The organism is Deinococcus cellulosilyticus NBRC 106333 = KACC 11606, from assembly GCF_007990775.1.
Lineage (GTDB): Bacteria > Deinococcota > Deinococci > Deinococcales > Deinococcaceae > Deinococcus_C > Deinococcus_C cellulosilyticus.
Window position 1 is genome coordinate 57672 of the sequence record NZ_BJXB01000015.1, and the last position, 95381, is coordinate 153052.

Sequence of the window (95381 nt, forward strand, 5' to 3'; positions counted from 1 at the left end):
ACACGACAAAATCATCTGCATACCTTACTACTGACCTTGGGCCAAGAACCGCTTCCCTACCGGGACTACGCCTGATAGATAATGCAGATTCCATGCCGTGCAATGCAATATTTGCCAACAGGGGTGAAATCACTCCACCTTGCGGTGTCCCCGCTTCAGTGTCCTGAAATTTCCCATTCTCCATGACTCCAGCCTTAAGCCATTGTTTGACCAACTCGTGACCGGGTGTGTCTTTGATGGCGTTCAGCACAAAATCGTGATTAATGTTATCGAAGGCACCTTTGATGTCTGCGTCCACTACCCATTTTTTACGTCCTCTCCAGTTGGAGGTGATGTTATAAATGGCTGTGATCGCATCATGTGCGCTTCGTCCCGGCCTGAAACCGTAGCTACTGGCTTCAAACCGTGCTTCCCATTGAGGTTCCATTGCGTTTTTAACTTTGGCCTGGAGGCATCGGTCTAAGACGGTAGGAATCCCCAAAGGGCGTTGTTTCCCATTGGCCTTTGGTATGTACACCCTACGAGCGGGTTTGGCGCGCCAGGGTTCAGCAGTAGAAAGGAGGTCTACCAGTTTGCCCTTTTCTTTAGCAGTGGAAACCACCACTTTATCCACACCCGCTGTCTGTTTGCCAGCATTGATTTCCGTAACCCTCCGAACGCTTTGCAGCGTGTTAGATTGGCTGCGGAGCATCAACTTCTGTAGGTTCTTCACCTTGCGGTGATTACCTTCCTGTTCGGCCCTGAAGATTCGTCGTCTCAAGTTGCGAACATTCCGATTTACTGTCTGCCAGTCGGTAGTCAGCCAATCGGATTGCCCTTTGGTTTCGATTGCGTTTGATCGCATCTATCTGCCCCTCAGTGAACAACTCTTACTTGGGTCTTCAGGAGATTTACCTGTACCACGTCTGCACCCTTTCAGGTTGGGTATCTCCGCCTGGGCGGCCCTATCCAATCGGTTATCAGTTCAAGCACCTGACGGCTTCTGCTTCCCGTTGCCTTTCGGCCATCACAAACACAGGTTGTTTGCGTGTTTTCACATGGCGTTCGCTTCTTGGTACATCCTTTTCCCGCTAACCTGTCGGTCATCCTTACGGATTTCCTACCATTGCTGGGGGCTATCGGGGTTATCACGTTCCACGTCATAAAGATGCGACTGGGGAAGGTGCCTTCTCTACTCCGGGGTCTTGGTGTTCCCGTCATTCTCATTGAGGGAATGATTCGTCATGCAGAGTGTAGGTGCATGTTCTTTGACCCATCTACCGTATCAATCACATTCGGCAGGTCCCGCTAACGGAGCCTCAACGAAGATTCACTTTCGTTCACCATTCCAGTCTTTCCCTCGCCCGACTTCCTCTGTGATTAGATTCCATCTTGGGCTTTCTAATCTGCTTCGCACCCCTCCGTTACCAGAGACGCACTCAATTAGTGGGAATAGGTTTGAACACTAACCTAGAATCCGTTTCTTACCTCCTTCACGAATTCACTTTAATGACGCGACATCGTGTCGCACTACACCCAGGCAGATTCGAACTGCCGTACACCAGGAGAAAGCTGGTGGTCCTGACCGCTAGACGATGGGTGCATGTGTGAATGTCTTGATGCCTGATGAAATTGGTGATCTGGGAGGGATTCGAACCCCCGACCCCACGGTTCGTAGCCGTGTGCTCTGTCCAGCTGAGCCACCAGATCATGAATGAAAAAGCTCTTCCGGGAGGAATTGAACCTCCAACCTTCAGTTAACGGTAACCCCTGTCCTGCGGCCCACAACAGCAGGCAAGTGTCCGGAAAGGGTTGGGCTGGTGCTCTACCAGTTGAGCTACGGAAGAGAAAAAAGGATTTGTTTCTGGGTCTGCCAGCAGATGAAGAGGCTCTTTGCTTTCTGCCCTCGGCTCTCGGCCCTGGGCCCTCGGCGTTTACCCTGCTGCCTTCTGCCTTCCTGGCTCTCGGCCCTCGGTCCTCAGCCCTGGGCAATGTGGTGCGAGAAGGGGGACTTGAACCCCCACACCTTTCGGCTCTGGCTTCTGAGACCAGCGTGTCTACCGGATTCCACCATCCTCGCTCGTGCCCTGCATACGTTCAGAGCAAGAAAGATTTTAGCAGTGGCACCGGAGCACAGAATCTGTCGAATGGCACAGCCCTGTGTAGGTCGTGTTGCGGGGAACAGGAGTGAGGGGTCAGCCATCTGGCTTTCAGCATTCAGGAAAGGTTTACCTCTCCTGGATGTGGAGGGGCCTGGAGGAAGGTTCTGGCTGGGGCTGGTTTCTGTGTTCTTTCTTCCACAGCCTTTGCCACCACTTCGGTGTTTGAATTCTGGGCTGGGCATCCTGCTCAGGGGTGGGGGGTTCTCGCATCTCCAGGATGCCTCTGACAAACAGATAGGCGTACAGGTTGTGGTTCCCGTCCATGGTTCACGCTCCTTTGAAGAGGAGTGTAAGGGCTTCCGCAACGGGAAGGTCAAGCCCTTGCAGCACATCAGAGAACAGGGAAGGCCAGGAGAGAATCTCAGGACATGGGCAGGTTCAGGCTGGATAAGCTTGACGAATGGTGCATACTGGGATACACTATAAATATCAATCGGCCAAGTGCCGAATTTTTTGTTTTGGCCCCTGATCAGGGGCTTTTTGTTTTTGCACCTTCAGCAGGGGCAGGCTCTCAAGATTGCTGTTGAACCAGAAAGGGCCCATCAAAGCTGATGCTGGACTGTTCCATCACCATTTCTGAGGTCAGTCTATAAATGATGCCCAGCTGAAATCATTTGAAGCCTGAGAAAACACATGAAGAACATGGGAATTCATCTGGTTGGTTATTAGCACTGTGAGGAAAACAAAACATCATTTCTGACAATGTCATCAGGGACAGGCGGGCATAATGGAGTCAATCTTAGAACGGATTGCCGAGATCCGGGAAGGAGAAATAGACATGAGTGAACCCAATTATAAACCTGACGAGCATCATGACACCGACAAAGAATTCAAGCAGCAGGAAAACGCCCAGGGCGTCACCGGAAAAGTTCAGAAAGACCACCGTGGTGGTGGTGAAGGTGGCTCCAAAGGTGGCAACGTCGGTCCCAATACGGGGATCGGGGGTGGTCAGGGCACCAATGGTGGTGTCGGGACCAATGGAAGCCGCCAGGGCTCTTGAAACACTGATTTGCATCACCTGATGAAACCTGCTTCACAGATTTTGACCTGATGACACAACACACTGTTCCGTTTCACGCTTACTCCAGGAATCAGAAGAGGCCACCCCGTGCGAAGGGTGGCTTTCTTCTTTGCATTCTGGTTTTGCTGGACGCACAATCAAAGAAGAGGTTCTGGAGGCTGCATGTCTGGTCACCTTCTGGGAAACCGTACTCCTGATTTTGTGTGGAACATCAAATACCACGCAAAGTATGACCATTCTCGCGAAATTGTGCCGGGAGACCTTTATCCAGTCATCCGCAGAGATCCAGCGAACCCACATGAATTGGAAGCAGCCTTGATGCGCTGGGGCCTGGTGCCGCACTGGTGCACCCATCCTGCAGACATCCAGAAATACGGCTCAAAGACCCACAATGCACGCTCGGAAACGGCCCATGAACTCCCCACCTTCCGGGACAGTTTTCAGCGGAGACGCTGCCTGATCCAGATTTCAGGGTTTTACGAGTGGCGCAAGATTGAAAAGTTCCGGGAGAAACACCAGATCCTCAGCAGCACAGGCGGTCCCCTGATCCTTGCAGGTTTATGGGACCGTGCTTACATCGAAGATGAAACGCTGGATTCTTTCACCATCCTGACCTGCCCTCCCAATGCCCTGATGGATGAGGTGCACCACCGCATGCCTGTCATTCTGGGCCAGAAGGCCGCCAGAGACTGGATGGAGGGAAGGGGAGACCCTGCAGAACTGCTGCGGCCCTGTCCATCCCACTGGCTGGACATTCAACCTGCCGAGGAATAAAAAAACCCCGGAGGTGATCCGGGAACAATTGAAAGATCGCACACTCCTGAGCGGTCTTTTACAGGATAGGAGGTGCATATGAAAAACATCTGAAAGTGTTCTCAGGCCCCTTTGATAATGGGATGTCAAATTTCTCGCCTGGCAAGCAAATGTTATGAGTGTAACAGATTTGTAATTTATCTCATCATCCAGAAATTGCGAAAAAATGGCTCCAGACCCCTCAAGGCAGTGTTGATGAGATCAGGAAGCAGGCAACCTGAAAGTCCAGAAAGGTCAGCCAGACCCTCAAATGTAAAACGCCTGTTATTTTTTGCAAAAGCACCCCTTCAGGGCCACATCAGAGCGGTGCCTTAGTTTGAACTCAAGGACACAACATGATGACCCTGGTTCAACAGCACAACCTGCGCATTGCCGCGCAAGCCCGTGATTTCATCCTGGTGGTCACCCGCACGGGAGAACTGAAAAGCCTGCGCATCCGCGACATTCTGGACATCCGGCCCACCCATGAGATCGGGTGCTCGATGGTGTCTCACCTCTTCCAGACCTGTGATGGCCCGGTAGAGGAGAAGACCCTGATTCAGGAAGGAGCATCTGCGTTCTGGAACCGTTGCCTGCGGCTGCTTGATGCCGTACAACGCCAGGATGGAGACGAGATCAACCAGCATTTTGCCCCACGCGTTCACTGAGCAAAAACAGAATTCAAAAAACAGGGCACAAAAAAACAGAGCAACCGCAGTTGCTCTGTTCTCGAAGGAGTCTGGTGGTTCCTTCATTCTGGTCGAGGCGGCGAGATTTGAACTCACGACCCCTACCACCCCAAGGTAGTGCGCTACCAGGCTGCGCTACGCCTCGACACATGCCCAGATGGGCAGAAAGAATATTACTTGAAAAGTCTGGAACTTGCAAGCCCCCACGCAAGCTTACGCTGGATGATCTAGATGCATGCGTCAGAGACTTTATCCTGCGAGGATTTTGTTGGAAGCTTCCAGATGCATCTGAAGACCTGTCCCAGACCGAGCAACACCACCAGCAGCCCCAGAATCAGAGGCAACACCCCATAAAGCATCCTCTGGGTGCTTTCTCCTCTGTAAATATCACAGAGGAGGAAATACAGGAACACAGCAGCAAGGGCAAACAGGGCCGCCATTCCCCCAACCGCCCACAGTGCTCTGCGACGAAAGACAGGGAAAGCATCTGAGCCATTGATCAGGGCTTTTTTCCAGGCGTACAGGGGTCCGAGCAGCCACAGTTGCAGCAGGGCAACGGCCTGACAGGTCGCTGCCAGACCAGTGTCCATTCCTGGCGCATAAGCACACACCAGAAATCCCACCAGCAAGGCAGCAGTGCCATAACCCATCCAGAGCCGAACTTTAAGCAGTTTTTCAACGTCCGAAACCATCACTTCAATCCACAGAATGATCAACAGACGCAGGAACAGCAGGACCAGAAACAGGGTGGGGAGCAAGAGGCTTGCAGTCCAGGCAGGATAGGACACCTCCACCATCCAGAGGGCTTCTCCCAGGATGGCGATCAGGCTCAGGACCAGAAGCACCCTGAGCAGCACAAAAGGTGGAGCGGGAGTCATGGTGGTTTCACCTCTCTCCAGCATAGGGCCTTGTGCATTTGCCATCACAGACCTTGCGTGATAAACTACCTGACGCATTGCTGGCGCAACGCAGCATTGGCTCTCGAACCAGGTCAGGACCGGAAGGTAGCAGCCTTAAGGGATGCCCAGTGGGTGCCGTTGCTCACCGGCAATGCTTTTTTATGGTTTGAATGGAATGACTGGTCTGAGGATCTAGACCTGTGAATGTAAAGCAGAAGGCAGAAGGCAGAAAGCAGAAGGCACAAAAGCGTGAGCTTGCGCATCTGGAAAAGCCTTCTGCCTTTTGTCTTGCCTCTTACAACGTGCTCCCCAGGCGGCTGGGTCGCACTGAGGCGCTGCCTTTTGCCTTCTGCGCCACAGCGTCTTTTACTCTGGCCTTTAAGCTCAGTGTGAAATTCACCCTAGGGTTTTTCGCTGAACCCATGACATAATGCTATGCATGAGCATCATTCCATACGTCATCGAGCAAAGCGGCCGCGGCGAGCGCATGTACGACATCTATTCTCGCCTGCTGAAAGACAGAATCATTTTCCTCGGTACCCCCATCGATTCCCAGGTGGCCAATACCGTTGTGGCACAGCTGCTGTTGCTGGATGGCCAGAACCCTGAGCGTGAAATCCAGATCTACATCAACAGCCCAGGGGGAGAGGTGTACGCCGGTCTGGCGATCTATGACACCATGCAGTACATCAAGGCTCCGGTGTCCACCATCTGCGTGGGGATCGCCATGAGCATGGGTTCTGTGATCCTGATGGCCGGAGACAAGGGCCGCCGCAAGGCCCTGCCCCACTCCCGCATCATGATTCACGCGGGCTCTGCAGGCTTCAGGGGCAGTGTGCCTGACCTCCAGGTGCAGGCCCAGGAAGTCATGGCCCTGCAGGACATCCTGGTGGGGATGTACAATAAGCACACGGACAAGAGTGACGAGCAGATCCGCAGGGATTTGCAGCGTGACTTCTTCATGACCCCCCAGCAGGCGCTGGAGTACGGGTTAATTGACGAGGTGGTCCAACCGACCCCTAAAGGTGAGATGCAATAATGGCTGACCGTTGTAGTTTCTGTGGGCGTGCATACCCACAGATCGCCCATCTGATCGAATCCCCCACCCGCAACGCATTCATCTGCAATGAATGTGTCGAGCGGGCGCATGAAATTCTGGGCACCCAGAAAGTCAAACATGGAGATTTTGAACTCTCCGACCTGCCGAGTCCCAAAGAAATCAAGGCTTACCTCGATGAATTTGTGATCGGGCAGGACGAAGCCAAACGTGCCCTGGCAGTGGCTGTGGTCAGCCACTACCAGCGTCTCAAGCACCCCGAGGCCGGTCTGGGCAAGAGCAACATCCTCCTCATTGGCCCCACCGGGACCGGCAAGACCCTGCTGGCCCAGTCTCTCGCAGAGATGCTGGAAGTGCCTTTCGCCATTGCAGACGCCACCACCCTCACCGAGGCGGGTTACGTCGGTGACGACGTGGAGAACGTGATTGTGCGCCTCCTGCAGTCTGCCGATTACGATGTGGCCGCTGCAGAGCGGGGCATCATCTACATCGACGAGATCGACAAGATTGCCCGCAAGTCTGAAAGCACCTCCATCACCCGCGATGTGTCCGGTGAAGGTGTGCAGCAGGCCCTGCTGAAGATCATCGAAGGGACCACCAGCCAGGTGCCCCCCCAGGGCGGACGCAAGCACCCCCATCAGGAGCTCATTCAGGTGAACACCCGCAACATCCTGTTCATCTGCGGTGGGGCGTTTGATGGCCTGGAAGATCTGGCCCGCCAGCGCAGCAACAAGCGTTCTCTGGGCTTTGGTCGCGTGGTCAAAGGCGATAAGGAACTCGAAGACCTGCGCTTCGAGCCTGATGACCTCGTCAAATTCGGTCTGATCCCCGAGTTTGTGGGCCGTCTGCCCCTGACTGTGCAACTGCAGGAACTCGATGAGGAAGCCCTGGTGCGCATCCTCACCGAACCCAATGGGGCGATCATCAAGCAGTACCAGTCCCTGTTTGAGTTTCAGGGGGTGCACCTGACCTTCAAGGATGAGACCCTGAAGGAAGTGGCCCGCCGTGCCCTGAGCCGCAAGACGGGTGCCCGTGGTCTGCGTGCCGTCATGGAAAAGGCCATGACCGACCTGCTGTTCGAACTGCCGATGCCCGGCCTGACCGACATCGAGTTCGGACCCGAGCACATCGATAACCCTCTGGGTGCCATTCCGGATTACCTGAAGAGCGCTTAACCCGCTTTCGAAAGGAAAACCCCACCTGAATTTGTGCAGGTGGGGTTTTCTTTGCAGAGATCAGAAGAAAGGTGTGTTACCTGTTCACTGAGCTCATGTCTGGATAACGCAGACCTGCAGCAATGTCTTTTGGTGCGATCTGGTCCAGTTCAGAGAGTTCTTCTGAAGTGAGATGAACATTCAGGCTGCCGAGGTTGTCCTGCAGGTATTTGACCCGTTTGGTGCCAGGGATGGGCACGATGTCCTGTCCCTGAGCCAGCACCCACGCCAGGGCCACCTGTGCGGGCGTGGCATTTTTGGCTGCAGCAAACTCCTCGATCTTCTTCACCAGTTCGAGGTTCTTGTAGAAGTTCTCGCCCTGGAAACGGGGGTTGTGCTTGCGGAAGTCATCTGCTGGAATGTCGTCTGGGGTCTGGAAGGCTCCAGTGAGAAAGCCCCGTCCCAGTGGGCTGTAGGCCACCAGACCCACGCCCAGTTCTCTGAGGGTTGCCAGCAGGCCATCTTCGGGATCTCTGGTCCACAGGGAATACTCACTCTGCACTGCGGTGATGGGGTGCACTTTGTGGGCACGCCTGAGGGTTTCTGCGCTCACCTCAGAGAGGCCAATGTGACCGACCAGACCGGCTTTGACCAGATCGGCCATCGCGCCGACGGTGTCCTCAATGGGGGTGTTCGCATCAACCCGGTGCAGGTAGTACAGGTCGATGAAATCGGTCTGCAGGCGTTTCAGGCTGCCTTCAATGGCCTGTCTCACGTATTCGGGTTTGCCATTGATGCCGTTCCACTGGGTTTTGCTGCGCATGATGCCAAATTTGGTGGCCAGGACCACCCTGTCCCGTTTGCCCTGCAGGTAGCGCCCGAGCAGTTCTTCATTGGTGTGAGGCCCATACATGTCGGCGGTGTCTAAAAAGTTGATGCCGTGGTCCAGTGCGTGATCCAGTGTGCGGAAGGATTCGGCGTCATCAGTTGCGCCGTAGAAGTCTGACATGCCCATGCAGCCCAGTCCGAGGGCACTGACCTGAAGTTGTCCCAGTTTGCGCTGTTCCATGTTGTTCTCCTTTGGTGTCCAGCCTGTGAAAGTTGGTGGTTCGTGAAAAGTCAGTTGCTGGTCTTGCGGTACAGATCAATCTTGTATTCGATGGCTTTCAGGGCGTCTTGCAGTGCGGCGATCTGTTGCAGCACCTGCTGGTGGTGGTTTTCGAGCATCATCAGGCGGTCAACGCGGGTGTGGTCCCCCTGCCTGAGAAGTTCAATGTACAGGCGCATGTCCTGAATGCCCATGCCGGTCGTGCGCAGTTTGCCCAGGAAGGTCAGCCGTCCGATGTCCATCTCGGTGTAACGGCGGTGACCGCTGGGGTTGCGGTCCACCGGGTCAAGGAGCCCGGCCCGTTCGTAATACCTGAGGGTGTGTTTTGAGAATCCGGTGATGCGGGTGACATCGTCGATGCTGTAATCCATTCTGGGCTCCTTGAATGGCTTCTTGAGAATCGGGTGCGAGTGGAGTTTGGAAAGAGGTTGGAGGGCCTTTGAGAATTTCGGTGCTGCGGTGCAGCGCTGCACATCCCCACTGTAGAAGTTAGAGTGCGCTCTAAGTCAAGAGGTGGGGCTGGGTCCAGAGCAAAAGCAGAAGGCAGTGGGCTTTTCGCCTTCTGCCTTCTGCGTTCTGCTGTTTTAAACGTTTGCAGTTTCTGCAGTCTGAACCGTCAGTTTCACTTCGATGTTGCCCCGGGTGGCGTTGCTGTAAGGGCAGATCTGGTGGGCTTTTTCAACCAGTTCATGGGCCACGGTTTCATTGAGACCGGGCAGGTGGATCTGCAGCTCCACAGCCAGACTGAACGCGCCACTGTCCTGTTTGCCCAGACCCACCAGGGCGGTCAGGGTGCTGGATCTGGGCAGGGGCACTTTGCTCTGAAAGGCGATCCTTTGCAGTGCGCTCTGGAAACAGGCGGCGTATCCGGCTGCGAAGAGTTCTTCAGGGTTGGTGACCTCTCCACCTTTGCCCCCGAGGGCACTGGGGGTGCCGAGTTGCAGTTTGAGGTTGCCATCTCTGGTGCGGACCACACCTTCGCGTCCGCCTTCAACTGTTGCCTGTGCAGTGTAAAGCAATTTCATGGGCATATTTTTACTGAGTTCAATTTTGGGAACAGCGACCAATGCACGGTGCTTTTCTCACAGTTCGGCAGGCCTTGGCAAGCTGAGGGCTCGCTCAAGGGTGTTTTAAGAGAAGCTAAAGCCTTTCTGGGCCTGCGTATCTTTGAACACATTCTTCAGGGTGTTACAGTCTGAGGTGATCCGACAGCAGCGCACCGAGATGTGTGCTGGTCTACATTTACGTCCATCTTTCATGATCACAGGAGGCCCACAGGCTTCCTGACAGGAGCACCATGCTGACCAAACGTACCCTGGGATGTGTTGCCCTGGCCCTTCTGCTTGGGGCCTGCGGGACCCAGACCCTTCCTCCAACCTCAGATCTGCCTTTGCCCAAAGTCACCACCGGAGAGAAAAAGGCTCCGGTTCTGGAAGTGGACCCTGCCTCTGCAGTGCCCCAGAAATACATTGTGGTGCTGAAAAAACCCGAAGCAGGGGTGGCTTCGCAGGGCATCAGCAAACTCACCCGCGAAGGGATTGTTCAGAAACTGGGCATTGCACAGCTGGGACGTCAGGTGGAGAAGGTCTACACCGATGCCCTCTACGGCTTCAGTGCGAAACTGAGTGCTGAACAGCTTGAGGCGCTGTCCCGCAATCCCCAGGTGTCTTACATCCAGCCTGTGCAAAGGGTTCACAAGCAGGCCACCCAGTCGAGTCCTCCTTCCTGGGGTCTGGACCGCATTGACCAGCGGGACTTGCCCCTGAACAACAGTTACACCTATGCCACCGATGGCTCTGGTGTGACGGCCTACGTGGTGGACACCGGAATCCAGGTCTCTCACAGCAACTTCGGCGGGCGGGCCAGTGTCGGGATTGATACGGTGGGCGATGGCAAGAATGGCATCGATTGCGATGGTCACGGAACCCACGTTGCAGGCATCATTGGCAGCAACAGCTATGGGGTGGCCAAAGCAGTCAAACTGGTCTCGGTGCGGGTGCTGGACTGTGAGGGTTCGGGCACCATGGATGGGGTCATCCAGGGCATCGACTGGGTGGTCAAGAATGCCAGAAAACCTGCAGTGGTGAACATCAGTCTGGGCTCTGAAGCAGATGCTGCCCTCGATCAGGCGGTCAAGAATGCCATTCAGTCCGGCCTGACGGTGGTGCTCGCTTCAGGCAACCAGAACGAGAACGCCTGCAATTACAGCCCGGCCCGTGTTCCTGAAGCCATCACGGTGGGGGCCACCGACTCAGGAGACAAGCGCACGTATTTCTCCAATTATGGCAGCTGTGTGGACCTGTTTGCTCCTGGCCTGGACATCACCTCCACCGTGCTGAACAACAAAACAGATTCTTACAGTGGCACCAGCATGGCCAGTCCCCATGTGAGTGGTGCTGCTGCGCTTTATCTGGCCAGCAACACCTCTGCAACCCCTGCCCAGGTGACTGCGGCCCTTCTGGGAAACACCACCCCCAACAAGGTGCTTGATCCCCAGGGCACCCCCAACAAACTGCTGTACATCGGAAACAGTCCGGTGACCACCACCCCACCTCCAACCAACACTGGTCCCTGCTCTGGAGCAAACTGCACCACCTACACGGGCAAATTCAATGCTGCTGGAGAGTACTACTTCCCCCCGGCCAATGATTACTTCGAGTATGGGGGCGGCACCCTGAAAGCCTGGCTGAAAGGTCCTTCTGGCACCGATTTTGATCTGTACCTGTACAAGTGGAACGGTTCGGACTGGGATGTGGTTGGCCTATCAGAAAGCCCCACCAGTGAAGAGAGCATCACCTACACCGCCACCAGCGGGTATTACATCTGGCTGGTCACGTCCTACCAGGGCACAGGCTCTTACACCTTCTGGATGCAGAAATAACAGCAAAATCCCACCATGCATACAGCAGAGGCCTCCGGGCCTCTTTTTTGATGTGCATTCAGGTGGGTCAAGATGCCTGGATCAGCATTTCTGCCAGTTGAGGACGAGCCAGCGGTCCGCCCCTACAAGTCCCCGCGACCACCCTCCCTGACCATCGTCCAGATGGCGGATGGGAGAAAATACTTAAACGTTTAATAATTAATCCATGAACGATTGGAGGAAGCCATGTTTTTGATCTGGATTCTGGCGGTGGTGGCAGGTGCCCTGATGCCCCTGCAACTGCTGGTGAATTCCACCCTGGCGCACGCTTCAGGGTCCTCCCTGTTTGCAGCGATGGTCTCCATGACCGGAGGGACCCTGATCCTCTTTCTGACCGGACGGGCCAGAGGCTTTTCGGTGGCCACCATCCGCAGCGCACCTCCCGGGATCTGGCTGGGCGGGTTCTGGGGCAGCATCTACATCCTGACCAGCATCATTGTCACCCAGAACCTCGGGACCGCCTGGACGGTGGTGCTGCTGATCACCACCCAGACGGTGCTCAGCCTCCTGATTGACCACTTCGGGGCTTTTGGGCTCCCCCGCAAGCCTTTTGACCTGAGGCGGGCAGTGGCCGCTGTGCTGCTGATTGCTGCCGTGTACCTGAAAGGACTCCAATGATTGTTCTGGGCATTGTCGCTGGAATGGCCGCATGGCTGGGCCTGATGTTCAACGTGCGCTTCACGCAGTTTCACGGGAACCGCTGGCACACCACTTTTCTGAATTTCCTGCTGGGCACCATCTGCACTGGACTGGTGTTCCTGTTCAGCCGTCCTGAGCAGGTTCCAGGTGGCCCATGGTGGTCTTATCTGGGGGGGCTGGTGGGCATCGGGTTTGTGATTGCCGGGGTGATTTTCACGCCGAAACTGGGGGGAACAGGCTGGCTTGTGGCCAGTGTGCTGGGTCAGGTGATCATGTCGCAGGTGCTGGACGCTCTGGTGCTGGGCAGGCATGTGTCGCTGTACCAGATCCTGTCCGGTATCCTGCTGATTGTGGCCATGTGGCTCCTCATGGAGAAGAAAAATGGAACATAGTGTTCAGAGAATTGAAGCCGAATGGCGTGCAAAGCATCCCGAATTGCCCCTAGATGAGATCCTCACCCTGATTGCCCTGCACCGCACCAGCCAGAAACTGTTGAAAGACCACGACCAGTTTCTGGCCGGCTTTGGCCTGAACTTTGCAGCTGCAGATGTGCTCCTCAGCCTGTACCGCTCTGCACCGCCAGAAGGGCTCACGCTGGCAAAACTGGCCTCCGTGATGGCTGTGACGGCTCCTGCCATGACGGCAAGGGTGGACAGGCTCATGGAATCTGGCTGGATCACCAAGGACAGTGATCCGGAGGACCGCAGGGCCTTCAAAATCCGCCTGACCCCTGAGGGGGTGGCCCTGGTGCAGAAGATGTTCCCCCTGCACATCCAGGACAAACAGAAAACCTTTGAGCGTTTCACCAGAGAGGAAATTCAGACTTTGAGAGAGCTGCTGGTTCGACTGCTGGGGGAATGAGTCAATTCTGGCGCTGCACTTGCCGGACCCTGCCATGCTGCTGCTCCAGATGGTCCCTGACCGCATGGGCCACCTCATTGGTGAGGGGAGAGGGCAGATTTTTGGGGTCAACCCACAGGATTTCCGCAATTTCAGTGGGGTCTGGATTGAAGTTCATGGAAGCAGGCACCTCTGCCAGAAACACGTACACGTCCCGGTCGGGTTTGTTCTTGCCTGTCGTGCGGTAAAGGCCAATCAAGCACTGGATCTGGACTTCGATGCCCAGTTCTTCTCGCACTTCGCGGAGCGTGGCATCCAGTACAGCCTCTCCAGATTCAACGGCCCCTCCAGGAAAAGACCATCTTCTCTGTCCATAGTTGTGCCTGACCAGCAGGATCTGGGCCTGTGGGTTGATCATCATCACGCCTGCAGCCTGAGGGGTCATGGTTTGCAGTGTGCCACAGCCACAGGTGTGAAATCTGCTTGACAAATGACCAGCGGTCATTAATCATGAAGGGGATCAGAGATGCGAAGAGCCAGAAGCGACACCCAGAAAGAAAACCGCCGACTCCAGATTCTGGACAGCGCACTCGAACTGTGGCACACCACCCCGTACACCGACATCACCATGCAGATGGTGGCAAAATCCAGCGACCTCGCCAAGGGCACCCTGTACCTGTACTTCCAGAGCAAAGAAGAACTTTTTCTGGAGATCCTCAAAACCAAACTGCAAGACTGGTTCACAGAATTGCAGGTGGCCTTCCAGCCGCCTTTCACTCCCCAGCAGATGGTGCAGGTCCTGAGTGACAGCCTGCAGAACAGGGACGACATGCTGCGCCTGCTCAGCATGCTGTCAGGCGTGCTGGAGGCCGGGGTCACTGTCGAAGCTGGACTGAACTTCAAGATGTGGCTCAACACAGAGCTGTCCAAACTGGGAACTTTGCTGGAGGCTGCCCTGCCTGTTCACAATGGCGTGCAGGTCCTGATGCACCTGTATGGCACCATCATGGGGCTGTACCAGACCTCCAACATACCGCAGGCCCTGCAGGAGGCCTTGCAGACCAACCCTGAGTTGCAATGCCTGCTGGTCGATTTTCACCGTGAACTGAAAGTGGCTGCTCTGGCCCTGGTTCGCGGTCACCTGCAGCCTGCCTGATTTCTGGTCAGAATTGTTACATTCTGCGTGCAAGTTCCGTAAAATGGAACAGATGCATAAACTCCTTCTGATGTCCTGCACCCTGTTCCTGATGGCTTGCAGCAGCTCATCTCCATCCACCAATCCCCCTCCAGGCTCAGCAGGCCCTCTGCTCTGGTCCAGCCCGCAAACCTGGGGGGGCAAGGTTCCTGGAACAGGAGACACTGTTACCATCCCGAAAGACAAAACCATTCTGCTGGATGTCTCTCCTCCTGCACTCAGAGGCCTGACGGTAGAGGGAACCCTGTCTTTTGACCCCAGAGCACACGTCACCCTCAGGACCGATTATGTGATGGTGCACGGCAAACTCCAGGCGGGCACAGAAGCACAGCCCATCACGGGCAAGGCAGAGATTGTGCTGACCAGCAACAACCTCTCGGACAACATCCACAGCATGGGGGCCAAGGTGCTGGGCCTGATGGGGGGCACCCTCGACCTGCACGGTTCCCCTCAGGTCAAAACCTGGACCCGCCTGTCTGCCACAGCAACAGCAGGCAGCAGCACCATCACCGTGAAAGATGCCCTGGATTGGAAGGTGGGAGATGAGATCATCATCACCTCCAGCAGTTTCTACAACCCCTACAGTCCCAAACCGCAGACTGAACGCCGCCAGATCACCAAAATCTCAGGCCAGACCCTCACCCTCAGTCAGCCGCTGTCTTTTGCCCACTGGGGAACCACCGCCAGTGGGGTTCAGGAGCAGGCTGAAGTGGGTCTGCTGAGCCACAACGTGGTGGTGCGCAGCGATGAAGCCATCCTGGACACCGGAACGGTGGCAGGCAGCAAGCAGATCGGCGGGCACCTGATGGCCATGAGCGGTTCAACCGTGCACATCAACGGAGTGGAATTCCGGGACATGGGACAGCGCAGTGTTTTTGGACGCTACCCCATTCATTTTCACCAGCTTGCCGCAGGGGGTGCAGGCTCCTACGTGAAGAACAGCAGCATCTGGCGCACCTACAACCGCTGCGTGGTCATTCACGGCACCCACAAGCTCCTGATCGAGAACAACGTGATGTACAACGCCACAGGGCACTGCGTCTACTTCGAAGAAGGCAGTGAGACAGGAAACACGGTCAAGAACAACCTGGTGGCCTACGTCAAAGCCCTGAAAGACACGGCCCGCCTGATTCCCACAGATGACCGTCCCTCGGCGTACTGGGTGACCCGGCCCAGCAACACCCTGACCGGCAACAGTGCCAGCGAAGCGCACATCGGGTACTGGTATGCCCTGCCCGAGAAACCCCTTCCCTTTGGCCGGGGCACACAGGATGTGTCCTGGATGGACAGTGTTTATCCGAGGCGGGAATTTCTGGGCGGATTTGATGGCAATGTTTCACACTCTGCCTGGCAGGGCCTTTTTGTGGACACCAGCCTCAGCAGCACGCTTTGTGCCAGCACAGCCTCCAGAAACACCTGCAAGGACCACTCGAACCTCAGCAGCATGGGGACCAGCACCAGTTATTACGCCCCCAGAACGGTCCCTGCCAGAGACATTGAGACAGACAAGAAAACCAACATGCCTGTTCCTGCCCGATTCCAGAACTTCACCGCTTACAAACACCAGAATCAGGCAGTGTGGTTCCGTGGAGGGTACCTGGAGTTGCTGAACCCTGTTCTGGCAGACAACGTGATCGGGGCCATTTTCGCATCCAGTCGGGCCTACCTGACCGGAGGGCTTTTCATTGGCAAGACCGAAAACACCCTTGGCAATGCCACTGAACAGGAACCCCGCACAGGCTTCCAGTTCTATGACGGCCCGGTTGGGGTCAGGAATTCCACCTTCAAAAACTACACCGGAGAGCGCAGTGCGGCACTGGGTTACCTCAGGCACACCAGCTTCAACCTCTCCGGGCAGAATTACGCCTCCAAACTGACTTTTGAGAACAGCAACCGGGTGTACCTGGACACCCCTCCAGCCCCCAATTTCAACAACACCGAAGATCCCCACGATGGTTACCGGGGCGCAGTGTTCTACGATCAGGACGGCAGTGTGACCGGAGTCGCAAACCGCCATGTCACCGCAAACACCCCTTTCCTGACCGGAAGCAAATGCAATTTGCAGGCCGCATGGAACGCTTACGTGTGTGACAGCACCTACCTGAACCTGTCGGTCAATGTGCTGGACGCCACCGAAGTCTCCAACCCCACAGCTGCATTCACCGTGGAACGGAACGATGGGCAGAGCATTGCTCTGTGGGGGGTGCCCAATGGCACCAGCAAGGCAGCAGACACCTTCCAGACCCGCATCATCGCCACACCAGGGGGAAATGCGCCCCTGTACAGCTACACCCTCGGGAGCGGCACAGGCAAAATTCCAGGCAAGGTGCTGGTTTCCGTCACCGTGGATGGTCTTCCCACCGACAACCAGTTTGTGAACATCTCCGCTGTCCCTGGAACCACAGGAGCCTGGGCAGAACTGATCATTCCTGTCTCTGGACCCGTTTATGTGTACAGAACCTGGTGGTTTGATGAAAACTCCGGGGCAGGTCTCCCCAAAGTGAGTGCGCTGTCAGACCTCTACCAGAACAAGGGCACCGTTTACTACCAGGATGCTCAGGGCATTCATGTGGTGCTTGCCATTCCAGACCCTCTAAAAAGTCGATATGTGAGCGTCCATGTCTGCCAGACCAGAAAGTGCAGCTGAGAACCAGACCTGCTTTTGATGAATGATTTCTGAAGAAAGCGGTGATCGAGAGCACCACAAGTTCTGAAGATTCCTCATTAAGATTTAAGTGGGCGTGCATCAAACTACCCCGCGCCCACAAAAACACGAGCAGGAGCGGACACGCTCCTGCTCTCGTTTTTGAGAACGGTCTGACCTGTCAGGTGCTTTCCAGATTGCGGGGGCGGCGTTTCTGGTAACGCCCGGTGCGAATCTCCTGGATGTACTCCTTCACGAAAGGCATGTCGCTGCGCTCTGCACAGGCGATTTCCTCCTCCCGATCGTAGATCACCCGGGCAAAACCCATGGTGAAGCCAGAACGCTCAAATTCCAGGGTCAGGTAGGTGGCCAGTACACTGTCCAGCGGATTGCCCACCGAACCGGTGTTGATCAGGGGACGGCCTTCCACATCCACCAGCAAAGCCTCGTGCACATCTGCGTACACCACGGCGTCCGCAAATTCACTCAGGCCACGCTCGGGCTGTGGGTAGAACATTTCCCGCTGCTCGGGCAGGCTGGAGTGGGGGTACACCCGGTGGAAGACCCCTTTGGCACTGGCATGCACGAAACGCCACAGCAGGTTCCCGAAGGTTTCTTCAATGGCAAAAGGCAGGTTGGCGAGGTAGCTCACCTGGCCAGGGGAGAGCTGAGAACGGGGCCAGATGTCCTGTGGCCTGTGGCTGGCTCCGGCCACCCGGGCATCCCAGTTGCCCATGATGACCCGGTCTGCAGTGTCCGAGACCCACTCCACCACTTCTCTTGGGCGGGGGCCTTTTCCCACCAGATCACCCAGGACCCAGATTTCGCTCATCCCCCGCCGTTTGATGTCCTCATGGACAGCCAGAGTCGCTGTCAGGTTAGCGTGAAGATCTGCGATCACGGCGAGTTTCATGCGTACAAGTTTACCTTAAATCCGGGAACCCTTAGCGCTCCATGCACGTAACATCAGGTATGAAATCTTCACATGCCACTTTTTATGTCAGCCTTTCACTTGCACTTGTCAGCTTTGCACAGGCCGCCGACACCATCCGCATGACGGCAAAACCGGGCACCACACTGACTGGAACTTTTCAGAGCAACACCCAGATTCTGGACATGAAAGCCAGTGTGTCTCCGCAACCAGGCAAAAAAGTCAGCAAGGAAGAACTGGAACAGTACAAAAACACCTTTGCCAATGTGCCCAAAAACCTCCCAAACACCACCCAGTCTTTTCCTGCAACCCTGAAGGTGCTGGCCACAAAGCCCGATGGCAGCACACCAGTGCAGATGAAGATGCAAATTCCCATGGGGCAGGAAGGCAAGAACTCCACAATCACCATCAACACCTTCTACAGCAAAAATGGCAAGATCAGCATGAAACTGGAGCCCTCCAAGGACCCCATGCTGCAAAAGATCATGCAGGGACTCACCGATTCCCTCCTGAACAACAAAGAGAGCCAGCTCTTCTATCAAAAGGCCTGGAATGTAGGAGAAAGTGTCACCCAGACGGTCTCCATGCCGTTTGACCAGTTCACAGGTGGAGCTCCAGTGAAGTTCTCTGGGGATTTCAAGGTCACCACCAAAACCACCTACAAGGGCAAAAATGCTGCCGGAGAGTTTGTCTTTCAGAGCACCAGCACTGCAAAAAACAGTGTGCTGAAAGCCACCGATGCCAAAGGACGCATGGTCATGCAGATGAACATCGCCAGCCTCTCTGGAACCAGTGAAACCCGCATTCGACCTGATGGTTTGCCGGGTTACAGCAAAACCAACCAGACCATGAAAATGACCATGACCCTGAACACCCCCGAGATGCCGGTGCAGGTGAAAACCGACACCAGCCTCAAGATCGAACAGGTGCAGACATGGAAGCAGAAGTAAGTGTCTCAATCGAGAATTTAGCGTTCCTTGACCAATGCCATGTTCAGCGCTTTTTGTGCTGAACATTTTCAGTTTTGCTGCAATGTCTTTTTTCAGCGAATGCTAGCCTGAGGCATGCTTCAGGCTTTTCAGGACGTGTGGCGCAGCCCCTGGACGCGGGTTGCCGTATTTGTTTTGCTGGTTTACGTGCTCTGGGGATGGCTGCACACGCTGGCCTCTGTGCTGATCATGGTCTCTCTGGCGTACCTGATGGCCTACCTGTTCAATCCACTGCTGGATGTGCTGCAGAAACGCGGGGTGAGGCGTGGGATGGGCATCCTGATGGTGCTGTGCATCCTGGCGGGAATGGTTGCGCTGCTGGTCTTCATGCTGGTGGCGGTTTTTCAGCAGCTCACCGAATTTGTGGGTCGCCTCCCCGAGATTCTGCAATCGGGCAATGAGCTGGTGCAGTCCACCCTGCGCCGCATTCGGGGCATGAGCGATGTGCCGATGGTGCAGCAGTACACCCGCGAACTCTCCACCCTCTGGAAGGACAATGTGGCGGCCCTGTCCCAGAATGGTCTGAAATACCTGCAAGGGCTCTTGCAGCAATCAGGATCACTGGTGGTCAGTTTCACCAGCACGTTGGTGCAGGTCATTTTCACGGTGATCCTCTCCATTTATTTCATGGCGGATTACCAGCGCATCAACCAGTCTCTGGTGCGTTTCTTTCCTGAACGCTGGCAGCCCCGGATTCGCTCCCTCAGCGAGCAGTTCGGCACCGCAGTGGGAGGCTACCTGCGCGGACAGTTCACCATTGCCCTGCTGGAAGGCACCCTGATCTGGATTGGGCTGGCCCTGAGTGGGGTGCCCAATGCACTTACCCTGGGATTCATTGCAGGCCTCTTCGGGATGGTGCCCTACCTGGGGGTGATTGTTTCCATTGTCCCTGCACTGCTGCTGGCCCTGTCGGTGGGCTGGACGCAGGTGGGACTGGTGATTGTGGTGTTTGTGATCGCCAACCAGATTGAAGGAAACCTGCTGTCCCCCTGGGTGCTGGGCCGCACCACCAACCTGCACCCCCTCACCGTGCTGATCAGTTTGCTGGTTGGGGTGGAACTGATGGGCATCTGGGGCACCCTGCTTGCTGTTCCGCTGGCCGCCCTGCTGAAGTTGCTGCTGCAAAATTACTATTATCCCAGCCGCCTCTACCGCTCGGTGGATGTGAAGATCCTTCCTGCCGAAAACCAGAACCTGTGATCTGGCTTGGCGTTCCTGAAGACATGTAGTACAACAAAAGCATGAAGAAAATGCTGCTGATCACCCTCAGCCTCGGGCTTGTTGGAGTTGCCCAGGCCCAGACCACCCTCCAGATGACCGCTCCTGCTGGAACAAAACTCACGGGCACCGTCCAGAGCAACACCACCATCACTGGACTGACGGCGGACGTGCAGCCAAAACCCAATGTGCGCCTCACCTCCCAGGCCCTTGCAGACTACCGCAAATCCTTCTCCGGCCTGGGGTCCATCCCTCCGGTCAACCAGACCATCCCTGCGGCTCTGGAGGTCCTGCCTGCCCGTGCAGATGGAGGCATCCCCGTTCAGACGAACATGGACATCCCTCTGGGCGAGGGCAAAGAACCGCTGAAATTCCTGAGCCGTGCCATCCATTACCCCGATGGTCGGATCAGCATGGAATTCGATGAGGTCAGTGATCCCACCTTCCAGAAATTGCTGGGAGGGATGAAGGACCTGGTGAACAGCCCGGAAACCCAGGCCATCTACACCCGCGCCTGGACCCCCGGAGAGACCGTCAAGCAGGACATCACCCTGCCTTTTGAGCAATTTGTGGGAGGCCTTCCCTACCAACTCACTGGAAATTTCACCATGACCTCCAGCACCTCCTATGTGCAGCGCGGGGCCCAGGACGAGTACATCTTCCAGGTGAATGGCACTTCAGGCCTCAATGAAATCCGTGCCCTGGATGAAGAAGGCCGCATTGTCATGAAAATCTTCATGGACAAAGTCAACATCACTGGAGAAACCCGCATCCGCAAAGATGGGCTCCCCATGCTGCAACGCACCAACCAGAGCATGAAAATGACCCTGATCATGAACCTGCCCAACCTCCCGGTGATTGTGAAAACCAGCATGAACTTATCTGTGCAGCAGAACATCAGCTGGCAATAAAGGCTGTTTGTGCATGTGAACCTGAAACCCTCAACAAAAAGAACCCGAGCTCAGGCTCGGGTTCTTTCAGGCATCCCTGACTTTAGTGGGCAGTGATGACGAGTTTGACAGGAATGGACACGTCGTGGTGGGCTTTGTAGCTCACTTCGTACTCGCCGGTTTCCTTGATGGCTTTGGGCATCACAAACTTGTGGCGGTCCAGGCTCTTGCCGGTCTGGGCGTTCACAGCCTCGGCCACGTCACTGTTGGTGACTGCACCGTAGATCTTGCCTTCGCCTGCCTTGACGTGCAGGGTGACGGACAGATCCTTGAGTTCCTCGGCAAGCTTCTCGGCTTCAGACTTCAGAGCAGCGAGTTGCTTCTCCTTGGACTTGATGCGGGCTTCCAGGGTCTTCATGTTGCTTGCGGTGGCAGGCAGAGCAAGGCCCTGGGGAACCAGGAAGTTGCGAGCGTAGCCAGCTTTGACGTTGACCACTTCACCGGCTTTGCCCAGTTTGGCCTGGGGTTCCAGCAGAATGACCTTGACGCTGCTCATTTGCGCACCAGCTTCTCGGTGTAGGGGATCAGGGCCAGCTGGCGGGCAATCTTGATGGTGCCAGACAGACGGCGCTGGTTCTTGGCGCTCAGGCCGGTGCGGCGACGGGGCAGGATTTTGCCGGTGTCGCTCACGAAACGGCGGAGCATTTTGACATCTTTGTAGTCCGTGATTTCCAGCTCACCGATGGCAAAGGGATCAACCTTTGGCTTACGGGGACGCTTGGGTCCTTTTGGACGGGGTTTCTTCTCGGTCATGTTGGGTCCTCATGGGCCATCCAGTGGGCTGCCTGGGAACATTGAAGAGATTCGCATCTTTTCGCTGTTCTGGTCAGGCTGGGCAGAGCCCACCCTGACCGGATGACTTCTTAGAAGGGAAGATCTTCTTCCTCTGGTGGAAAATTATCCAAGCCTTCATCAATATCCAAGCTTCTCGATTGGGTCCCTGCTGCTTTCGCTGCGTTGCCTGCATTCCCATAGGCTTTCTGGGCTGCGGGCTGGGTGGTTCCGACTGCACCAGATGGAGCCGGACCTCGAGTTAAAGCTTCGACGCGAGTCGCTTCTACTTTTGTAGAGTTGCGTTTCTGTCCATCACGGTCGGTCCAGGTTTCGTTCTTGATGCGACCGTGAACGAGCACCGAATCCCCTTTGTCCAGGTTGGCCACCAGCTCGGCGAGTTCTCGCCAGGCGTTGATGTCCAGCCAGTGCGTCTTTTCCTGCCAGTTTCCGTCCCGGCCCTTCCAGGATTCACTGACTGCGATGGAAAAACCCACCACAGCGTCACCACTGGGGGTGTACCTCAGTTCGGGTTTCCGACCAAGGTTGCCGACCAGAACAGCCTCATTGAGGGCATTCTGCAGACGGAAGCCACCGCCACTGTCCCGCACCAGGTCCGACTCAGGACGGGAAACCCCATCCACGCGCAGTGCCTTGATGCTGATCATGCTGCGTTTCTGCCCACTGGCAGCGTCATCCCAGCTGCGCTGTTCCATGCTTCCCTCGACGGCCACAGCGCTGCCAGCTTTGAACTGTTCAGCGGCGGTTTCGGCGGGTTTGCCCATCAGTCCCACCCGGTGGTACCAGGGGAGGCTGCGGGTCTGGCCGTCAGATCCTAAAACCTGATCTTCGCCAGCAATGGTCAGATCGCAAACGGGGGTGCCGTTGGGGGTGTAACGCAGTTCGGGGTCGCGAGCGAGTGCTCCAACAAAAAAGACGTGATTCATTCCTCGAGCCATTTGTGTTCTCCTTCGTTCTTGTTCACAGCTTATGGATTTGCTTACTTACTCTGTCACATAGCCCGAGCTTTTGGGATTCGGGAAAACCCTTCTGGGAACGCACTTTCACTTCTTAACAAAGTGGGGTGAATTCCCCAAAAGCGTCAAAAATTTACGCCTTTTTGGTTTTCCACTCGGGACGGTCCTTCACGAGCACCACACGGCGGACGTGGTCGCGCAGGCGCAGAACGTCACCAATGGTGGTGAGGGGGTTGCCGCTGGCCTTGATGGTGTAGTACACGTAGTACCCTTCGCGGTCCTTCTGGATGGGGTAGGCGAGGCGGCGGTTGCCGATTTCGTCCATTTTGACGATTTCAGCTCCGGCGTTCTTGACGGTGGCCTCCACGTACTCTTTCTCGGTCAGGACCTGCTCACTGCTCAGGTTGGGGTTCAGGATCAGGTTGAGATCATACTGGGTCATGTTGCACCTCCTTTCTTGCGGGAAACCGCAAGACACAAGTATACCAAAAATCTGGCAGCTTGGAAGGGTCTGATGCGGCGCAGCTGAATACGATTATAACATAATTGAGGGTGGGATGTTGTGTGGGTTGTGGGAAAGGGGCAGAAGGCAAAAGGCCAAGGCAGAAGGCTGAACTGCTTAAGCTGAGGCTTTCCTGGCCTTCTGCCTTCGGCTCACTTGTATCAAAAACCACGCTTGCAACGCACCCTACAGAAGTTTGATAAACTGACACCATGCCAACAGTCCTGGTCGTGGATGATGAAGCGTCCATCCTGCAACTGATTAAAATGACCCTGGAACGGGCCGGGTATGAAGTGATGACGGCCAGCAGTGCCTTCGCTGCCCTGGAACTCCTGCGCAATCAGGTGCCAGACATCATCGTTTCAGATCTGGCGATGCCCTCCATGAACGGTCTCAGCTTCCTGCAAGTGGTGCGGGAAGAGATGAAAATCACCCATGTTCCCTTTGTGTTTCTCTCCAGCCATGCGGAAATCCAGCACATCCGCGCCGGGCTGGGCAGCGGGGCAGACGATTACCTGGCCAAACCCTTTGACCGCCAGGAACTTCTGGACGCCATTGAATTGCGCCTCAAACGGGTGCAGGAATTCAAGGCCTCACCAGAGCCCAGCGTGCTCATGCAGATCTACGCCCTCAACAAGTCGGTGGTGATGTACCAGAAGGAAGTGGTGACCTGGGCCTCCAGAAAAGCCTGTGAGCTGTTCTACTTCCTGCTGGAAAAAGGTCAGGTGTCCAGCTGGGAAGCTGCAGAGGCCCTGTGGCCTGAAAAAGACGAGGAACGGGCCAGCAGCCTGTTTCACACCACCCTGCACCGCCTCAGGAAATCCCTGTACCCCGAGGTGATTGCCACCAACAACCGCAGGTATTTCATTGACCCCAAACTGTCCCTGGAATACGACGTCCGCAATTACATTCAGCTGGCCCAGAAGGCCCTGTCCAACGCACAGAACTTTGACCTGCTGCAGCAGGCCGTGAACACCTACGGCACTTTCCTCCCTGACTTTGACTCGGACTGGTGCGCAGACCGCCGGGCAGAACTGATGGAAATGCAGCTCAGGCTTCTGCTCAGCCTTGCAGAGGGGTACGAACAGGGTTCTCAACTTCGTCTCGCTGCAAACGCCTACCAGCAGACGGTTCAGCTTGATCCCCTGCAGGACAGTGCATGGGATGGTCTGGCCCGCACCCTCACCTCCCTGAAAGATCCGCACGCTCCCAGAGCAGCAAAACGCGAACCCTGGTGGGCCACCAGTGACTTTTGATTAAGATTAAGATGTGTTCATGCGCTTCTGTGCAATCTGAAGTGCCGAGCCATTAGCATGGGTGACAGTATGGTAGGCATGGTCTTCTTTACCCTAGCAACATTGATCGGACTGGGCGTTCCGTCCCTTCCGGACGGCACCCAGATTCTGATCACAAGCCAGGAGGGCGCCACGTCTATCGCACGCGGAGAAGTTCAGGACTTCACGCTGACCCTCAACACCGCGAACAACAAAACGCTCCCTGGTGGAACTGCAGTCAAGATGCTGATCGTGACCCCGCAGCCCAACCAGGTGAAAAAAGGCTTTGAGGGCCTCACCACGAACGACGGCAAGGACATCCTGCTCGACCTCGGGACAGGACGCGGCAGTTTTCGTAAAATATTGAGTGAGAACTACAAAATCCGCCTGAAATTCGAATGACCCGAACATCACACCCTGACCTGAAGGAGAAGCGCAGATGGAAAAACGCATCCTGATCATTGAGGACAATCCTGACATCACCAACATCGTCACCTACGAGTTGGAGCGTTCAGGATACCAGGTTCTGGCTGCTCCCGACGGGGTCAGCGGACTCACCATGGCAAGAGAACAGAATCCCGATCTGGTGATTCTGGATCTGGGCCTTCCTGATTTTGATGGGGCCGAGATCGCCCGTCGTCTACGCAAGACCAGCAGTGTGCCGATCATCATCCTGACGGCACTTGACGCTGTGGACCGCAAGGTCAACCTGCTGGAAGCTGGAGCAGACGACTACCTCACCAAACCCTTCCATGCCGATGAACTGATTGCCCGCGTTCGCGTGCAGCTCAGGCACCAGCAACAGGGCGAAGTGATTGCCATTGGCAAACTGGAGATCCACCCACAGAAGCGGCTGTGCCAGTACGCTGGTCAGGAAGTGCGCCTCTCTCCCAAAGAATTTGATCTGCTGGCCTTCCTTGCCCGCCAGCCTGGACGTGTGTATTCCCGTGAGGAAATCGAGCGTGAAGTGTGGAACGGCGAACTGCCCTCCAACAGCAATGTGGTGGACGTGCACATGGCCAACATGCGTGCCAAACTGCGTGACCTCGATGGTTACGGCCTGATCCGCACGGTTCGTGGCATCGGCTATGCCCTGAAAACCCCCTGAGCGATAGCAACAATGCGCTCTCCATTGACCCAGAGCCATCTTCTGCACCTGCATTCCTGCAGGTGCCTTTTTTGAATCAGGTGAATCACACATCCATGCTGAGCATCCGCGCAAGAAACATTCTGCTGGTCAGTGCCCTCACTTTGCTGGTGATTCTGGTGGGCACCAGTGCCGCCTACATCGCCATGTTTTACGGCCTCAAGACTCAGGAGGCCACCCAGCTTCAGCAGGACGCCGAACTGATCAGTCAGGTGTACCAGAGTGGCCTGTCTGGACGCCAGACGGGCGGATTGCTGGTGGATGTGTATGATCCCGAGAGTGGGGACCGCATCTACCAGAGCGACATTCCAGCCCTCACCCTGTCTGATTTGCAGCAGAAAAATGAGCCCGTGCTGCAACGAAGTTATGCAGGCCGCAATTACCTGATTGCTTTGCAACCCACTGAATTTGCCGGAGCCGATTTCACGCTGGCGGTGCGCAAGGACATCACCTACCTGCAAACCGTTGCCAGAGATGCCCTCACGGTGCTTGCAGGCGTGGTGCTCGGGATGCTGATCATTTCCATTGCTGCCGTGTACGTGGTGACCCGCACTGCACTGGCTCCTCTGGTGGATGTGTCACGCCAGACCCGCGCCATCAACGAGAACAACCTCAAGCCCATCGAATACCAGGGGGCAGACGATGAACTGGGTTTGCTGGTGGGGACCCTCAACCGGACCCTCAACCGCCTCGGGGAAGCCATTCACCAGCAAAAGGTCCTGCTTGCAGAGGCCAGTCACGAACTGCGCACCCCCCTCACCGCCATCAGCGGATACCTGCGACGCGCAGAACGCGAGGTTCCAGAAGAGCAGAAGCAATACATCCGGGATGCGGCCCGCGTCTCGGAAAGCATGACCCGACTGGTGAACGACCTCCTGCAACTGTCCAGAGGGGAAATTCAGCAGTCCTACACCCCTCACTTCATTGAACTCGATGAGCAACTGCAGGACCTCTCCAGAGATTTTCCCGGGCTGGAAGTGGAAACCAGTGGCATTCTGGAACTGATTGGTGACCCTGAGCGCCTGATGCAGGTGTGGCGCAACCTGGTCAGCAATGCTGTCCGGGCCTCAGGAGACATCCAGAAGGTCCACATTGCGGCGACCCGCATCAAGGACACCCTGAGGGTGGAGGTCATTGACCACGGACCTGGAATCACCGACGAGGAAAAAGAAAAAATCTTCCAGAAGTTCTACCGGGGCAAGCACTCCGGCAGCAGCGGACTGGGCCTGACCATCGTGGCGCAGATCATCCGCATGCACCAGGGAAACATTCAGGTGCTGGACACCCCCGGAGGAGGGGCCACCTTCCGGGTGGAACTGCCTGCACTGGAAGAGGAGTAAGAGAGGACCAATGCAGGGGCGGGCCGATGGCTCGCCCTTCACCTTTCGTCTTGACCCCATCCAAAATCGGATGGTTTTCAACCCTGCAGGGCTTTAAGCTGGGACCATGTCCAGTGACCTTCAGCAGTACGAAGCCCTGAGACGGCACGATTTGCAGGACGTTTTGATCGGGGTGAGGTACCTCCTGGTCTACTACACCCCTGAGCAGTTGCGCCTGCTGCCCAGTCCAGAAGATCTGGTGTTTTTCAGGTCGGTGGCAGAGGCAGAAGGTGCAGGGTATCGGCCCATCCCGGAGTCTTTGCACCTGACCGAACGCATTGCGGAATTGCTGCTGGCGGAGCCTGAACTCACGGTGCAGGGACTGGCTGAACGCCTCGATCAGACGGCCCATCAGGTGATCCGGGCGTTCAAGAAGCACACCGGAATGACCCCGAAGCAGTTTGCCCAGTTGCAGAAGCTGGAAAGGTTCAGGGAAATGCTCTCTGAAGGCCAGAGCATCACCCGCAGCCTGTATGACGCTGGATTCGAATCCCTGCGTGCCCTGTACGAACGCAGCAGCGGATTTCTGGGAATGCAGCCGAGAGTCTACCAGCAGGGAGGAAAAGACATGACCATCGCTTATGAGACTTTTGAGACCCCTTTTGGCCTGATGCTGCTTGCTGTGACGGATCTGGGGGTGTGCAGCCTGCAATTCGGCACCTTTGAGGACCTGCTTGCTGATCTGCGCCAGGAATACCCGAAAGCGACCCTGATCGAGGACGCCTCCCGCACGGCACTTTACCGGGAAGCTGTTCTGGCCTACCTGAGGGGAGAGACCCAGACTGTGGAGGTTGCCCTGGATGTGCGGGGAACAGACTTCCAGTGGAAAGTCTGGCAGGCTTTGCGACGAATTCCTTTTGGCGAAACCCGTTCTTACGCACAGCTTGCTTCTCTGATTGGTGAACCCAAAGCGGTGCGTGCAGTGGCTGGAGCCTGCGCCAGCAACCGCCTGGCCCTGATTGTTCCATGCCACCGCATTGTGCGGGGGGATGGTTCGCTCAGCGGTTACCGCTGGGGTCCAGACCGCAAAAGGGAGATTCTGGACTGGGAAAAGCGGTAAACAGGGTGCAGGCTTACCTCTGGCTGATTCTGCTTTCTGCCCTGTGGGGGTTCTCCTTCATTTTCATGCGGGTGGCGGTGCCTTCATTTGGCCCCATCTTGCTGATTGAACTGAGAACCCTGATTGCTGCCCTGACCCTGTTTCCCATTCTGGCCCTCCTGAAGAGGAACATCAAAGCAGGACTGCCCCTGAAGCCCCTGTGGATCACGGGAATTTTCAATTCAGCGTTGCCCTTTGTGATGATTTCTGTGGCCACCAAGTACGTTCCTGCCAGTGTTGCAGCCGTACTCAATGCCACCACGCCCCTCTTCAGCCTGCTGGTTGCAGTGCTGCTGTACCGGCAGCAGATGAACAGCAAAAATGTGCTGGGGGTCCTGCTCGGCCTCACCGGGGTGGCCGCCCTGTTCGGACTGGGTGCCCTGACCATCACCCCTCAAGTGCTGCTGGCCTGCCTGTGTTCCCTCATTGCTGCTGCCTCTTATGGCTTCGCAGGAAACTACGCCAGACATGCCTTAAAGCAGGCTGCTCCACTGGTGACCTCCACCTACAGCCAGTTTTTTGCTGCCCTGGCCCTGCTGCCCCTGGTGCCTTTTGTGCTGCCCGACCAGACGCCTCCGGTGAATGCCAGTGTCAGTGTGCTGGCCCTCGGGGTGGTCTGCACAGGCCTTGCGTACCTGATCTACTTCAAGCTGATCCGTGAGGCAGGGGCCGTGTTCACCTCCACCGTGACCTTTCTGGCTCCGGCGTTCAGTGTGCTGTGGGGTGGCCTCCTGCTGGGAGAACACCTGACCCTGGGTCTGGCTGTGGGTTTTGTTTTGATTGTGCTCAGTGTGCGCCTGATCAACGCCAGATGATCAGCTCTGGCTTCTGCGGCTGGCACACTCGGGGCAGATGCCGTGAAACTCCAGCCGGACTTCCTGCAGCTCAAAACCCGCAGGGAGGGCTGCCAGAGCTTTTTTGAGCTCACGCATGTGGGGAGAGAAGACATCCAGAATCTTGCCGCAACATTTGCAGACAGCGTGGTGGTGGTCTTCCTTGCGGGCATCGTAACGGGTGACGTCTCCAGCGCTGTGGATCTTCACCAGATAACCATCGTCTGCGAGGGCTTCCAGTGAGCGGTACACGGTTCCCAGGCTGATGTTGGGCATCACCTGCTTGACCTGTGCATACACCCATGAGGCATCCGGATGCACATCGGTGCTTTGCACCACATCCAGAATGGCCTGACGCTGCCGGGTGAAACGAACCACTCCCATAACGGTCCCATTCTACAGCGTGGAGCGGGATGGAAGCAAAATGTGGGTTACTATTTTTGCCGAGAGCCGAGAGCCCAGGGCCGAGGGCAAACACAAAAACTGATGCTAAAGCTTGCAACTCAAAAGCCTGGGTTGAAGATAGACAGGGACAGATTGCTCATCGACTTGACAGGTTGGCAGGTCGTTTGCAAAGAATCACGATGCTCTCGGCTCTCGACAGAAACCCTTAAATGTTTTTAACTGTAAACTGAAAACTGTATACTGGTCACTGAATGGAAGACACCCTCAAACTCTCTGAACTCCTGCAATACACCAGCCTGATGGTCCAGCGCACCTTTTCGGGTTTTGTGTGGGTGCAGGCCGAGATTGCCTCGATGTCGGACCGCAGGCACCTGTATCTGGAACTCATCGAGATGGATGGGGCAGAGGAGGTGGCGAAGTGCCGCGCTTCCCTGTGGGCCAGAGACCGCTACCGGGTGGAGAACAAATTCAAGGCCGTGACAGGGCAGGCCCTTCAGGCCGGTCTGGAAGTGATGTTGAAGGCGAATGTGGAGTTTCACCCCAGATACGGCTTCAGCCTGAACATTCTGGACATTGCCCCGGCTTTCACGGTGGGGCAGTTGCAGATCAAGCTGGACCGCATCCGGGACAGACTTCAGAAACTTGGCGTCTGGGATCTGCAATCGCGCCTGTTGTTCCCGGAGGTGCTTTCCAAAGTTCTGGTGGTGACCCCTGAAGATGCAGCAAGCCTGGGAGACTTCCAGGAACGCATTGAAGTGCTGGGTGAGCATGGCGTGTGTGAATTCCGCTACATGACAGCCACCTTTCAGGGAAAGCAGGCGGTGCCTTCTTTGCTCAGGGTGCTGATTGAAGCCCAGCAGATGCGCTCAGAGTGGGACTGGCAGGTGCTGGTGCTGCTCAGGGGAGGGGGGTCGGTCACGGACCTGCACTGGCTCAGCGATGAGACCCTCACCCGCACCATCTGCGAATACCCCATGCCTGTGGTCACCGGAATCGGGCACACCCGTGACCAGACCCTGCTTGATGAAGTATCGGCCCTGAGCCTGGGCACCCCATCCAAGGTGGCCCAGTGGGTGCTCGATCAGGCCCTCAGGGCACCCTTAGAAGCGCTGGAGCATTACCACACCATCCTCAGGTGTGCAAAAGAACGGCTGGGACAGTACACCCTGGCTCTGGACAGCATGCACCGCAGATTGACCACTGAAGCCAGAGAAGTCCTGCAGGAGCGCAAACACCTGCTGGAACAGCAGATGCTGCAGGTGATCCACGCCGATCCCCAGAGCACCCTGCAAAGGGGATATGCCCTGGCCTTCTCAGGAAAAGAGCGCATTCCCAGCCGGGACCAGGCCCTGCAACACAACACGTTCACCCTGCGTTTTCAGGACGGAGACCTGGAGGTCAAACATGAGCTTTGAAAGCGATTTTTTTACACTGAAGCGCATCTCTGAGATGCTGGACAACCCTGAGCTTCCCCTCGATGATCTGGTGGTGCTGCTGCGGGAAGCCACCGAAGCCTACACCTCCTGCAAATCCCACCTGGATGCAGCGCAGGAGGCTCTGGCGGCCCTGGAGGGAGCAGGGGAGTAAAGGCCGAGGGCCAGGGGCCGAGAGCCGAGGGCAAATCAGCATGCGAATGCAGTTGCTTTGTTATGCAAAGGCCATGTAATGGTCTGGTGATCCAGAAAACTGCTGACAATGGGGCGTGTCAGCAGACCGCTCTTACACCATTTGATTGACAGCATCGACACAAGAATTTACGTTGATCTCGGCTCTCGGCCCCATCACGCATCAAACATGGTCAGGGCATCCTGATCCAGGGTGTCCTGAATCCATTGTCTCAGGCTGCTGCGAAGTGCCTCTGGGCTTTCGTTGCGGTGCATCTGTTTGAGGTGTTGCAGTGCTGAAGGTGCACCTCGCCCGACAAATTCCCTCAGGATCACTTCCAGCCGGAACCACAGGCTGTGCAGTTCAGCGTTGCGGCGCTGCTGCTGGTAGGTTCTGAAGGCCGCCATGATGTTGGGTGGGAGTGGATGGGGCACGTCGAGCACGTGATAATTGCCCTCTGAGATCTGGGGAGGAGGGAGCAGTGCGTCTCCATCGACCCACAGGCAAGGGTGCAGGGTGCTGGTTTCTTGCAGGACGCATCCGGTGAACACCTCCTGATACAGTCCGAGATGCAGGACCTGCCAGTCCTGTTCGGGTCTGGAGCGGGCATTTCCGTGGATCAGGGCGACCACGGCGCGGGCATGTTCCACAGGGATCTGATAGCCCGAAAAAACCACATCGCTGGCCTGGTAGATCATCTCCAGTGCCGCTACTGCATCCTTCTGTTCCCAATGGGCGATGAGCAGTTCACCTTGCACAAAAAGCAAGAAGGCCCGACCTTCTTTGCTGCAAAGGGCGGCTGTCATTTTGTGGTCCTCGATCAGGGGAAAAAGGTCCTGGATCAATTGATCCACGGTGATTTCCACACCCAGAGGCTGGTTTTTGGGCAGCTGGGCAAAGACTTTTTCCTGGATCTCCGGGGTGACTTTCATGCCAGTTTCCTTGGGGAGAAGTACAGCAGGACACTCATTCCGGTCAGCCAGACGATCTCGTAGAGGGTGTGGGTCAAAGGAGACCAGTCACCGATGATTCCAATGATGCGGCCCACATTCACCAGGGTCAGGGCAATGCTGACCACCTGCACCTGCTTGCCAATCCTGCCCCCTCCAATCAGAAAACTCTGCAGCAGGTAAAGCACAAAGACCAGCATGATGATGGCATGAATCAGGATGTTTAGAAACGGCATTTTGGTGACATAGGTGGTGAACAGATAAACCGTTACAGAACTGATCACGGCAGCAATGCCAATCAGCAGGGCAAAGCGCCCATTCGGGTACAACCCCTGTTGTTCCATGATGTAGGGCAGGCTGAAAGAGCCCATCATGATGCTGATGGTGGCCAGCAGGAAGATGTAATCGCTGCTGGGGTCCAGCACCCCGGTCAGGTTCAGGTATTGTTTGCCGGGCAACAGCATGAGGTCTCCCACCGTCACCAGCAACACCCCCCAGCTGAGGCCCAGGAAAGGCGTTTTCAGGGCCTTGGGTGCCTGCTGGTAGAACGTGTTGAGTGCTGCTGCTCCGAGTGCGTCACTGAGCAGCACAGGCAACAGTCTCCAGGGGTTCTGGGGATCAATGGTGATCAGGACAAGCCACCCAATCCAGAAGAGCCCCATGAAGGTCAACCGCTGTGGGAGAGGGGTTCTCAGGAGCATGCTGGAATCAGTCTAACACAAGCTTTTAATCGTTCCGATGTCAGCCAGGGGTCTCTTGAGTTTGAACCCCGACTTGTGCTAGCATAGGGGCTTGAGTCCCCTTTTTGAAAAGGGGTGTTCTGGGAGGCACAAAAAATGTTTGCAATTGTCCAAAGCGGCGGCAAGCAGTACCGCGTGAGTGAGGGGGATGTGATCCGCGTTGAGCGCGTGAACGCAGACGCCGGCACCACCGTTGAACTGCCTGTGCTGCTCCTGCAAGGCGAAAACACCCTGGTGGGTGAAGGCGTTCAAGGCAAGCTCGTGAAGGCCGAAGTGGTCGCTCACGGTCTGAGCAAGAAAATCTATGTCCGCAAGTACAAGAGCGGCATTCAATACCGTCGCCGTAACGGTCACCGTCAGCAGTTCACCACGCTGAAAATCACGGCGCTCGGGTAAGAGGTAACAGGCCATGGCACACAAAAAAGGTGTAGGTTCCTCTAAAAACGGACGTGACAGCAACCCCAAATACCTCGGCGTCAAGAAATTTGGCGGCGAAGTGGTGCTTGCGGGCAACATCCTGGTTCGCCAGCGTGGCACCAAGTTCAAGGCTGGCAACGGCGTGGGCATGGGCCGCGATCACACCCTGTTCGCTCTGCAAGACGGCATTGTGACCTTTGCTGACAAAGGCACCAAGGGCCGCTTCATCAGCGTGCAGGCCCAGGTTGCTGCTGCAGACTGAATCTCAAACCAGGGTGAGGGCCAGGTCAAAACTGGCCCTCACTTTTGTCATGTGACTCACGCACAAAAGCGGGAAACTCAGGTCATGCAGAAGCTTTTGGTGACGTTCATTCTGACAGCCTCCCTGGCGCAGGCACAGGAGTTTAACAGCATCCGCATGGTTTCGGACCAGCAGGTGTGGGGCTTCACCCGTGGAGGGGCTTACTTCTCCGAAGATGCTGCCCAGACCTGGAAACAGGTGACTCCGGCTTTCACCGAGCAGGTGACTGCCCTGCAAGGCTTTGCGCTGGACGCAAAACATGCCTGGCTCACCGGGCAGGGAGATGGCAAGGTGCTGCTGGCCTTCACGCAGGATGCCGGGCAGAACTGGACGCAACTGAAGCTTTATGAGCAGGGACAGGGGGCCTGGGTGCAGTTCCGCGACCCCCAGAACGGTTTTGCCGTGATTGGGATGGACGCAGGCATGAGCCACCAGGCTTTCATTCTGCTGAAGACCTCCAATGGCGGGGTCACCTGGCAGAAGGTCAACAGCAGCAAGAACGATTACTTCAAAACGCCTGAGTTGCAGGGAGGCAACCTCCCGGACATCTGCTGCATCACCGATGCCCTCTTTGTGAACGACAAAACGGTGCTGGTGACCGGCGGATACACCCCCATCGAGAAGCCCTACTTTTTTCGCAGCAACAATGGGGGCAAGACTTTTGTGGCAGCCAGTTCAATCCTGCCCCTGAATGCCACAGAGCGAAAAAGCTTTTCCCGTCTTGAAATCCCGTATGCTAAAGGGGATGTGGTGCTGGTGGTGGGAACCTTCAGCACACCTGAGCAACCCAGTGTTCTGGTGACCTTCCTGTCGCAGGATGGCGGAAAGAGCTGGGTCAGAGGAGAAAAACTCAACCCCAGATCTCAACCTCAACGGACACAGGTGCTCTTCACGGACGCCAAAAACGGATTCACCTGGCTGGGAGGGAAGTTGTACAAGACCTCCACCGCCGGACAGACCTGGCACGAAATCAAGGTGCCCTTTGAAAATGCTGCGGGGTTCAAACAGATCACCTTCGCAGACCCCAGAAACGGCATGGCTCTTCTGGACACCTCCCTGTGGATCACCGGGAACGGTGGAGAGTCATGGCAGGAAATCAAGAGGTGAAGTGTGGCTTTTCGGGACGTTCTCGAAATTGAAGTGATTGCAGGCAACGGTGGCGATGGTGCCATGAGCTTCCACCGGGCCAAATACATGCCCAAAGGTGGCCCGGACGGTGGTCACGGGGGCAAGGGCGGCAGTGTGTTCCTGCGGGCGGTCAACAACGTCAGCAGTCTGGACACATTGATCGGCAGACGCAAATACAAGGCCAGCAACGGCTGGTACGGTGAAGGCCGCCTCAGAAACGGCAAAGACGGCGAGGACATGGTCATTGATGTGCCCGTCGGAACCACCGCCTTCGATGTGGAATCGGGCCGTGTGATTGCCGACCTGACCGAAGTCGGACAGGTCAAACTGGTCGCCAAGGGCGGATCGGGCGGACGCGGAAACAGCGTGTTCGTGACCCCCACCCGCCAGGCCCCCAGATTCGCAGAACTCGGGACCAAAGGGGAAACCCGCAAGATCCGTCTGGAACTGCGTCTGATTGCAGATGTGGGGCTCGTGGGCTACCCCAACGCCGGAAAATCCAGCCTGCTTGCCAGACTGTCCCGCGCCAATCCCGAAATCGCCGATTATCCGTTCACCACCCTGAGCCCCATTCTCGGTGTGGTGACCCGTGAAGACCAGGAAGACCAGCGTTTCACCCTGGCAGACATCCCCGGCATCATCGAAGGGGCCTCTGAAGGCAAAGGGCTGGGCCTGGAGTTCCTGCGCCACATCAGCCGCACCCGACTGCTGGTGTACGTGCTGGCCGGAGATCAGGACCCGGTGGGCAACCTGGAAAGCCTGCAGACCGAGTTGCAGAGCTACGACCCCAGCCTGCTGGACGCTGCCGCCTGCATCGTGCTGAACAAAATCGACCTGATCGAAGAAGACGTGCAGGAGATGATCGAGGAAGAGTTGCAGGAATTCGGTCTCCCGGTGCTGAAAATCAGTGCCCTGGAAGAAATCGGCCTTGACCAGCTCAAAGAAACCCTCTTTGACCTGCTGCCCTCCCGTGAACTGTGGCGTGAAACCCACACCCTGGAAGAAGAACCCGAAGTGGTCCGCATCGAGCCCCTGCGCATCGAACGCCACGAGGACATCATCCCGGGAGACAACGAATACGAAGAGGAAATCGAAATCGTCTGGGAGGTGCTCGGAGGGGGCTTTGCAGAACGTCTGGCCCGCTTCTCCCGTCACCTCGACGACGCTGCAGAATACCTGCAGGCCTACTTCAAACGGGAAGGTCTCTTCAACGCCCTCAAACGTGCTGGAGCCAAACAGGGCGACACCGTGGAAATCGGCATCATGAAGTTCGAGTACTTCGAGGACGAGAACTGATTTAGAGAGCAGAAGGCCAAAGGCAGAAGGCTCTCACCTGATGGCCAAAGCTCTAACTTTTTTGCCTTCTGCTTTCTGCCTTCTGCTGAGGGGTATGTATGATTCACGCTAGGCTTCCTGGCCCGAACTCTTATAATGAAACCGCTGAGCGTGGCATGATGATGATTCCTCCACACCTCGATTTCTGGGCAAGACGCATTCAACTGATGGTGAAACCCCGACGCTTTGAGCATGTGCTGAGGGTGGCCGAACTGGCCCACCAGATTGCACTGTCCAATGGTCTGGATGCGGATCTGGCCTATGAGGCAGGCCTCCTTCACGACATTGCCCGGGACATCAGCAGCACGGATTTGCTCAAACTCGCTCCACCGGAGTGCCCCATCGATGAGCGGCATCCGCTGGCCTTGCATGGGCGTGCCGGAAGGGTGCTGCTGGAGTACTGGGGGTACAACAACGAGGATGTGCTGTACGCTGTGGAGGAACACACCACCGGGCCGAGTCCGGACCGTCCCATCAGTGCAGTGGTCTACATTGCCGATGTGAGCGAGCCCGGGCGCAACGTGAACCACCACATCCGTGAGATGGCCTTTGATGACCTGCAGGGTGCGCTCGATCTCGCCATTGGCAGCAAGGTGCGTTACCTGCAGGGCCGGGGCATCGAGGTGCATCCCAGAACCATGAAGGTGTTCAACAGCCTCATTTCCAGCGACAGGTGAAGATGCATTGATGGAACGAACCCCCAAGAGCAAACCGAAGCAGCAGTGGCGCATCTGGCGCACCGTTCAACTGACCAGCCTGATGCTGGCCGCCAGTGGCCTCCTGGGTTTTGCCCTGATGAGTGCCCAGGGCATCACCGGGAAGCGTGCAGGTCTGGTCACCGCCAGTGGTGAAGCGCCCAGTTTCACGGTGTTGCTTGCCGGTCTGGAAGCGTCTTACTGTGCCTGGGCCACCCCCACAGCTCCGGCCCGCAAGTGCACGCCTGAGGAAGCGGTGGACCGCAACAAGGTGGTGGACGGCATGCACACCGACACCATCATGCTGGCGACCTTCAACAAGACCAACGTGCAGATCCTCAACATTCCCCGGGACACCCAGGCCGAGGGAACCTACCGCAAGATCAACTCCTCTTTCAAGATCGGGGGTCCCGAGCAACTCCTCGGAGATGTGGAGACCCTGATCGGGCAGCGCATCGATTACTACGCCATTGTCCGTCTGGACTTTGTCGGAGATGTGATTGATCGGCTGGGAGGGCTGGATGTGGTGGCTCCGGCAGATGTGGCCTTCGATGACCGTGCTGCAGACCTGCACCTGCACCTGAAAGCCGGACCCCATCACCTGAATGGCAAAGATGCGGTGGCCTTCCTGCGCATGCGCAAAGCTCCAGGGTGGGGAGATGACTATGGCCGCATTGACCGCCAGAAGCTCGCCATTGCCCAGTTGCTGGACAAATTGCGCAGCTCCCAGGGGCTCACGGCACTGCCAGGCATCCTCTCACAGTTCAACAACGGGGTGATCACCAATGCCGATCCCAGCATGATCGATGCGATGGTGCCCTTCCTGAAGAGTTACCGCCTGCAGATGGCCACCCTTCCGACCAATGAAATTCCCGGTTCCAGCAACCTGGCGGTGGACCGTGCAGCTTTAGACCTCATGAATGCCCCCACCCAGCAGGTGGCCCAGAGTGCCATTCCAGAATCGCCCGTGCGCATTGTGGATGGCAGTGGCACCGGACTGGGGAAGAAGCTTTCAAACTACCTCTCCCAGCAGGGGTATAAGATTTCTCAGGTGGAAGAGCAGACAGCCAGTTCCGAACAGAGCTCTGTGGCCACCCGCAATGAGGTGAGCGATGCCGAGCAGGTGTCCACCCGCCTCAACCTGCCCAGAATTCAGACCCTGCGCCTTCCTGTAGAGTACGGCGAGGTGGTGGTGTTTCTCGGGCAGGACGCCAACAGCAAATACGCAGCACTCGCTGCCCTCCCCGGAACAGAGTAGATTTTTCATGAACCCATGTTCGTGAATTCCTGACTTTTCTACTCGTTTCCCACGCCAGAGTGAGGTACACTCACTCTTATTCAGCAAGGAGAACCATGCAAGACAGAGAACTGATTCAACTGATTGTGGATGCCGCAAAAGACAAAAGAGCCGAAGATGTGGTGGTCTTAGACCTCCAGCACGTGAGCAGCACCCTCGATTACTTCATCATCTGCACCGCCAGTGCAGGGCTGCAGATCAACGCTGTACAGAATGCTGTGCGCGAGGCCACCAAGGAAAAAGGCGTTCATGCCCTTGGAATTGAAGGCCCCAGCGACCGCTGGATTCTGATCAACTTCGGCACGGTGATCGTGCACGTCATGACGAAAGAGGCTCGTGACTATTATGACCTGGAAGGTCTCTGGTCTGATGCCCAGCACGTTGCAGTCTAGGTAAAACCACATCCACCTGGGTTCCGCCCCCATCGGGGGTGGAGATCCTCAGGTGGCCTCCGTGGGCTTCCACGAAGCGTTTCACCACAGCCAGACCCAATCCCCAGCCCTTCTTGCCGTTGTTGCGTTTCAGGCGGTAGAAGGGCTCCATCACTTTGCGCTGTTCCTCTTCGGGAATGCCAGGGCCGTAATCCCGCACGCTGATGGTCACTTCCTTGCCCATGGCGTACACCCCGATGTCCACATTGGTGTGGGAGGGAGCGTACTTCAGGGCGTTTTCCACGAGGTTGCGGATCACCTGTTTGATGCGCACCACATCCACATCCAGCATCACCGGGGTGAGGGGCAGGATGCACTGCACGCGGGGTTCTTCCTGGGCAAACTCGCGCACCATTTCGCGGATGTCGATGCGCTCCCACTTGAGTTCGAGGTTCACATACACGTCCTCCAGGCGGCTCAGGTCGGTGAGGACCGTCAGTTCCTGGGTGCTGTTGACCAGGCGTTCCAGCAGGGTGCGGCGCTGGTCTGCGGTCAGGGAATCCCGGCTGAGCAGATTGGTGGCCAGCACCAGTTGCTGCAGGGGTTTGCGCAGTTCGTGTGAGGTGATGGCGTTCAGTTCCATCTGCAGTTGCTTCTGGGCCTCCACCTTGTTCTTTTCTTCGTGGTAGTTGACCCAGATGCGGGTCATCATGGCGGCCAGCAGACCGAAAGTGATGGACACCAGGATGCGCAGCCAGAACTGCTGGGTGCGCAGGGTGTACAGCACGTTCAGGCGGTTGTCCTGAATCAGGTCGCGGGACTGCATGGAGAGCTGCATGGATTCCCGGTAGGCTTTTTCCAGCAGGGGAATGCTGGGGGGGGTGGTCTGGATGGCCTGCTGCAGGTTCCCGATGATGCTGCTGAGTCTGGCATCTCCGTAGGTTTCCACCTCTTTGACCTGTGGGAATTCGCTGTTGAGGTTCTTGAAGGTGTCTCTCAGCAGGGCGAGGTTCTGCTCGTAGGTGGCACTGCAGATCTGGTGGTCAGAGGTCTGCATCAGGATGCAGGCGATGCGCTGGTTGAGCTGGTAATAGTGGTGGTTGCTCCAGATCAGGTTCTGGCGGGTCAGGGCGTCATAGGAGGGCAGAAAAGCCAGCGTAAACAGCATGAAAGACACCCCGGCAACCAGCAGGGCAGCAATCAGAGGGGTAAACCTGTGACGCAGCATGTTCACTCCACGCGGATGCTCTTCAGGAACCACACCCACTTGCTGCCGTATTCCAGCACGTTGAAGCGGTCAGGGTAGGCGTGGCTGGGAAAGACCACCAGCAGGGGGCCTTTGTCTTCAATGGTGAGGGGTTGACCGTCCCCTTTGAAGGCGATCATCACCGGGTAATCCAGCACGTCCTGCGCATTGATGAAGGTGCTGTAATCGTTGGTGGCCACCATGTAGAGCTTTTTGGGGGTCAGCTTCAGGTGATCCATCAGGTCGGCGATCATCACCCCCTGGTAGGTGTGTGGGTGGCTGGCGTCATCCGGGCGTGCTGTGCGGTACTCGATGATCCGCAAAGACTCCAGCTGGGCCTGGGTGAATGTCGTTTCCCCTTTCATGGACTGCACCGTGAGGACCACGGGATCACTGCCTGCTGCAGGCATGGCCTGGGCTGGACGCACCTCCTGATACACCTGGGGTCGGGTGCATCCTGTGAGCAGGAGCACCGCGCAGGAAACCAACAAAGCCCGCATACTTAACAGGATACTACGCTTTTGTCACAGCAATCATGTTGGCGTGAAAGGTGCTCCCCGCGCCCAGATCGGTGAGCCTCTCTGAGGTGAGGGTGTTGATGCTCTTGCCATCTCTGGCACTGAGGCCCCACCAGCTTCCTTCCAGCACCACAACACCAGGGGTGACCCCTTCATGCAGGCGCACCTGCCGGACCACTTCCCCTTGCGGACTGCTGAGTTTTGCATCCTGTCCGTGCTCCAGGCCCAGATGGGCTGCGTCTTCGGGGTGCATCAGGGCGAGGGGTTCCCCACCTTCTGCCTGGGTCAGGTTGCTCAGGTTTCCGTAAGTGCTGTTCAGAAAATGGTGGGCAGGAGGGGTGATCAGTCGGAAAGGAAACTCGGGGGTGGGCTGCAGGCTGTCTGGTGTGTAATGGGGAGCAGGGATGAGCTGGATTTTGCCTGTCTGGGTCAGTGCCCCGTGCAGGTAAGGCAGGTGGCCTTCTGGCACGTTCAGGCGCACAGAGCCTTCCTGCTTGACCTTTTCAGGGGTGATGCCCTGCATGAAGGGATGGTCGGTGTCCAGCAGGTGCTCCAGCAGCTGGTCCATGTTCCAGTAGAGGGTCTCCTCGGTGAGGCCCAGGCGTTTTCCCAGCTCCTGAAAGACCCAGGAGTTGGGTTTTGCCTCTCCAGGAGCGTTCAGCATTTTCGGATTGTAACCCAGATGGGTGTGGCCGTAACTGGTGTACAGGTCCTCATGCTCCATGAAGGTGGTGGCAGGCAGAAGGTAATCTGCGAGTTTCGCGGTTTCGGTCATGGCCTGTTCCAGCACCACCACCAGCAGGTCTTCACGTTTGAAGCCCTGAATCACCCGGTCTGTATCCGGGGCGACCACCACCGGATTGGTGTTGTACACGAACAGGGCATGGATGCCTTTTTCGGGTTCCAGTGCACTGGCAAGCTGGGTCATGTTGACGCGAGGCGTCTCTGCTTTGATCAGGTGTCCGGCCCCGAGCTTCCGGCGGTTCAGGTGAAAATAACCGCTGGTGGAGAGGGTGACGCCTCCTCCCCGGTGCTTCCACTGGCCCATCACGGCGGGCAGCAAGAGCACAGAGCGCAGGTTGTTGCCGCCATACTCATGGCGGGTCATGCCGTAGCCCACCCGGATGTAACTCGGGGTGGTGGTGGCGTACTCCCGGGCAAGCTGCTCGATTTTTTCCACAGCAATACCAGTGATCTCTGAGACTTTCTCCGGGGTGTAAGGACGGGCCGCCTCCCGGAGTTCTTCAGAACCCACGCAGGCCTCTTCCAGGTAGGCCCGGTCCTCCAGGCCCCACCTGAAGATCAGGTGCATGAAACCGAGTGCCAGTGCAGCATCTGTGCCAGGGTTGATTTTGATGTGCTCATCGGCAAAGAGGCTGGTTTTGTTCTGGTAGGGGTCGATGTGGTAGATCTTCGCCCCGTTCTTGCGGGCTTTTTTCAGCCAGGGGGTGAGGTGGCTGTTGGTGGTCAGGCTGTTGATGCCCCACAGGAAGATCAGCCTTGCGTGTGGCACATCTTCGGGAATCACCCCATACCTGGGTCCATAAGTCATCATCCAGGCTTCGGTGCCCGCAGTGGCACAGATGGTTTCCTCGAGTTCATTGGCCCCCAGGGCCCGGAAGAAGGAATGCACATGGGTTCCCTCACGCAGGCCCATCGTTCCAGCGTAGTTGTAGCGCAGGAGGGCATGAGGGCCGTGTTTCTGCAGGACTTCTTTCAGGCGTTCTGCGATCTCATCGAGGGCCTGGTCCCAGGAAATGCGCACAAAGCCTTCCCCGACCCGTTTCATGGGGTACAGAGGCCGGTCTGGATGGTATTGCCTTGCTGGATAGTGCACCGTCTTGGCACACGCAAACCCCTGGGTGATGGGGTGACCTGCATCCCCGGTCACTTTGATGGCCCGCTCTCCGAGAACCGGATCAGGAGCAAGGGTGATCTTCAGGCGGCAGGCGTCGGGGCAATCCAGAGGGCAGGTCAGGAACACATCACGCATTTGAGACTCCTTATATCACGTCTCTGTGCCCATCAAAGGGCAACACTTTCCATTCTTCGTTTCAAGGGTCCGGCCAGCACCACATGCATGAGGGCAATGACCAGGCCGATCAGGCCACAGGAGAGCCACAGGGTCACGCTGCCGTAACTGTCCAGCAGCCACCCTCCAAAGAGGGGAGCCACCATTGCTGCCAGACCCCAAGCTGCACCATTGATGCCTGCATAGGTTCCACGCAGGTGCGCAGGAGCGAGGTCTGCGGTCACGCTGGAAGCCACGGTGTTCATGCCCAGCTCTCCCAGGGTCCAGACCACCACCGCGATCATGAATCCGGTCAGGTCGTGGGCCACAATGTGCATCATCATTCCAACCCCCATCAGGAGGGCAGAAACCGCCATGACGGTGGGCCTTGGGAATCTTGGCAGGACCATCTGGGCAGGAATCCCAAGCAAAACAATGATCAAACCATTGATGGCAATGGTGCGGCCAAAATCTGCAGCAGAATAATTCAGCTTCTGCATCGCCAGAGACAGCACCCCGAAACCCTGCATCATCAGGACGCCAAACAGGAAGCCCGCAAAAGTGTAGGCATAAAGCAGGCTGTCCCTGGGCATTCGCATTTTCTGGGAGACCGCTTTCTGCTGCTTTGTGAGGGTCTCCCGGAAAAAGAACAGCATCAGAAGACCGCAGGCCGTGGAGGTGATGGCGTCCCCATAAAAAAGGTAGCGGTAATTCTGGTCGGCCAGCAGACCCGCCAGAATCGGTGCAATGGCGGCCCCGAGGTTGATGGCCCAGTAATTCATCCCGTAAGCCCGGATGCGGCCTTCAGGGGGCACCAGATCGGCCACCGCAGCCTTCATGCCCGGACGGGAGGTGTTCATGATGAAGCCCAGCAGCACAATCACCCCCATCAGCAGGTAGAAATGCCGCACCTCACTGAGGGCCACCATGAAAACAGCTGTTCCAAACATCGAAAAAAGCATGACGTTCTTGCGCCCCAGCCGGTCCGTGATGAACCCGGCCAGAAACTGCGCCACAAAAGACCCCACCCCAAAAAGGCTCAGTGCAAGAGCTGCATGCCCGGTGCTCCACAAAAGCTGTGTGGTCAGGTAATAACTCAAAAAGGGAATGACAAAATCCCCCACCCGATTGATCAGGGTGCCCCACCACAAAATCCAGAACTGCTGGGGCAATGCAGGCAAGATGCGTTGAATCAGGGGGCTGCGCGCGTCCATAGGTTACCCTACCTTTTCGGGTTTGTGTGCGGTATACGCCAGGGTGCTTAAGGATGCCGAGGGCAGAAGGCAGAAGGCAGTGCGACTCGGCGCTCAGCGCGAAACGGGCCGCCCCGTGAGCGTCGTCAGAGCAAGAAGGCCGCCCACAAGCGACTGGGTGCTCCCCAACCGCCGGGGAGCACGTCGTCAGAGTCAAGAAGCATGCAGTCAGGCCAGGAAGAAGGCAGAAGGCATTTGCAGGGACGTAGCGTGCTACGCCCCGTTGCCAGAGATCTCCAGTGACACCTGTAAGGGCAGGATTTGTGTGCGTTTGTTGCCATCCACAAACGCACAGCCCTGACCACGGCTCTGGTTTTTCTGCAAATGCATGGGATCAAAATTCAGACCAGCCAGGCTCTGGAGCAGTTGAGCCGCTGGAATGCATCTGATTGAGCAGATGGCTGAACTGCTGGCAGTCTGTTGGGTGTAGCACGTTGCGCCATTACAGGGATGGTCACGAATGCCCTCGGCCCTCGGCTTTTACGCTGACAGCTGTTTTTTCAGGCGGGTCAGAATGGCTCCCATTCCACGCAGACGCATGGGAGTGATCAATTCAGAGAGGCCCATGTTGAAATAAAAATCATCTGGAACGTTGAGGATTTCCTCGGGGGTGGCCCCTTGCAGACCTTCGAGCAGAATGCCTGCGAAACCACGCACGGTGGGGGCCTCCTGAGGGGCATCAAAGTACAGGTGGACCTTTCCGTCCTCCACTTCGGAGAACAGGAAGAAAGGGCTCTGGCATTCGTGCACCTGCTCCATCTGGTCGTGGTCGGCCTGCAGGCGCTCGGGGAGGGGAGGAACACGTTTGGAGAAGTCCAGCAGGGCCTGCAGCCTGAAGGCTTTGGGGCTCTTCTGGAACATGTTCACAACAGCTTCCAGTTTGGGGGGTAAGGCAGTCATGCTTACCAATCTACCTCAAGTTCTAGACGGGCTTTTGTGATGTGTCTAGTAGTTTACTGGACTTATCAATTATAGTGGTAGGGAATATTTGCACCCAAGACGCCAAGGAGGTATCACATGAGTTACGCAAACCCTGAAGTGCTGGTCTCCACCCAGTGGGTCGTGGACAACCTGGACAACGCAGACATCCGAATCATCGAAGTGGACGAGGACATCCTGCTCTACGAAGTGGGCCACGCCCCCGGAGCCCTGAAGATCGACTGGCAGAACGACTTCTGGGACCCCGTCGAGCGCGAATTCATCCAGCCCGAACAGTTCGCCGAACTGCTGGGTCGCCTGGGGGTCACCCCCGAAACCACCGTCATCCTGTACGGTGACAAGAGCAACTGGTGGGCCGCCTACGCCTTCTGGTTCTTCCAGTACAACGGCCACAAAAACGTCAAACTGATCAACGGTGGCCGCCAGAAGTGGATCGAAGAAGGCCGTCCCCTCACCACCGACGTGCCCGAAGTGACCCCCACCACCTACCCTGTCGGTCAGCGTGACGAGTCCATCCGCGCCTACCGCGAGCAGGTCCGTGCCCACATCGAGAAAGTCAAAGCCGGTCAGGGTGCCCTCGTGGACGTGCGCAGCCCCGACGAGTTCTCCGGAAAAGTCACCCACATGCCCACCTACCCCCAGGAAGGCGTGCTGCGTGGCGGTCACATCCCCGGCGCACAGAGCATCCCCTGGGCCAGAACCGTCAACGAAGACGGAACTTTCAAGAGCGCAGACGAGCTGAAAGCCCTCTACGAGCCCGTCGGCGTGACCCCCGACAAGGAAGTCATCGCCTACTGCCGCATCGCAGAGCGCTCCAGTCACAGCTGGTTTGTGCTGACCCAGCTTCTGGGCTATCCCAAAGTCTCCAACTACGACGGAAGCTGGACCGAGTGGGGCAATGCAGTGGGCATGCCCATCGAGAAGACCTACAAGCCTGAGTGATTGCCGAGGGCCGAGAGCCCAGAGCCGAGGGTAAAAAGAGAACGTCCAGAATCAATCTGGACGTTCTCTTTTTATTTGTATTGGGGTGTGAAATGAGAGATGATTCAAATGCATTTTGGTTTTGAGTTGATTCGAGCATTTCCTGGATTTGCTGTTTCTGCTCTCGGCTCAAATCAAAACCGCAGTCCCGCTTGCCGTCACCATCAGCATGCTGCCGTTGGCCCCGACGGTTTCGTAATCCAGATCCACGCCGATGATGGCGTTGGCCCCGAGACGACGGGCGTTTTCTTCCATTTCACGCAGGGCGATGGTGCGGGCTTCGGCGAGTTTTTCTTCGTATGCGCCGCTGCGACCCCCGATCACGTCGGTGATGTTGGCGAAGAAGTCGCGCACAATGTTTGCGCCCAGGATGGCCTCGCCGTTCACGATGCCACGGTATTCTCTGATCTGGTGTCCTTCAAGGGTGGATGTGGTGGTGATGATCATTTTCATGTACCTCGAAATCAGTGTACGGATTCAGGCTCAGAAAAGTTCCTGGGGTGATCCCGGAGGCTGGCAACAGGAAAGCCACCCCTGAGGGTGGCCCTGGTTTTGAAAGCTTCTGGTTTTACTGTCCTAAAACGGGTTCTCCGCGCTCTGCATGGTTCAGGATGTGCCTGAGGGCCAGCGGGATCACCGCATCCCAGCCCTGCGGGTGGCATGCGGCAGGGAAAGGTACAGGTGGAGCATTGCGCCTTTCATATCCAGCAAACAGTTCCGAGAGCCTGCGGTCCTGGGCGTGAATGGCGGCATCAAACAGGGCGCGGGTGACCTGAAAGGCCTCCTCTTTGAGGCCATAATTCCACATGCCCAGTGCTGCGAGTGCAGAATCATGCGGCCAGACGCTGCCATTGTGGTAGGAAACGGGATTGTAGCGCACGGAACCCTCAGCCAGGGTGCGGATGCCCCACCCGCTCCACAGCCCGGAGTTGAACACCGTGCGGGCCACCTCAATGGCGTAGGGCTCGGGGATGATGCCGGTCCAGAGGGTGTGGGCGGCATTGCTGACCATCACCTTCATGGGTTTCTTGTTTCCATCGAGGCCATGCACGTAGTAGTTGGCTTCCGGCCAGTAGAAGTGCGCCTGAAATTTCTGTTGCAGCCTGCTGGCAAGGGTGCGGTACACCTGGGCCTGTGCAGGGTTCCCCAGCGTCCGGTAAATCTGTTCTGCTGCACGGTAGGCGGCGTAGGCGTACCCCTGCACCTCCACAATGGCGATGGGTTTTGTGGAGTCAGGCTCCTCCCCGTTTTCGAAGAACACGCTGTCTCCAGAGTCCTTCCAGACCTGGTTTTTGATGCCTCCATTGGGGTCGGGAATGTATTCCAGAAAGCCGTCCCCATCCGGGTCGGCGTCGGTCTGCATCCAGTGCAGTGCAGCCTCAATGCCGGGAAGCAGTCCAGAAATGAAGTCCAGATCATCCGTCACTTTCAGGTATTCACCACACAGCCAGACAAAGAGGGGGGTGGCATCCACGGTGCCATAGTAAGGACGGTGGGGGGTGTTTCCCGTCAGGGTGAATTCGCCGACACGCTCCTCGTGGAGGATTTTTCCGGGCTGTTCCAGGGTCACAGGATCATGTTTCTGCCCCTGATGGTCTGCCAGGTACTTCAGGATGCCTTTTGAGATCTGTGGGTAGTCCTGCACGGTCATGTGCCCGATGATCAGCGAGTCACGCCCAAAGGGAGCCACGAACCAGGGGATGCCCGCAGCAGGGAAGATCCCGCTTTTTGTTTCAAACAACAGGGAACGGAAGTCCTGAACCCCCCTGAAAAGCACCTCCTGGTCCTTCTCGTTTTTGAGGGTGATGCGGGGTTGCCAGTGCTGGTCGTACTCTGACCGCAGGGCCTCGAAGTCGATGGGTTGAGGGGTTTCACCATCCAGCAGGGCATAGACTTCAATCTGGATTTCAGCGTTGCCTCTGGCCTGCCAGTGCAGGGCCTCGCCATCCCAGGACCCTGCAGGGGTGCTTTGAATCAGGGTGTGCCGGGTGATGCCGTCCTGACCAGAGTAACTGAAACGCACCCCCTGTGCGGTGGCTTTCACTTCCACCTGCCGGTCCCAGTTGCCATATCCCCTGACCTGAAACATGTCTGCAAAATCCGAATTCAGTTTCAGTCGGATGGTGTAGGGGGCGTCCTGGTAGGACTGGATCGACAGGATGTCCCTGACCCCGTTGCGGTGAAGCATCAGGGAGCGTTCCACCCCGAGTTTCATCAGGTACCCCAGGTCATCGTTGGAGGAGACCTGATGCAGTTCAAAAGGGTAGGAGAGGTGTTGCATCAGGGTGTTGAGGGGTTCCCCATCCAGTTCCCAGCGGTATTCGCTGAGGAAACGGGTGTCTCTGCGGTACAGGCCACTCTCGCCAGAGGAGATGCGGAATTCGTCGTCTCCCACCCAGTAGAGTTCGTTTTCTTTGAGCACGGCACGGTATTTCAAGGTCTTGACCTTTCCAGAAGCTGAAAGACTTCTTGTTGATGGAGAAGCAGGAAGAGGAAGGTTCAGCCCTTCACGGAACTGCCCACGGAGTTCTCCACAAAGTAACGCTGGAAGAACAGAAAGAGCAGGATGATGGGAATGGCACTGATCACGGCTCCGGCCAGAATCAGGCCGTAATCGCCCTGACCTGCGTAGGCCTGACGGAAATTGGCGAGGCCCACCGGAAGGGTCAGGTTGGTGGCCGGATTCTGCACCACCACCGAAGGCCAGAAGAAGTCGTTCCAGGACCCCTGGAAGGTGGTGATCGCCAGGGTGGCAATGGCAGGCAAAGTCTGGGGCAAAGTCACGTGCCAGAAGCTCTGGAAGGCACTTGCGCCATCAATGGCGGCGGCTTCATCCAGTTCTTTGGGGAGGCTCTCAAAGAACTGTTTCATCAGGAAGACCTGGGCACTGCCCACCAGTCCACTGACCACCAGACCCCAGGGGTTGAAGAAGTTCGGCAGACCGAAGAGTTTCGAGAGGCCCCACAGCCCGTCCCGGAGCAGCAGGAAGTTGCTCAGGAAGGTCACCTGCATGGGCACCATCATGGTGAAGAGGACCAGCACAAAGAGCAGGTTCTTGCCAGGGAATTGCAGTCTGGCAAAGGCGTATCCAGCCAGAGAGGCAAACGCAATGCTGGTGATGACCTTGACGATGGCGACCAGGAAACTGTTTCCGACCCATCTCAGGAAGATGCTGTTGCCGGTTTCGAGGTCCACAGACTCCCGGAAGGCCCTCAGGTAATTGTTGAAGGTGAAGCCCATCACGCCAGGGGTGATGTTGTTGAAGAAGTTCGCCCGTCCGAAACGCTCCACTTTGGTGGGAGGAAGGGTGGAATCGGTGAGCTGCTGCCCGCGTTCGAGTTCCACATTCAGAGGGGTGCGGTCCAGAATGATGGGGCCATCCAGATAATACTGCCCGTCTTTCTTGATCAGCGAGACCACGGTGTCTGCAGGAACGTTGATGCGTTGCTGCTGGGCCTCGGGGGTGTCCAGATGGACTTTCACCACCTGTCCATCCACAACCGCCTGCAGGTCTTCAGAGAAGGTTCTGGGGGTTTTGGCCCTCACCTTTTCACCCTGCTGCGCTGTCAGGCTGGGGTACACCACGTTCAGGGTGTAGCGGGTGATCGTCCCATCCACCAGTTTGCCTTCGCGGTCTGGACGCTGGGCATCCTGGGTGTCCACGGCTTTCAGGTCTTTCACCTCAGAGAAGTCTGCAGCGTACACGGGGTCACGCACGGCACCAATGCCTGCTCCAGGCTGCAGCCTCAACACCTGCACGGTGGGGGGGGTGACTTCCTGGCCTTTCGGCGTAAAAACACTGACTTCAAATGGAACGGTGGCTCCAGGGTGCAGTTCCCCAAAGAAGCCTCCACCCCCTCCGGCCACACCCAGACGGTAGGCTGCCCCCATGTTGGTGATGCCCAGTTTGGGCAGGTTCAGGGTGGGAGGGTATTCCAGGGGGTTGTCCTTGAAGCTGGTCAGGGTGCCCATCAGGAAAGGCCCCAGCACCACCAGAGAGAAGGCGATCAGGATGGTGTAGATCCACACGGCGCGGGCGACCAGACGGGTCCGGTAATAGGTGGTGTTCATCTGTTCACCTCGTCTTTGAAGAACTGCCGCTGGACCAGCACCACCAGCAGGGTGAGGACCGCGAGGATCATGGCTGCAGCACTCGCCATGCCCGCGAGCGAACTTCCTCCACGGAATGAATAATTGTAGATGTAGTAAGAGAGGGTGATGATGGAATCAAGAGGGGCTGCATCCCCGATCACCTTCACCTGGTCGAACATCTGCAACGTCCCAATCAGGCTGATGGTCACCGCATAAAAAGTCACGGGTTGCAGCTGTGGAACGGTCACATACCAGAACTTCTGACCAGGGGTGGCTCCATCGAGTTCTGCTGCTTCATACAGGCTGGTGGGAATGCCCTGGAGACCGGCCAGAAAGAACAGCATCAGGGTCGGAATGGTGGTGAAGGTGTTCATCAGGATGATGAAGAGCAACGGAATGGGGAGCAAGCCAAAGAGTTTGTCGGTGTTGTACACCCAGTCGAAATCAAAAGTGGCGACATCTCTGGGCTGAATCCATCCCATGAAGCTTGCGACCAGCACCGCAATGCCCCCGATGGCTGCACTGATCCACAGCAGGAGAGGATCGGACCAGTGCACGTAGGTCACCCTGCGAATCCGGGCCAGCGCATCGAAAGACGTGGCTTCCCTGTGCTCTGGAACGTAATTTTTCGCTTCACGCAGCCGCTCGAAAATCACCTGAATGATCTGCGCCACCACCAGCACCACCACAAACAGCACGATGTGCGGGGTGTACTGGGTGAACTGGGTGGTCAGGTAATTGGCAATCCCTTTCTTCTGAAAGAGCCACAGGAAGACCAGGGTGATCACCACCGAACTGGTGATGGATGGCATGTAGTACGCAGACCGGAAGAACATCAGACCCCGAATGCGCTGGTTCAGCACCACTGCGAGCAGCAGGGCACCTGCAGTCTGCAAGGTGGTGGTGACAAAGCTGAAGAGCAGGGTGTTGGTCAAAGCAATTCTGAATTTGTCGTCCTGAAAAATGTTGATGTACGATTTCAAACCCACGAACTTCGGAGGGTTGAACAGGTCGTAATCGGTGAAGCTGAAGTACACTGCCCGCACAAAACCGTAGAAGAAGAAAACCAGCAGGGTCAGCAGAAAAGGGGCCAGAAAGGCATACGCAGTGAGGGTGTCCCGGCGGACCCTCATCTTCTCTGGAGACTTGGGGGATGCTTTGACTCGGGTGTTCAACATGACCTTTTCCTTGAGATGGCCCTTCTCAGGCACTCCCAATGGGGAACGCCTGAGAAGGAAAGGAAGGAAGTGGAGGGTGGACCTCACCGCACCTGTGCGAGCGAGGTGAGGTTTTTTAGCGTTTCATCACCGAGTTCAGGTCAGCCTGGGCTTTCTTCAGGGCCTCGTCGGTGGTGGACTTGCCGCTCATCACGGCCTGCAGGGCGGCGTTCACGGGGGTCATCCAGTCGCCACCGTACTGCTTGAAGCTGTACCCGTACACGTAGCCATCGCTGGCCCCCTGGAACACCACTTTGGCGTTCACAGCCTCCTGGGTGGTCTTGTTGAAGTAGGCGTTGCTCTGCAGGCTGGTGCGGCTCGGGATCGCCAGACCTTCGGTGAGGATGAACTGCTGGGTTTTCTCACTGGTCAGCAGGTCGAGCACCTTCAGGGCAGCAGCCTGGTTTTTGGATTCCTTGTTCACAGCCCAGCCCACGGTGTAGATGAAGTTGCCGCGTTTTTTGGTCTTGTCGTTTCTGGGCAGGGGGGCGGTGCCGTATTTCAGGTTGGGGGCGTTGTCGCGCAGGAAGCCCGAGATCCAGGCCCCTTCGATGGCCGCTGCGACCTTGCCGCCTCCAAAGCATCCACCAGACCAGCCCTGGGAAAGGTCAGAGGGCAGAATGGCGGTTTTGTCTTTCACCAGTCCGGTGTAGAAGTTGAAGGCTTCTTTGAACCGGGGATCGAGCAGGTTGCTGTTCCCTTTGGTGTCAAAGGTTTTCCAGCCGGTGGCAAAGGCGAAAGCACCAAATCGGGCGAAGTCTGCAGGCAGGCAGATGCCGTAATAGTCGTTTCCAAGTGCTTTCTTGACCTTGCGCAGTTTGTCGGCAAAGGTGCTCCAGGTGTCGTTCTCGTTGGGGTAGGGAACGTCCGCCTCATCAAAGAGGTCTTTGTTGTAGGTGATCGCAAGAGAGTTGAAATCCTTGGCCACTGCATACACCTTGCCCGAGTCGGTGAAGGCCTTGACCAGGGTGGGCAGGAAGGGTCTGGTGTTCACCTTGCCGTTTAAGGGAAGAAGTTTGCCGGTCTTGATGAACCCCGGAGCCACGAAGATGTCGATGTACATCAGGTCTCCGGCGGTTCCGCTTGACAGGGCGTTGGTCAGCGCAGCGTTGAAATCCCCCTGGAAGGGCTCAAACACCGCTTTGATGCCCTCTTTGGCCAGCGCAGGGTTCACGATCTTGTTCAGCAGGTCGTTGACGATGGCCACATCGGCCCCGGCGAATCCATTGAGCTTCACGACGGTTTCGGCACTGGCGGCACCGGCCAGCAAAGCAGCAGCGAGCAGCAGACTTCTTCTCATGTTTCTCTCCTCCTATTTGTTCAAACCCCTTATGGGGTTGAGCAATCAAACGGTTGAATCGGGTGGGGGTGCGGTGGTGGTCCCGATCTGGAGTTGCACCGGGACGTACACCCCCTGGGGGTCCTCCCCCTCAATGCCGGACAGGGCAAGCTGCACGGCGGCGTGGGCGATGCGGGAAATGTCCTGTGCAATGGTGGTGAGGTTCTGGTTCGGGAAGGGAAAACCGTCAAAGCCGATCACAGACACATCCCGGGGAACGTTGACCCCGAGGTCCTGCAGTGCTCCAATCGCTCCGATGGCCATTTCGTCACTGGCTGCGAAGAGGGCGGTGAAATGGTGTCCTGCTTCCCAGGCCCTGCGAACAGCCCGGTAGGCGTCCAGGGTGTTGAAATGGCCTTCGAGGTCGTGCTCTGGCTGAAGGTGCAGGCCTGTACCTTTCAGGGCTTCACAGAAACCCTGGCGGCGGTCATCTGCGGCCTGGCTGGGAACCTGGGTGCCCAGAAAGGCGAATTCACGGTGGCCCAGTGAAATCAGGTGTTCTGCGGCGAGTTTGCCCCCTTCAAGGTCATCCGGGACCACAAAGAAGTTTCCGGGTTCATGCCCAATCACCACAGCAGGAATGTGCTGGGTTTGCAGGTAATCGAGGCGTTTGTGGGTGTGCTGGGCACTGAAAAGCAGCACCGCATTGGGGAGGCGCACATAACTGGAGAGGTCTTCTTCAAGTTCAATGAACTGGATGCCGAGTTCCTGGGTTTCGCGGGTCAGGGCCCGCCAGATCAGGGCAAAATACGGGCTGATGCGGCTGTCTCCCTGTCCGATGGAAATGCCGATGGTGTACTTGGAGCGCATGCTCAGCTCACGGGCTGCGGGATCGGGGACAAAGCCCAGGCGGTTCATGACCTCCAGCACTTTTTCCCGTGTGGCTGCGGCGACGGTGGTTTTTCCGTTGATGACCCGGCTGACGGTGCCTTTGGAGACACCGGACACGCGCGCGATTTCGTCAATGGTGATTTTCATTCTTCCACCTTAGCCTTTGTTACCGGTTACAAAACATGGAGACAGAAGTTGCCGCACCTCTGGGAAAGGGAGCATGTCTTGTAACCGGTTACAACAACAGTAATAGCACCATCTGCAGGCCCCGTCAAGAGGGGCAGAGATCCCAGAAAAATGAAAATCCTGACAACGCCCTCTCAGAAATCAAAATCCCAGCTCTTTTTCACTCACTACACTTAGTGGCAGACAGAGCCCATCAGGACAGCTTTACCGCTAATGCAAACACACAAATTCTGGAAACCAAACAAGCTGGACACTCCTGGCACCCCATGTGCCAGAATTCGACCATGGCTCCTTTACTGATCTTTGACTGCGATGGCGTGCTGGTGGACAGTGAGATCCTCTCCAACCGGGCAGGTGTGGAACTGCTGGGTGAACTCGGTTTAGAGATCAGTCTGGAAGACCACATCGACCGCTTTGTGGGCAGAAGTGCCGCCGATGTGGAAAAAGAACTCACCGACCTGCTGGGCCGCCCCCTCCCCGAAAATTACTCCCAGCTGAAAATCCAGCGCACCGCCGAAATCTTCGAACAGGAACTGCAGGCCATCAATGGCATCCATGAGGCCCTGGAGAACCTGCCCGGTCCAAAATGCGTGGCCTCTGGAAGCCACCTGACCCGCATCCAGCAATCTCTGCGCCTCACCAGACTCACCCCCTACTTTGAGCACATCTTCAGCATCGATCAGGTGAAAAGAGGCAAACCCGCCCCCGACCTCTTTCTGCTGGCTGCGGAAACCCTGGGTTATGCCCCCTCAGACTGCCTCGTGATCGAAGACAGCATCACAGGAGTGCAGGCCGCCCGCGCCGCCAACATGCGGGTGCTTGGGTTCACGGGAGGAAGCCATTGCAACCGCACACACGCCCAGAACCTGCTGGATGCAGGTGCAGAGCGGGTGTTTGAGGACATGCGGGGGTTGCCGGGGCTGGTGTGAGGAGGCCTTTTGCCGAGGGCTTAGAGCCGAGGGCAAAAGACAGAAAACAGTCATGCAGTGTGAAGGGACTCAGGCTCAGGTGCACAAATGTTTCCCGGCTGGGAATGAACATGACCTGCTGTTCATCACCCTGCTGCTGGTCTCAAGAAAACAAGACCAGCAGCAATTCTTTTGTCAGCTTCTTGTGCAGGACAGAGGGGTGTAGCTCTCGGCCCTCGGCTCTCGGCCCTCGGCAAAAGGCTGCTCGCAGCCTTCCCCTTACCTGATCCCCTTCGTCAGGTACGCATTGCTGTAGAAATCACTGGCCTTTGCAGTGGCAGGCACTTTGCCCAGGTTTTTCAGGACATTCACGGCTTTTGCCCAGGAACTGGGGTCGCTGTAGCCCAGCGCGGTTTTGTTGGTGTAACTGCTGCGCATCAGGTTGATGGAGGCGTTCAGGACGCTGATGTCTCCTCCTGCGCTGCCGAAGTACTTCTTGCCGACCTCAAAAGCTTTCTGGGGGTTGCTCACGGTGTAGGCCAGACCCTTCTGGGTGGCCCTGAGGATTTTCTGCAGGGTCACGCGGTCTTTCAGCAGACGGTCAGACACGATCACGCCGTTTCCCACCATCGGGTAAGCACTGGTGAGGTCCAGGGTGTTCACCTTGGTGTTCTGCTGCCTCAGGATCAGGGGCTCATTGTTGATGAAGCCGAGTGCAGCGTCCACCCGCCCGGCTTTCACGGCCTCAAGCTGGGTGAAGCCGATGGGGGCAATCTGCAGGTCGGTTTCCTTGATCTTGTTCTTGGCCAGCAGGGCCTGCAGGGCAATGTAGGATGCTCCGAAAGCTCCAGGAATGCCCAGCGTTTTGCCTTTCAGGTCACTGGCCTTCACGATGTCCTTGCTCGAAAGGCTGAAGATGGTGACGGGAAGCTTCTGGTACATGGCCAGCACGTATTTCACCTTCGCACCCTGGGCCTGTGCGAAGATGGCGTCTTCAGCATCGCCCACCACGGCGTCAATTTTTCCCTGCAGCAGGAGGGGCATCAGTTCAGAGACAAAACCGTGTTTGAATTCCACTTCAAAGCCCTCTGACTTGTAGTGACCCATGGCATCAGCAGCATAAAAAGGGGTGAATTGCACGTTGGGGATGTAACCCAGACCGATGGTCAGGGGTTTGGCAGCTGCCACACCGGTCAGCAGCAATGTTAAGAGCGCGGCATGTTTCATGGGTTACATTGTACGATTCCCTCAGATTCCCAAATGGAAGTTGCCTGAGTTGACACTGCAGCCCATTCACGTTTTGTTGTCATTTGCTGCGCCTGCGGTATTTCAAAACGGCCCTCTCCAGCAGGGTCACCACCAGATAAAGTCCGGCTCCCAGGGTGGTGAGGAGCAGAATCGCTGCGAACATGCGTGGGGTGTTGTAATAGGCCCTCGCCTGGTTGATGGCCGCACCCAGGCCAGGAGCGTTGCTGACAAACTCCCACACCACTGCACCAATCAGGGCAAGGCTTGCTGTCAGTTTCAGGCCCCCAAGCAGCACAGGAAGGGCACCCGGAGCTTCCAGCAACCACAACCTCTGCCAGAACGAGGCTTTCAGGGTGTCAAAGTACTCGTGGTAGTTGTTTTCGACTTCACGCACCCCGGTCATGGTGGCAATCATCACCGGATAAAATGCCGTGAGCGTCGCTGCAACCACAGCAGGGGCCGTCCCGAAACCAAGCCAGATGATGAGCAAGGGGGCAATGGCAATGATCGGGGTGCTCTGGCTTGCCACCAGAAAAGGGGAGAAGATGCGTTCCAGCATCGGGAAACGGCCCAGCGGATATCCCAGGATGATGCCCATCACCATGCCGCAGGCAATGCCCATCAGGGTGGTGCGCAAAGTCAGGAGCATCTGGCTGTACAGTTCTCCCCAGGCCGTCTGCAATTCGACCAGCACTTTCAGTGGACTGGGCAGTGAAAAAGCATTCTGGGTGAAGCTCAGGAGGTGCCAGATCAGCAGAAAAACCAGCAGGGCCAGGAGGGCCAGCCATCCCTCAACACGCATTTTTCTGGAGGGAGGGGTGTTGCTGAGCAGGGTGGAGTTCCCCTCTCCCAGAAGCTCCCTGAGTTGCGCTTCAATTCCGTCTGTGTAGGCACTGACCCGGCCTTCCAGTCTTGTGTCGATGATGTCGGCAATCCCCCCATTTTTCACCACCACCACCCGGTCGGCCAGATACACCGCCTCACGGATCGAGTGGGTCACGAACAGGATGGTGCGGCGGTCCTTGCGGTGAAGCCGCCTCAATTCCGCATTGAACCTCTCGCGCACCAGGGCATCCAGCGCAGCAAAAGGCTCATCCATCAGGATGATCTCACTGTCCTGCGCCAGGGCACGGGCCACTGCCACCCGGGCCTGCATTCCTCCAGAAAGTTCTGCAGGGTACAGGTCGTGGTACTGGTCCATCCCCACCTGCTTGAGGGCCTCCCGGGGCTCCATCCCTTTGCGCTGCACCTCACGGGGCAGGTTGACGTTTTTCAGCACGGTTCGCCACGGCAGCAGGCGATAATTCTGGAACACAAAAGCGGGCTGGGAGCAGACCTTCACAGTCCCCTGTTTGGGCTTCAGCAGTCCAGCAATCACCCTGAGGAGGGTGCTTTTCCCCCCACCACTTGCCCCGATGATGGCAATGAATTCACCAGATTCTACCGTCAGATCGACGTTTCTCAGCACATCCCGGCCATTGAGTTCGATGGCAATGTCTTTCAGCTCAATGGCCTTGTTCATGGTTAGCAGTGTATGAGAGTGAGAAGGTGGGGTCTAGGGGCAAATCACATTTGGCAGAAGGAAGCCGAGGGCCGAGGGCTTAAATGCTTCGCCTGCAGGTCAAAAGCCAATGGCTTGCTTGTTTTTGTGATGCAAGCACATGCTCAAGCCTGTTTTGCTCTCGGCCCTGTGCCCTGTGCCCTCGGCTTCCCCAGCGTGTTCACAATGATCACCCCAACCAGTGCAATCCCACCCCCGATGATGGAGATGTGACTGGGCACCTCATGCACCCAGAAATACGAGATCAGGATGGCGAGGACCGGAGACACGTACAGAAAGCTGGTGGTGATGTTGGCAGGCACGCGGCTCAAGGCAAAGGTCCAGGTCAGGTAGGCGAGGGCTGCAGGGAAAATCCCGATGTAGATCACAGCCCAGTTGGCACTGGCAGGAGCAGCCCGGATTTCTTCTGGCAGGCCGGGCAAGGAGACCAGCATCGGAACCGTCCCGAACACCAGAGACCACACCGTGAACTGCCTGGAAGGGTATTTTTTCAGCAGCGGTTTTTGCAGCACGAAGTACAGCGAGGTCACAAAAGCTGACAGCAGGATCAACAAGGCCCCCTGGGTGAAGCTCAGGTCTGCTTCTTTTCCCAGCACAATCAGGGTGACCCCTGAAATGCTCACTGCAATCCCAAGCCATCCCAGCCAGTTCAGACGTTCCCCCAGCCAGAAGGTGGCCATCAGGGCCGTGAACACGGGACCGGCAGCAATGATCAGGCTTGCCACACCTGCCGGAACCGTGAGCTCTCCAAAATTCAGGGCGTAATGGTAGATGGTGATCCCCAGAATCGACACCCCGAAAATCCTGGGCACGTCTTTCCACTCCGGGAAAGGAATCCGCGCCACTGCTGCGTAAACCAGCAGCACTGCACTCGCCACCAGAAAACGGTAGACGGTGAGGTGCTCGGGGGTGAAGTGATCCAGCCCTGCCTTGATTCCAGCAAAAGAAGAAGCCCAGAAGAGAATGGTCACCAGAATGGCAGTCAGGCTGAGGGGGTCCATAGGGGCATCATAACCCGCACCCTTGCACGGTCTCTCAGCGAAATAGCCCAGCATTGTTACCGTGCATTGTTACTGTCTGGGGAGGGGAGGGGAATAACGTTACTGTTTGCTGGCCGGGAAGTGAGAGTGCCGAGTGCAAAGAGCCTAGAGCAATTGCAAATGTTCCGCTGATGGCTTGTAAGGGCATAGGTTCTGCACAGTTTATTCTTGATCAAGATCTCTGGCATGTGCTTTTTAAATGCCTTGCATTCCCCTTCATCAGCTGGAATGACCAATTCCTGCATTGCTGCCCTCGGCTCTCGGCTTCCTGCCTTTTCCGTACAAATGACGTGAAATCCACCTTCCCAGGTCTTAGCATGAAGTTTATGAACCTGGAGTACGTACAGAGAATCCTCGGAAGCCGCGTCTATGACGTGGCCAGAGAGACCGCGCTTGACTTCGCCCGTGGCCTGTCAGACCGGCTCGGGAACACCATCTACTTCAAGCGTGAAGACACCCAGCCTGTGCATTCCTTCAAGCTCAGGGGCGCTTACAACAAGATGGCCACGCTCAGTGAAGAGGAACGGGCCAGAGGGGTGATTTGCGCCTCTGCGGGAAATCATGCGCAGGGGGTGGCGTTCAGTGCCCAGAAGATGGGTGTCCGGGCGGTCATCGTGATGCCTGCCACCACCCCGGACATCAAGGTGCAGGCTGTGCGAGGGTATGGCGCAGAAGTGGTGCTGCATGGAGACAGTTACAGCGATGCTGAAGCCCATGCCTACCAGCTTCAGGCCGAGCATGGCCTGACTTTTGTTCACCCTTACGATGACCCTTATGTCATTGCCGGACAGGGGACCATCGGTCTGGAAATCCTGCAGCAGTGCCGTGCCCAGAAATACACGGTCTTTGTGCCCATCGGTGGGGGCGGTCTGGCTGCCGGGATTGCGGTGCTGCTCAAAAGTGTCAACCCGGACATCAAAATTGTTGCCGTGGAACCGGAAGATTCCGATGCCATGACCCGCAGTGTGGAAGCTGGAGAGCGGGTCACCCTCTCCCAGGTCGGAATTTTTGTGGATGGGGTCGCAGTGAAGCGCGTCGGGGAACACACCTTCAATCTGGTGCGCCAGTATGTGGACGAGTACGTGCGGGTCTCCACCGACGAGGTGTGCGCGGCCATCAAGGACATCTTTGATGACACCCGCGCCGTGCAGGAACCTGCAGGTGCTCTTGCCACGGCAGGCCTGACCCGTTACGTGCGGGAAAAAGGCATTCAGGGGGAGACCCTGGTGGCCCTCACCTGTGGTGCGAACATCAACTTCAACCGCCTGCGCCATGTGGCAGAACGGGCCAATGTCGGTGAGCAGAAAGAAGCCATCATCGCCGTCACCATTCCCGAGCGTCCCGGGGCTTTCAAAGGGTTCATTCGTGCACTTGGGAAACGCAACATCACCGAGTTCAATTACCGCTATGCGCCCACTGCAGAAGCCCACATTTTTGTGGGGGTGCAGATGGAGCAGCCCAGAGACAAGCAGCAGATCATCGAGGACCTGCGTGCCCTCGATTATGCGGTCACGGATCTCAGTCAGGATGAACTGGCCGCTGTCCATGTGCGACACATGGTGGGAGGGCGGGCTCCAGAGGCAGAAAACGAGCGCATCTACAGCTTCGTTTTTCCTGAGCGGCCTGGTGCCCTGTCGGATTTTCTGGAGGCCATGCAGGCCACCTGGAACATCAGCCTGTTCCACTACCGCAACCACGGCAGTTCCCACGGACGGGTCCTGTGTGGCATTCAGGTGCCCGATGGAGACCTGGACGCCTTCCAGACCTTCCTGGATCGCCTGGGTTACGAGTACCAGTGCCAGGAGAACAACCCGGCCTACAAACTGTTTCTCAGGTAAAGCTGTTCCCCAGAGGCCCTGGACTTTTCGGGGTCTTTTTTCATGCCTTCAAGATGATTCGCAAGGCCAGTTCCACAGGCTCATAGCTGCTGAGCTGCGGGATGTCCGCATCTGGAGCCTCCAGTTGGAAGCGGTTGATCCAGACCGGCCTCAAACCTGCATTTCTGGCCCCCTCCACATCTTTGTCCCACAGGTCTCCCACCATCACAGCTTCAGAGGGCGTACACCCCACAGTGTGGACGGCGAGCTTAAAGAGGGCAGGGTCTGGCTTTCGCAAACCCACCTCTCCAGAAACAAACCAGTGCCGGGGCAGGTTCTGCAACAGTTCCACATCCCGATCAAATTTGTGGGGTTGGTTGGTGATGATGCCCACTTCCGTCACCTGCCCTAAAGCCTGCAACACCTCCAGGGCTCCCGGGATCAGGGTGCGCTCTGCATCAAACCTGCTGCGGTACAGTCCGAATGCAGCGTGTCCTCTTTCCAGGGTGCAACTGTCCCCACAGGCTTCAAACATGCGCCTGAAACGCTCTGCTCTGGCGTGGTGGATGTCGTATTTTTTTGCCAGCACATCCACCATCAGGGTGTCATACAGGTCACTGTTCATGCGTTCCAGCACCTCCAGCGAGGTGCGGTTTTCCGCAAGCTGCTCCCCAAAAACATGTTGCAATGCCTTCTGGGAGGTCCCGGTGTGGTCCAGCAGGGTGTCATCCAGATCAAAAAAAACCACTTTTGGAATCATGCCTTCATTCTGGAAGAAGATCTGACACACGGTGCTCCATTGATCTGCACAAAATCAGGAGGCTATGCTGCTCTCATGCCCGATCTTGCCTCCCTTGACCTGCCCACAGAAATCCACACCCCGCGTCTGCTGTTGCGCATTCCCAGCATGCAGGATGTGGAGCCCTTCCAGAACCTGATGGCCCTTTCCCACGAGCACCTGCAACGCTGGATGGCCTGGGCCTGCACCCTCCCAGAAATCCAGGTCACCCGTGAGCGCATGGAACAGAGCATCCAGTTTTTTCATGACCGCAAGGAACACCTGCGTTTCATGATTGTGCGCCGCAGTGACGCTGCCCTGATGGGCACATCCATCTTCAATTTTCTGGACTGGGACACCCCCAAGGCAGAAATCGGTTACTGGCTGGGCAAAGACTTCACCGGACAGGGTTACATGCGTGAGGCCGTGCAGGCCATGCTGGAGTATGGTTTCAACGAGATGAAACTCCACCGCATCGAAATCTGCACCGACGAGGAAAATCTGGCTTCCAGACGCATCCCTGAGAAACTTGGCTTCACCCTGGAAGCCGTCTTGCGAGAAGAACGCAGACACCACCTGCACCCCGAGAAATACATCAATTTCTGCATTTACGGGCTTCTGGAGAGAGAATATCGGGGTCAGATCCCAAATTGGTCCCACACACCAGATTTGATGTTGTAAATTCTGGAGGCGGGCACGCTGACGGTGGTGCGCTCGGGGTAGAGCAGGGCAGTGAGTTTGCCTCCGAAGACGCATCCGGTGTCGATGTTCGCGGTGTTGTTCACCCAGCGCACCTTGCGGACCGGGGTGTGGCCGTAGACCACCAGGGACAGGCCATGGTAATCCTTGGTCCAGTCCACCCGGGTGAGTTTGCCGTTGTGCATCACCCGTTCTCCGTGAATGGCAAGGTCTCGGGCAATGGGGGTGTTCACCCCGTGAAATTCTGCGGGGAGTCCTGCGTGGGCCACCACCAGACGGCCATGGTCGAGCATGAGCTGGGATGGAAGGCCATTCAGAAAGCTGAGCAGGTCGGCCTGGAAGGCTTTGGAGGTGGCTTCGATCTGCTGGATGGACTGCCGGGTGTTCGGGGAATCCACCTTCTTCTGCCCGGAAAGGTGGTTGAGGATGCGCAAATCATGGTTTCCCATCACGCACTGGGCGACCCCTTCCCTCACGAGGCGCATGACCAGCTGGTAGGACTCCACCACCTGCGGTCCCCGGTCGGCGATGTCTCCCACAAAGATGATTTGCCGGTCGTCAGGGTGCCGGAAGCGGGCAGAGTACCCGAGTTGTTTGAGCAGGCGTTGCAGTTCTGCGTAACACCCGTGAATGTCACCGATGATGTCGTACATGGTCGTGGTCAGGGTCTCGATTCAGGTTCTGGTCTGGGATTCAGTAACCTGCACCCAGAAAGTGCAGGCCGTGGGGTTTGACATTGGGGCCTGCCTCGGCACGGTTTTTGCCTTGCAGCAGGACTTCGAATTCACTGAGGGTCTGTCTGCCACTGCCAATCAGCAGCAGGGTCCCGATGATGGCGCGGATCTGGTGGCGCAGAAAGCTCTCGCCACGGATGTGCACGGACAGATGGACACCGGAGTGCTCCAGATGACAGCCGTAGATGATGCGTCGGGTCTGGCGCTCTTCCTGGGTGGCAAAAGCCCTGAAATCGTGTTCTCCGATCAGCAGTGCAGCAGCCTCTTCCATCTGCTTTAAGTTTAAAACATAAGGCACCCTCAGCGCACGGGTCTCATAGAGGGGACGCCTTTCTTCACAGAGCAACAGGTCATAGCGGTAGGCACGCCATTTGCAGCTGAAACGGGCGTGAAAACCCGTTCTGGCCTCTTCTGCTTTCAAAACGCTCAGGTCCTCGGGAAGGTGAGCGTTCAGAGCACGCTTCAGTTTTGAGATGGGCACCCTGAGGTTTTTCACATCCACATGCACAGGCATGTTTTCGGCATGCACCCCGGTGTCGGTGCGGCCACAGGCCACAGGGACATGGGCTTCGGCAAAGCGCGAAAGGGCTGTGTGAAGCTCGGCCTGCACGGTGCGTTCGCCTTTTGCCTGCATCTGCCAGCCCTGAAAATGGGTCCCAAGGTACTGGATTTCCAGGTACAGCCGCTGGTGGTCAGGTGGAGGGGCGTAGTCTGCCATTCGCTGTCAGCCTACGGGGTTTGGGTCTGGCTTTCAAGCGTCCCTTTTGCCGCGCAGGGCATAGTAGGCCTGTTTCTGCTCGTACATGCGTTCATCGGCAATGCGCAGCAGTTCGATCAGGCCTTCCGATTCATCCGGGAACAGGGACATCCCGATGCTGGCCCCCAGTGGGAACCCCCGGAGGCTCAGTGCCTGAATGGCGGTCTGGAAGCGCTCAGCGGCCTGCTGGGCTTCCAAAGTGCTGGTGGAGGGGAGGTAGGCCAGGAATTCATCTCCGCCCAGACGGAAGATCAGGTCGGTGGAACGCTGCACGCTCTTCAGGGACCGCCCCACCTGCCGGAGGATGTCATCGCCAAACTTGTGTCCGAAGTGGTCGTTGATGGCCTTGAAGCCGTTCAGGTCCATCAGCAGAAAGCTGGCAGGTTGCCCCGAGCGCCTGAGGCTGGCAAGCCCGAGTGGAATGAGGTTTTCCAGGGCACGGCGGTTGGGGAGGCCTGTGAGGGGGTCGGTTGCAGCGGCCTCCGAGAGCTCCTGGCGCAGTTTTGCTTCCTGAACGATCACAGCAAGCTGGCTGCCCAGGAGTCCAGCTACCTCCAGAGCGTCCTGATCGAAAGCGTGTTTGTCCAGCATGTTGTTCAGGGACAGGAAAGCCAGCATTTGACCTTCATGCACAATGGGAACACACAGGTCGGCCTGCAGTTTTGCCAGGGGGACCAGATCCTGGAGCACGTCTGTCTGGATGCGCTGCACATCTGCATCGCTGCTGTCCAGCCTGCGGATGCGGGGAATGCCGTTCAGACACTCCTCCTGTGAGCCGCCGTACCAGACCAGAACGTCCTGTTCGGGAATCCGCACATGGGCCAGAGGACCAAGATCGAGCCCCTGGCTGGCAACCATGCGGTAATGCTGGTCCTCGCGGATCAGGAGGGCTCCGTACTGTGCTCCGGGAAGCAGGTCTGCAGCGGCGGTCATCAGCAGGGAATTGAGTTCATCCAGGCTCAGGGAGCGCAGGGCACTGAGGATGGCCTCACTTTTCTTGAGGCGCTCCAGCAGGGTCTGTTTCTGGATCAGCATCCCCAGCTGACGTCCCAGGTTGCTCAAGAACTCCTGCTCCTCACTGTCCCAGCGTTCATACTCCTTGCGCCCCACCACCAGAAAGGCCCTGGAGCGGCTCAGGGAAGGCAAGGGAATGATGGCAACGGCAGCCCGGTCAAAGTCAGGCAGGTGGTGGCTGCGGGCGGTCTCTTCATCATGGGTGAACAGGGCACGCTGCTCCAGGTAGGCCTTCCACAGCAGGTTGTGATTGAATTCCACATTCTGTGCGTCCAGAAGGGTGTGGGCGTAAGGCCTGAAGGTGTTCTTGTCGTACACGTACACCCCGCAACTGGTGTAATTGCGGTGGGAGAGCAGGGCGTAACACACCTGCTGGGCCCCCTCTTTGAGGTTGTGGGCGTCCTGCAGTTCCAGCGTGATGTAATTCAGGAAGGCATTTTCCTGATTGCGGGCAATTTGCGAAAGCCTCGCCTCCACCACTTTCAGCAGTTCATCAAGCTGGATGTGACGGGGCACCCCCCGCACTTCCAGCTGCGTCACCCGCTGGTTCAGGGCATAGATGGCGTAGGTGTTTGGAAGGGTCTGGATGATGTTCTGGTGGAGTTCCACCGATTTCACTCCATTGGACAGCAGGAAATCGCGGGTGTAGTTCAGCACGCTTTCCACGGTGGGGCTGTCTTCCAGTTCGCTCCACAGGCCCAGAAGCAGAGACTGGGTGGTCCCTGTGGGAGCGGTGCGGGGCCTGCGGTAGACCAGGCCAATGAAGTTGGCCAGCACCAGCATCCCGGCCACCAGCAGGGTTTTGCTGGCAATGGGGGTGCTCCAGCCCAGCACGATCAGCATGGCCAGCACAAAAGCACTGATGGGACCCGCAGGAATCGGGTAGATCAGCAGGGTGCCTGCAATGAGGAGGGCCACCAGCAGTCCCACCAGTTGAACGGGATACAGCTGAACCAGCAGCAGCACACCTCCTGCTGCGAGCAGGGGCAGGGCCATCTTGCTCCAGAGGGTGCGAGACACCGTCAGGGTGTTCATTTCAGTGCCCCCATCCACTGCCTCAGGTCCCGGTGGCTGAGCGGTCTCGAGATGTGGTACCCCTGAATCAGGTCGCAGCGGTGGGTCCTCAGCCACTGCACCTGCTCTGAAGTCTCCACCCCTTCGGCGATCACTTTGAAACCCAGCCCATGCCCGAGCTGGATCAGGCTGTCCATCAGGCGGTTGTCGGTCTCCGACTCCCCGAGGTAGGTGGTGAAACTGCGGTCCAGCTTCAGGACATCCAGAGGCAGATGTTTCAGGTAGCTCATGGAGGAGTACCCCACCCCGAAATCGTCCAGAGCCACCTTGATGCCCCACCTGCGCATCTCTTCGAGCCTGGAGACCACCACATCCCGTTCCTGCATCAGGGTGCCCTCGGTGACTTCAATCTGCAGCCTTGAAGCCCTTTCTCCCAGACGAAGGGCAAAGTCCCGCATCCAGGCAAAGAATTCAGAGTCGCGGATGGTGCTCGGAGACAGGTTCACCGAGCAGACAAAATCCAGGTCGCGCAATTCCTCCATGGCCAGCTCAATGACCCGCTGGTCCAGCCTGCGAATCAGGCCTGTCTCCTCGGCCAGATTGATGAATTCCTCGGGCGAGATGAAGCGTCCCTGGCGGTTTTGCAGGCGCACCAGGCATTCCACCCCCCACAGTTTCTGCTGGTGAATGTCCCACAGGGGCTGGTACTGCAGCACCAGTTTGCGTTTCTGGATGGCATCTCTGAGTTCCTGCTCGATCAGCATGCGTTCGCTGGAGGGAAGGTCAAACTCAGGGCGGTACACGGCCACCCCCTGGCGGTTCAGTTTGGCGTACCTCAGGGCAGAGTTGGCCTGCCGCAGCAAATCATGGTAGGTCTGACCCTGGTGGGGATAGATGGCCAGACCCATCGCCAGAGACAGGATGTGTTGCTGCCCTGCAAAGTGCAGGGGTTGCTCAAAAGCATTCTGCACGCTGTAGGCCACCTGCATCAGTTCCGAGATGGAAGAGCGGCGCAGCACCATGGCGAATTCATCCCCATCGAGCCTTCCGAGCAGGTCCGGGTGGGCCACATGCTTGCGCAGCTTTCGGGCCACGGCCTGCAGGAGTTCATCTCCCACGGCAAAGCCCAGAGAGTCATTGATGTCCTTGAAACGGTTGACGTCCCACAGCATCACCCCCACCACATTCTGTGGATCTGCGGTCAGGATGAGCTGGTCTGCGGTGTCCTGCAGGTACGCCCGGTTGTAGAGTCCGGTCAATTGATCCGACTGGTTCAGGTATTCGAGGCGTTCCAGCGAGGCTTTCTGGGCACTGATGTCCCGGACCACGGCCAGCACGTCCTCTTCGCTGTGACGGGCCACCCGGGCCTCAAAGAACTGCACACTCTGACCCAGATCGAGGGCGTATTCAATGGTCTGCAGTTCTGCTGTCTCCAGGGCTCTGGAGATCACATGCTCGAACATCTCTGCCAGATGGGGAGGGAAGAGGTCGTAAATGCGTTTTCCAAGAAACATCTCCACTGGAGCAGCAAGCAAATCAGGATCTGGAGAGTGCACGTCCTTGCACACACCAGATCGGTCAATCAGGAACACTGTGTCTGGAATGGCGCTCAGCATGGTGCGGTGTCGGGCTTCACTTTCCCGCAACTGGCGTTCTGCCTCCTTGCGGTCCCGGATGTCCCGGGCGATCAGCACGGTGATGCGTTCGGCGGTGTTGGGTTCCACCCAGCTGCGGCACACCACCTCCACCTCCAGCCTTTCACCGGAGAGGCTTTTCCAGTGCTGCTCGGTCGGGGGCATGATCTGGTCCTCAGAAGGGAGGGCCTGCACCAGTTTCAGCAGGAAGGTCTGGTCTTCGGGTTCCACGACCTGCCAGAGGTTGAGTCCCACCGCCTGCTGGTCTGGAATGCCAAGCAGGGCGGCCATGCTGGAATTGGCATAGACGATGTCCAGCCGTTCACTGAGCATGCAGATGGCATCTGGCGAGATCTCCACCAGCGACCTGAAACGCTCCTCGCTCTGCATGACCTCGCTGATTTCTGGACGGACAGGGTTCAGAAACACCACCGCCCCTCCTGCAGGGCGGCTTTTCACAAACAGGTCCATCTCTGCTGGATGGTGTGCCGAGCGGTATTTGAGGTGGGCCGTGATGTGCTGGCCCTCGCGAGGAAGGTGTTCCCCTCGAAAGATGTTGCGGAGTTCTTCGCTGAAATGGCTGTCAAATGGGGTGTCCATGGGGTCCAGGGGAAGCAGGGTCCTGGCATAAGCGTTGCTGTAAATGCAGTACCCCTGGGGGTTGGTCACAATCACGCCACTTTCAATTGCATCTGTCAATTCATCCCAGATTGGCATGGTCTTCCTTTGGTTCCCGGACGTCTTTTGATGGTGCGAGCCATATTGGATTATACGCTTTCACCAAATGCGAGTCTAACGGTTCTGTTGCACAGAAATGTCTGCAGAAAGCAAAATGGGGCAACATCAGTGCAGAGCATCTCCTGGATGCAAGAGGAATTTTCCAGATTGCACATCAGGGATCTCCCGTCTTGCACCAGACAGGTCTTTTGTTTTCAGAGACCTGACCCGATAGACTCTGGGCATGAAGCATCACCTCTACCCGCACAGCACCACCTTCAGCCCTGATCCCCAGAGGGTGTTCTCATTCGATCTGGAGGGAAGGCTGATTTCGGTGTTCAAAGGTGGGGTGGTGTACAAGCGGGACCTGTCCAGCAACGTGCATGTGCGCTACCAGCAGGAGGGCAGACAGCGTGAGGTGCTGAACCCTGAGCAGGCCAGACGATTTTTTGAAGACGTTGAGAGGCAAATCCAGGACCTGCTCCCCATCCTGCCAGAGGATCTGGTTTGCAGGTTGAGAGACCGTTACACCCCGGATCAACTGCTGGACCAGAAAGCAAAGTTTTTGCAGGTGTACCGTCCCATCTCCATTCTGCCGCCCGATCAGTACCTCTCCGTGGTGCTGCAGGCCACCGAGGGGTGCACCTGGAACAAATGCACCTTCTGCAATTTCTACGCAGACCGTCCCTTCAAGGTGAAAACCCCGGAAGAGTTTGCAAAGCACGTGCAGGAGGTCCAGGCTTTCTTTGGTGAAGGGGTGCGGCTTCGCAAGAGTGTCTTTCTGGCAGACGGCAATGCCCTTGCCCTCAGCTTTTCCAGACTGCAGGAGATGCTCTTTCAAACCCGGCAGGCGTTTCCCGGTCTCCCGGTGGCCAGTTTCATTGATGTGTTCACAGGCAGCAGGCACACCCCTGAAGAGTGGACCGCCCTGAAAGACCTGGGCCTCCAGAGGGTCTTCATTGGCATGGAAAGTGGCCTGGACGAGGTGCTGCGCTTCATCAACAAGCCTGGATCTCAGGCAGACCTGCTGGAGTTTGTCTCTGAACTGAAACATGCAGGATTGCAGGTGGGCCTGATTCTGATGGTCGGGGTCGGTGGGCATGAATTCCGTGAACCTCATGCAGAGGCATCCCTGGAGGCCCTGAAAAAGATGCCTCTGGACGCAGGAGACCTGATTTACCTGTCGCCTTTTGTGGAACATCCAGGGTTCACGTACTCGGAGAAACGGGAAGCCGCAGGGCTCACCCCCATGTCTGAGCCTGAAGTGGAAACGGAACTGGCCCTGATGGCGAAAAGAGTGCGCAGCATGGGCCTGAAAGCTGCAAGATATGACATCCGGGAATTTCTGTACTGATTGATCAGGTGTGTTTCAGCTCACAGGAGTATGAAGGTCTATAAGGCAGATTCTTCAGTGGCACCAGCTCAGGACCAAACAACAGGCACCCTGACCCTGAAACATGTTATGGTCTGTCTGGTACACACTTTGCATTCTCAGGCCTGTTCAGAGGTGGACCCGGTTCAAGGTCAGTAAACTTGCACTGAATTCAAAGTTGTATGATACTGATCTGACAGAAGTCCACAACACTGAATGGCACTGTTTTTGCCTGTGCTGCACACCAAATCGATTAGGGGGAAACATGAGTAAGATTTCACGCCGCAACCTACTGAAGATTCTGGGTCTGGGAAGCGCTGTCACCGTGACCGGAAGTGCAGCCAGAGCACAGACCGCCACCTCTGGCAAAGTCACCCTTTTCACCTTCCTGCACTCCAACGACACCCACGACCACCTGGAGCCCACCACCGTCACCGGAACCGGACCCGACGGCAAGGCGTTCAGCGTGCAATACGGTGGGGTCGCCCGCGTCAAAACCCTCATCGACGAACTGAAGCGCCGCTCCATCAACCCGGTCATCCTGGATGCCGGAGATGTGTTCACCGGAACCCTCTATGGTCAGGTGTACAAAGGCCTTGCTGACCTGGCCTACATGGAAGCTTTTGGCACCCAGGCCCAGACCATCGGCAACCACGAGTTCGACAACGGTCCTGCACAGCTTGCCGATTACATCAAGAACGCCAGTTTCCCGGTGGTGTCCGCCAACATTGACGCTTCCGGTGACGAAAAACTCAAGGGCCTGATCAAGCCCTACACCATCGTCCAGACCGACAACGGGCCTCTTGGTGTGATCGGTGTGACCACCCCGGACACCCCCATCACTTCCAGCCCCGGAGACACCGTCAAATTCCTGGACCCCCGCGAAACCGTGCAGAAAGCTGCCGATGAACTGCGTGCCCAGGGCATCAACAACATCGTGCTGCTCTCCCACCTTGGGTACAGCGTGGATCTTGCTCTCGCGCCACAACTCAAAGGCGTGGGTGTGATCATCGGTGGTCACAGCCACACCCCCCTCGGCAAGTACGAAGGCCTCGGACTCCCCGCCTCAGAAGGGCCCTACCCCACCGTGCTGCAGGATGCCAGTGGCAACCCCATCCTGATTGTTCAGGCCTGGGAATGGGCCAAGTTCTACGGCTCCCTGCGCGTGGGCTTCAACGAAGAAGGTGTGCCCCAGACCTGGGTCGGCAAAGTTTACCCCGTCACTGCAGACTACAAGAACGACATCCGTCTGCAGGCCACCATGCGTGCTTTCCAGCTTCCCCTCGAAGCCTTCCGCAAGACCCCCGTGGGCACCGCTGCCGTCAAACTGAACGGCGACCGTCCAGACGTGCGCAAACGCGAGACCAACCTCGGCAACTTCATCAGCGACGCCTACCTGTGGGCCACCCAGAAGTATGGCACCCAGATCGCCCTGATGAACGGCGGGGGCATCCGGGCCAGCATCGCCGCAGGCACCGTGACCAACGGGGACACCATCACCGTGCAGCCCTTCGGCAACACCGTCTACGTGATGGATCTGACCGGCCAGGAAATCATCGCTGCCCTGGAAAACGGGGTCAGCGACTGGGCCAACGGAGCAGGTCGCTTCCTGCAGGTGGGCGGCATGCGCTACAGCTTCGACCCCACCAAGGCCGCAGGAAGCCGCGTCCTCAGCGCAGAAATCAAACAGGCCGATGGCACCTTCAAAGCCATTGACCCGGCAGCCACCTACAAAGTGGTCACCAACAACTTCATTGCGAACGGTGGGGACAACTTCGCTGTGCTGAAAAACGCCAGAGGGTTCCGTCAGGACACCTACCTCACCGACTACGTGGTGGTCAACGACTACTTCGCTTTCGTGAAATCTGCCAACCCTGTGGTGGAAGGTCGCATCACGATTGTGAACGAACCCAAGTAACATCTTGTGTCCATGGGCCGTTCCCCTGCGGGGGAACGGTTTTTGTTGACCGGGGTTGCTGAGGGCCAGCCCCTCAAACGCCCACCCATGTCCCCCTCTGTAGGGGCGGGCCGCTGGCTCGCCCTTATTGCAAGGAATCCAACCCCCACAACCCCCGTGATGCCAGTTCCACCAGATTCCCACTGGGATCGTAGAACAGGAGGGAATCTCCTTTGAGGCCCCCCCAGCTGTAGCGGGTCACTTCAAAACCAGCAACTTCCAGACGGGCCTCCCAGAAGTCCAGGCGGTCCTGCTCCATTTCAAAGCAGACATGTCCTCCGGGCCTGACCCCATGGGTGGGCAGGGTGCCTGGCCTGAGGGATTCTTCGGGGTTGAACAGCAGGAGCATGCCGTTGCCTGCCTTCAGGAAAACGTGGCGCGGGAGTCTGCGGGAGTGCACCTCAAAACCCAGCAGGCCACAGTAGAACGCTTCTGCTTCCAGCAGGTCATGCACATACAGGCAGGTTTCGAGAATGTTCATGTGGGTCTATTGTATAAAAGTCGCATAAAACAGATGCCTGTTTCTGAAGCGCAGGAACACTTCTTCCTCAGCTCTCGTACCATGAAATGGAGGGTTCCATGATTTTCTGGCTGTGTTTGCTCATTGGAGGTGCATTGATTCTGGTTTCACTGCTGTTCCAGCATGACAGCACGGTGGACGCGGGTTCTCCAGACCTGCATGATGTTTTTTCCTGGCTGAACCTCAGGGCTGTGGTGTTTGCTGTGGCTTTTTTTGGTCTGGGGGGCGTGATTGCGTCCCGTCTGGGCCTGAACATGGGGGGACAGTGGGTTTTCGCCCTGATCACGGGCCTGAGTGTGGGCATCACCACGGCCTGGCTTTTCCGTTATGCCAGACAGCAGGAGTTCAGTGGTCAGGTGGGTGATCTGGTGGGACGCACCGGCAAGGTGATCGTTCCCCCGAGGCCCGAACATCCCGGCAAGGTGATGCTGACGGTTTCCGGTCAGGTCACCGAATTTCACGCCCACTCGAGTGACCTCTTGCAGGTGGGTGAGCCCATCATCGTGGTTGGGGTGGAACAGGGTACATTGAATGTCAGGCGCTGGCATCAGATCTGACCTGAACAGCGTGACAGCATTGAGGAGGATTCAATGAACAATCTGGATTTGAGTTCGCTGCTGGTGATCGTGGGTCTGGTGGTCATCGCAGTGGTATTTGTGGTCATTCTGGTCAAGAATTTTCTGATTGTGGTGCCCCCGAACCGGGTGCTGGTGATTTCAGGTCGCCGCACTGCCCAGGAGGGGGGCGATTCGGTGGGTTACCGGGTGATCCGTGGGGGGCGTGCTTTCCGGGTTCCAGTGCTGGAACAGATCAACTGGATGGACCTCAACACCATCCCACTGGACCTCACCGTGCAGAATGCCTACTCCAAAGGGGGCATTCCACTGACTGTGCACGCTGTGGCGAACGTCAAGGTCAATGCCAGAGAGCCTTACCTCTCCAATGCCATTGAGCGTTTTCTGGAAGTGAAACGGGAGCAGATCACCCAGATCACCAAGGACACCCTGGAGGGGAACCTCCGTGGCATCATCGCCACCCTGACCCCCGAGGAGATCAACGAGGACCGCCTGCGCTTCGCAGAAGCCCTGATCGAAGAGGCTGAGCACGACATGCACAAGATCGGCATGCAGCTCGACACCCTCAAGATCCAGAACGTCTCGGATGAATCAGGATATCTGGATTCCATCGGTCGCCGTAGAACTGCCGAGGTTCTGAAAGAGGCCCGCATTGCCGAGGCCGAGCGCAACGCCGAAGCCACCCAGGCCGAGGCGGGTGCACAGCAGCGTTCCCAGGTGTCCCAGGCCCAGGCGCAGCAGGCGATCATTGAAGAGCAGAACAAACTCAGGGTCCGTACGGCCGAACTGAATGCCGTTGCTGTTGCCAAGGAGAATGAAGCTGCAGTGGCCGGGGAACGGGCCCGGGTGATTGCCGAGCAGGAACTGGAGCACCAGCGGATCGTGCTGAACCAGAAGCGTCTGGAAGCCGACGTGATCACCCCTGCCCGTGCACAACGCGAAGCCAGCCTGCTGGAAGCCCAGGCCGATGCAGCCCCCATCATCGAAGAGGGCCGTGCCAAGGCAGAAGCGTTCCGTTTGCTGGTTGAAGCGTTCAATCAGGCGGGAGTTGCAGGAGAGCGCGCGTTCATCCTCAACATGATGCCCACCCTGGTCAAAGAGATGGCCGATGCTGTGCGCAGCGTCAAGATCGACAAACTCAACGTCATCGATTCTGGCAACGGTGAAGGCTTCAATTCCACCCTGCACAACCTGCCGAAAGGCATCCTGAGCCTGCTGGATCAGGTGGAGACCACCACCGGAGTGGACCTGCTCTCCACCTTCAAACGCAGTGCAGAGCAGCACGAAGCCCGGACTGAAGGCAAGCAGGACCATGCATAAAATCTTGCTGATTTCGGCTGCGCTTGCTGGAGTGTCTTTTGCCCAGTTCACCCAGGCGGTGACCCCCGAGCAGGCCCTTGCCAGACTGTTCACCCAGGGGCCCATCAAGCCCGAATGGTTTGCACCAGAGGTTCTCAAGCAGGTTCCACTGGCCCAGATTCAGGCGGTCATCACCGGAATTGCCCAGCAGGGAGGGGCTTTCCAGAAAGCGGTCCCTGCAGGGCAGGATTTCACGCTGGAATTCGAGAAAACCCTGGTGACAGCCACCCTCCGACTGGACGCCCAGGGCAAGATCACCACCCTGCTTTTCAAGGCGGTGAAGCCCAGGGTCAAGGACCTGAGGGAAGCCATGAAAGGCTACTTCACCCTGCCAGGAAAATTCAGTGTGGTGGTCATGAAAAATGGGCAGGTCCTTCAGCAGGCTGGAGTCACAGAGCCTCTGGCGGTGGGGTCCACTTTCAAACTTGCGGTGCTGGCTGCCCTTCAGGAACAGATTGAGGCAAAAAAACTGGGCTGGGACACGGTGGTCACCCTCGAACCCCAGGACATCAGCCTGCCCAGCGGTCAACTGCAAGACTGGTATCCCGGAGCCCATTTCACCCTGGAAACCCTGGCAGGCCTGATGGTCTCCCAGAGCGACAACACTGCAACAGATGCACTGATTCGCATTCTGGGCAGGGAGGCCATTGAAAAATTTCTGCCTGCAGCCAATCAGCCCCTGCTGACCACCCGCAATCTTTTTGCCCTGAGAGACGCCGCAAACAAGTCCGCACTTGAGCTCTACCTCAAAGGGGATGTGGCCGCAAAGCGTGAGGTCCTGAAGCAACTCGACCAGATCCCGGCGCAGAAGATCCAGTTCTCAGGCACCCAGGGAGACCTGCGGGCCGAGTGGCTCCTCACCCCCACCGAGGCCTGCACCCTGATGTCAAAAGTGCAGAACCTGAAAATCACCCAGATCAATCCGGGTGTGGTCAACCCTGCAGACTGGAAGCAGGTCAGTTACAAAGGCGGCAGTGAGGTGGGCGTGCTGAACCTGACCACCGCACTGCTGGACCAGGCAGGCAACACTTACTGTGTCAGTGCCACCTGGAATCACACCCAGGCCATCGATGACAGCAATTTCATCCAGCTGTACATGAATGTCCTCGGCAGTCTGGAGTGAATCCATCTTCAGAAGACCCCGCATGTGCGGGGTCTTTTTGTTGTTTTCTGCGTCTCAGGAGGTGTAGCTGGCACTGGAGCTCGAATAATTCTGCTGATCGTCCTGCAGCACCTTGAAGGCCACTGTTCCCAGCAGGGCCAGCAGTTCTGCAGGCACATTGCCCTGAATCTCAAGGTCCTTGCCCTCGACCTGACCACCGATGCGTCCAGCAAGCTGATTTCCCTCGGCACGGAAGTTCAGGTCATATCCCAGCGAGGGGCCTCCGAACCTTCCAGTGATGTGCTGGCCTTCAATATCAAAAAGAATGTCCTGTCCAATAAAATTTCCTCCCAGACGTCCTTCGCTGTGTCTGCCCAGCTGGACATTCACATCAAAACCATCGCTGCTGCCACCAATGCGGCCTCGCACCGTCTGGTTTTCAATGTTCAGGAGGATGTTCTTGCCAATCTGGGCTCCACCGATGCGTCCACGTACCAGGGGAGGGGTGTATGTGGCCTGGATGTCATATCCCACACTGCTGCCACCAATGCGTCCCTGTATTTCCATGACACCAGTTTACGGTTTGAACCGTCTACATTGTTACACTTTTATCACATTTGTATGGGCATTGAACCTGTATGTGTTGTTGCCTGACACAACAAAAGAGGGGAAGCCAGACTTCCCCTTTATGCATGTCGTTCAGCCTTTTTTGCGAGTCTCGGCCAGTTTCATCCAGTCCTGGGGGGAAAGTTCATCCAGGATGTTGAATTCTCCGGCATTCCACACGCTTTCTCCACCATCAATGTGGATCAGGTCTCCGGTGATGAAGCCTGAGAGGTCGCTCAGCAGGTAGCTTGCAAGGTTGGCCAGTTCCACATGGTCGCCATAACGCCTGAGTGGGATGCGGCTCTTGAGTTTTTCGCCGAACTCTTCAGAGGGGAGAAGCCTTTCCCATGCCCCTTCGGTGGGGAAAGGACCGGGAGCCACAGCATTCAGGCGGATGCCGTATTTGCCCCACTCTGCAGCCAGAGATTTGGTCAGGGTTACGACCCCTGCCTTGGCAACAGCACTGGGCACCACATAGCCACTGCCGCTCTGCGCGTAGGTGGTGGCGATGTTCAGGACCACGCCGCCACTTTTGCGGGCAATCCAGCGTTTCCCGAGTTCCAGGGTGCAGTAGAAGGTCCCATGCAGCACGATGCCCAGCACGGCGTCCACAGCACGGTGGGAGAGCATCTGGGTGGGGGAGATGAAGTTCCCTGCAGCATTGTTGACCAGGGCATCAATGGGCCTGCGTTTTTCGATGGTGTCAATGACTTCCGTGACCTGCTCGGGGTTTCTCACATCACAGGTCTGGTAGAAGACAGGCCCAAGATCTTTGAATTCCTCTGCCGTTTCTTGCAGCACATTTTCACGGCGACCCAGGATGGTGACTTCTGCACCGAGTTCCAGAAACCGCTTCACCATGCTTTTGCCCAGCCCACTGCCACCACCGGTGACCAGGACGTGCTTGCCTGCCAGCAAATCATTTTGAAACATGTCTTTCTCCTTGTGTTTTTCAGTGTACCCAAATTTCTGTACTGAGTCAAAAATTAAGACGGGGGTGAGGGGTGTTGACAGTGCACTAGTAAACTAGTACACTAAGGCCATAGAAAGAAGGAGGAGAAATGAGCATCCTTGCCATTCAAGATTTACACAAGACCTACGGAGCCCGCCCCGCCGTCCAGGGCGTCAACATGAAAATTGGCAGCGGCCAGATCTACGGATTTCTCGGCCCCAACGGAGCAGGAAAAACCACCACCATCCGCATGCTGCTGGGCCTGATCCGTCCCTCCAGAGGCAACATTCAACTCTTTGAACAACACCTCAACCGCCGTGCCCTCACCAAAGTGGGAGCCATTGTGGAAGCCCCCAGTGCCTACGGTCACCTGACCGGCAAAGAAAACCTGCAGGTGGTGGCCCGCCTCAGGGGCATGAGCGAACGCCGCATCCCTGAACTGCTGGACTATGTGGGCCTGAAAGACGCCCAGAACCGGGTGGTGCGCGGTTACTCGCTTGGCATGAAAGGCCGCCTCTCCATCGCCGCAGCCCTGATGGGTTCCCCTGAATTTCTGGTCCTTGATGAACCCACCAACGGCCTTGACCCCAACGGCATCCGTGAAGTGCGCGAACTGATCCAGTCCCTGCCCCAGCGTGGCATCACCGTGATGGTCTCCAGCCACATCCTCTCCGAAGTCGAACAGATGGCCACCCACGTGGGCATCATCCACCAGGGCATGATGCGCTACGAAGGGGCCCTGAAAGACCTGCAGAACCGCTCCAAACCCACCCTGCGCATCCGGGTCAGTGATCCAGAAGTGGCTTTCAGCAAACTGCAAATGTCCTACCCCCAGGCCCAGCTTTCTGAAAAGACCATCGAACTCCCTGCCGATCCTGAGAAGGCCCCTGGCATCATCCGCGAACTGGTGCAGCAGAACTTCGATGTGTACAGCATCACTCCCCACCAGGCCACCCTCGAAGACCTCTTCATGAACATCACCAGCAAGGAGCGTGCACAATGATCGGTTTGCTGCAAGCAGAAGCCCTGAAATACCGCCGGACCCCCACTTTGCTTCTCTCCATCGGTGTGCCCATCGGACTGGGCCTCCTGATCTGGGCGGTCTTGACCTTCGGCAGTGGAATGAGCAGCCTGAAAGGGCCTGCCGGATGGAAAATGCTCGGAGAATTCATGACCCAGATGTGGATGCAGATGGTGCTTCCCTTCGGTGCAGCCATCATCAGCTCACAGGTGTGGGGTCTGGAAACCCAGGACAACCACCTCAAACACCTGCTGGTCCAGCCCATCACCCGCACCCAGGTGTACTTCACCAAACTGATTGCCCTGATTGCCCTGATCGGCCTTGGCATCCTCGTGATGGGTCTGGTTTACCTCGGAATTGGCGGCATCCGTGGCTTCGGTGAGGGCCAGCAGGTGCTCACCCTCCTCAAGAACCTCGGCCTGACCGGTCTGGTGGCCCTCCCCCTGGTGACCCTGCACCTGTGGATCAGCATGCGCGTCAAGGCCATGACCCTCAACATCTCCCTGGCCGTGCTTGGTGTGATGGCCGCAGGATTCGCCGCTGGCAGCAAGTTCTGGTACTACATTCCCTGGACCTACGCTCCTGCTGTGCTGAGCCCCAAGTTCCACGACATGGCCCTGATTCTGGGTGGCAGCGTGACCCTGGTCCTGATCCTCCTCAGCGTGCTGGACTTCCGCAGAAGAGACCTGCACTGACCTTCAAAACTCCCCTCCTCCTTGAATGATTGACAACCCATATATGAATCCCCGAGAGTGAATGGCTCTCGGGGTTTTTCTGTCCCAAAATCAGACGTGCTGACGGGGTTTTCTGCTGGCAAGCCACGCACCACCTGCGGCAATCAGGAACAGCACCCACTGTCCCAGCATCAGGAAATCCTGGGTGCTCTGGTGCCAGAGGGCAAGCTGCAACAGCCAGGAAACCGCGTAGAGCAGGCACAGGCCACTGACCACCTGGTACAGCACAGTGGCTTTCGGAAACCTCAGGCTGGCAAAGATCAGACCTGCAGCAAGCACCAGCAGGTCCACCGTGACCAGATGGAAGGCCCCCACTTTCATCAGCCAGTTCTGGTGCCCGGCAGGAGATGATGGCTGGAACTGCAACACCTCCTGTCCTCCCATGAACACATGAATTCCAAAAGCGAGCAGAAAGAACAGACCTGTGAAAAGGGCATAACCATTTAAACTTTTCATGAGTTACTCCTTTCAGTGGGTGGAGAGGGCTCCGGCACGAATCATGTTGTTGACCACCACATGATGGAAAGGGGAAATTACGGCGTAATACAGCCGCCCGGTCCAGTGGTGGTATTCAATCAGGGTGTAGAGCTGGATGGTGTCCTGCTGTTTTTCAACTGCAAGGTAAGCCGTCAGGTGTCGGTCTTTTGCCGCCGAGACCCAGAGGTTCCCCTCCGCATGCATGACGGTGAAAAAGGCAGCTTTTTTGCCTTTCACAAAAGGAACGTCTTTTGCAGAGATAGGCTGCATCTGGACAGCACCATGTCCCTTGAGGCCAATCAGGGGAACCAATTGGCCTCGCAGCCAGTACAGAAAGGTCAGCCATGCCGGGGAGTAGGAGAAGCATCCAGCGATGAATTCCCTGAGGGGTTTATGGGTCTTCACCCGCTTCACCTCGATGTAATCTGCCTTCTGAATGAAGGGGAGAAGTCCCTGGGGGTACTGCCCTGGCCGGTAACGGGTCTGGATCATCTGCGTTCCTCCTGTGAAACTCTGTTGAGATCACTCTGTTGATGGGCACTCTCAGAAATCAGGTGTTGTCGCCTCTGCCGCTCAGAGGCCCAGTCGGTCCAGCATGAGCAGGTGAATCCGGGCTTTTTCGGCACGGTCATGTTCAAAACTGGCCTGCTGGCTCCCCACGAACAGCCAGTAAAAGCCTCTGGCCAGCAAAGTGGCGGTCTCCTGCTCAGGAATGATCTGCAGGATCAGGTCATGCACGTACTGCTCGCGGGTGTGGTCCAGACGTTCCTGAACGGCGCGTGCACGGTCATCCACCCTGGCCCATCCCCGGAAAGAGACTTCCATGGCAGGCTCATAGGTGGTGATCTGTCTGACCAGTGCCCTCAGACGTGCCCTGGGATCTGCAATGGTCTGCAGGTGGGCAATGATGTCCAGGGTGGAGACCTGTTCATAAAAATCCAGCAGTGCCTGCTCGTAGTCGTTCAGATGGGCAAAGTGATGGTAGAAAGACCCTTTGGTGACTTGCAGGTGTTTGCACAGGGTGTCAATTTTGAGCCCCTGAACGCCACCTTTGCTCAGCAGGTGCAGGCCAGCCATGAAAAAATCTTCTTGGGTCTTGCGCATGAATTAAACATACCATACCGTATGGTATGTTTATCGGGATGAATGTCCCCTCAAAGGCTGAAAATTCTGCGAGAACGAAGTTGCTCGTCAGTCAGAGAAAAGGCCAGAGCAGCGACCAGAACAACAAGCAGAGCAGCCCAGGGATGGGCTTCTGGACTGTCAAAGGGTTGAAAGATCAGCAGAAAAGTTCCCCATCCACCTGCCAGATGAATGCCCACAGCCGCCCACTGTTGTGCTGCTCCCATTCTTGAACGGATCAGGTCTGAGAGCGCCGTGGTGACCAGCGCAGGAAGAAAACCTGCCAGAGGGGTCATCATCATGTTCAGAAACAAAGTTTGTGTGGCTTTTAGCAAAGAAAAGGAACTGCTCTCAGGATTCAAGAGTTGGAAGAGCAGGGTGGCCACCAGAGAGGCCACCAGCAACGCCACCCATTTCCTGGCGAGCCACGCCAGCAGGTTCATCTGGGTTGCAGTCTGGGCCGCAGGCGTTCATCAATCAGGAAGAACACCAGTGCAGCACCCATCGAGAGTCCAACAAAAAACCAGTCGTCGGAAGACAGGCGGGGCCTGAATCCGAGCAGGGCAAACATCACCAGAAATCCACCCAGCAGGTGAATCACCAGAGCAGAGGTGCGTCTGGCGTTGCCAAAAGCAGGACTGATGGCATCCGAGAGTCCAGTGGTGACCAGAGCAGGGAGAGAACCAATGTAAAGGGCAAAGAAACCTGCAGTGATCAGTCCTTCAACAGTGTGTGAAAAGAGAAGAGAAGAGCCATCCCACAGTTCCATGACCGCAAAGGCCACAGCCACCACCAGGGCAGCCCCAATCAGGGCCAGAACTTTTCTTCCAATCCATTTCAAGACGGGCATGAATCCTCCTTCAGGACCCTGAGGGTCTGCGTTTGCGCCGCAGCAGTTCGTCGAACACAAAAAAAGACAGGACGGCCAGCGCACAGAGTCCCAGTTTCTCCCAGTTCTCAGGTCCCCAGGGTCTTTCGTATCCATTTACGAGAAGCAGCAGAGGAAAGATTCCTGACAGGTGGACCAGCAGGGCAGCCCAGAGCCGAAACCTGCCCACAGAAGCAGCAAACAGGTCCGAAATTCCGGTGACCAGCAGGGCAGGAACCGCTCCAAACCACAGGGTCAGAAACCAGAACACCAGGGTCTCATACAGCAGGTTCGGGTGGATGCGGGCATCGGTTGGCTTGTCCTGAACCATCACAATGAAAGTCAGGATCAAGCCAGACCCAAGCAGGGCCAGCACTTTGCGGATGAGCCAGTGGTGCGCCAGCATGGCTTCACCTCCCTTGCAGGGTCATTGGGGGAGCTGGTCAGGACCTCTGGTGGCCTGCTGCCTGTGCAGGGCTTTCGAGCGCATGCCAGCAATGTTTTTCATGTTGAAGAAATGCATTCCACCGAGCACCAGCATCACCACACCCAGCTGGGCACAGAGGTATTTGATGATGTCTGGCAGAGCGTCAGGTGGGGTCCTGAAGTTCAGGAACAGGGCCACAAAGCCAATGTTGACCAGATAGAACCCGACCTTGAGCAACTGGTTCACCGAATCGGCCATGGTTTCATTGCCTCCAAAGGCATCCAGCAGAAAGATTCTGCCATTGCGGTGAAGGGTGTTCGCAACCCAGATGGTCAGGGTCAGGCTGACGCCCAGGTACAGCAGGTAAATCAAGGCTTCTGTCATATCAACCTCCTAAAGCTCTTATGGTTTCAGCTGTCTGGCAGCTGGAATCATCTGTTCAATCTGGGTCCCACCTGCGATTTCTGCACGATGGTGAGGACCTGTTCCAGAAAAGGCTGAATCATGGGCCTGAGCATGGGGAAGGTGCTCAGGTTCAGCACCTGTGCCACCAGATCGAGGGTCTGGTCGATCATCTCGCGGGTGGTGTGCTGGTTTTCGGTCTCGTCATAAATGAAGTGCATGATGAAGACCATCTGCAGGGCCCACAGGCCCAGAACCAGCAGTTTTTCGGTGTCCTCTGGCAGCTTCTGGTCTTTCAGGACCAGACGAATGGTCTCCAGGCCCCTCTCCTGGATGTTCATTGTGCCTGCACCCAGCACACTGAGAGGATGCTCTGGTTCACCGGCATATTTGAAGATGGTGCCCAGCAGTTTCTTGTCATGCTGAATCACATCGAATTTGGTGTGAAACAGGATTTTCATGCGCTCAGAAAGCAGAGGGGTTTTCAGAGCCTGTTCGGTGACCAGACGGTGGTGGGTGTCCTGAACGTGTTCATAATAAGCAGAAACGATGGCTTCCTTGCTGGGAAAGTAATAGTAGGCCGAACCCAGGGCCACTCCGGCAGCCTTGCTGATTTCTCGCATGGTAACGGCCTCAACCCCACGCTCTCTGAACATGCCCAGTGCAGTGCTCAGGATTCTGTTTCGGGTGTTGGAGGGATCGCCAGCATCAGATTTGAACATGTTCAAATGATAGGGCATGTTGTCTTCTGGCGCAAGAGGTTAGAATCCAGAAGTGACCGGACAGCCCAGAATTTTGCAAAAATGAGGGCCACGTCCAGATCAGACCTCACCGAATGGAGTCCACAGATGACTGAAATGTTAGACCCTTATCTATGGCTGGAAGACATTGAAGACCCCAGAGCCCTTACATGGGTGGAGCACCACAAGCAGGACCTGCAGGCCCTCACCTCAAAGTCAGAATTTGAAACCCTGCAGCAACAAATTGAGCAGGCCCTCAATGCCAACGACAACATTCCCTTTCCCACAGGCAGACAGGGCATGTATTACAACCTCTGGAGGGACGCAAAGAACCCGAGAGGACTCTGGCGCAGAACCAGTCCGGAGTCTTACCGGACAGCAAACCCGGATTGGGAAATTCTGCTGGATCTGGATGCCCTTGCAGCAGCAGAGCAGGAAAACTGGGTCTGGAAACATGTGGAGGTCTGCCCCCAGCAGCCAGACCGTGCCCTCATCTTCCTGTCCAGAGGGGGAGCAGATGCTGTGGTCATGCGCGAATTTGACCTGCAGACCCGCACTTTCCTGCCAGATGGCTTCCAGCTTCCAGAAGCCAAACAGTCTGCAAGCTGGAAAGATGCTGACACCCTGTGGTTCACTTCCGCACTCTCTGAGGCAGAAAAAACGGCAGCAGGGTACCCCTTCATCACCCGTGAATGGTCCAGGGGAACAGGTTTCACTGAGGCAAAGATCATTCACTCCGGGGAACCCACAGATGCAGGGGCCTGGACCTACAATGAAAACACAGCCGGACACCACCATCAGGTGATCCGGCAACTGGTGCACTTCTTTGATGCCCGCTTGCTGCTTCCCTGGGAGGGTGAAGTGCGGGTGCTGAACAAACCTCCTCGCTCAGAGGCCTTCTTTTTCCAGGATCAGGTGATCTGCTGGTTGCGCCAGCCCTGGACCCAGGGAGGCCAGGAGTTTGGTGCAGGAAGCCTGCTCATCACCTCTGTGCAGGAGGCACTGGAGGGACAGCCTGAGTACACTTTGCTTTTCAGGCCAGAAGAAGCCATGTCGGTGCAAAACGTCACGGTCACCCGGCAGCATGTGCTTGTGACGGTGCTGCACCATGTGCGCAGTGAAGTCCATGCCTTTTCCAGAACAGAAGGGCAGTGGGTGACCTCCAGAATCCCCGTTCCAGAACTCGCTCACATTGAACTCTGGCCTGAAGATCGAGAAGGCAGTGACGCTGCCCTGATGACGGTGACTGGATTTTTGACCCCCAGCACCCTTTACCGCCTGCTGCCTGATGGAACGCAGGAAATCCTGAAGTCCAACCCCCATTACTTCGATCCCACAGGATTGAAAGTGGAGCAGCATTTTGCAACCAGCAAAGATGGCACCCGCATTCCCTACTTTCAGGTGGCTGCAGAAGACCTTCAGCTGGATGGAAAGAACCCCACCCTGCTTTACGGCTATGGTGGCTTCGAGAATGCCAGAACCCCCATCTACAGTGCCAGCATGGGCCTTGGGTGGCTGAGAAAAGGCGGGGTGTATGTGCTCTCCAACATCCGGGGAGGCAGTGAATACGGACCGGCCTGGCACCAGGCGGCACTCAGGGAAAACCGCCAGCGTGCCTTCGATGACTTCATTGCCATTGCCGAGCACCTGATTGAGCGTGGGGTCACCTCTGCAGAACACCTCGGGGTCAGGGGAGGCAGCAATGGAGGTCTCTTGACCAGTGTCATGCTCACCCAGCGTCCAGACCTCTTCAAAGCCGTGGTTTCCGAGGTTCCCCTGACCGACATGCAGCGCTACCACAAGCTGCTGGCCGGAGCAAGCTGGATGGCCGAATACGGAAATCCAGAAACCGACGACTGGAACTTCATTCATAAGTACAGCCCCTACCACAACACCCGACCTGCCTCTGAGCAGAAATATCCCAGATCGCTGTTCCTGAGTTCCACCCGGGATGATCGGGTTCACCCTGGGCATGCCCGAAAAATGGTGGCCCGACTCAAAGAGCAGGGGCAGGATGTCCTGTACTACGAGAACACCGAGGGAGGACATGCAGGGTCTGCCAACAACCGACAGATGGCCCACTGGCAGTCCCTGATCTACACCTTCCTGTGGAATGAGCTCAACTGACCACAAAACAGAGGAGGGGAAACCCCTCCTCTTCTGGTTCTGATCTTGACTTACTGCACAGCGAAACTGACTGTGACCACTGCTGTCACGTCTTTTTCTAGACTGGTGGTGTCAAAAGAGCCATAATCATCCACCTGGGTGGTGAAGCGGGGGGTGATCTGAAAAACCCCCATCCGGGCACTCTTCATGGGACCAAGGTCACTGCCTGCACTCTTCACCATGATGCTGGCACGCTCTCTGGCGTCTTTGGTGGCCTCCTCAAGCAGTTTGATGCGAAGCTCGGGAAGCTGTGTGTAAAGGTACTGCAAAGGGCTGGATTCCAGAGGGATGCCCTTGGCAATCAGATTGCTGGCGGCCTGATTGATGGCAGGAACCTTCTTCACATCCTTGCTGCGAAGCTGGTAATGCTTGCGCAGGATGTACCCTTTGACACTGGATTCGCGACCATTTTCATCCCGGTTGTAGAAGGTGGTCGGTTCGGTGACGATGGCATCCTCAATGCGCTCTTCAGGGGTGAGGCTCTGGGTGTCCAGAAAAGCATCCACCGTTCTGGCGGCGGTGCTGATCTCGGTGTAGAGGTTTTGCAGTTCGGTGCCCTGGGTGCTGATGGAGAAATCCCAGATCACGTAATCCGAGGTGATGGCCTGTTTGGTGGAGCCGGTCACCGTGATGATGTCGTCTGCTTTCTTGATGTCTCTGAACCCAGAAACCGCAATGTAGGCGCACACGACAAGGGCAATTCCAAGGAGCAGTAAGCCGATGAGTAATTGTGGGAAATCTTGCTTCATTTGTTCACCTTGCCTTACGGTACTCCTTTAATTGGGGTTTTTCCTTTAATCTCCCTGAAGCCTTTCGGCTAGCTTGAGAACATGCTGGAAATTGTCAGAATCACTGACTGGAACGACCCGAGAATTGACGAATTTGGTGAGCTTCAGAACCGCGCTTATTTCGACCCGGACATGCTGATCCCCATGTGGGTGATCAAACAGATGATGCAAAACCCCAGCCCTCACCGCAATGATGCTCTGCTGGTCGCTGTGGAAGATGACAGGGTGCTCGGGGGGAGTGTGTTTCATTACCTGCCTCCTGCCCACGCAGGTTTTTCCAGCATCCTGGCTGTAGACCCTGAAGCCCGTGGAAAAGGGGTCGCCAGAGCCCTGCATCATGCCCGCTGGGAAACCCTCACAGAGATGGCCAAGGCCCCTCCCAGAGCTGTTTTCATTGATGTGGTGGCTCCAGACCGCCTCAGCGAAGAAGAACTGGCCCGTGAAAGGGAGTACGGGTTTGACCCCTGTGGCAGGAGGAAGGTTTTCAAGCACCTGGGGTTCAAGCAGCTGGACATTGAATACCACCAGCCTGTCGGAGGACTGGATGGGGGGCCTGTCACCAACATGGACCTGCTGATCTACGCCCCCAATTTGCGGGATGTTTTTCCGCTGGACTGGGTGCTCGATACCATGCACGCCTACTGGGTGCCCTGGCTGGGCAGTGAAAGGGCCCATCAGGCCACCGAGGAATTGAGGGCCAGAGCGAAAACCGACCCGGTGGACCTGCTACCACCCGACCACATGTGCGGTCCATAGGTGTTGTAGCGGATATGGATTTTTGAGCGCACAGGGTTATGCTTTGACCATGCAAAACCTGAAACCCTTCATCGATCAGGCCAGACTTGACCTTGCCGAACTGGTCGCACTCGAATCGGTCTCTGCCCAGGGCCGCATGCTGGCCGAAACCGCCAACCGGGTGAGTGAAATGCTGCAGGCAGAAGGCTTCACTGTGCAGGCTTACCTGGGAGATGTGGCCCCCATTCTGGTCGCAGAGGCCGGAGAGGGTCCCAGAACCCTCCTCATCTACAACCACTACGATGTGCAGCCCGAAAGTCCCATTGAGCTCTGGGATTCCCCACCTTTCGAGGCCACCGAGCGGGATGGTCGCCTGTATGGCCGGGGCATCAGCGATGACAAGGGAGAATTCATTTCCCGTCTGGCTGCAGTGCGTGCCCTGAAAGCCCAGAATGGTGGAAAGCTCCCCCTCAAGGTCAAATGGCTGATCGAAGGGGAAGAGGAGATTGGCAGCCCCAGTCTGGCCCGTTTCGTCCATGAGCATGCCAGCGAACTGCAGGCCGATGGTTGCTGGTGGGAATTCGGCAGCATCGACCCCGAAGGCAGACCCATCATCTACGCAGGCCTGAAAGGCATCATCTGCCTGGAACTGAGAGCAAAAGTCTCTGATTCGGACCTGCACTCCAGCCTGGGTGCAGTGGTGGACAATCCCCTCTACAAGCTCTCCAGGGCCATTGCCAGCATGCGTGACGCTTCTGGAAAAGTCACCATCGATGGCTTTTACGACGATGTGAGGGCCCCCTCCGAAGCAGATCTGGAGGCTGTCCGGAACATTCCTGATGAAAGTGCAGCCACGCGTCAGGCCTACGGGATCAAAGGTTACCTGGGAGGGGTGTCAGGAGAGGCCTACTACAGACGCCTGATCTTTGAGCCCTGCCTGAACGTCAACGGCTTTCATGGTGGATATGGGGATGCAGGCAGCAAAACGGTGCTTCCAGCAGAAGGCTTTGTCAAAATCGACTTCAGACTGGTGCCCGACCAGAGCCCTGAACGCATTCTGGAACTGCTGAGGGCCCACCTGGACGGCCAGGGCCTGGAAGACATCGAAATCATTGAACTGGAAAGCCATGAGCACCCGGCCCGCAGCGATGTTGCTGATCCTTTCGTGCAAACGGCCCTTCAGGTGGCCTCAGAAGTGCACGGCAAACCTGCAGTTTTGCAGCCCAGCAGTGCAGGCAGTGGCCCAATGCATCCCTTCATTGAGGCCATCGGGCTCCCTGTCATTGCTGCAGGCATCGGAAACCACGCTTCCAGGGTGCATGCCCCCAACGAGAACATCGTGATTGCCCACTTTGAAAAAGGCATCGAATTTGGTCTCAGGTTCATGGAGAGGCTCTCGAAGCTGTAAAAATTCCCTTGCAGAAAAAGAGGACAGAGTTGCTTCTGTCCTCTTTTTCTGCATATCAGGTTTCTAAAGGGTAACTTTGAGGGGTTCTGCGCTCTGAACCTCAAAAGGGAATTCGATCTGTTTCGCCACCCGAACCGCAAAATCCATTCCATGCTCGAGTCCGATCAGATGCAGGCTCAGGATCATCCCTGCCGAGACTCCGGCTGAAGTGAAGACCTTCCCTTCCTGAGTGAAAGGGATGCCTTCCTGAATGTTGACCTGAGGATAGGCTTTCTGCAGGTCCCCCAGATCCTCCCAGTGTGTGGTTGCTGTTTTGCCTTCAAGGAGTCCTGCCTCTGCCAGCAGGAATGCGCCTGTGCAGATGGAAGCTGTGGTCTCTGTCCCTTCATGCACCTGCCTGATCCACTCAATCACAGCGGATTTCTTGAGTTCTTCGGTGACCACACCTCCAGCCACAATCAAAACGTCCAGGGCAGGATGGTTTTCAATGGTGTGGTGGGGCAGCACCTGAAAGTTGTTTCTGCCCCTGATCGGGTGATCCTTTTCAGCAATCAGAAGGACCTCATACGGCTCGGGTTCACCAAGGCGTTTTTTCAGGCGGTTGGCCACACTGAACGCTTCAAAGGGGGCACTGAAATCCATCACTTCTGCTTCGTCAAAGATGTAGATCCCAACAGTTTTCATGGAGGCAGTGTAGATGGCACAAAAACAGGCCTTCTTGATTTGTCCGAATCTGTCCGGTTTCTGTCCGCTGCGTTGATCGGTGGAACAGGAGCATTCACCTGGACTGGCTCTTGTTGCTCTGTCAGAGGGTCTCCAAAGAAGCACAAAAAGAAAAAGGCCCCTTTGCAGGAGCCTGAAATTTCTGGTGCCGAGGAGGGGACTTGAACCCCTACACCCAAACGGGCGCTACCCCCTCAAAGTAGTGCGTCTACCAATTCCGCCACCTCGGCAGGGCAAGAAGTATGATATGTACAAATTGCGTTTTTGTCAAGACGTAGGCAAGATGGGTTATTTCTGCACCATGACAGTGAAAACCACAGCCCACCTTCTGTGATCCTCACCCCTGAAGGAAGCCATGTTCTGGAAACGTCCCTCTCCCAAAATCAGTGTTTCTGGTGTGCATGATCTGGCCCTCAGGGGGGTCAGTCACATCATCTCCATCAATGACCCGGATCGGGCTCCTCCCAGAGAGGTCTTGCAGAGTGATGCAGAAGTGCTGGTTCTCAAGTTCTCAGACACTTTCGAAAGTCTGGCAGGCAGCGATCCTCCAACCCTGCAGCACCTTCAGGCAGTGAAGGCGTTTATTGAAGAGGAAAGGCAGCAGATTCGCAGGGTGCATGTGCATTGCAAGGTGGGAACAAGCCGCTCCACAGCAGTGGCTTTGCTGGTGATGCACCTTCTGGAACCCCAGAAATCAGAAGCAGAACTGGTTCAGATGCTCAAAAAGGTCAGGCGTCAGGCAGCCCCCAATCCGCTGATCATCCGTCTGATGGATCAGCAGGAAGGCACGCACTTTGCAGAAGCATTAAGTTACACCTGAGTTACATCTGTCACCCATTCGGGGAATCTGTCGAGACAAATAAAATTGCCCTGAGCACAGGTTTTTCGGGCTTCCGGGGTCCAGAAGTACGCCAGGGGTGACACACTTTTGTCTAAGTGTATTGGGCAGCAAAACACTTTACAGCACCTGCAATTCATGTTACCTTTGTTCCTGTCGCTTGCAGGGTGCCAATTGGCGGGCTTTGCATGTCGAGACTTCACAATATGGAGAAACAACCATGAGCATCAACAAGACCGAAGTGATCCAGCAGTACGCAACCAAAGAAGGCGACACCGGCAGCACCGCAGTGCAGATTGCCATCCTCACCGCCCGCATCAACAACCTTTCTGCTCACCTGAACGTGAACCAGAAAGACAAGCACGGCCAGCGCGGCCTGCAGATGATGGTCGGTCAGCGCCGCCGCCTGCTGCGTTACCTGGAGCGCAGCGACTTCCAGGGCTACATCGAACTGACCGACAAGCTCGGCATTCGCCGTGGTCACGCACAGGTCAAGTAAGTCAAGTTGCACCCATGCCCACCCTTCGGGGTGGGTTTTTTTGTTCCTGATCTCAGCAGCCACTGTTTAAATCCAGATGTATCGTCCTGACCTTTCTATTCGCTTCTTGCCCTGACCACGCGCTTACGGGACGGCCCGTTTCGTGCTGGGCGCTTTGCTCAAGCAGAAGTCAGTTTAACTGACTTCTGCTGAAAGCAGTATGTTGATCCTGTGCACAAAATCCACATGCTGCTGCTTCTAGGAGCCCTCATGTCTGCAGCCCAGGCCAGAGAATTCAGAGTTCACGCCCTGCAACCCCAGTGGGAGATTGCGGTCTACAGGTCTGCAGAGACCTTCCAGAAATGGATGCGCAGCCAGTTGATGCTGGCCCAGACCAACTTTGACCCTGAGCGCCCCAACCTGGTGGTCCTGACAGAGCTCAATGGTCTTCCCCTGGCGATCAGGGGCTCAGTGCTGGCGCAGAAAGCCCCCAGCCTGCAACTGGCCCTGGCAGCAAGCCTCATCAAACACCTTCCAGAAAGTGCCTATTTTGCCCTTTCAAAAAAGGTCAACATTGTGCAGGGCCTGATGCTGGCCCTCGCTCCAGAAAACATGCAACTGTACCTGAGGACCTGTGCAGAGCTTGCAAGGGAACATCAGGTTTACCTGCTCTGTGGCAGCAGTGTGCACCCCAGACTCACAGAGCAAAACGGCACCATCCGCATGGGTGCTCCTGAACTCTACAATCAGGCGGTCTTGCTCAGTCCAGAAGGCAAAGTGCTTGGAACCTGGGACAAGGTTCACCTCACGGCAGATGAGTACCCACTCGGCATGGTGGATGCCCCTTTAAAGGATCTGGTCACGGTTCCCACTCCAGTGGGAGACATCGGGGTGGCCACCAGTCTGGACGCCTTCAGGCCAGATGTGATCGAGCAACTTGAGCGCACAGGGACCACTGTTTTTCTTCAACCCGATGCCAATGCCACAGAGTGGACAGGCACCGAGCACGGGACCTCCACAACAAGGCCCCAGCCGGAAGCGTGGCTGGACAGCAGCTGGGCTGTCGTGCAAAACAGCAGGACCATTCAGTACGCCGTGAATCCGATGGTGGTGGGCAACCTGTTTGATGTGAGTTTCGATGGACAGAGTGCCATCATTGGCAAGGCAGACCAGGCCGCCAACCAGCAGTCTTACATCATGACCGAGCCCAGAGCGGGATTCCTGGCCCTGATGCCCTGGGTGAAAGAGGGTACCCCTGAAGAGCTCAGGACCCTGGGGGAAAAGCTGAAAGCAGGCTCGAAAGATCCACAGGAAAACCAGTACCGCTCAGGGGCCATCTTTGCAGATCTGACCTTGCCAGCGAGCACCGTGCCACCCCATCCGTTGCGTCCTTATGAACAGGCCTTGCAGGCTGTGATTGACGGCAAAGACATCCACAATCCAGCCAGAGCCCTGGGTTTTTTCTGGTGGATCGTGGGAGGTCTGCTGCTCATGTCTCTGTTCAGCAGGGCAAAAAAAGGAACAAAAGTGGTGCTGGGCCTGTTGGGTCTGCTGCTGGTTGGGCTGGGATTCTAGAGCAGTCCAGCGTCATTGACCCGGTTGTTCTGCAAGGTGATGGTTTTGCGCGTTTTCAGGACCCGCAGTTCCACTTTTCCTGAAGGAAGCTGGGTGAATCCGAAATATCCCGTTGCATCCGTAACGGTGCGGGCCACCAGACGACCCGATTTCCAGAGTTCCACAGCCACCCCAGACGTCTCCTTGCCTTTCAATCGGCCTTTTAAAGAGGTGCTGGGCAGAGGGGCCACATCAAAGGCCTCACCTGCGGGCAGCAGGTTTTTCAGCCCCTCGTATTCGGTGGTCACAACAGGATTGGACATGTAGTTCCCGAGGGTCGGGAAACGGTAAGAGTAACCCGCCCATCCCATCCCTGCCTCCAGGGCTTTCTGGGTCTGGGCCTGAATGCCAGCAAAATCATTGAGGTACCAGGCGATGCCAGACGCATTCACTCCAGCCTGTTTCGCTGCAAAATCCACCCACCCTGCGTACCACTGGTCCTGCGGGGCTTTGCTCTGGCGTTTGTAGTTCATCATCACGTTCAGCTCCAGATAGCCTTCTCTCAGCCACTGGGGCCAGTTCTGCAAAACCTCGCCATAAGTGCGGGTGGTTTTGAACTCTTCTGTGGTCTTCGGTGCAGCCCCGTAAGTGATGGTGGCCGCACTGAACCACGCTCTGGGCTTCACGCTTTTGACCTCCAGAAAGAGGTGTTTGACCAGCAGAGACACCTGTTCCCTTCTCCAGTCGCTCCATTTCCGGTCCTGGGGAATGGGCACACTGGTGGCCCCGGTTTCCCTGAAGTACCTGGAGAGCGAATAGGGATTGTATCCCCAGATGGGAGCACTGATCTTGACCGGATCAGGATACCGGATGCGGTCCAGCATGATGCCATCGAGTTCATAATTCTGGGCCAGGCTGCGCAGACCATCGGCAAAGAACTTCACCACCCCGGGATGGGCGAGGTCAAAGTAATAGTCTCTGCCGGTGTAGGCCTCACCTGCATTGTTGAAGGTCAGCCAGGTGTCTGCAAACTCATCCAGACCGTGGGCATTGATGGGATGAAGGGGGTTCTGGGGAGGGGTCACCTCACTGTTGGTCATCCCGTGAATGATCACCCAGGCGTGCACCTGCATGCCTGCTTTGTGGGCTTCACGGATCAGGACGTCCAGAGGATCAAACCCTCTGGGCATGGCAGGATCTTCCGTCACCGGGAAGGTGCTTTTCAGGCAGTAGCAATCTGCCCGCCTCACCACCTGGGGAAAAAGGGTGTTGAGGCCCATGGTTCGGGCATCCTGCACCAGTTTCCTGATTTCCGTTTCGGTTTTGAAACCTGGACCAAAAGCGTCCACCCACAGGCCCCGAAGGGGTGCAGCAGCAGCGGTGGAGAGCAAAGCAGACAGAAGGAGCACGATGCGTTTCATGGTGTCTGGGTCAGTATACGGGCTGCCTGTGAAAATTGGCCTTAAGGTTTGCAGGCCCTTTCAACACAAATGTGCACTTCCGGGAAAGTGTGCTATAATTGCAAGGCTTATTCTGGGCCGAAGAGGCTCAGGACTCCAAGGGAGGCTTAAGAACATGGCTAAAGTCTGCGAACTTTGCGGAAAAGGACCCGTCGTGGTGAACAGTGTCATCCGTCGTGGTAAGGCAAAAAAAGATGGCGGTGTGGGTCGTAAAACCACCGGCATCACCAAAACCCGTCAGCTGCCCAACCTGCAGCGTGTGACCCTGCGCCGTGGTGAAGCCACCCTGCGCCTGCGTGTCTGCACCAAGTGCCTGAAGAGCGCCCACACCCTCTAAGGGTGCGGTCCACCTAGCAAGCCTCACTTCTGAATCCCTGGAGTGAGGCTTAACTTTTGCAGGCAGACCATTGCTTAACTGAAAACGCAGATGCACAGCGCTGCGTTTTTTTCTATTGTTGAAATGAAAAAACCAGTAAAGGACAATGGAACATGCCCAAACTCAATCAAATTATCGCTGTGGAAAAATCAGTCAAAAGCCGCTCTTTTCAGGAACTCACTGAGGCGCATCACGCCCTGCAGAAACCCACCCTGCTTGCGGGCATCTCCCGCACCTACAGACCCAAAGATGAAGAGGGAGAGCAACTGCCTCCCGAGTCCACCCGTGTGCAGGTGAAAGCAGAGGAGATCATTCAGCGCACCTCACAGATCCTCTCCAATCTTTTTGATGTGACTGCCACCAAAGACTGGACCAACTGTGAAGCCAGAGCCAATGTGGTGGTCGGGGAACAGGTTCTGCTGAAAGACGTTCCCGTGAGCTATCTGCTTTTCCTGGAAAAACAACTGGTGGATCTGGTGACCTTTGTGCGTAAGCTGCCTGTGCTGGACGCCTCCGAAAGCTGGTCTTTCGACCCTGGTGCAGACTGCTACGCCACAGAACCCATCCAGACGGTGCGCACCAAGAAAATCCCACGCAACCACGTCAAAGCAGAGGCCACCGACAAGCACCCCGCCCAGGTGGAGGTCTACTACGAGGATGTGACTGTGGGTTACTGGCGCACCATCAAATTCTCTGGAGCCCTCCCTGCCCAGCGGGTCCATGAGCTTCTGGGTCGCATCCAGAAGTTGCAACAGGCCGTCAAATTTGCCCGTGAAGAAGCCAACGGCGTGGAGGCAAAAGAGCAGAAGGTTGGAGAAAAGATCTTCAATTACCTCTTCGGTTGATCTGGCCTACGCCGTTTGATGAATGCCCGGGGTCTGGCCCACCTCTATAATGGGTTCTGGAGTACCAGGCTCAGTCTGAACTTCAAGCTCACCGGAGCGAGGTGCACAGTGCAGGTTCGACTCCTGCCCCTGCCACTCCTGGCAGGGTGGCCCAACGGCAGAGGCACACCCAACTCCACCATCAACTTCAAGTTCTTGCTCCAGACTCCGTATTCGCTGCTGAACGTCAAATCGAATGCCAATGGTCGGAACTTGCTGGATATGGGTTCAAATCTCATCTGGCCCGCCACTCATGGGCCGGTGGCCTAACGGTAAGGCACAGCAACCTCAAGAATGAACCAGAGGCTTAAACGTGTTGATGTGTGCAATTGAGCAGCACACCCTGGCTCCGAATCAGGCTACGATTCGGGGCCGCTTTTTTGGACCCCCTGACAGATTCTGAGCTCAGGCTTCCAGGGTGTTGCGCGGTGCTTCAGGCTTTCTGGCGAACAGACTGGAGGCCATCAGCAGAATGGTCCCAGAGACAATGCAGATGTCTGCAAGGTTGAAAATGGGAAAGGGCTGCCCATAAATCCTCTGTGTGACCCAGGACAATTGGTGGGAATAAAACATGTCAATCACCTTGCCATACCAGAAAACATCAATGGCGTTTCCCACAGCCCCCACAGCGATCAGGAGCAAACTCCAGAAGGTGATGCCCTGGGGTTTCTGTTTTGAAAGATAAAACAGAAGGCCAATTCCCACCCCAACACGAAGCACAGCCAGGAAGACAGTGGCTCCAGCAAACAGGTTCCACGCTGCCCCTGTGTTAAAGGTGAGGATAAGGGACAGGACGTTCTGAATCACGGGTGTGTAGGTATCGGTCTGCAGGTGACCCAGAGACCAGACTTTAAGCCACTGGTCCAGTCCAATCAATACAGCGAAAATCAAGAGGGCAACGGGCATACTGCATGGTATCTGCCCGGAAGATGAGATAAAAAAACCGGAGGTAACCTCCAGTCACAGTTCCAAAACAGTGTTCAGGCTTCTGGCGTGGTTTGCTTTTTGGGCTCAGGTTTCTTGCTGAAGAGGCTGGCTGCAATCAGCAAAATGGTTCCCACCACCACACAGGAATCTGCAATGTTGAAAATGGGGAAGTCCTGCTGATGGATCTTCTGGGTGACCCAGGAGAGCTGGTGGGAGTAGAACATGTCCACCACTTTGCCCAGGCGAATGCCATCAATGGCATTGCCCACTGCTCCAGCAGCGATCAGAACCAGAGACCAGAAGGTGATGCCTCTGGGTTTTTCCCTCCAGAGGTAGACCAGAATCCCGATTCCCACCACCAGGCGCAGCACAGCCAGAATTTTGGTGGCTCCACCCAGCATTCCCCAGGCGGCACCTGTGTTGTAGACCAGGGTCAGGGAGAGCACATTGTCAATCAGGGGTTTCAGAACGTAAGGCTGCAGGTTTCCGACCGACCAGGCTTTAAGCCACTGGTCAAGACCAATCAGCACGGCAAAGACAATCAGAGCAAGCGGCATCCCTAGAAGTATACCGGAGCCAAAAATGAAACGGGTAGGGAAGATCACTGGCAGTGTGCAGCGCAGCCTGAGCTGCGTCAAATCCGTACAAAACAACTTTCCGTCAGAGCAAAAATGTTAGATTAAACCCATGGCGAAAGTGGAGTCCTTCGATTTAGACCACACCAGGGTTCGCGCTCCATACGTGCGCATTGCTGGCGTGAAACACACCCCGAAAGGGGACACCATCACCAAATATGACCTGCGTCTGACCCAGCCCAATCAGGAAGCCATCGATTCCGCAACCCTACACACCCTGGAGCACCTGCTTGCAGGCTACCTGAGAGACCACCTGGAGAATGTGCTGGATGTGTCCCCCATGGGCTGCCGCACGGGCATGTACATGGCTGTGATCGCTGAACCTGCTCCTGACGATGTGCGAGCAGCTTTCGAGAAATCCCTTGAAAATGTGGCCCAGCACGGTGAGAAGATTCCCGGAGTCAGTGAACTGGAATGTGGCAACTACCGGGACCATGACCTGCAAAATGCCAGAGCGGTGGCCAGAAAAGTGCTGGACCAGGGCCTGATTGTGCAGGAGACCATCAACATTCAAAGATGACACGGCAGCGATGACACAGCTTCCCCCCTCAGACGACCCCCTCAAAGCACTTGACCAGACCCTGCTGCAGCTCCTGACTGCGCTGGAGGTCGTTCTGATTGCCCGTCCTCTGGCCACTGTCCTGGGGGAAGAAGAAGAGGTGACCGGTGCCCAGCTCCGCACCCTGCGTTTTCTGGACAGTGTGGAATTCGCTCTGGTGGGTGACATTGCCGCTGGACTGGGCATTTCCTATCCTGCAGCAACCAAGGCCGTGGATCGCCTGTGTGACCGGGGTCTTGCCGAGCGTTACAGAGATGCCATGGATGCACGCCGAATCCAGGTCAGCCTGACCGCCAGAGGAAAGTCTGTTCTGCAGGAGGTGCAGTCTGAACGCACCCGCTACCTGCAGGGCATTTTTGAGCAGCTGCCCCAGTCCCCAGCAGAAATGAACAGCCAGCTTTCTCTGCTGCTCCGGGAGATCATCCGAGATCCTGATGTCCTGGACGCAATTCGCAGGCAGAGCGGACAGGTCAGAACAGACGGACATATATAAGGAGAGAAATCAGGAGGCGCAAGCCTCCTTTTTTGTTGCTTTTGTTTCCCTCTTTCTGTGGCACTTCCCTCCAAAATCTGTATAGACAAGTGCTTTGGTAAGCAGATGCTGCTAGGGGTTTTTTTGCCGTCTGAAACGTTCTGCTTATGGTGTATGCGGATGTGGCGTATCAGGGG

100 protein-coding genes, 6 tRNA genes and 1 other RNA gene (1 of these 107 only partly in view) are annotated in these 95381 nt (G+C 56.7%); 51 read left to right on the forward strand and 56 right to left on the reverse strand.

Features of this window, described 5'->3' with window-relative positions; translation table 11 throughout:
- The 6 genes from ltrA to DC3_RS16525 form a co-directional block, all read right to left on the reverse strand.
- Positions 1–844, reverse strand: partial view of a group II intron reverse transcriptase/maturase gene (ltrA, locus tag DC3_RS16510; RefSeq protein ID WP_146886217.1) — the 5' portion only. The gene continues 866 nt to the left of window position 1, outside the view; only the first 844 of its 1710 coding nucleotides appear in the window; it begins with the start codon at positions 842–844; the stop codon falls past the left edge of the window.
- A 666-nt stretch (positions 845–1510) separates the two neighbouring features.
- Positions 1511–1582: transfer RNA gene (locus DC3_RS29215), tRNA-Glu, on the reverse strand.
- A gap of 30 nt (positions 1583–1612) precedes the next feature.
- Positions 1613–1689 (reverse strand) — tRNA-Arg (locus tag DC3_RS16515).
- Positions 1690–1702: 13 nt separating this feature from the next.
- Positions 1703–1826: transfer RNA gene (locus tag DC3_RS29220), tRNA-OTHER, on the reverse strand.
- Positions 1827–1973: 147 nt separating this feature from the next.
- Positions 1974–2059, reverse strand: a tRNA-Leu gene (locus DC3_RS16520).
- 148 nt (positions 2060–2207) lie between these two features.
- A complete protein-coding gene (locus DC3_RS16525; RefSeq protein ID WP_146886219.1) occupies positions 2208–2405 on the reverse strand; it encodes a hypothetical protein in 198 nt (65 codons plus the stop codon).
- Between the two features lie 514 nt (positions 2406–2919).
- Between DC3_RS16525 and DC3_RS16530 the strand changes: the two genes are divergently transcribed.
- From DC3_RS16530 to DC3_RS16540, 3 genes are all read left to right on the forward strand, one after another.
- Positions 2920–3141, forward strand: coding sequence for a hypothetical protein (locus tag DC3_RS16530; protein WP_146886221.1), 222 nt, complete (start codon positions 2920–2922; stop codon positions 3139–3141).
- A 183-nt stretch (positions 3142–3324) separates the two neighbouring features.
- The gene (locus tag DC3_RS16535; RefSeq protein ID WP_146886223.1) at positions 3325–3936 is read left to right on the forward strand and encodes an SOS response-associated peptidase; all 612 of its coding nucleotides are present in this window, start codon (positions 3325–3327) and stop codon (positions 3934–3936) included.
- A gap of 374 nt (positions 3937–4310) precedes the next feature.
- Positions 4311–4622, forward strand: a complete 312-nt coding sequence (locus tag DC3_RS16540) for a hypothetical protein (RefSeq protein WP_146886224.1) — start codon at positions 4311–4313, stop codon at positions 4620–4622.
- Positions 4623–4711: 89 nt separating this feature from the next.
- Here DC3_RS16540 and DC3_RS16545 read toward each other — a convergent pair.
- A tRNA-Pro gene (locus DC3_RS16545) sits at positions 4712–4788 on the reverse strand.
- An 82-nt stretch (positions 4789–4870) separates the two neighbouring features.
- Positions 4871–5521, reverse strand: a complete 651-nt coding sequence (locus DC3_RS16550; RefSeq protein WP_146886226.1) for a hypothetical protein — start codon at positions 5519–5521, stop codon at positions 4871–4873.
- A gap of 77 nt (positions 5522–5598) precedes the next feature.
- Between DC3_RS16550 and ffs the strand changes: the two genes are divergently transcribed.
- The 3 genes from ffs to clpX all read left to right on the forward strand — a co-directional run bounded on the left by ffs (position 5599) and on the right by clpX (position 7774).
- Positions 5599–5697: signal recognition particle sRNA small type (gene ffs, locus DC3_RS16555), an RNA gene on the forward strand.
- A gap of 275 nt (positions 5698–5972) precedes the next feature.
- Positions 5973–6581, forward strand: coding sequence for an ATP-dependent Clp protease proteolytic subunit (locus tag DC3_RS16560; RefSeq protein WP_146886227.1), 609 nt, complete (start codon positions 5973–5975; stop codon positions 6579–6581).
- A complete protein-coding gene (clpX, locus tag DC3_RS16565; RefSeq protein WP_146886229.1) occupies positions 6581–7774 on the forward strand; it encodes an ATP-dependent Clp protease ATP-binding subunit ClpX in 1194 nt (397 codons plus the stop codon). Before DC3_RS16560 ends, clpX begins: the two co-directional genes overlap by 1 nt.
- A gap of 76 nt (positions 7775–7850) precedes the next feature.
- Here the strand turns inward: clpX and DC3_RS16570 are convergent, their stop codons facing one another.
- The 3 genes from DC3_RS16570 to DC3_RS16580 form a co-directional block, all read right to left on the reverse strand.
- A complete protein-coding gene (locus DC3_RS16570) occupies positions 7851–8822 on the reverse strand; it encodes an aldo/keto reductase (protein ID WP_146886231.1) in 972 nt (323 codons plus the stop codon).
- A gap of 50 nt (positions 8823–8872) precedes the next feature.
- The gene (locus DC3_RS16575; RefSeq protein ID WP_146886233.1) at positions 8873–9232 is read right to left on the reverse strand and encodes a MerR family transcriptional regulator; all 360 of its coding nucleotides are present in this window, start codon (positions 9230–9232) and stop codon (positions 8873–8875) included.
- A 213-nt stretch (positions 9233–9445) separates the two neighbouring features.
- The gene (locus tag DC3_RS16580) at positions 9446–9886 is read right to left on the reverse strand and encodes an organic hydroperoxide resistance protein (protein WP_222594785.1); all 441 of its coding nucleotides are present in this window, start codon (positions 9884–9886) and stop codon (positions 9446–9448) included.
- 272 nt (positions 9887–10158) lie between these two features.
- Between DC3_RS16580 and DC3_RS16585 the strand changes: the two genes are divergently transcribed.
- From DC3_RS16585 to DC3_RS16600, 4 genes are all read left to right on the forward strand, one after another.
- Entirely contained in the window at positions 10159–11742 is a 1584-nt protein-coding gene (locus DC3_RS16585) for a S8 family peptidase (RefSeq protein WP_146886237.1), read from the forward strand.
- A gap of 225 nt (positions 11743–11967) precedes the next feature.
- Positions 11968–12399 carry a DMT family transporter gene (locus DC3_RS16590; protein WP_146886238.1) on the forward strand — a complete coding sequence of 144 codons (432 nt, stop codon included), beginning with the start codon at positions 11968–11970 and terminating at the stop codon, positions 12397–12399.
- Positions 12396–12812 (forward strand): DMT family transporter, encoded by a 417-nt coding sequence (locus DC3_RS16595; protein ID WP_146886240.1) that lies wholly within the window; start codon positions 12396–12398, stop codon positions 12810–12812. Before DC3_RS16590 ends, DC3_RS16595 begins: the two co-directional genes overlap by 4 nt.
- On the forward strand, positions 12802–13281 hold the full coding sequence (locus DC3_RS16600) for a MarR family winged helix-turn-helix transcriptional regulator (protein WP_146886242.1): 480 nt from the start codon (positions 12802–12804) through the stop codon (positions 13279–13281). The genes DC3_RS16595 and DC3_RS16600 overlap by 11 nt, the downstream gene beginning before the upstream one ends.
- A gap of 1 nt (position 13282) precedes the next feature.
- On the opposite strand, the gene DC3_RS16605 is transcribed toward DC3_RS16600, so the two are convergent.
- On the reverse strand, positions 13283–13705 hold the full coding sequence (locus DC3_RS16605; RefSeq protein ID WP_186816085.1) for an NUDIX hydrolase: 423 nt from the start codon (positions 13703–13705) through the stop codon (positions 13283–13285).
- A gap of 81 nt (positions 13706–13786) precedes the next feature.
- On the opposite strand from DC3_RS16605, the gene DC3_RS16610 reads away from it, so the two are divergent.
- Positions 13787–14416, forward strand: a complete 630-nt coding sequence (locus DC3_RS16610) for a TetR/AcrR family transcriptional regulator (RefSeq protein WP_146886246.1) — start codon at positions 13787–13789, stop codon at positions 14414–14416.
- A gap of 52 nt (positions 14417–14468) precedes the next feature.
- Positions 14469–17102: a G8 domain-containing protein gene (locus DC3_RS16615; RefSeq protein WP_186816086.1), complete on the forward strand. Its 2634-nt coding sequence runs from the start codon at positions 14469–14471 to the stop codon at positions 17100–17102.
- A gap of 178 nt (positions 17103–17280) precedes the next feature.
- On the opposite strand, the gene DC3_RS16620 is transcribed toward DC3_RS16615, so the two are convergent.
- Positions 17281–18012, reverse strand: coding sequence for a metallophosphoesterase family protein (locus tag DC3_RS16620; protein ID WP_146886250.1), 732 nt, complete (start codon positions 18010–18012; stop codon positions 17281–17283).
- 59 nt (positions 18013–18071) lie between these two features.
- Between DC3_RS16620 and DC3_RS16625 the strand changes: the two genes are divergently transcribed.
- The 3 genes from DC3_RS16625 to DC3_RS16635 all read left to right on the forward strand — a co-directional run bounded on the left by DC3_RS16625 (position 18072) and on the right by DC3_RS16635 (position 21148).
- Positions 18072–18980: a hypothetical protein gene (locus tag DC3_RS16625; protein ID WP_146886252.1), complete on the forward strand. Its 909-nt coding sequence runs from the start codon at positions 18072–18074 to the stop codon at positions 18978–18980.
- 114 nt (positions 18981–19094) lie between these two features.
- The gene (locus DC3_RS16630; protein ID WP_146886254.1) at positions 19095–20219 is read left to right on the forward strand and encodes an AI-2E family transporter; all 1125 of its coding nucleotides are present in this window, start codon (positions 19095–19097) and stop codon (positions 20217–20219) included.
- Between the two features lie 41 nt (positions 20220–20260).
- Positions 20261–21148 (forward strand): hypothetical protein, encoded by an 888-nt coding sequence (locus tag DC3_RS16635; RefSeq protein ID WP_146886256.1) that lies wholly within the window; start codon positions 20261–20263, stop codon positions 21146–21148.
- An 82-nt stretch (positions 21149–21230) separates the two neighbouring features.
- Here the strand turns inward: DC3_RS16635 and rplI are convergent, their stop codons facing one another.
- The 4 genes from rplI to rpsF form a co-directional block, all read right to left on the reverse strand.
- A complete protein-coding gene (gene rplI / locus DC3_RS16640) occupies positions 21231–21683 on the reverse strand; it encodes a 50S ribosomal protein L9 (protein ID WP_146886258.1) in 453 nt (150 codons plus the stop codon).
- Positions 21680–21940: a 30S ribosomal protein S18 gene (rpsR, locus tag DC3_RS16645; protein ID WP_034342595.1), complete on the reverse strand. Its 261-nt coding sequence runs from the start codon at positions 21938–21940 to the stop codon at positions 21680–21682. Before rpsR ends, rplI begins: the two co-directional genes overlap by 4 nt.
- A gap of 110 nt (positions 21941–22050) precedes the next feature.
- On the reverse strand, positions 22051–22917 hold the full coding sequence (locus DC3_RS16650) for a single-stranded DNA-binding protein (RefSeq protein WP_146886260.1): 867 nt from the start codon (positions 22915–22917) through the stop codon (positions 22051–22053).
- Positions 22918–23068: 151 nt separating this feature from the next.
- On the reverse strand, positions 23069–23377 hold the full coding sequence (gene rpsF / locus DC3_RS16655; RefSeq protein ID WP_146886262.1) for a 30S ribosomal protein S6: 309 nt from the start codon (positions 23375–23377) through the stop codon (positions 23069–23071).
- A gap of 272 nt (positions 23378–23649) precedes the next feature.
- Here rpsF and DC3_RS16660 point away from each other — a divergent pair, with 272 nt between their 5' ends.
- The 6 genes from DC3_RS16660 (at position 23650) to DC3_RS16685 (ending at position 29151) form a co-directional block, all read left to right on the forward strand.
- Entirely contained in the window at positions 23650–24693 is a 1044-nt protein-coding gene (locus DC3_RS16660) for an AfsR/SARP family transcriptional regulator (protein WP_146886264.1), read from the forward strand.
- Positions 24694–24762: 69 nt separating this feature from the next.
- Positions 24763–25113, forward strand: coding sequence for a hypothetical protein (locus tag DC3_RS16665; protein ID WP_146886265.1), 351 nt, complete (start codon positions 24763–24765; stop codon positions 25111–25113).
- A 37-nt stretch (positions 25114–25150) separates the two neighbouring features.
- Entirely contained in the window at positions 25151–25819 is a 669-nt protein-coding gene (locus tag DC3_RS16670; protein ID WP_034342585.1) for a response regulator transcription factor, read from the forward strand.
- A 95-nt stretch (positions 25820–25914) separates the two neighbouring features.
- Positions 25915–27198, forward strand: a complete 1284-nt coding sequence (locus DC3_RS16675; RefSeq protein ID WP_146886267.1) for a HAMP domain-containing sensor histidine kinase — start codon at positions 25915–25917, stop codon at positions 27196–27198.
- Between the two features lie 106 nt (positions 27199–27304).
- A complete protein-coding gene (locus DC3_RS16680) occupies positions 27305–28297 on the forward strand; it encodes a bifunctional transcriptional activator/DNA repair enzyme AdaA (RefSeq protein WP_146886269.1) in 993 nt (330 codons plus the stop codon).
- A gap of 5 nt (positions 28298–28302) precedes the next feature.
- On the forward strand, positions 28303–29151 hold the full coding sequence (locus tag DC3_RS16685) for a DMT family transporter (RefSeq protein WP_186816087.1): 849 nt from the start codon (positions 28303–28305) through the stop codon (positions 29149–29151).
- On the opposite strand, the gene DC3_RS16690 is transcribed toward DC3_RS16685, so the two are convergent.
- Complete coding sequence (locus DC3_RS16690) at positions 29152–29553, reverse strand: Fur family transcriptional regulator (RefSeq protein ID WP_146886272.1); 402 nt, start codon at positions 29551–29553, stop codon at positions 29152–29154. It abuts the gene before it with no gap.
- 272 nt (positions 29554–29825) lie between these two features.
- On the opposite strand from DC3_RS16690, the gene xseA reads away from it, so the two are divergent.
- Together xseA and xseB are read left to right on the forward strand one after the other, a co-directional pair.
- Positions 29826–30989: an exodeoxyribonuclease VII large subunit gene (gene xseA, locus DC3_RS16695; protein WP_146886274.1), complete on the forward strand. Its 1164-nt coding sequence runs from the start codon at positions 29826–29828 to the stop codon at positions 30987–30989.
- On the forward strand, positions 30979–31161 hold the full coding sequence (gene xseB / locus DC3_RS29225) for an exodeoxyribonuclease VII small subunit (RefSeq protein WP_186816088.1): 183 nt from the start codon (positions 30979–30981) through the stop codon (positions 31159–31161). Before xseA ends, xseB begins: the two co-directional genes overlap by 11 nt.
- Before the next feature lie 194 nt (positions 31162–31355).
- Here xseB and DC3_RS16705 read toward each other — a convergent pair whose 3' ends face one another.
- On the reverse strand, positions 31356–32111 hold the full coding sequence (locus DC3_RS16705) for a hypothetical protein (protein ID WP_146886278.1): 756 nt from the start codon (positions 32109–32111) through the stop codon (positions 31356–31358).
- Entirely contained in the window at positions 32108–32830 is a 723-nt protein-coding gene (locus DC3_RS16710) for a hypothetical protein (protein ID WP_146886279.1), read from the reverse strand. Before DC3_RS16710 ends, DC3_RS16705 begins: the two co-directional genes overlap by 4 nt.
- A 135-nt stretch (positions 32831–32965) precedes the next feature.
- On the opposite strand from DC3_RS16710, the gene rplU reads away from it, so the two are divergent.
- From rplU to rsfS, 7 genes are all read left to right on the forward strand, one after another.
- On the forward strand, positions 32966–33265 hold the full coding sequence (gene rplU, locus DC3_RS16715; RefSeq protein WP_146886281.1) for a 50S ribosomal protein L21: 300 nt from the start codon (positions 32966–32968) through the stop codon (positions 33263–33265).
- A gap of 13 nt (positions 33266–33278) precedes the next feature.
- Positions 33279–33548: a 50S ribosomal protein L27 gene (gene rpmA, locus DC3_RS16720; protein WP_146886283.1), complete on the forward strand. Its 270-nt coding sequence runs from the start codon at positions 33279–33281 to the stop codon at positions 33546–33548.
- Between the two features lie 84 nt (positions 33549–33632).
- Complete coding sequence (locus tag DC3_RS16725) at positions 33633–34694, forward strand: sialidase family protein (RefSeq protein WP_146886285.1); 1062 nt, start codon at positions 33633–33635, stop codon at positions 34692–34694.
- 3 nt (positions 34695–34697) lie between these two features.
- Entirely contained in the window at positions 34698–36011 is a 1314-nt protein-coding gene (gene obgE / locus DC3_RS16730; RefSeq protein WP_146886287.1) for a GTPase ObgE, read from the forward strand.
- A 206-nt stretch (positions 36012–36217) separates the two neighbouring features.
- Complete coding sequence (gene yqeK / locus DC3_RS16735) at positions 36218–36727, forward strand: bis(5'-nucleosyl)-tetraphosphatase (symmetrical) YqeK (RefSeq protein ID WP_146886397.1); 510 nt, start codon at positions 36218–36220, stop codon at positions 36725–36727.
- Between the two features lie 10 nt (positions 36728–36737).
- Positions 36738–38003 carry an LCP family protein gene (locus DC3_RS16740; protein WP_146886289.1) on the forward strand — a complete coding sequence of 422 codons (1266 nt, stop codon included), beginning with the start codon at positions 36738–36740 and terminating at the stop codon, positions 38001–38003.
- 95 nt (positions 38004–38098) lie between these two features.
- Positions 38099–38434 (forward strand): ribosome silencing factor, encoded by a 336-nt coding sequence (gene rsfS, locus DC3_RS16745; protein WP_146886291.1) that lies wholly within the window; start codon positions 38099–38101, stop codon positions 38432–38434.
- Here rsfS and DC3_RS16750 read toward each other — a convergent pair.
- The 5 genes from DC3_RS16750 to DC3_RS16770 all read right to left on the reverse strand — a co-directional run bounded on the left by DC3_RS16750 (position 38361) and on the right by DC3_RS16770 (position 44341).
- Positions 38361–39641, reverse strand: coding sequence for a sensor histidine kinase (locus tag DC3_RS16750; protein WP_146886293.1), 1281 nt, complete (start codon positions 39639–39641; stop codon positions 38361–38363). The two genes, rsfS and DC3_RS16750, sit on opposite strands and share 74 nt — an antisense overlap.
- A 2-nt stretch (positions 39642–39643) precedes the next feature.
- On the reverse strand, positions 39644–40159 hold the full coding sequence (locus tag DC3_RS16755; RefSeq protein WP_146886295.1) for a putative pterin-binding protein: 516 nt from the start codon (positions 40157–40159) through the stop codon (positions 39644–39646).
- A gap of 13 nt (positions 40160–40172) precedes the next feature.
- Positions 40173–42170, reverse strand: a complete 1998-nt coding sequence (locus DC3_RS16760) for a molybdopterin-containing oxidoreductase family protein (protein ID WP_146886297.1) — start codon at positions 42168–42170, stop codon at positions 40173–40175.
- Positions 42171–42202: 32 nt separating this feature from the next.
- A complete protein-coding gene (locus tag DC3_RS16765; protein WP_146886298.1) occupies positions 42203–43402 on the reverse strand; it encodes an MDR family MFS transporter in 1200 nt (399 codons plus the stop codon).
- A 519-nt stretch (positions 43403–43921) separates the two neighbouring features.
- A complete protein-coding gene (locus DC3_RS16770) occupies positions 43922–44341 on the reverse strand; it encodes a SufE family protein (RefSeq protein WP_146886300.1) in 420 nt (139 codons plus the stop codon).
- Between the two features lie 117 nt (positions 44342–44458).
- On the opposite strand from DC3_RS16770, the gene DC3_RS16775 reads away from it, so the two are divergent.
- The gene (locus tag DC3_RS16775) at positions 44459–45322 is read left to right on the forward strand and encodes a sulfurtransferase (RefSeq protein WP_146886303.1); all 864 of its coding nucleotides are present in this window, start codon (positions 44459–44461) and stop codon (positions 45320–45322) included.
- 168 nt (positions 45323–45490) lie between these two features.
- Here DC3_RS16775 and DC3_RS16780 read toward each other — a convergent pair whose 3' ends face one another.
- The 6 genes from DC3_RS16780 to DC3_RS16805 all read right to left on the reverse strand — a co-directional run bounded on the left by DC3_RS16780 (position 45491) and on the right by DC3_RS16805 (position 52987).
- Positions 45491–45814 carry a heavy metal-binding domain-containing protein gene (locus DC3_RS16780; protein ID WP_371863441.1) on the reverse strand — a complete coding sequence of 108 codons (324 nt, stop codon included), beginning with the start codon at positions 45812–45814 and terminating at the stop codon, positions 45491–45493.
- A gap of 115 nt (positions 45815–45929) precedes the next feature.
- A complete protein-coding gene (locus DC3_RS16785; RefSeq protein WP_146886305.1) occupies positions 45930–47798 on the reverse strand; it encodes an amylo-alpha-1,6-glucosidase in 1869 nt (622 codons plus the stop codon).
- Positions 47799–47860: 62 nt separating this feature from the next.
- Positions 47861–49432 carry a carbohydrate ABC transporter permease gene (locus DC3_RS16790; RefSeq protein WP_146886307.1) on the reverse strand — a complete coding sequence of 524 codons (1572 nt, stop codon included), beginning with the start codon at positions 49430–49432 and terminating at the stop codon, positions 47861–47863.
- Positions 49429–50631, reverse strand: a complete 1203-nt coding sequence (locus tag DC3_RS16795) for a carbohydrate ABC transporter permease (RefSeq protein WP_246130708.1) — start codon at positions 50629–50631, stop codon at positions 49429–49431. Before DC3_RS16795 ends, DC3_RS16790 begins: the two co-directional genes overlap by 4 nt.
- 115 nt (positions 50632–50746) lie before the next feature.
- Positions 50747–51970 carry an extracellular solute-binding protein gene (locus DC3_RS16800; RefSeq protein WP_146886308.1) on the reverse strand — a complete coding sequence of 408 codons (1224 nt, stop codon included), beginning with the start codon at positions 51968–51970 and terminating at the stop codon, positions 50747–50749.
- Between the two features lie 45 nt (positions 51971–52015).
- On the reverse strand, positions 52016–52987 hold the full coding sequence (locus tag DC3_RS16805; protein ID WP_146886310.1) for a LacI family DNA-binding transcriptional regulator: 972 nt from the start codon (positions 52985–52987) through the stop codon (positions 52016–52018).
- Between the two features lie 323 nt (positions 52988–53310).
- Here DC3_RS16805 and DC3_RS16810 point away from each other — a divergent pair, with 323 nt between their 5' ends.
- A complete protein-coding gene (locus DC3_RS16810) occupies positions 53311–53955 on the forward strand; it encodes an HAD family hydrolase (RefSeq protein ID WP_146886312.1) in 645 nt (214 codons plus the stop codon).
- Positions 53956–54213: 258 nt separating this feature from the next.
- On the opposite strand, the gene DC3_RS16815 is transcribed toward DC3_RS16810, so the two are convergent.
- The 3 genes from DC3_RS16815 to DC3_RS16825 all read right to left on the reverse strand — a co-directional run bounded on the left by DC3_RS16815 (position 54214) and on the right by DC3_RS16825 (position 57744).
- Positions 54214–55161: an ABC transporter substrate-binding protein gene (locus DC3_RS16815; protein WP_146886314.1), complete on the reverse strand. Its 948-nt coding sequence runs from the start codon at positions 55159–55161 to the stop codon at positions 54214–54216.
- 79 nt (positions 55162–55240) lie between these two features.
- Complete coding sequence (locus DC3_RS16820; protein WP_146886316.1) at positions 55241–56704, reverse strand: ABC transporter permease subunit; 1464 nt, start codon at positions 56702–56704, stop codon at positions 55241–55243.
- A 143-nt stretch (positions 56705–56847) separates the two neighbouring features.
- Positions 56848–57744, reverse strand: coding sequence for a DMT family transporter (locus tag DC3_RS16825; protein ID WP_146886318.1), 897 nt, complete (start codon positions 57742–57744; stop codon positions 56848–56850).
- 365 nt (positions 57745–58109) lie between these two features.
- Here DC3_RS16825 and ilvA point away from each other — a divergent pair, with 365 nt between their 5' ends.
- Positions 58110–59621: a threonine ammonia-lyase, biosynthetic gene (gene ilvA, locus DC3_RS16830; RefSeq protein WP_146886320.1), complete on the forward strand. Its 1512-nt coding sequence runs from the start codon at positions 58110–58112 to the stop codon at positions 59619–59621.
- Positions 59622–59661: 40 nt separating this feature from the next.
- Here the strand turns inward: ilvA and DC3_RS16835 are convergent, their stop codons facing one another.
- A complete protein-coding gene (locus DC3_RS16835) occupies positions 59662–60360 on the reverse strand; it encodes an HAD family hydrolase (RefSeq protein WP_146886322.1) in 699 nt (232 codons plus the stop codon).
- Between the two features lie 75 nt (positions 60361–60435).
- Between DC3_RS16835 and DC3_RS16840 the strand changes: the two genes are divergently transcribed.
- Entirely contained in the window at positions 60436–61059 is a 624-nt protein-coding gene (locus tag DC3_RS16840; RefSeq protein WP_186816089.1) for a GNAT family N-acetyltransferase, read from the forward strand.
- Here DC3_RS16840 and prpE read toward each other — a convergent pair.
- The 4 genes from prpE to DC3_RS16860 are packed head-to-tail and all read right to left on the reverse strand — an operon-like array spanning position 61017 to position 66947.
- Positions 61017–61730 (reverse strand): bis(5'-nucleosyl)-tetraphosphatase PrpE, encoded by a 714-nt coding sequence (gene prpE / locus DC3_RS16845; protein WP_146886326.1) that lies wholly within the window; start codon positions 61728–61730, stop codon positions 61017–61019. The two genes, DC3_RS16840 and prpE, sit on opposite strands and share 43 nt — an antisense overlap.
- A gap of 40 nt (positions 61731–61770) precedes the next feature.
- Positions 61771–62529 carry a tRNA pseudouridine(38-40) synthase TruA gene (truA, locus tag DC3_RS16850; RefSeq protein WP_146886328.1) on the reverse strand — a complete coding sequence of 253 codons (759 nt, stop codon included), beginning with the start codon at positions 62527–62529 and terminating at the stop codon, positions 61771–61773.
- A gap of 33 nt (positions 62530–62562) precedes the next feature.
- Entirely contained in the window at positions 62563–64617 is a 2055-nt protein-coding gene (locus DC3_RS16855; RefSeq protein WP_146886329.1) for a sensor domain-containing diguanylate cyclase, read from the reverse strand.
- On the reverse strand, positions 64614–66947 hold the full coding sequence (locus DC3_RS16860) for a putative bifunctional diguanylate cyclase/phosphodiesterase (RefSeq protein ID WP_146886331.1): 2334 nt from the start codon (positions 66945–66947) through the stop codon (positions 64614–64616). The genes DC3_RS16855 and DC3_RS16860 overlap by 4 nt, the downstream gene beginning before the upstream one ends.
- A gap of 244 nt (positions 66948–67191) precedes the next feature.
- On the opposite strand from DC3_RS16860, the gene DC3_RS16865 reads away from it, so the two are divergent.
- Positions 67192–68301, forward strand: a complete 1110-nt coding sequence (locus tag DC3_RS16865; protein WP_146886333.1) for a radical SAM protein — start codon at positions 67192–67194, stop codon at positions 68299–68301.
- Positions 68302–68584: 283 nt separating this feature from the next.
- Positions 68585–70237, forward strand: a complete 1653-nt coding sequence (locus DC3_RS16870) for a bifunctional metallophosphatase/5'-nucleotidase (protein WP_222594786.1) — start codon at positions 68585–68587, stop codon at positions 70235–70237.
- Between the two features lie 124 nt (positions 70238–70361).
- Here DC3_RS16870 and DC3_RS16875 read toward each other — a convergent pair whose 3' ends face one another.
- On the reverse strand, positions 70362–70757 hold the full coding sequence (locus DC3_RS16875) for a VOC family protein (protein ID WP_146886335.1): 396 nt from the start codon (positions 70755–70757) through the stop codon (positions 70362–70364).
- A gap of 98 nt (positions 70758–70855) precedes the next feature.
- On the opposite strand from DC3_RS16875, the gene DC3_RS16880 reads away from it, so the two are divergent.
- From DC3_RS16880 to DC3_RS16890, 3 genes are read left to right on the forward strand one after another with little or no spacing between them, the layout of a single operon-like run.
- Positions 70856–71353, forward strand: a complete 498-nt coding sequence (locus DC3_RS16880) for an NfeD C-terminal domain-containing protein (protein ID WP_146886337.1) — start codon at positions 70856–70858, stop codon at positions 71351–71353.
- Positions 71354–71386: 33 nt separating this feature from the next.
- Positions 71387–72691, forward strand: coding sequence for a flotillin family protein (locus DC3_RS16885; RefSeq protein ID WP_146886339.1), 1305 nt, complete (start codon positions 71387–71389; stop codon positions 72689–72691).
- On the forward strand, positions 72684–73853 hold the full coding sequence (locus DC3_RS16890) for a serine hydrolase (protein WP_146886341.1): 1170 nt from the start codon (positions 72684–72686) through the stop codon (positions 73851–73853). Before DC3_RS16885 ends, DC3_RS16890 begins: the two co-directional genes overlap by 8 nt.
- Before the next feature lie 54 nt (positions 73854–73907).
- Here DC3_RS16890 and DC3_RS16895 read toward each other — a convergent pair whose 3' ends face one another.
- Entirely contained in the window at positions 73908–74399 is a 492-nt protein-coding gene (locus tag DC3_RS16895) for a hypothetical protein (protein ID WP_146886343.1), read from the reverse strand.
- 132 nt (positions 74400–74531) lie between these two features.
- On the reverse strand, positions 74532–75371 hold the full coding sequence (locus DC3_RS16900; protein WP_146886345.1) for an SDR family oxidoreductase: 840 nt from the start codon (positions 75369–75371) through the stop codon (positions 74532–74534).
- A gap of 128 nt (positions 75372–75499) precedes the next feature.
- Between DC3_RS16900 and DC3_RS16905 the strand changes: the two genes are divergently transcribed.
- Positions 75500–76393, forward strand: a complete 894-nt coding sequence (locus DC3_RS16905; RefSeq protein ID WP_146886347.1) for an ABC transporter ATP-binding protein — start codon at positions 75500–75502, stop codon at positions 76391–76393.
- Positions 76390–77106: an ABC transporter permease gene (locus tag DC3_RS16910; RefSeq protein ID WP_146886349.1), complete on the forward strand. Its 717-nt coding sequence runs from the start codon at positions 76390–76392 to the stop codon at positions 77104–77106. Before DC3_RS16905 ends, DC3_RS16910 begins: the two co-directional genes overlap by 4 nt.
- 90 nt (positions 77107–77196) lie before the next feature.
- On the opposite strand, the gene DC3_RS16915 is transcribed toward DC3_RS16910, so the two are convergent.
- The 8 genes from DC3_RS16915 to DC3_RS16950 form a co-directional block, all read right to left on the reverse strand.
- The gene (locus DC3_RS16915) at positions 77197–77601 is read right to left on the reverse strand and encodes a hypothetical protein (protein WP_146886351.1); all 405 of its coding nucleotides are present in this window, start codon (positions 77599–77601) and stop codon (positions 77197–77199) included.
- A 12-nt stretch (positions 77602–77613) separates the two neighbouring features.
- Positions 77614–78114, reverse strand: a complete 501-nt coding sequence (locus DC3_RS16920) for a DUF2867 domain-containing protein (protein ID WP_146886352.1) — start codon at positions 78112–78114, stop codon at positions 77614–77616.
- Between the two features lie 81 nt (positions 78115–78195).
- A complete protein-coding gene (locus tag DC3_RS16925) occupies positions 78196–78726 on the reverse strand; it encodes a TetR/AcrR family transcriptional regulator (protein WP_146886354.1) in 531 nt (176 codons plus the stop codon).
- A gap of 50 nt (positions 78727–78776) precedes the next feature.
- Positions 78777–79187 carry a hypothetical protein gene (locus DC3_RS16930; RefSeq protein ID WP_146886356.1) on the reverse strand — a complete coding sequence of 137 codons (411 nt, stop codon included), beginning with the start codon at positions 79185–79187 and terminating at the stop codon, positions 78777–78779.
- Positions 79184–79594 (reverse strand): hypothetical protein, encoded by a 411-nt coding sequence (locus DC3_RS16935; protein WP_146886358.1) that lies wholly within the window; start codon positions 79592–79594, stop codon positions 79184–79186. Before DC3_RS16935 ends, DC3_RS16930 begins: the two co-directional genes overlap by 4 nt.
- 10 nt (positions 79595–79604) lie before the next feature.
- On the reverse strand, positions 79605–80018 hold the full coding sequence (locus tag DC3_RS16940; RefSeq protein WP_146886360.1) for a hypothetical protein: 414 nt from the start codon (positions 80016–80018) through the stop codon (positions 79605–79607).
- A gap of 21 nt (positions 80019–80039) precedes the next feature.
- Positions 80040–80423 (reverse strand): hypothetical protein, encoded by a 384-nt coding sequence (locus tag DC3_RS16945; RefSeq protein WP_186816090.1) that lies wholly within the window; start codon positions 80421–80423, stop codon positions 80040–80042.
- 47 nt (positions 80424–80470) lie between these two features.
- On the reverse strand, positions 80471–81163 hold the full coding sequence (locus DC3_RS16950) for a TetR/AcrR family transcriptional regulator (protein ID WP_186816091.1): 693 nt from the start codon (positions 81161–81163) through the stop codon (positions 80471–80473).
- A 126-nt stretch (positions 81164–81289) separates the two neighbouring features.
- Here DC3_RS16950 and DC3_RS16955 point away from each other — a divergent pair, with 126 nt between their 5' ends.
- Positions 81290–83308: a prolyl oligopeptidase family serine peptidase gene (locus tag DC3_RS16955; RefSeq protein WP_186816092.1), complete on the forward strand. Its 2019-nt coding sequence runs from the start codon at positions 81290–81292 to the stop codon at positions 83306–83308.
- A gap of 50 nt (positions 83309–83358) precedes the next feature.
- Here the strand turns inward: DC3_RS16955 and DC3_RS16960 are convergent, their stop codons facing one another.
- Positions 83359–84096, reverse strand: coding sequence for an SIMPL domain-containing protein (locus tag DC3_RS16960; protein WP_146886366.1), 738 nt, complete (start codon positions 84094–84096; stop codon positions 83359–83361).
- 81 nt (positions 84097–84177) lie between these two features.
- On the opposite strand from DC3_RS16960, the gene DC3_RS16965 reads away from it, so the two are divergent.
- Complete coding sequence (locus tag DC3_RS16965) at positions 84178–84891, forward strand: GNAT family N-acetyltransferase (RefSeq protein WP_146886368.1); 714 nt, start codon at positions 84178–84180, stop codon at positions 84889–84891.
- A 49-nt stretch (positions 84892–84940) separates the two neighbouring features.
- On the forward strand, positions 84941–86278 hold the full coding sequence (locus tag DC3_RS16970; protein ID WP_146886370.1) for a M20/M25/M40 family metallo-hydrolase: 1338 nt from the start codon (positions 84941–84943) through the stop codon (positions 86276–86278).
- 63 nt (positions 86279–86341) lie between these two features.
- Here DC3_RS16970 and DC3_RS16975 read toward each other — a convergent pair whose 3' ends face one another.
- The gene (locus DC3_RS16975) at positions 86342–86962 is read right to left on the reverse strand and encodes a DJ-1/PfpI family protein (protein ID WP_146886372.1); all 621 of its coding nucleotides are present in this window, start codon (positions 86960–86962) and stop codon (positions 86342–86344) included.
- A 182-nt stretch (positions 86963–87144) separates the two neighbouring features.
- Positions 87145–87231, reverse strand: a tRNA-Leu gene (locus tag DC3_RS16980).
- 125 nt (positions 87232–87356) lie between these two features.
- Here DC3_RS16980 and DC3_RS16985 point away from each other — a divergent pair.
- From DC3_RS16985 to DC3_RS16995, 3 genes are all read left to right on the forward strand, one after another.
- Positions 87357–87821, forward strand: coding sequence for a dual specificity protein phosphatase family protein (locus DC3_RS16985; protein WP_146886374.1), 465 nt, complete (start codon positions 87357–87359; stop codon positions 87819–87821).
- A gap of 238 nt (positions 87822–88059) precedes the next feature.
- Entirely contained in the window at positions 88060–88338 is a 279-nt protein-coding gene (gene rpsO, locus DC3_RS16990) for a 30S ribosomal protein S15 (protein WP_146886376.1), read from the forward strand.
- Between the two features lie 249 nt (positions 88339–88587).
- Positions 88588–89892, forward strand: a complete 1305-nt coding sequence (locus tag DC3_RS16995) for a nitrilase-related carbon-nitrogen hydrolase (RefSeq protein WP_146886378.1) — start codon at positions 88588–88590, stop codon at positions 89890–89892.
- Here DC3_RS16995 and DC3_RS17000 read toward each other — a convergent pair.
- The gene (locus DC3_RS17000) at positions 89889–91292 is read right to left on the reverse strand and encodes a family 10 glycosylhydrolase (RefSeq protein WP_146886379.1); all 1404 of its coding nucleotides are present in this window, start codon (positions 91290–91292) and stop codon (positions 89889–89891) included. The two genes, DC3_RS16995 and DC3_RS17000, sit on opposite strands and share 4 nt — an antisense overlap.
- A gap of 154 nt (positions 91293–91446) precedes the next feature.
- Between DC3_RS17000 and rpmB the strand changes: the two genes are divergently transcribed.
- Together rpmB and DC3_RS17010 are read left to right on the forward strand one after the other, a co-directional pair.
- Positions 91447–91668: a 50S ribosomal protein L28 gene (rpmB, locus tag DC3_RS17005; RefSeq protein WP_146886381.1), complete on the forward strand. Its 222-nt coding sequence runs from the start codon at positions 91447–91449 to the stop codon at positions 91666–91668.
- Between the two features lie 152 nt (positions 91669–91820).
- Complete coding sequence (locus tag DC3_RS17010) at positions 91821–92552, forward strand: DUF7873 family protein (RefSeq protein ID WP_146886383.1); 732 nt, start codon at positions 91821–91823, stop codon at positions 92550–92552.
- Positions 92553–92996: 444 nt separating this feature from the next.
- On the opposite strand, the gene lspA (DC3_RS17015) is transcribed toward DC3_RS17010, so the two are convergent.
- The gene (gene lspA, locus DC3_RS17015; RefSeq protein ID WP_146886385.1) at positions 92997–93497 is read right to left on the reverse strand and encodes a signal peptidase II; all 501 of its coding nucleotides are present in this window, start codon (positions 93495–93497) and stop codon (positions 92997–92999) included.
- A 74-nt stretch (positions 93498–93571) separates the two neighbouring features.
- Entirely contained in the window at positions 93572–94075 is a 504-nt protein-coding gene (gene lspA, locus DC3_RS17020) for a signal peptidase II (protein ID WP_146886387.1), read from the reverse strand.
- A 130-nt stretch (positions 94076–94205) separates the two neighbouring features.
- On the opposite strand from lspA (DC3_RS17020), the gene DC3_RS17025 reads away from it, so the two are divergent.
- Positions 94206–94673 carry an S-ribosylhomocysteine lyase gene (locus DC3_RS17025; protein WP_146886389.1) on the forward strand — a complete coding sequence of 156 codons (468 nt, stop codon included), beginning with the start codon at positions 94206–94208 and terminating at the stop codon, positions 94671–94673.
- 10 nt (positions 94674–94683) lie between these two features.
- Entirely contained in the window at positions 94684–95205 is a 522-nt protein-coding gene (locus DC3_RS17030; RefSeq protein WP_146886391.1) for a MarR family winged helix-turn-helix transcriptional regulator, read from the forward strand.
- The last annotated feature ends 176 nt before the right edge of the window (positions 95206–95381 follow it).

What these genes read in the sequence shown, in the direction of transcription:
- DC3_RS16595 (WP_146886240.1), top strand. Translation starts at nt 12,396, where the DNA reads ATGATTGTTCTGGGCATTGTCGCTGGAATGGCCGCATGGCTGGGCCTG.
- DC3_RS16630 (WP_146886254.1), top strand. Translation starts at nt 19,095, where the DNA reads ATGCTTCAGGCTTTTCAGGACGTGTGGCGCAGCCCCTGGACGCGGGTT.
- yqeK (WP_146886397.1), top strand. Translation starts at nt 36,218, where the DNA reads ATGGTGAAACCCCGACGCTTTGAGCATGTGCTGAGGGTGGCCGAACTG.
- DC3_RS16625 (WP_146886252.1), top strand. Translation starts at nt 18,072, where the DNA reads ATGAAATCTTCACATGCCACTTTTTATGTCAGCCTTTCACTTGCACTT.
- DC3_RS16680 (WP_146886269.1), top strand. Translation starts at nt 27,305, where the DNA reads ATGTCCAGTGACCTTCAGCAGTACGAAGCCCTGAGACGGCACGATTTG.
- DC3_RS16790 (WP_146886307.1), bottom strand. Translation starts at nt 49,432, where the DNA reads ATGAACACCACCTATTACCGGACCCGTCTGGTCGCCCGCGCCGTGTGG.
- rpmB (WP_146886381.1), top strand. Translation starts at nt 91,447, where the DNA reads ATGGCTAAAGTCTGCGAACTTTGCGGAAAAGGACCCGTCGTGGTGAAC.
- DC3_RS16570 (WP_146886231.1), bottom strand. Translation starts at nt 8,822, where the DNA reads ATGGAACAGCGCAAACTGGGACAACTTCAGGTCAGTGCCCTCGGACTG.
- DC3_RS16705 (WP_146886278.1), bottom strand. Translation starts at nt 32,111, where the DNA reads ATGAAAGTCACCCCGGAGATCCAGGAAAAAGTCTTTGCCCAGCTGCCC.
- DC3_RS16900 (WP_146886345.1), bottom strand. Translation starts at nt 75,371, where the DNA reads ATGTTTCAAAATGATTTGCTGGCAGGCAAGCACGTCCTGGTCACCGGT.
- rsfS (WP_146886291.1), top strand. Translation starts at nt 38,099, where the DNA reads ATGCAAGACAGAGAACTGATTCAACTGATTGTGGATGCCGCAAAAGAC.
- DC3_RS16525 (WP_146886219.1), bottom strand. Translation starts at nt 2,405, where the DNA reads ATGGACGGGAACCACAACCTGTACGCCTATCTGTTTGTCAGAGGCATC.
- DC3_RS16530 (WP_146886221.1), top strand. Translation starts at nt 2,920, where the DNA reads ATGAGTGAACCCAATTATAAACCTGACGAGCATCATGACACCGACAAA.
- DC3_RS16675 (WP_146886267.1), top strand. Translation starts at nt 25,915, where the DNA reads ATGCTGAGCATCCGCGCAAGAAACATTCTGCTGGTCAGTGCCCTCACT.
- DC3_RS16590 (WP_146886238.1), top strand. Translation starts at nt 11,968, where the DNA reads ATGTTTTTGATCTGGATTCTGGCGGTGGTGGCAGGTGCCCTGATGCCC.
- DC3_RS16615 (WP_186816086.1), top strand. Translation starts at nt 14,469, where the DNA reads ATGCATAAACTCCTTCTGATGTCCTGCACCCTGTTCCTGATGGCTTGC.
- lspA (WP_146886387.1), bottom strand. Translation starts at nt 94,075, where the DNA reads ATGCCGCTTGCTCTGATTGTCTTTGCCGTGCTGATTGGTCTTGACCAG.
- DC3_RS16535 (WP_146886223.1), top strand. Translation starts at nt 3,325, where the DNA reads ATGTCTGGTCACCTTCTGGGAAACCGTACTCCTGATTTTGTGTGGAAC.
- DC3_RS16925 (WP_146886354.1), bottom strand. Translation starts at nt 78,726, where the DNA reads ATGCGCAAGACCCAAGAAGATTTTTTCATGGCTGGCCTGCACCTGCTG.
- DC3_RS16995 (WP_146886378.1), top strand. Translation starts at nt 88,588, where the DNA reads ATGTCTGCAGCCCAGGCCAGAGAATTCAGAGTTCACGCCCTGCAACCC.
- DC3_RS16585 (WP_146886237.1), top strand. Translation starts at nt 10,159, where the DNA reads ATGCTGACCAAACGTACCCTGGGATGTGTTGCCCTGGCCCTTCTGCTT.
- DC3_RS16835 (WP_146886322.1), bottom strand. Translation starts at nt 60,360, where the DNA reads ATGATTCCAAAAGTGGTTTTTTTTGATCTGGATGACACCCTGCTGGAC.
- DC3_RS17025 (WP_146886389.1), top strand. Translation starts at nt 94,206, where the DNA reads ATGGCGAAAGTGGAGTCCTTCGATTTAGACCACACCAGGGTTCGCGCT.
- DC3_RS16740 (WP_146886289.1), top strand. Translation starts at nt 36,738, where the DNA reads ATGGAACGAACCCCCAAGAGCAAACCGAAGCAGCAGTGGCGCATCTGG.
- DC3_RS17000 (WP_146886379.1), bottom strand. Translation starts at nt 91,292, where the DNA reads ATGAAACGCATCGTGCTCCTTCTGTCTGCTTTGCTCTCCACCGCTGCT.
- DC3_RS16800 (WP_146886308.1), bottom strand. Translation starts at nt 51,970, where the DNA reads ATGAGAAGAAGTCTGCTGCTCGCTGCTGCTTTGCTGGCCGGTGCCGCC.
- DC3_RS16875 (WP_146886335.1), bottom strand. Translation starts at nt 70,757, where the DNA reads ATGAACATTCTCGAAACCTGCCTGTATGTGCATGACCTGCTGGAAGCA.
- DC3_RS16940 (WP_146886360.1), bottom strand. Translation starts at nt 80,018, where the DNA reads ATGCTGGCGCACCACTGGCTCATCCGCAAAGTGCTGGCCCTGCTTGGG.
- DC3_RS16895 (WP_146886343.1), bottom strand. Translation starts at nt 74,399, where the DNA reads ATGGAAATACAGGGACGCATTGGTGGCAGCAGTGTGGGATATGACATC.
- DC3_RS16755 (WP_146886295.1), bottom strand. Translation starts at nt 40,159, where the DNA reads ATGCGGGCTTTGTTGGTTTCCTGCGCGGTGCTCCTGCTCACAGGATGC.
- DC3_RS16665 (WP_146886265.1), top strand. Translation starts at nt 24,763, where the DNA reads ATGGTAGGCATGGTCTTCTTTACCCTAGCAACATTGATCGGACTGGGC.
- DC3_RS16825 (WP_146886318.1), bottom strand. Translation starts at nt 57,744, where the DNA reads ATGGACCCCCTCAGCCTGACTGCCATTCTGGTGACCATTCTCTTCTGG.
- DC3_RS16945 (WP_186816090.1), bottom strand. Translation starts at nt 80,423, where the DNA reads ATGACAGAAGCCTTGATTTACCTGCTGTACCTGGGCGTCAGCCTGACC.
- rpsF (WP_146886262.1), bottom strand. Translation starts at nt 23,377, where the DNA reads ATGACCCAGTATGATCTCAACCTGATCCTGAACCCCAACCTGAGCAGT.
- DC3_RS16725 (WP_146886285.1), top strand. Translation starts at nt 33,633, where the DNA reads ATGCAGAAGCTTTTGGTGACGTTCATTCTGACAGCCTCCCTGGCGCAG.
- DC3_RS16870 (WP_222594786.1), top strand. Translation starts at nt 68,585, where the DNA reads ATGAGTAAGATTTCACGCCGCAACCTACTGAAGATTCTGGGTCTGGGA.
- truA (WP_146886328.1), bottom strand. Translation starts at nt 62,529, where the DNA reads ATGGCAGACTACGCCCCTCCACCTGACCACCAGCGGCTGTACCTGGAA.
- rpsR (WP_034342595.1), bottom strand. Translation starts at nt 21,940, where the DNA reads ATGACCGAGAAGAAACCCCGTCCAAAAGGACCCAAGCGTCCCCGTAAG.
- prpE (WP_146886326.1), bottom strand. Translation starts at nt 61,730, where the DNA reads ATGTACGACATCATCGGTGACATTCACGGGTGTTACGCAGAACTGCAA.
- DC3_RS16770 (WP_146886300.1), bottom strand. Translation starts at nt 44,341, where the DNA reads ATGACTGCCTTACCCCCCAAACTGGAAGCTGTTGTGAACATGTTCCAG.
- DC3_RS16910 (WP_146886349.1), top strand. Translation starts at nt 76,390, where the DNA reads ATGATCGGTTTGCTGCAAGCAGAAGCCCTGAAATACCGCCGGACCCCC.
- DC3_RS16580 (WP_222594785.1), bottom strand. Translation starts at nt 9,886, where the DNA reads ATGAAATTGCTTTACACTGCACAGGCAACAGTTGAAGGCGGACGCGAA.
- DC3_RS16610 (WP_146886246.1), top strand. Translation starts at nt 13,787, where the DNA reads ATGCGAAGAGCCAGAAGCGACACCCAGAAAGAAAACCGCCGACTCCAG.
- DC3_RS16810 (WP_146886312.1), top strand. Translation starts at nt 53,311, where the DNA reads ATGGCTCCTTTACTGATCTTTGACTGCGATGGCGTGCTGGTGGACAGT.
- DC3_RS16890 (WP_146886341.1), top strand. Translation starts at nt 72,684, where the DNA reads ATGCATAAAATCTTGCTGATTTCGGCTGCGCTTGCTGGAGTGTCTTTT.
- rplI (WP_146886258.1), bottom strand. Translation starts at nt 21,683, where the DNA reads ATGAGCAGCGTCAAGGTCATTCTGCTGGAACCCCAGGCCAAACTGGGC.
- DC3_RS16935 (WP_146886358.1), bottom strand. Translation starts at nt 79,594, where the DNA reads ATGCCCGTCTTGAAATGGATTGGAAGAAAAGTTCTGGCCCTGATTGGG.
- DC3_RS16885 (WP_146886339.1), top strand. Translation starts at nt 71,387, where the DNA reads ATGAACAATCTGGATTTGAGTTCGCTGCTGGTGATCGTGGGTCTGGTG.
- DC3_RS16550 (WP_146886226.1), bottom strand. Translation starts at nt 5,521, where the DNA reads ATGACTCCCGCTCCACCTTTTGTGCTGCTCAGGGTGCTTCTGGTCCTG.
- DC3_RS16855 (WP_146886329.1), bottom strand. Translation starts at nt 64,617, where the DNA reads ATGAACACCCTGACGGTGTCTCGCACCCTCTGGAGCAAGATGGCCCTG.
- DC3_RS16605 (WP_186816085.1), bottom strand. Translation starts at nt 13,705, where the DNA reads ATGACCCCTCAGGCTGCAGGCGTGATGATGATCAACCCACAGGCCCAG.
- DC3_RS16905 (WP_146886347.1), top strand. Translation starts at nt 75,500, where the DNA reads ATGAGCATCCTTGCCATTCAAGATTTACACAAGACCTACGGAGCCCGC.
- DC3_RS16575 (WP_146886233.1), bottom strand. Translation starts at nt 9,232, where the DNA reads ATGGATTACAGCATCGACGATGTCACCCGCATCACCGGATTCTCAAAA.
- xseA (WP_146886274.1), top strand. Translation starts at nt 29,826, where the DNA reads ATGGAAGACACCCTCAAACTCTCTGAACTCCTGCAATACACCAGCCTG.
- DC3_RS16880 (WP_146886337.1), top strand. Translation starts at nt 70,856, where the DNA reads ATGATTTTCTGGCTGTGTTTGCTCATTGGAGGTGCATTGATTCTGGTT.
- DC3_RS16750 (WP_146886293.1), bottom strand. Translation starts at nt 39,641, where the DNA reads ATGCTGCGTCACAGGTTTACCCCTCTGATTGCTGCCCTGCTGGTTGCC.
- DC3_RS16815 (WP_146886314.1), bottom strand. Translation starts at nt 55,161, where the DNA reads ATGAAACATGCCGCGCTCTTAACATTGCTGCTGACCGGTGTGGCAGCT.
- DC3_RS16760 (WP_146886297.1), bottom strand. Translation starts at nt 42,170, where the DNA reads ATGCGTGATGTGTTCCTGACCTGCCCTCTGGATTGCCCCGACGCCTGC.
- DC3_RS16710 (WP_146886279.1), bottom strand. Translation starts at nt 32,830, where the DNA reads ATGCTCCTGAGAACCCCTCTCCCACAGCGGTTGACCTTCATGGGGCTC.
- DC3_RS16795 (WP_246130708.1), bottom strand. Translation starts at nt 50,631, where the DNA reads ATGTTGAACACCCGAGTCAAAGCATCCCCCAAGTCTCCAGAGAAGATG.
- DC3_RS16820 (WP_146886316.1), bottom strand. Translation starts at nt 56,704, where the DNA reads ATGAACAAGGCCATTGAGCTGAAAGACATTGCCATCGAACTCAATGGC.
- DC3_RS17010 (WP_146886383.1), top strand. Translation starts at nt 91,821, where the DNA reads ATGCCCAAACTCAATCAAATTATCGCTGTGGAAAAATCAGTCAAAAGC.
- DC3_RS16775 (WP_146886303.1), top strand. Translation starts at nt 44,459, where the DNA reads ATGAGTTACGCAAACCCTGAAGTGCTGGTCTCCACCCAGTGGGTCGTG.
- clpX (WP_146886229.1), top strand. Translation starts at nt 6,581, where the DNA reads ATGGCTGACCGTTGTAGTTTCTGTGGGCGTGCATACCCACAGATCGCC.
- DC3_RS16780 (WP_371863441.1), bottom strand. Translation starts at nt 45,814, where the DNA reads ATGAAAATGATCATCACCACCACATCCACCCTTGAAGGACACCAGATC.
- DC3_RS16690 (WP_146886272.1), bottom strand. Translation starts at nt 29,553, where the DNA reads ATGGGAGTGGTTCGTTTCACCCGGCAGCGTCAGGCCATTCTGGATGTG.
- DC3_RS16660 (WP_146886264.1), top strand. Translation starts at nt 23,650, where the DNA reads ATGCCAACAGTCCTGGTCGTGGATGATGAAGCGTCCATCCTGCAACTG.
- DC3_RS16840 (WP_186816089.1), top strand. Translation starts at nt 60,436, where the DNA reads ATGCCCGATCTTGCCTCCCTTGACCTGCCCACAGAAATCCACACCCCG.
- DC3_RS16920 (WP_146886352.1), bottom strand. Translation starts at nt 78,114, where the DNA reads ATGATCCAGACCCGTTACCGGCCAGGGCAGTACCCCCAGGGACTTCTC.
- DC3_RS16965 (WP_146886368.1), top strand. Translation starts at nt 84,178, where the DNA reads ATGCTGGAAATTGTCAGAATCACTGACTGGAACGACCCGAGAATTGAC.
- lspA (WP_146886385.1), bottom strand. Translation starts at nt 93,497, where the DNA reads ATGCCCGTTGCCCTCTTGATTTTCGCTGTATTGATTGGACTGGACCAG.
- rplU (WP_146886281.1), top strand. Translation starts at nt 32,966, where the DNA reads ATGTTTGCAATTGTCCAAAGCGGCGGCAAGCAGTACCGCGTGAGTGAG.
- DC3_RS16620 (WP_146886250.1), bottom strand. Translation starts at nt 18,012, where the DNA reads ATGAAACTCGCCGTGATCGCAGATCTTCACGCTAACCTGACAGCGACT.
- ilvA (WP_146886320.1), top strand. Translation starts at nt 58,110, where the DNA reads ATGAACCTGGAGTACGTACAGAGAATCCTCGGAAGCCGCGTCTATGAC.
- DC3_RS16635 (WP_146886256.1), top strand. Translation starts at nt 20,261, where the DNA reads ATGAAGAAAATGCTGCTGATCACCCTCAGCCTCGGGCTTGTTGGAGTT.
- DC3_RS16985 (WP_146886374.1), top strand. Translation starts at nt 87,357, where the DNA reads ATGTTCTGGAAACGTCCCTCTCCCAAAATCAGTGTTTCTGGTGTGCAT.
- DC3_RS16950 (WP_186816091.1), bottom strand. Translation starts at nt 81,163, where the DNA reads ATGTTCAAATCTGATGCTGGCGATCCCTCCAACACCCGAAACAGAATC.
- DC3_RS16960 (WP_146886366.1), bottom strand. Translation starts at nt 84,096, where the DNA reads ATGAAGCAAGATTTCCCACAATTACTCATCGGCTTACTGCTCCTTGGA.
- rpmA (WP_146886283.1), top strand. Translation starts at nt 33,279, where the DNA reads ATGGCACACAAAAAAGGTGTAGGTTCCTCTAAAAACGGACGTGACAGC.
- DC3_RS16955 (WP_186816092.1), top strand. Translation starts at nt 81,290, where the DNA reads ATGACTGAAATGTTAGACCCTTATCTATGGCTGGAAGACATTGAAGAC.
- DC3_RS16975 (WP_146886372.1), bottom strand. Translation starts at nt 86,962, where the DNA reads ATGAAAACTGTTGGGATCTACATCTTTGACGAAGCAGAAGTGATGGAT.
- DC3_RS16860 (WP_146886331.1), bottom strand. Translation starts at nt 66,947, where the DNA reads ATGCCAATCTGGGATGAATTGACAGATGCAATTGAAAGTGGCGTGATT.
- DC3_RS16600 (WP_146886242.1), top strand. Translation starts at nt 12,802, where the DNA reads ATGGAACATAGTGTTCAGAGAATTGAAGCCGAATGGCGTGCAAAGCAT.
- DC3_RS16765 (WP_146886298.1), bottom strand. Translation starts at nt 43,402, where the DNA reads ATGGACGCGCGCAGCCCCCTGATTCAACGCATCTTGCCTGCATTGCCC.
- DC3_RS16670 (WP_034342585.1), top strand. Translation starts at nt 25,151, where the DNA reads ATGGAAAAACGCATCCTGATCATTGAGGACAATCCTGACATCACCAAC.
- DC3_RS16650 (WP_146886260.1), bottom strand. Translation starts at nt 22,917, where the DNA reads ATGGCTCGAGGAATGAATCACGTCTTTTTTGTTGGAGCACTCGCTCGC.
- DC3_RS16915 (WP_146886351.1), bottom strand. Translation starts at nt 77,601, where the DNA reads ATGAAAAGTTTAAATGGTTATGCCCTTTTCACAGGTCTGTTCTTTCTG.
- DC3_RS17030 (WP_146886391.1), top strand. Translation starts at nt 94,684, where the DNA reads ATGACACAGCTTCCCCCCTCAGACGACCCCCTCAAAGCACTTGACCAG.
- DC3_RS16560 (WP_146886227.1), top strand. Translation starts at nt 5,973, where the DNA reads ATGCTATGCATGAGCATCATTCCATACGTCATCGAGCAAAGCGGCCGC.
- DC3_RS16930 (WP_146886356.1), bottom strand. Translation starts at nt 79,187, where the DNA reads ATGAACCTGCTGGCGTGGCTCGCCAGGAAATGGGTGGCGTTGCTGGTG.
- DC3_RS16540 (WP_146886224.1), top strand. Translation starts at nt 4,311, where the DNA reads ATGATGACCCTGGTTCAACAGCACAACCTGCGCATTGCCGCGCAAGCC.
- DC3_RS16805 (WP_146886310.1), bottom strand. Translation starts at nt 52,987, where the DNA reads ATGAAAATCACCATTGACGAAATCGCGCGCGTGTCCGGTGTCTCCAAA.
- xseB (WP_186816088.1), top strand. Translation starts at nt 30,979, where the DNA reads ATGAGCTTTGAAAGCGATTTTTTTACACTGAAGCGCATCTCTGAGATG.
- rpsO (WP_146886376.1), top strand. Translation starts at nt 88,060, where the DNA reads ATGAGCATCAACAAGACCGAAGTGATCCAGCAGTACGCAACCAAAGAA.
- DC3_RS16865 (WP_146886333.1), top strand. Translation starts at nt 67,192, where the DNA reads ATGAAGCATCACCTCTACCCGCACAGCACCACCTTCAGCCCTGATCCC.
- DC3_RS16970 (WP_146886370.1), top strand. Translation starts at nt 84,941, where the DNA reads ATGCAAAACCTGAAACCCTTCATCGATCAGGCCAGACTTGACCTTGCC.